95 protein-coding genes and 3 pseudogenes (1 of these 98 running past the window's edge) are annotated in these 113,789 nt (G+C 72.6%); 47 read left to right on the forward strand and 51 right to left on the reverse strand.

Going from position 1 to position 113,789, the window contains the following annotated elements; translation table 11 throughout:
• Window positions 1–135 precede the first annotated feature (135 nt).
• A complete protein-coding gene (locus ACFY0K_RS34750) occupies window positions 136–525 on the forward strand; it encodes a cold shock domain-containing protein (RefSeq protein WP_352360713.1) in 390 nt (129 codons plus the stop codon).
• A 22-nt stretch (window positions 526–547) separates the two neighbouring features.
• On the opposite strand, the gene ACFY0K_RS34755 is transcribed toward ACFY0K_RS34750, so the two are convergent.
• Genes ACFY0K_RS34755 through ACFY0K_RS34775 form a run of 5 tightly spaced genes read right to left on the reverse strand, consistent with a single transcriptional unit; the run spans window position 548 to window position 5,781 of the window.
• On the reverse strand, window positions 548–1,324 hold the full coding sequence (locus ACFY0K_RS34755) for an ABC transporter permease (RefSeq protein WP_351956284.1): 777 nt from the start codon (window positions 1,322–1,324) through the stop codon (window positions 548–550).
• Window positions 1,321–2,835 carry an ABC transporter permease subunit gene (locus tag ACFY0K_RS34760; protein ID WP_390643157.1) on the reverse strand — a complete coding sequence of 505 codons (1,515 nt, stop codon included), beginning with the start codon at window positions 2,833–2,835 and terminating at the stop codon, window positions 1,321–1,323. Before ACFY0K_RS34760 ends, ACFY0K_RS34755 begins: the two co-directional genes overlap by 4 nt.
• Window positions 2,832–3,764 carry an ATP-binding cassette domain-containing protein gene (locus ACFY0K_RS34765; RefSeq protein ID WP_390643158.1) on the reverse strand — a complete coding sequence of 311 codons (933 nt, stop codon included), beginning with the start codon at window positions 3,762–3,764 and terminating at the stop codon, window positions 2,832–2,834. The genes ACFY0K_RS34760 and ACFY0K_RS34765 overlap by 4 nt, the downstream gene beginning before the upstream one ends.
• 35 nt (window positions 3,765–3,799) lie before the next feature.
• Complete coding sequence (locus ACFY0K_RS34770) at window positions 3,800–4,519, reverse strand: response regulator (RefSeq protein WP_390643159.1); 720 nt, start codon at window positions 4,517–4,519, stop codon at window positions 3,800–3,802.
• On the reverse strand, window positions 4,516–5,781 hold the full coding sequence (locus ACFY0K_RS34775) for a sensor histidine kinase (protein WP_390643160.1): 1,266 nt from the start codon (window positions 5,779–5,781) through the stop codon (window positions 4,516–4,518). Before ACFY0K_RS34775 ends, ACFY0K_RS34770 begins: the two co-directional genes overlap by 4 nt.
• A 167-nt stretch (window positions 5,782–5,948) precedes the next feature.
• On the opposite strand from ACFY0K_RS34775, the gene ACFY0K_RS34780 reads away from it, so the two are divergent.
• The 3 genes from ACFY0K_RS34780 (at window position 5,949) to ACFY0K_RS34790 (ending at window position 8,982) form a co-directional block, all read left to right on the forward strand.
• Window positions 5,949–6,536 (forward strand): hypothetical protein, encoded by a 588-nt coding sequence (locus ACFY0K_RS34780; RefSeq protein ID WP_390643161.1) that lies wholly within the window; start codon window positions 5,949–5,951, stop codon window positions 6,534–6,536.
• Between the two features lie 71 nt (window positions 6,537–6,607).
• On the forward strand, window positions 6,608–8,014 hold the full coding sequence (locus ACFY0K_RS34785; RefSeq protein WP_390643162.1) for a carotenoid oxygenase family protein: 1,407 nt from the start codon (window positions 6,608–6,610) through the stop codon (window positions 8,012–8,014).
• Window positions 8,011–8,982, forward strand: coding sequence for an RNA polymerase sigma factor (locus ACFY0K_RS34790; RefSeq protein ID WP_390643163.1), 972 nt, complete (start codon window positions 8,011–8,013; stop codon window positions 8,980–8,982). Before ACFY0K_RS34785 ends, ACFY0K_RS34790 begins: the two co-directional genes overlap by 4 nt.
• 590 nt (window positions 8,983–9,572) lie before the next feature.
• Here the strand turns inward: ACFY0K_RS34790 and ACFY0K_RS34795 are convergent.
• Window positions 9,573–9,869 (reverse strand): annotated as a pseudogene (locus ACFY0K_RS34795) (hypothetical protein); the annotation flags it as partial.
• A gap of 1 nt (window position 9,870) precedes the next feature.
• A complete protein-coding gene (locus ACFY0K_RS34800; RefSeq protein ID WP_390643365.1) occupies window positions 9,871–10,647 on the reverse strand; it encodes a DUF3152 domain-containing protein in 777 nt (258 codons plus the stop codon).
• A gap of 250 nt (window positions 10,648–10,897) precedes the next feature.
• On the opposite strand from ACFY0K_RS34800, the gene ACFY0K_RS34805 reads away from it, so the two are divergent.
• Genes ACFY0K_RS34805 through ACFY0K_RS34815 form a run of 3 tightly spaced genes read left to right on the forward strand, consistent with a single transcriptional unit; the run spans window position 10,898 to window position 13,664 of the window.
• Complete coding sequence (locus tag ACFY0K_RS34805; protein ID WP_351956270.1) at window positions 10,898–11,590, forward strand: response regulator transcription factor; 693 nt, start codon at window positions 10,898–10,900, stop codon at window positions 11,588–11,590.
• Window positions 11,587–13,086: an ATP-binding protein gene (locus ACFY0K_RS34810; RefSeq protein ID WP_390643164.1), complete on the forward strand. Its 1,500-nt coding sequence runs from the start codon at window positions 11,587–11,589 to the stop codon at window positions 13,084–13,086. The genes ACFY0K_RS34805 and ACFY0K_RS34810 overlap by 4 nt, the downstream gene beginning before the upstream one ends.
• The gene (locus tag ACFY0K_RS34815) at window positions 13,083–13,664 is read left to right on the forward strand and encodes a hypothetical protein (RefSeq protein WP_390643165.1); all 582 of its coding nucleotides are present in this window, start codon (window positions 13,083–13,085) and stop codon (window positions 13,662–13,664) included. The genes ACFY0K_RS34810 and ACFY0K_RS34815 overlap by 4 nt, the downstream gene beginning before the upstream one ends.
• A 25-nt stretch (window positions 13,665–13,689) precedes the next feature.
• On the opposite strand, the gene ACFY0K_RS34820 is transcribed toward ACFY0K_RS34815, so the two are convergent.
• The gene (locus tag ACFY0K_RS34820) at window positions 13,690–15,180 is read right to left on the reverse strand and encodes a long-chain fatty acid--CoA ligase (protein ID WP_390643166.1); all 1,491 of its coding nucleotides are present in this window, start codon (window positions 15,178–15,180) and stop codon (window positions 13,690–13,692) included.
• Window positions 15,181–15,334: 154 nt separating this feature from the next.
• Here ACFY0K_RS34820 and ACFY0K_RS34825 point away from each other — a divergent pair, with 154 nt between their 5' ends.
• Window positions 15,335–16,597 (forward strand): PucR family transcriptional regulator, encoded by a 1,263-nt coding sequence (locus tag ACFY0K_RS34825; RefSeq protein WP_390643167.1) that lies wholly within the window; start codon window positions 15,335–15,337, stop codon window positions 16,595–16,597.
• A 15-nt stretch (window positions 16,598–16,612) separates the two neighbouring features.
• Here the strand turns inward: ACFY0K_RS34825 and ACFY0K_RS34830 are convergent, their stop codons facing one another.
• The 3 genes from ACFY0K_RS34830 to ACFY0K_RS34840 all read right to left on the reverse strand — a co-directional run bounded on the left by ACFY0K_RS34830 (window position 16,613) and on the right by ACFY0K_RS34840 (window position 20,014).
• On the reverse strand, window positions 16,613–17,392 hold the full coding sequence (locus ACFY0K_RS34830) for a crotonase/enoyl-CoA hydratase family protein (protein ID WP_390643168.1): 780 nt from the start codon (window positions 17,390–17,392) through the stop codon (window positions 16,613–16,615).
• A 69-nt stretch (window positions 17,393–17,461) separates the two neighbouring features.
• The gene (locus ACFY0K_RS34835) at window positions 17,462–18,679 is read right to left on the reverse strand and encodes a CaiB/BaiF CoA transferase family protein (RefSeq protein WP_390643169.1); all 1,218 of its coding nucleotides are present in this window, start codon (window positions 18,677–18,679) and stop codon (window positions 17,462–17,464) included.
• A 57-nt stretch (window positions 18,680–18,736) separates the two neighbouring features.
• Window positions 18,737–20,014 (reverse strand): acyl-CoA dehydrogenase family protein, encoded by a 1,278-nt coding sequence (locus ACFY0K_RS34840; RefSeq protein ID WP_390643170.1) that lies wholly within the window; start codon window positions 20,012–20,014, stop codon window positions 18,737–18,739.
• Window positions 20,015–20,355: 341 nt separating this feature from the next.
• On the opposite strand from ACFY0K_RS34840, the gene ACFY0K_RS34845 reads away from it, so the two are divergent.
• Together ACFY0K_RS34845 and ACFY0K_RS34850 are read left to right on the forward strand one after the other, a co-directional pair.
• A complete protein-coding gene (locus ACFY0K_RS34845; protein ID WP_390643171.1) occupies window positions 20,356–21,336 on the forward strand; it encodes a 3-hydroxyacyl-CoA dehydrogenase NAD-binding domain-containing protein in 981 nt (326 codons plus the stop codon).
• A complete protein-coding gene (locus tag ACFY0K_RS34850; RefSeq protein ID WP_390643172.1) occupies window positions 21,336–22,229 on the forward strand; it encodes a 3-hydroxyacyl-CoA dehydrogenase in 894 nt (297 codons plus the stop codon). The genes ACFY0K_RS34845 and ACFY0K_RS34850 overlap by 1 nt, the downstream gene beginning before the upstream one ends.
• A gap of 132 nt (window positions 22,230–22,361) precedes the next feature.
• On the opposite strand, the gene ACFY0K_RS34855 is transcribed toward ACFY0K_RS34850, so the two are convergent.
• From ACFY0K_RS34855 to ACFY0K_RS34890, 8 genes are all read right to left on the reverse strand, one after another.
• Window positions 22,362–22,976 (reverse strand): hypothetical protein, encoded by a 615-nt coding sequence (locus ACFY0K_RS34855; protein WP_390643173.1) that lies wholly within the window; start codon window positions 22,974–22,976, stop codon window positions 22,362–22,364.
• Window positions 22,977–23,001: 25 nt separating this feature from the next.
• Complete coding sequence (locus ACFY0K_RS34860; protein ID WP_390643174.1) at window positions 23,002–23,484, reverse strand: DUF6114 domain-containing protein; 483 nt, start codon at window positions 23,482–23,484, stop codon at window positions 23,002–23,004.
• A gap of 54 nt (window positions 23,485–23,538) precedes the next feature.
• Window positions 23,539–24,162, reverse strand: coding sequence for a DUF6230 family protein (locus ACFY0K_RS34865; RefSeq protein ID WP_390643175.1), 624 nt, complete (start codon window positions 24,160–24,162; stop codon window positions 23,539–23,541).
• Window positions 24,163–24,339: 177 nt separating this feature from the next.
• Window positions 24,340–25,482 (reverse strand): LLM class flavin-dependent oxidoreductase, encoded by a 1,143-nt coding sequence (locus ACFY0K_RS34870; RefSeq protein ID WP_390643176.1) that lies wholly within the window; start codon window positions 25,480–25,482, stop codon window positions 24,340–24,342.
• Between the two features lie 30 nt (window positions 25,483–25,512).
• Window positions 25,513–26,697, reverse strand: a complete 1,185-nt coding sequence (locus ACFY0K_RS34875) for an SfnB family sulfur acquisition oxidoreductase (protein ID WP_390643177.1) — start codon at window positions 26,695–26,697, stop codon at window positions 25,513–25,515.
• A gap of 4 nt (window positions 26,698–26,701) precedes the next feature.
• Window positions 26,702–27,259 (reverse strand): NADPH-dependent FMN reductase, encoded by a 558-nt coding sequence (gene ssuE / locus ACFY0K_RS34880; protein ID WP_390643178.1) that lies wholly within the window; start codon window positions 27,257–27,259, stop codon window positions 26,702–26,704.
• A 38-nt stretch (window positions 27,260–27,297) separates the two neighbouring features.
• Window positions 27,298–28,419: a dimethylsulfone monooxygenase SfnG gene (gene sfnG / locus ACFY0K_RS34885; RefSeq protein WP_390643179.1), complete on the reverse strand. Its 1,122-nt coding sequence runs from the start codon at window positions 28,417–28,419 to the stop codon at window positions 27,298–27,300.
• A gap of 132 nt (window positions 28,420–28,551) precedes the next feature.
• The gene (locus tag ACFY0K_RS34890; RefSeq protein ID WP_350760414.1) at window positions 28,552–28,635 is read right to left on the reverse strand and encodes a putative leader peptide; all 84 of its coding nucleotides are present in this window, start codon (window positions 28,633–28,635) and stop codon (window positions 28,552–28,554) included.
• 137 nt (window positions 28,636–28,772) lie between these two features.
• Here ACFY0K_RS34890 and ACFY0K_RS34895 point away from each other — a divergent pair, with 137 nt between their 5' ends.
• Window positions 28,773–29,669: a LysR family transcriptional regulator gene (locus ACFY0K_RS34895; protein ID WP_390643180.1), complete on the forward strand. Its 897-nt coding sequence runs from the start codon at window positions 28,773–28,775 to the stop codon at window positions 29,667–29,669.
• A 102-nt stretch (window positions 29,670–29,771) separates the two neighbouring features.
• Here ACFY0K_RS34895 and ACFY0K_RS34900 read toward each other — a convergent pair whose 3' ends face one another.
• Window positions 29,772–30,242, reverse strand: coding sequence for a MarR family winged helix-turn-helix transcriptional regulator (locus ACFY0K_RS34900; RefSeq protein ID WP_390643181.1), 471 nt, complete (start codon window positions 30,240–30,242; stop codon window positions 29,772–29,774).
• 97 nt (window positions 30,243–30,339) lie between these two features.
• Between ACFY0K_RS34900 and ACFY0K_RS34905 the strand changes: the two genes are divergently transcribed.
• The 3 genes from ACFY0K_RS34905 to ACFY0K_RS34915 all read left to right on the forward strand — a co-directional run bounded on the left by ACFY0K_RS34905 (window position 30,340) and on the right by ACFY0K_RS34915 (window position 34,018).
• Window positions 30,340–31,371: an LLM class flavin-dependent oxidoreductase gene (locus ACFY0K_RS34905; protein WP_390643366.1), complete on the forward strand. Its 1,032-nt coding sequence runs from the start codon at window positions 30,340–30,342 to the stop codon at window positions 31,369–31,371.
• 34 nt (window positions 31,372–31,405) lie between these two features.
• Entirely contained in the window at window positions 31,406–32,104 is a 699-nt protein-coding gene (locus tag ACFY0K_RS34910; RefSeq protein ID WP_390643182.1) for an NADPH-dependent F420 reductase, read from the forward strand.
• A 180-nt stretch (window positions 32,105–32,284) separates the two neighbouring features.
• Window positions 32,285–34,018 (forward strand): alpha/beta fold hydrolase, encoded by a 1,734-nt coding sequence (locus ACFY0K_RS34915; RefSeq protein ID WP_390643183.1) that lies wholly within the window; start codon window positions 32,285–32,287, stop codon window positions 34,016–34,018.
• Between the two features lie 17 nt (window positions 34,019–34,035).
• Here ACFY0K_RS34915 and ACFY0K_RS34920 read toward each other — a convergent pair whose 3' ends face one another.
• A complete protein-coding gene (locus tag ACFY0K_RS34920; protein WP_390643184.1) occupies window positions 34,036–35,298 on the reverse strand; it encodes a beta-ketoacyl-[acyl-carrier-protein] synthase family protein in 1,263 nt (420 codons plus the stop codon).
• A gap of 482 nt (window positions 35,299–35,780) precedes the next feature.
• Here ACFY0K_RS34920 and ACFY0K_RS34925 point away from each other — a divergent pair, with 482 nt between their 5' ends.
• Entirely contained in the window at window positions 35,781–36,305 is a 525-nt protein-coding gene (locus tag ACFY0K_RS34925; protein WP_390643185.1) for a helix-turn-helix domain-containing protein, read from the forward strand.
• 75 nt (window positions 36,306–36,380) lie between these two features.
• Here ACFY0K_RS34925 and ACFY0K_RS34930 read toward each other — a convergent pair whose 3' ends face one another.
• The 8 genes from ACFY0K_RS34930 to ACFY0K_RS34965 form a co-directional block, all read right to left on the reverse strand.
• A complete protein-coding gene (locus ACFY0K_RS34930; protein ID WP_390643186.1) occupies window positions 36,381–37,106 on the reverse strand; it encodes a response regulator transcription factor in 726 nt (241 codons plus the stop codon).
• A 75-nt stretch (window positions 37,107–37,181) separates the two neighbouring features.
• Window positions 37,182–38,609, reverse strand: coding sequence for an MFS transporter (locus ACFY0K_RS34935; protein WP_390643187.1), 1,428 nt, complete (start codon window positions 38,607–38,609; stop codon window positions 37,182–37,184).
• A gap of 96 nt (window positions 38,610–38,705) precedes the next feature.
• A complete protein-coding gene (locus ACFY0K_RS34940; RefSeq protein WP_390643188.1) occupies window positions 38,706–39,647 on the reverse strand; it encodes a HesA/MoeB/ThiF family protein in 942 nt (313 codons plus the stop codon).
• A 20-nt stretch (window positions 39,648–39,667) separates the two neighbouring features.
• A complete protein-coding gene (locus tag ACFY0K_RS34945) occupies window positions 39,668–40,582 on the reverse strand; it encodes a hypothetical protein (RefSeq protein WP_390643189.1) in 915 nt (304 codons plus the stop codon).
• Window positions 40,579–41,808, reverse strand: coding sequence for an acyl-CoA dehydrogenase family protein (locus tag ACFY0K_RS34950; protein ID WP_390643190.1), 1,230 nt, complete (start codon window positions 41,806–41,808; stop codon window positions 40,579–40,581). Before ACFY0K_RS34950 ends, ACFY0K_RS34945 begins: the two co-directional genes overlap by 4 nt.
• A gap of 56 nt (window positions 41,809–41,864) precedes the next feature.
• Window positions 41,865–42,260, reverse strand: a complete 396-nt coding sequence (locus ACFY0K_RS34955) for a hypothetical protein (protein WP_390643191.1) — start codon at window positions 42,258–42,260, stop codon at window positions 41,865–41,867.
• A 178-nt stretch (window positions 42,261–42,438) separates the two neighbouring features.
• Complete coding sequence (gene glpK, locus ACFY0K_RS34960; RefSeq protein WP_390643192.1) at window positions 42,439–43,959, reverse strand: glycerol kinase GlpK; 1,521 nt, start codon at window positions 43,957–43,959, stop codon at window positions 42,439–42,441.
• Window positions 43,960–44,012: 53 nt separating this feature from the next.
• Window positions 44,013–44,780 (reverse strand): IclR family transcriptional regulator, encoded by a 768-nt coding sequence (locus tag ACFY0K_RS34965; protein WP_351956241.1) that lies wholly within the window; start codon window positions 44,778–44,780, stop codon window positions 44,013–44,015.
• Window positions 44,781–44,979: 199 nt separating this feature from the next.
• Between ACFY0K_RS34965 and ACFY0K_RS34970 the strand changes: the two genes are divergently transcribed.
• Window positions 44,980–45,405: an ATP-binding protein gene (locus ACFY0K_RS34970; RefSeq protein WP_390643193.1), complete on the forward strand. Its 426-nt coding sequence runs from the start codon at window positions 44,980–44,982 to the stop codon at window positions 45,403–45,405.
• Between the two features lie 146 nt (window positions 45,406–45,551).
• Here the strand turns inward: ACFY0K_RS34970 and ACFY0K_RS34975 are convergent, their stop codons facing one another.
• From ACFY0K_RS34975 to ACFY0K_RS34985, 3 genes are all read right to left on the reverse strand, one after another.
• Window positions 45,552–46,868, reverse strand: coding sequence for a PP2C family protein-serine/threonine phosphatase (locus tag ACFY0K_RS34975; RefSeq protein WP_390643194.1), 1,317 nt, complete (start codon window positions 46,866–46,868; stop codon window positions 45,552–45,554).
• A gap of 98 nt (window positions 46,869–46,966) precedes the next feature.
• Window positions 46,967–47,722, reverse strand: coding sequence for an IclR family transcriptional regulator (locus ACFY0K_RS34980; RefSeq protein WP_390643195.1), 756 nt, complete (start codon window positions 47,720–47,722; stop codon window positions 46,967–46,969).
• 62 nt (window positions 47,723–47,784) lie between these two features.
• Window positions 47,785–49,050 (reverse strand): ROK family protein, encoded by a 1,266-nt coding sequence (locus tag ACFY0K_RS34985; RefSeq protein ID WP_390643196.1) that lies wholly within the window; start codon window positions 49,048–49,050, stop codon window positions 47,785–47,787.
• A 274-nt stretch (window positions 49,051–49,324) separates the two neighbouring features.
• On the opposite strand from ACFY0K_RS34985, the gene ACFY0K_RS34990 reads away from it, so the two are divergent.
• Window positions 49,325–52,990 carry a glycoside hydrolase family 3 C-terminal domain-containing protein gene (locus ACFY0K_RS34990; RefSeq protein ID WP_390643197.1) on the forward strand — a complete coding sequence of 1,222 codons (3,666 nt, stop codon included), beginning with the start codon at window positions 49,325–49,327 and terminating at the stop codon, window positions 52,988–52,990.
• A 33-nt stretch (window positions 52,991–53,023) separates the two neighbouring features.
• Here ACFY0K_RS34990 and ACFY0K_RS34995 read toward each other — a convergent pair whose 3' ends face one another.
• Window positions 53,024–55,195 (reverse strand): ROK family protein, encoded by a 2,172-nt coding sequence (locus ACFY0K_RS34995; RefSeq protein ID WP_390643198.1) that lies wholly within the window; start codon window positions 55,193–55,195, stop codon window positions 53,024–53,026.
• A gap of 253 nt (window positions 55,196–55,448) precedes the next feature.
• Window positions 55,449–57,737, reverse strand: coding sequence for a beta-galactosidase (locus ACFY0K_RS35000; RefSeq protein ID WP_390643199.1), 2,289 nt, complete (start codon window positions 57,735–57,737; stop codon window positions 55,449–55,451).
• A gap of 348 nt (window positions 57,738–58,085) precedes the next feature.
• On the opposite strand from ACFY0K_RS35000, the gene ACFY0K_RS35005 reads away from it, so the two are divergent.
• Genes ACFY0K_RS35005 through ACFY0K_RS35015 form a run of 3 tightly spaced genes read left to right on the forward strand, consistent with a single transcriptional unit; the run spans window position 58,086 to window position 61,330 of the window.
• A complete protein-coding gene (locus ACFY0K_RS35005; protein ID WP_390643200.1) occupies window positions 58,086–59,477 on the forward strand; it encodes an ABC transporter substrate-binding protein in 1,392 nt (463 codons plus the stop codon).
• A gap of 9 nt (window positions 59,478–59,486) precedes the next feature.
• Complete coding sequence (locus ACFY0K_RS35010; protein WP_390643201.1) at window positions 59,487–60,386, forward strand: carbohydrate ABC transporter permease; 900 nt, start codon at window positions 59,487–59,489, stop codon at window positions 60,384–60,386.
• A complete protein-coding gene (locus ACFY0K_RS35015; protein ID WP_390643202.1) occupies window positions 60,383–61,330 on the forward strand; it encodes a carbohydrate ABC transporter permease in 948 nt (315 codons plus the stop codon). The genes ACFY0K_RS35010 and ACFY0K_RS35015 overlap by 4 nt, the downstream gene beginning before the upstream one ends.
• Before the next feature lie 101 nt (window positions 61,331–61,431).
• On the opposite strand, the gene ACFY0K_RS35020 is transcribed toward ACFY0K_RS35015, so the two are convergent.
• Both ACFY0K_RS35020 and ACFY0K_RS35025 read right to left on the reverse strand, forming a co-directional pair.
• Window positions 61,432–62,829: an enolase C-terminal domain-like protein gene (locus ACFY0K_RS35020; RefSeq protein ID WP_390643203.1), complete on the reverse strand. Its 1,398-nt coding sequence runs from the start codon at window positions 62,827–62,829 to the stop codon at window positions 61,432–61,434.
• A gap of 80 nt (window positions 62,830–62,909) precedes the next feature.
• A complete protein-coding gene (locus ACFY0K_RS35025; RefSeq protein WP_390643204.1) occupies window positions 62,910–64,148 on the reverse strand; it encodes a LacI family DNA-binding transcriptional regulator in 1,239 nt (412 codons plus the stop codon).
• A gap of 145 nt (window positions 64,149–64,293) precedes the next feature.
• Here ACFY0K_RS35025 and ACFY0K_RS35030 point away from each other — a divergent pair, with 145 nt between their 5' ends.
• From ACFY0K_RS35030 to ACFY0K_RS35080, 11 genes and pseudogenes are all read left to right on the forward strand, one after another.
• The gene (locus tag ACFY0K_RS35030; RefSeq protein WP_390643205.1) at window positions 64,294–65,169 is read left to right on the forward strand and encodes an NAD-dependent epimerase/dehydratase family protein; all 876 of its coding nucleotides are present in this window, start codon (window positions 64,294–64,296) and stop codon (window positions 65,167–65,169) included.
• Window positions 65,166–65,843, forward strand: coding sequence for a ThuA domain-containing protein (locus ACFY0K_RS35035; RefSeq protein WP_390643206.1), 678 nt, complete (start codon window positions 65,166–65,168; stop codon window positions 65,841–65,843). The genes ACFY0K_RS35030 and ACFY0K_RS35035 overlap by 4 nt, the downstream gene beginning before the upstream one ends.
• Window positions 65,828–66,949, forward strand: a complete 1,122-nt coding sequence (locus ACFY0K_RS35040) for a Gfo/Idh/MocA family protein (RefSeq protein WP_390643207.1) — start codon at window positions 65,828–65,830, stop codon at window positions 66,947–66,949. The genes ACFY0K_RS35035 and ACFY0K_RS35040 overlap by 16 nt, the downstream gene beginning before the upstream one ends.
• A gap of 4 nt (window positions 66,950–66,953) precedes the next feature.
• Entirely contained in the window at window positions 66,954–68,096 is a 1,143-nt protein-coding gene (locus ACFY0K_RS35045; protein ID WP_390643208.1) for a Gfo/Idh/MocA family protein, read from the forward strand.
• A 39-nt stretch (window positions 68,097–68,135) separates the two neighbouring features.
• The gene (locus tag ACFY0K_RS35050) at window positions 68,136–69,143 is read left to right on the forward strand and encodes a sugar phosphate isomerase/epimerase family protein (protein ID WP_390643209.1); all 1,008 of its coding nucleotides are present in this window, start codon (window positions 68,136–68,138) and stop codon (window positions 69,141–69,143) included.
• A 252-nt stretch (window positions 69,144–69,395) separates the two neighbouring features.
• Window positions 69,396–70,331: a DUF6424 family protein gene (locus ACFY0K_RS35055; RefSeq protein WP_390643367.1), complete on the forward strand. Its 936-nt coding sequence runs from the start codon at window positions 69,396–69,398 to the stop codon at window positions 70,329–70,331.
• 1 nt (window position 70,332) lies between these two features.
• A complete protein-coding gene (locus ACFY0K_RS35060) occupies window positions 70,333–71,454 on the forward strand; it encodes a DUF2235 domain-containing protein (protein WP_390643210.1) in 1,122 nt (373 codons plus the stop codon).
• 158 nt (window positions 71,455–71,612) lie between these two features.
• Window positions 71,613–71,762 (forward strand): annotated as a pseudogene (locus tag ACFY0K_RS35065) (IS5/IS1182 family transposase); the annotation flags it as partial.
• Complete coding sequence (locus ACFY0K_RS35070; RefSeq protein ID WP_390643211.1) at window positions 71,737–72,453, forward strand: hypothetical protein; 717 nt, start codon at window positions 71,737–71,739, stop codon at window positions 72,451–72,453. The pseudogene ACFY0K_RS35065 and the gene ACFY0K_RS35070, both read left to right, overlap by 26 nt.
• Window positions 72,454–72,717: 264 nt before the next feature.
• Window positions 72,718–76,431: a S8 family serine peptidase gene (locus tag ACFY0K_RS35075; protein ID WP_390643212.1), complete on the forward strand. Its 3,714-nt coding sequence runs from the start codon at window positions 72,718–72,720 to the stop codon at window positions 76,429–76,431.
• A gap of 159 nt (window positions 76,432–76,590) precedes the next feature.
• Window positions 76,591–78,075, forward strand: coding sequence for a helix-turn-helix domain-containing protein (locus ACFY0K_RS35080; RefSeq protein ID WP_390643213.1), 1,485 nt, complete (start codon window positions 76,591–76,593; stop codon window positions 78,073–78,075).
• A 116-nt stretch (window positions 78,076–78,191) separates the two neighbouring features.
• Here the strand turns inward: ACFY0K_RS35080 and ACFY0K_RS35085 are convergent, their stop codons facing one another.
• From ACFY0K_RS35085 to ACFY0K_RS35095, 3 genes are all read right to left on the reverse strand, one after another.
• On the reverse strand, window positions 78,192–81,518 hold the full coding sequence (locus tag ACFY0K_RS35085; protein WP_390643214.1) for a S8 family serine peptidase: 3,327 nt from the start codon (window positions 81,516–81,518) through the stop codon (window positions 78,192–78,194).
• 799 nt (window positions 81,519–82,317) lie between these two features.
• Entirely contained in the window at window positions 82,318–83,490 is a 1,173-nt protein-coding gene (locus ACFY0K_RS35090) for an NAD(P)/FAD-dependent oxidoreductase (RefSeq protein WP_390643215.1), read from the reverse strand.
• A complete protein-coding gene (locus ACFY0K_RS35095; protein WP_390643216.1) occupies window positions 83,487–85,508 on the reverse strand; it encodes a LodA/GoxA family CTQ-dependent oxidase in 2,022 nt (673 codons plus the stop codon). Before ACFY0K_RS35095 ends, ACFY0K_RS35090 begins: the two co-directional genes overlap by 4 nt.
• 188 nt (window positions 85,509–85,696) lie before the next feature.
• Between ACFY0K_RS35095 and ACFY0K_RS35100 the strand changes: the two genes are divergently transcribed.
• A complete protein-coding gene (locus ACFY0K_RS35100; RefSeq protein ID WP_390643217.1) occupies window positions 85,697–85,885 on the forward strand; it encodes a hypothetical protein in 189 nt (62 codons plus the stop codon).
• Window positions 85,886–86,297: 412 nt separating this feature from the next.
• The gene (locus ACFY0K_RS35105) at window positions 86,298–87,665 is read left to right on the forward strand and encodes an MFS transporter (RefSeq protein ID WP_390643368.1); all 1,368 of its coding nucleotides are present in this window, start codon (window positions 86,298–86,300) and stop codon (window positions 87,663–87,665) included.
• Window positions 87,666–87,697: 32 nt separating this feature from the next.
• Here the strand turns inward: ACFY0K_RS35105 and ACFY0K_RS35110 are convergent, their stop codons facing one another.
• The 4 genes from ACFY0K_RS35110 to lnt all read right to left on the reverse strand — a co-directional run bounded on the left by ACFY0K_RS35110 (window position 87,698) and on the right by lnt (window position 92,781).
• Window positions 87,698–89,665, reverse strand: coding sequence for a helix-turn-helix domain-containing protein (locus ACFY0K_RS35110; protein ID WP_390643218.1), 1,968 nt, complete (start codon window positions 89,663–89,665; stop codon window positions 87,698–87,700).
• A gap of 76 nt (window positions 89,666–89,741) precedes the next feature.
• Complete coding sequence (locus tag ACFY0K_RS35115; protein ID WP_390643219.1) at window positions 89,742–90,566, reverse strand: 3-hydroxybutyrate dehydrogenase; 825 nt, start codon at window positions 90,564–90,566, stop codon at window positions 89,742–89,744.
• A 54-nt stretch (window positions 90,567–90,620) separates the two neighbouring features.
• Window positions 90,621–91,100: an NUDIX domain-containing protein gene (locus ACFY0K_RS35120; protein ID WP_390643220.1), complete on the reverse strand. Its 480-nt coding sequence runs from the start codon at window positions 91,098–91,100 to the stop codon at window positions 90,621–90,623.
• Window positions 91,101–91,167: 67 nt separating this feature from the next.
• Window positions 91,168–92,781 carry an apolipoprotein N-acyltransferase gene (lnt, locus tag ACFY0K_RS35125; RefSeq protein ID WP_390643221.1) on the reverse strand — a complete coding sequence of 538 codons (1,614 nt, stop codon included), beginning with the start codon at window positions 92,779–92,781 and terminating at the stop codon, window positions 91,168–91,170.
• Between the two features lie 244 nt (window positions 92,782–93,025).
• Here lnt and ACFY0K_RS35130 point away from each other — a divergent pair, with 244 nt between their 5' ends.
• A complete protein-coding gene (locus ACFY0K_RS35130) occupies window positions 93,026–93,997 on the forward strand; it encodes an O-antigen ligase family protein (protein WP_390643222.1) in 972 nt (323 codons plus the stop codon).
• Between the two features lie 10 nt (window positions 93,998–94,007).
• Here the strand turns inward: ACFY0K_RS35130 and ACFY0K_RS35135 are convergent, their stop codons facing one another.
• The gene (locus tag ACFY0K_RS35135) at window positions 94,008–94,565 is read right to left on the reverse strand and encodes a hypothetical protein (RefSeq protein WP_390643223.1); all 558 of its coding nucleotides are present in this window, start codon (window positions 94,563–94,565) and stop codon (window positions 94,008–94,010) included.
• 89 nt (window positions 94,566–94,654) lie between these two features.
• Window positions 94,655–95,446 carry a glutamate racemase gene (locus ACFY0K_RS35140; protein WP_390643224.1) on the reverse strand — a complete coding sequence of 264 codons (792 nt, stop codon included), beginning with the start codon at window positions 95,444–95,446 and terminating at the stop codon, window positions 94,655–94,657.
• 39 nt (window positions 95,447–95,485) lie between these two features.
• Here ACFY0K_RS35140 and ACFY0K_RS35145 point away from each other — a divergent pair, with 39 nt between their 5' ends.
• Window positions 95,486–96,679: a glycosyltransferase gene (locus ACFY0K_RS35145; RefSeq protein WP_390643225.1), complete on the forward strand. Its 1,194-nt coding sequence runs from the start codon at window positions 95,486–95,488 to the stop codon at window positions 96,677–96,679.
• A gap of 16 nt (window positions 96,680–96,695) precedes the next feature.
• On the opposite strand, the gene ACFY0K_RS35150 is transcribed toward ACFY0K_RS35145, so the two are convergent.
• Complete coding sequence (locus tag ACFY0K_RS35150; RefSeq protein WP_390643369.1) at window positions 96,696–98,012, reverse strand: TerD family protein; 1,317 nt, start codon at window positions 98,010–98,012, stop codon at window positions 96,696–96,698.
• Between the two features lie 279 nt (window positions 98,013–98,291).
• Between ACFY0K_RS35150 and ACFY0K_RS35155 the strand changes: the two genes are divergently transcribed.
• The 4 genes from ACFY0K_RS35155 (at window position 98,292) to ACFY0K_RS35170 (ending at window position 103,217) form a co-directional block, all read left to right on the forward strand.
• Window positions 98,292–98,750 carry a DUF6643 family protein gene (locus ACFY0K_RS35155; protein WP_351494900.1) on the forward strand — a complete coding sequence of 153 codons (459 nt, stop codon included), beginning with the start codon at window positions 98,292–98,294 and terminating at the stop codon, window positions 98,748–98,750.
• Window positions 98,751–98,797: 47 nt separating this feature from the next.
• The gene (locus ACFY0K_RS35160) at window positions 98,798–99,622 is read left to right on the forward strand and encodes an MOSC domain-containing protein (protein ID WP_390643226.1); all 825 of its coding nucleotides are present in this window, start codon (window positions 98,798–98,800) and stop codon (window positions 99,620–99,622) included.
• Window positions 99,623–99,997: 375 nt separating this feature from the next.
• On the forward strand, window positions 99,998–100,603 hold the full coding sequence (locus tag ACFY0K_RS35165; protein ID WP_390643227.1) for a hypothetical protein: 606 nt from the start codon (window positions 99,998–100,000) through the stop codon (window positions 100,601–100,603).
• Between the two features lie 175 nt (window positions 100,604–100,778).
• Window positions 100,779–103,217, forward strand: a complete 2,439-nt coding sequence (locus tag ACFY0K_RS35170) for a right-handed parallel beta-helix repeat-containing protein (protein ID WP_390643228.1) — start codon at window positions 100,779–100,781, stop codon at window positions 103,215–103,217.
• A gap of 81 nt (window positions 103,218–103,298) precedes the next feature.
• On the opposite strand, the pseudogene ACFY0K_RS35175 reads toward ACFY0K_RS35170, so the two are convergent.
• Window positions 103,299–104,361, reverse strand: a pseudogene (locus ACFY0K_RS35175) (hypothetical protein); the annotation flags it as partial.
• A 400-nt stretch (window positions 104,362–104,761) separates the two neighbouring features.
• On the opposite strand from ACFY0K_RS35175, the gene ACFY0K_RS35180 reads away from it, so the two are divergent.
• Window positions 104,762–105,580, forward strand: coding sequence for a DeoR/GlpR family DNA-binding transcription regulator (locus tag ACFY0K_RS35180; RefSeq protein ID WP_351956196.1), 819 nt, complete (start codon window positions 104,762–104,764; stop codon window positions 105,578–105,580).
• Window positions 105,581–105,668: 88 nt separating this feature from the next.
• Complete coding sequence (locus ACFY0K_RS35185) at window positions 105,669–106,139, forward strand: SRPBCC family protein (RefSeq protein ID WP_390643229.1); 471 nt, start codon at window positions 105,669–105,671, stop codon at window positions 106,137–106,139.
• Window positions 106,140–106,143: 4 nt separating this feature from the next.
• Here ACFY0K_RS35185 and ACFY0K_RS35190 read toward each other — a convergent pair whose 3' ends face one another.
• A complete protein-coding gene (locus tag ACFY0K_RS35190) occupies window positions 106,144–107,268 on the reverse strand; it encodes a PLP-dependent cysteine synthase family protein (protein WP_390643230.1) in 1,125 nt (374 codons plus the stop codon).
• A 368-nt stretch (window positions 107,269–107,636) separates the two neighbouring features.
• Between ACFY0K_RS35190 and ACFY0K_RS35195 the strand changes: the two genes are divergently transcribed.
• Complete coding sequence (locus tag ACFY0K_RS35195) at window positions 107,637–107,960, forward strand: hypothetical protein (RefSeq protein WP_301649398.1); 324 nt, start codon at window positions 107,637–107,639, stop codon at window positions 107,958–107,960.
• A 214-nt stretch (window positions 107,961–108,174) separates the two neighbouring features.
• Window positions 108,175–108,780, forward strand: a complete 606-nt coding sequence (locus ACFY0K_RS35200; RefSeq protein ID WP_390643231.1) for an ATP-binding protein — start codon at window positions 108,175–108,177, stop codon at window positions 108,778–108,780.
• A gap of 49 nt (window positions 108,781–108,829) precedes the next feature.
• On the opposite strand, the gene ACFY0K_RS35205 is transcribed toward ACFY0K_RS35200, so the two are convergent.
• Window positions 108,830–109,120, reverse strand: a complete 291-nt coding sequence (locus ACFY0K_RS35205) for an SHOCT domain-containing protein (protein ID WP_390643232.1) — start codon at window positions 109,118–109,120, stop codon at window positions 108,830–108,832.
• Between the two features lie 159 nt (window positions 109,121–109,279).
• Between ACFY0K_RS35205 and ACFY0K_RS35210 the strand changes: the two genes are divergently transcribed.
• From ACFY0K_RS35210 to ACFY0K_RS35225, 4 genes are read left to right on the forward strand one after another with little or no spacing between them, the layout of a single operon-like run.
• On the forward strand, window positions 109,280–109,852 hold the full coding sequence (locus ACFY0K_RS35210; protein ID WP_390643233.1) for a TetR/AcrR family transcriptional regulator: 573 nt from the start codon (window positions 109,280–109,282) through the stop codon (window positions 109,850–109,852).
• 13 nt (window positions 109,853–109,865) lie between these two features.
• Window positions 109,866–110,255 carry a cupin domain-containing protein gene (locus ACFY0K_RS35215; protein WP_390643234.1) on the forward strand — a complete coding sequence of 130 codons (390 nt, stop codon included), beginning with the start codon at window positions 109,866–109,868 and terminating at the stop codon, window positions 110,253–110,255.
• A gap of 15 nt (window positions 110,256–110,270) precedes the next feature.
• Window positions 110,271–110,855, forward strand: coding sequence for a DUF4865 family protein (locus ACFY0K_RS35220; RefSeq protein ID WP_390643235.1), 585 nt, complete (start codon window positions 110,271–110,273; stop codon window positions 110,853–110,855).
• Window positions 110,852–111,760, forward strand: a complete 909-nt coding sequence (locus tag ACFY0K_RS35225; protein WP_390643236.1) for a phosphotriesterase — start codon at window positions 110,852–110,854, stop codon at window positions 111,758–111,760. The genes ACFY0K_RS35220 and ACFY0K_RS35225 overlap by 4 nt, the downstream gene beginning before the upstream one ends.
• A 138-nt stretch (window positions 111,761–111,898) precedes the next feature.
• On the opposite strand, the gene ACFY0K_RS35230 is transcribed toward ACFY0K_RS35225, so the two are convergent.
• Window positions 111,899–113,134: an ROK family protein gene (locus ACFY0K_RS35230; protein ID WP_390643237.1), complete on the reverse strand. Its 1,236-nt coding sequence runs from the start codon at window positions 113,132–113,134 to the stop codon at window positions 111,899–111,901.
• Between the two features lie 101 nt (window positions 113,135–113,235).
• Window positions 113,236–113,789, reverse strand: the 3' portion of a protein-coding gene (locus ACFY0K_RS35235) for an alpha-ketoglutarate-dependent dioxygenase AlkB family protein (RefSeq protein ID WP_390643238.1). Its footprint extends 97 nt past the window's final position; only the last 554 of its 651 coding nucleotides appear in the window; the start codon falls outside the window, past its right edge; it ends in the stop codon at window positions 113,236–113,238.

The following is a 113,789-nucleotide window of genomic DNA, read 5'->3' on the forward strand; positions in this document are numbered from 1 at the left end:
AACTTCTTTATCGGCGCACCGAGTTCCGCCCTCGACGACCACGCCGGGCGGGCCGGGTCGACCGGCCGGACCGGACCTGACTACCATCGGGCCCAGGTGTCCGGGCACGTGGCCCGGTTTGGTTGGGGGTTTCTCATGGTCAGTGGTCGTGTGGTGCGGTTCGACAGCTCGCGCGGGTACGGGTTCATCGCTCCGGACGGCGGTGGCGAGGACGTCTTCCTGCACGTGAACGACATGCAGATGTCGGAGACGTACGTCCGCCCCGGCGTGGCGGTGGAGTTCGAGATCGAGGCCGGCGAGCGCGGTCCGAAGGCGTCCGGTGTCCGGCTCGCCCGCGGCGCCGACGTCCGCACGCTCGGTCCGGACGACGACTCGCTGTGCGACCTGCTCAGCGCGGACGAGTTCACCCGCGAGGTCACCGAGACGCTGCTGGCGTCGGCGCCCACGCTCACCGCCGAGGAGATCGTGCGGGTCCGGGGCGCACTCGCCCAGTTCGCGAAGAACCACGGCTGGATCGAGGGCTGACCGCCCGCGGCGGCCGGCCGGTTCACGCGTCGCGCGTGCGGAGCGACCGGCCGCCCGCCGTGAGGGCGGCGCCCGCCCAGAGGGCCAGGACGCCCAGTCCCTGCCAGGGCCCGATGGGCAGCCGGTCGGTGCCGACGGTCGCCTGAACGGCCAGGCCGGCCGTCATCGGCGCGAACTGCTGGAGGTGGCGCTGCCAGTCCGGGTCTGCCACGACGCGGGCGAGGATCGGGAAGACGAACAGCAGGGCCAGCACGATGCCGATCGCGGTGGCCGAGTCGCGCACGGCGAGGGCCAGGCCCAGGCTCAGCAGGCCGATCAGGGCCAGGTAGAGCACGGAACCCGCCGCGGCCCGCAGGGTGGGCCCGTCGGTCAGCGACAGGGCCGGGTAGCCGTGTTCCGGGGTGAAGCCACGGCCCGGCCCGACCAGTCGCCCGACCAGCAGCGAGCCGAGCACGGCGGCCGTCGCGGTCGCCAGCGTCACGGCGGTGAGCACGGCGGCCTTGGCGCACAGGACGGTCAGCCGTCGCGGGACCGCCGTGAGGGTGGTGCGCATCATGCCGGTGCCGTATTCGTTGCCGACCGACAGGACGGCGACCGTCCCGACCGCGGCCTGCCCCGCCATCACCCCGGTCAGGCAGAGCCGCACCGGGTCACCGCCGCAGTCGGCGGCGTCGCATCGGGAGGTCATGGCCACCCCGGCGCCGACCGCCACGGTCAGCACCAGCACGCCCAGCGCGAGCCAGGCGTTGCCGGCGTCGGTGCGCAGCTTCGTCCACTCCGCGTGCCAGGCGCGCCTCATGCGTCCCTCCTGCGCAGCAGCACGACGCCGGTGCCGAACGCGACGGCCGCGTAGCCGCACAGCACCGCGAGTCCGGCCCAGGGCGAGAGCGGGAAGTAACCGGACGAGGGCGAATAGTCGGTCACCACCTGCTCGTACCGTACGACGCTCTGCTGGACGGCGAAGCCTGCGGCCGGGGTGACCCGCAGCAGCCACTCGGCAGCCCCGTCCGGCAGCACCGACGCCGTCGCGAGCAGGTAGGGCAGGACCGTGCCGGCGACCACCACGGTGATGGCGACAGCGCCGCGCCGCAGGACCGTGCCGACGCCGAGGGCGAGAACCGCGGCGGCGGCGAGCAGCAGGCCGGTGCCGACGACGACCCGCGCCTCGGTGCCGGCCGGCACGGTGAGCACCGGGAAGCCGCCGGCCCGCGAACGCGCGCCGCCGAACGGGACCATCACCGCGGCGGCGACCGTGCCGGCGACGAAGGAGACCCCGCCCACCACGAGCGCCTTGGCCACGAGGACCCGGCCGCGGTGCGGACTCGCGGCGAGGGTGAGGCCGATCAGTCCGCGCCGGTACTCGACGGTGATGTATCCGGCGGCGACCACCACGACCACGACGAGCCCGGCGAACGCGCCGACGACGAAGTTCTCGATGCTCCGCACCCCGCTGGCGGCCGGACCGCCGACGACCGGGGCGATGTCCCCGGCCCCCGTCACGGTGTACCCGGAACCGGCCCGGACGGCCTTCCCCTTGGTGTCGGCGGTGTAGCTGCCCGAGACCCCGGCGTCACGACCCACCTGTCGGTACTGCCAACTCCCTGCCGCCCAGCCCCCGTTCAGTGTCATCCGGTCGAAGGTGCCGGTGGCCACCGCGGGCGCGAAGCCGGAACCGGTGGCGGTGGCCTGCTCAACCGACGGCGAGGTCACGAACAGCCCGGCCTGGACGGTGTCCGGGAGCCCCGCGAGCCGGGCAGTGCCGATCTCGCTCCAGGCGCGGCCGTCGGCCGACTGGTAGCCGGTGAGGACGTCGCCCGAGCGCCGCAGCCGGAGCCAGCCCGGCGACGGGGCGGAGACCGCGCCCGCGGCCCCGGCGACGTCGTGCGTGTAGTCGTACTGCATCCGCACCCCGTGGCCGCCCGTGACCATGACGGCCGCGTACGACGAGCCCTGCGTCAGGCCGTCCTTGACGATGATCCCGGCCTTCGCCCAGGGTGCGAGCCCGGATCCGGTGTCGCCGGGACCGGTCCCGATCACGCCGGCGAGCGAGGTCACGGCGACGGTGATGGTGCCGTCGCCGGTCAACGGCCGGTGCAGGAACGAGAAGTCGTCGTTGACCGCCTCGCCGCCGGGGCCGACCGGGAGGGACGAGCCGGAGCCCTCGTTGCCGGCCGCGGTGGCGAGCAGCCCGACCAGGCAGACGAGGAGGACGGCGCCGACGCAGCTGGCCCACCAGCCCCGTACGGTACGGAACTTGGTCCACTCTGCGTGCAGCAGCGCCCCGAACGCGCCGAGTGCGGCCGTGGTCATCGGCCGGCCTCCCCGGGCAGGGTCCCGCGGTACTGGACGGCGTCGCGGGTCAGTTCCATGTACGCCTCTTCCAGGGAGGCGCGGTGCGCGGCCACCTCGGCGAACGGCACACCGCGCCCGGCGAGCAGCGAGACGACGCGCTCGGCGGGCAGCCCGGAGACGGTGACCGTGTCGGGGGCCGTGGAGCTGACGGTGGCACCGGCGCGGGCGAGTACGGTCATGGCGTCGGCGCGGGCGGAGGTGCGCAGCGTGACCTGTCCGCGGGAGACCAGGTCCAGCAGCGCGCGCACGCTCATGTCGGCGACGACCCGGCCCCGGCCGACGACGACCACGTGGTCGGCGGTGTCCTGGAGTTCGCCCATGAGATGGCTGGAGACCAGGACGGCCCGGCCCTCTGCGGCGAGGGCGGCCAGGAAGCCGCGCATCCACCGGAAACCCTCCGGGTCGAGCCCGTTGAACGGCTCGTCCAGCATCACCGCGGGCGGGTCGCCGAGCAGGGCGGCCGCGATGCCGAGCCGCTGCCGCATGCCGAGCGAGAAGCCGCCCGCCTTCCGGTGCGCCACGTCCCCCAGGCCGACCTGGCCGAGCACCTCCTCGACCCGTCCGGCACCCAGGCCCTGGGAGTGCGCCAGCCACAGCAGATGGTGGCGGGCGGTGCGGGCGGGCTGCACCGCGGCGGCGTCCAGCAGCGCCCCGAGGTGGGTGAAGGGGGTGCGCAGCTCCTGGTACCGGCGGCCGCCGACGAGGGCGCTGCCCCCGTCGGGCCGGTCCAGGCCGAGGATCACCCGCATCGTGGTGGACTTGCCCGCGCCGTTCGGGCCCACGAAGCCGGTGACCTGGCCGGGCCGGACGGTGAACTCCATCCCGTCCAGCGCCCGCACGCTCCCGAAGCGCTTGCGTAAATCCCTGACCTCGATCGTCGTCTCCATGACCGACAGGCTAGGAAGCGCGGCGGCCGGATACGTCACCCCTCGGAGCCAGCTTTCGCATCCCTCGCACGGGGGACGACGAGTCCGGACTCGTAGGCGGCGATGACGGCTTGCGTACGGTCACGCAGGCCGAGCTTGGCGAGGATCCGGCTGACGTGGGTCTTGACCGTCTCCTCGCCGACGACGAGCCTGGCCGCGATCTCCGGGTTCGACAGGCCCTCGGCGACGAGCAGCAGGACCTCGGTCTCGCGGGCGGTGAGGGTGCCCGGGCGAGGCGGCGGGAGGCCGGCGGCGGCCCGGTCGGGCAGGCGGGCGAACTCGTCGATCAGCCGGCGGGTGACGGCGGGGGCGAGCAGCGCGTCCCCGGCGGCGACGACCCGTACCGCGTCGAAGAGCCGCTCGGCGGTGACCTCCTTGAGCAGGAAGCCGCTGGCACCGGCGCGCAGGGCGTCGTGCACGTACTCGTCCAGGTCGAAGGTGGTGAGGATGAGGACCCGCGGCCCGTCGATCCGTTCCGGGGCGGTGCCGAGGAGCCGCCGGGTGGCCTCGATGCCGTCCAGGCCCGGCATGCGGATGTCCATCAGGACGACGTCCGGGCCGGTTTCGCGGCACACGTCGATCACTTCGGCACCGTCGGCGGCGGTGCCGACGACGGTGAAGTCGGGCTGGGAGTCCAGCAACGCGGCGAAGCCGGTCCGGACGACCAGGTGGTCGTCGGCGATCACGACGCGGATCGGCGGGGTGAGGACATTCATGCGCTCTCCTCCGTCCTGGCCTCGGGGTCGTCGCGCGGCGGCGCGGGAAAGCGGGCGGCCACCAGGAAGCCTCCGACGTCCGCCGAGCCGGTGCGGACGTCCCCGGCCACCGCGGCGGCCCGCTCCCGCATACCCAGCAAGCCGTGTCCGTCGGACGGCCGGTCTGCGGTCGGCCCGGGTCCGTTGTCGCGAACGCGCAGGTGCACGCGGTCGGCGCCATAGTGCAGTTCGACGTCCACGGCGGCGCCCGGGGCGTGTTTGCGGGCGTTGGTGAGGGACTCCTGGACGATCCGGTAGACGGCGAGCTCGACCCCGGGGTCCAGGGCACGGGGAAAGCCGCTGAGGACCAGGCGGACACCGCCGCCGGAGGCCGAACGGGCCTCGTCGAGAAGGTCGTTGAGGTGACGCAGGTCCGGCTGGGGGCTGCGCTCGCCGCCGGTGGCGGACCCGGTGTCCTCGCGCAGCACACCGAGCAGCCGGCGCATCTCGGTGAGCGCGGCGCGCGCGGTGTCCCCGATGCCGAGGAGGCGTTCGGCACCCTGGGCGGGCATGCCGGGGGTGGCCACCCGGGCGGTCTCGGCCTGTATGGCGATCATGGAGAGGTGGTGGCCGACGACGTCGTGGAGCTCACGGACGATCCGGGCGCGCTCACCCCGCGCCGCGTTCTCCCACTCGGTGGCGGCCATCACCCGGCGTACCGCGGAGTGCGCGCGGCGGTGCTCTGCGGCCCGCGCGGCGAGTCCGGCGCAGGCGGCGGCGGGCGCGAGCACCGCGAGGAGCACCGTGCGAGCCGCCGTGCCCGAGCCCGCGTCCGGAGCCGTGCCCGGGACGGTGGCGAGGGCCAGGGCGAGGAAGGGTGCGCCGAGCAGGAGCGCGAGCAGCGTGTGACCGGTGCGCGCCAGCCGGTACTGGGCGACGAGCTGGGCGGCGAGTCCCGCGACCGTCAGGGTGTGCAGGACGGTGAACGAGCCGAGGCTCGCGACGGTGACCGTGACGCCGGCCGTCAACGGGCGCAGGAACAGCGGCGGTAGCGCCGTCGCCAGACAGAACAGCCCCAACAGCAGGATGAGTTGTACACGGCCGGCACCGCCGGAGGCAGCGTCGTTGAACAGCCGCGGGACCGAGCCGTGGCCGGCGACGAACTCCGCGAGGGATTCGCCGACCGCGAGGAACCCGAGCAACACCGCGTAGGGATACCGGCGTCGGGCGATCCGGCAGCGCAGCCGGCGCCAGGTGTCCCGCCCCGCCCCCGTACGCGTCACGCAGGTCAGTATGGCAGCGAGTCACCGTGACGAGGGTCACACTCCGACGGTCGAACTTTGGCGTTCGCCCCGCATCTAGTTCGTGTCGGTTCACGGGACGGCCGCGGAGCAACCCCCCTCCGCGGCCGTCCCGTTCATCCTCGTCTTCGTCCAGCAAGGATCACTCCATGGGTTTTGTGGCTTACCTGCGCGGCTTCGTCCCCTGGATCGTCGCCGGTGTCGTCTCGGGCTTCGTCGACTGGCGGTGGGGTGCGCTCGGCGGTGTCGTCTCGGGCGTGCTGCTCCTGCTCCAGGACCTGCGCCGGGGTGTCGACCTCGACGCGCTGATCCTGGAGGTCAGCACCATCGTGTACTTCGTCGTGATCGGCGCCGTCTCCGTCGCGGACCCCGACTCGGCGCTGAAGGACCACAGCGACGTCCTCTCGTTCGCCTGGCTGGCCGCCACCGCCTGGGGATCCATGGCGGTCCGCCGCCCCTTCACCCTGGGCATCGCCAAACGCCAGACGCCGCGCGAGTACTGGGACATGCCGCAGTTCCTCCAGGTCAACAACCACATCACCAGCGCCTGGGGAGCCGGCTTCAGCTTCATCGCCGTCGTCCTGGCCGTCGGCGGCGCGGTGGACGCCCCGGCCTGGGTCGGCATCAGCGCCCACGTCGTCGGTCTCGCCGTCCCGATCGTCTTCACGAAGGTCTACCCCGAGCGGGTGCAGCGGCGCCTGCTGGAGTCGCAGGGGCTGCTGTCCGTACCCGAGTGACCCGCGGCCGCGCCGGACCCGACCCCGCACGCGGCCGGCGCCGCCCCGCCGGCCCGGACAAGGAAAGCACCATGACCGAAGAGACCACCCTCCCCCGCTACCTCCGGGGCCGCTTCGCGCCGGTCCCCGAGGAGCACGAGGCCCTCGACCTCACCGTACGCGGCACCCTCCCGCCCGAGCTGGACGGCCGTTACCTGCGCAACGGCCCCAACCCGCTGCCCGGCGAGGACGACGGCCACTGGTTCACCGGCCCCGGCATGTTGCACGGTGTACGGCTGCGCGACGGCCGCGCCGAGTGGTACCGCAACCGGTGGATCCGTACCAGGGAGCTGGACGGCCACCCCTTCGTCCGCGCGGACGGCACCTTCGACCTGACCGCGACGCCGGGCAACACGCATGTCATCCGGCACGCGGACACGGTGCTGGCGCTGTGCGAGGTCGGCTTCCCCTACCGGGTCACCCCGGCGCTGGAGACCGTCGGCCCGTACGACTTCGGCGGCAGGCTGACCACCGCGATGACCGCACACCCCAAGGAGGACCCGGTCACCGGCGAACTCCACCTGTTCGGCACCGGGTTCGCCCCGCCGTACCTCACCTACCACCGGGTCACCGCGGACGGGGAGCTGGTCGACAGCCGCCCGGTCGAGGTGCCGGGCCCGACGATGATGCACGACTTCGCGATCACCGAGCACCACATCGTCTGGATGGACCTGCCCGTGGTCTTCCGGCCCGAACTCGCCGGGCAGGGCGGCATGCCCTACCGGTGGGACGACGGCTACGGCGCCCGGCTCGGCATCATGTCCCGCACGCCCGGCAGCGCCGAGGTGCGCTGGTTCGACGTCGACCCCTGCTACGTCTTCCACGTCGGCAACGCCCACGAGGACGCCGAGGGGCGGATCGTGCTCGACGCGGTGCGCTACGACCACGACAGGTTCGAGCACGCCTGGGGCGACATCGGCGGGTCCACCGGCGTTGCCGTCGTACCGGAGCCGGGCCTCGTCCAGACGCCCTCGGTGCTGTACCGCTGGACCCTTGACCCGGCCTCCGGCCGGGCCACCGAGCGCCAACTGGACGACCGGGACGCCGAGTTCCCCACCCACAACGAGACGCTGACCGGGCGCGAGAACCGCTATCTGTACACGGTCTCGGGGGACGGCATCGCCAAGCACGACCTCACCGGCGAGACCACCCGGGTTCACGCGACTCCCGGTGCCCGCTACGCGGGTGAGGCGGTGTTCGTCCCGGCCGCGGACGGCCGGAGCGAGGACGAGGGCTGGCTGCTCTCGCTCGTCTCCGACGACGACGGCAAGGCCGGGGAACTGCTCGTCCTCGACGCCACCGACCTCTCCGAGCAGGCGGTGGTGGAACTCCCCTACGCTGTCCCGGCGGGCTTCCACGGCAGCTGGCTGCCGGAACCCGGCGACGGCCAGGACCAGGACCGCCCGAGGCCCGCGAGAGCAGGGAGGCCGGGACGATGAGCCGGGAGACGGCCGGAGCCGCGCGGCTCGAGGACGCGGTGCTCACGCGGGCGGCGCAGGCCGGGGAGGTCGCCGCCCTCGGGCTGCTGCTCGAACGTCACCGCGCGGGGATGCGCGCGGTGGCGCTCAGCCTGCTCGGGCCGGGCCCGGACGCCGAGGACGTCGTGCAGGACGCGGCCCTGACCGCGCTCCGGCGGATCGGTGACGTCCGCGACCCGGGGGCGGTGGGCCCATGGCTGCGGATGATCGTGCGCAACGCCGCCCGCTCCCTGCTGCGGGACGCGGTCCCGGTCCGGCCGGTGGACGAGGGCCTGCACCTGCCGTCCACGGAGGCCGGTCCGGAGCAGTGGCTGGAACAGAGCGCGCTGCGGGACTGGGTATGGGAGGCACTGGAGGAGCTCTCCCCGGCACTGCGGCTGCCGCTGGTGCTGCGCCACTTCACCACGAGCGTCACCTCGTACGAGCGGATAGCCGGCGTCTGCGGGATCCCCGTCGGCACCGTCCGCAGCCGGCTCAGCCAAGGCCGGGCCAAGCTCGCGGCCGCCCTGGCCGGTACGGCGGACACCGCGCACGGCGACACCGCGCGGCGTACCCGGGACAGCCGTACCCAGGCCCGGGAGACCCTCGCCGCCGCCGAGAGCGGGCACTTCGGAGCACTGCTCACGGAACGCTGGTCGCCGGAGGTCGCGCTGCTCAGGGGCGGCGACCGGGTCGGGGGCGGCGACCTGCTGGTGCGCGCCATGGACGGCGACGTCGCGGCCGGGGTACGGCAGCGGCTCGTCCATGCGGTCGCCGGCCGGTCGCTGGCCGTCTGGGAGATGGACATCGCCAAACCGGCCGACGCCCCCGGGCACTGCCCGCCCGCCGTGGCCTGGCTCATGACGCTGGACGAGGCCGGCCGGGTGCACCGGCTGCGCCTCGTCCATCCGCGGCCGCTCCAGGCGATGGAACGGCTCCCGGTGCTGTGACCCGTCAGGCGCCGGGGGCTCGCCGCGGTCGACCGGTCGACGCTCGCTCCCCTGCTCGACCGGCTCCTTGCGCGGGGCCTGATCACCAAGAACACGGACCCGGACAACCGGCGCCGGCAGCTGGTCGCCCTGACTCCCGCCGGGCGGGATCGCGCGGCGCTGGGCCGCGAGCAGGCGCGGGAGACCAGCCGGTGGATCGAGGACCTGCTCGGTCCGGAGCGCCTCGCGACCCTGACGCTGCTGCTCAAGGAACTCGGCGACGCGGGCCGCGAGCAGTGGGCCGCGACGCGTCGGCCCCCAAGTCGCCGAGCCACGCCCGGCGGACGGGCCCAGCGGACGAGCCCGGTGTGCGGGCTCAGCGCACGGGCGAGTCGACGCGCTGGAGGATGCGCTCGGCGTCCTGGCCGAGCCGGCGCAGGGCGCTCGGCGGACAGGTTGTCGACGACGAGGCGGCGCACGTCGGCCGCGTGCCCGGGTGCGGCCGACTCCCGCTTGGCCATGCCCTCGGGCAGGAGGACGGCGTTGGTGAAACGCCCGTCCTGCGGGTCCGGCTCGCGCCGGACGTAACCGCGCTTCTCCAGCCGCTTCACGAGGTGCGAAAGGCGGGACAGCGAGGAGTTGACGACCTCGGCCAGGGTGCTCATCCGCAGGGTCCGGCCGGGGGCCTCGGAGAGCATCGCCATGGCCATGTACTCGACCGTGCTGAGGTCGGCGTCCCGCTGCAACTGGGCGTCGAGGGCCCAGGGCAGCCGGGTGATGAGCCGTACCACCGACATCCACGAGGCCAGTTCGGCGGGGGTGAGCCACAGGTCGGCGTGCTCGTCGTCGGGCCGAGGCCGGTCGGGTGCGGTCACTTCGGGAGCGCACCAGCTCACTTGAGCCTTCATGTCATGCCGACGGTCCCGTCAGGTACCGGCCCTTGCCGTCGTACGGCCAGACGTTGGGCAGGCAGCCGTGCATGCCCTTGATCTGCTGCATCATCACCGGGGCCGGACGCCCGGGTCCGGGGCAGCCGACGTGCCCGTGGCCGAGGAAGTGGCCGACCTCGTGGTTGATGATCAGCGCCCGGTAGTCCTTGACACGGTGGGCGTAGACCGGGGTCGCGAGCAGCCAGCGCCTGAGGTTCACCATGACCTGCCGGCCCACGTCGCAGTTGACCTCGCCCCCGGTGTCCAGCCCGTACTCCCCGCAGATCCTGTCCACCGTCCCGGGCGTCGCGACCCGGACGGCGAAGTCGGCCGGACCGCTCGACACCCGCTGGAACGCCGAGCGGCCGTCGGCGGTCCAGCCGCGCGGGTCGGCCAGGATGCGCTCGACCTGCCGGGCGACGTCCGCGGTGGAGAGGCCGATGCCCTTCTCGACGTCGACCCGGTAGCGCAGGAGCGTGCCGCTGCCGACCCGGGTGCTGCCGCCGGCCGCGGTGACGAACGTGCCCGGCCCGGTGGCCGGGATCTCCGGCGTGGTCGAGACGGTGGGGCCCGGGGAGACGGAGCCGGTGGCCGGTCCGGGCGAGGGCGACCGGGAGCCGCGCGCCGGACCGGTGGCGCCGGCCTGACCGGACCGGGCCCGTTCGGTGGGCCCACCCTTGTCGCCGGCGTGCGGCGCTCCCGCACCGGACGATCCCGCGTCGACGGCCGCGAACCCGGCGGCCCCCAGAACCGCCAGCGCGGCCACCGCCCCCAGGAGAGACCCCCTCCCTTTCCGGTCGCGGTGGACGGCATGGGAGGGGCCGCTTCGGCGGCGGCCACGGGAGGAACGTGCTGTGCTCGTGGTCATGACCGTCAGGCTGTGATCGGGATGTGATCGGACCTGGCGCAAGCGATAACGGAAAGATAACGGGCGAGACGTTGCCGGTTTATATGATCATCCCGTAACAAACGGACAGCTGTACGGATCTCATGCGGATACTGAGTGCATGCCACGCGTTCTGCTGATCGAAGACGACCGTGCCGTCCGGGAGGGGGTGGCCCTCGCCCTGCGCCGCCAGGGGCACGAGGTCGCCGCCGTCCCGACCGGGGAGGACGGGCTGGAACGGGTGCGGTCCTTCCGGCCGGACGTCGTGGTGCTGGACCTCATGCTGCCTGGGCTGCCCGGACTCGACGTGTGCCGCCGCATCCGCGGCCTCGACCAGACCCTGCCGATCGTCATGGCGACCGCGCGCGGCGACGACGAGGACATCGTCGTGGGCCTGGAGGCGGGCGCCGACGACTACGTCGTCAAGCCCGTGCAGGCGCGGGTGCTGGAGGCCCGCATCCGGGCCGTGCTGCGCCGGGCGGGCGGCCCGCCGGCCGAGGGCGGCATACCGAAGATCTACACCTACGGGGACCTGTCCGTCGACCGGGCCGGGCTTTCGGTCGCCCGCGCCGGGGTGCCCATCCCGCTCGCCCCCTCCGAGCTGCGGCTGCTGCTCACCCTGTCCGCCTCGCCGGGGCAGGTGTTCAGCAGGCAGCAGCTGCTGGAGGCGGTGTGGGAGCACAGCTACCACGGGGACGCGCGCCTGGTGGACGCCTGCGTGCGGCGGCTGCGCGCCAAGATGGGCGAGCCGCCGCGCGAGCCGCGTTTCATCCAGACCGTGCGCGGCTTCGGCTACCGGTTCGCGGCCCGGTGAGACGCCCGCGTCTGCCGCAGCTGCGCGGTCTGCGGATCCGCCTGGTGCTCGCCTTCACCCTGGTCGCCGCCGTCACGGCCGCCACCACCGGCGCCCTGACCTTCCGCGAGGCCCGCACCGGTGTGCTCCAGCAGAGCCAGGACGCCGTGATCCAGCAGCTGCGCACCCAGGTCGGGCGCCTCGCCCCGGACATCGCCTTCCCGCCGGACCGGGCGGCGCTGGCCCGGTTCGCGGCGGACGTGGCCCGCTCCGAGCCCTCCGGGAGCTGGCGGGTGCTGGCCACCTACGGCCGCCTGAGCGCGACCTCGGCCCCCGGCGACCGCTTCGCCGAACTCACCCCGGCCATCCGCGAGGCCGTCGGCTCCGGCATGGCCACGGTCTTCCAGCGGGTGGCCGTCGGCGACCGCACCGCACTCGTCGTCGGCATGTCCGTCACCTTCGCCGAGGCACCCGCGAAGGGCGTCCATGCCTCCGGGGTGCACGTCTTCCTGACGGTCCCGCAGACCACGGAGCGCGCCTACGTCGACGCCCTGGTCACCGCCGCCGAACGCGCCGCCGTGCCCGCGCTGACGCTCGCCGTGCTGCTGGCGCTGCTCGCCGCGCGCGGGGTGCTGCGTCCGGTGCGGGCGCTGCGCCGCGCCACCCGCAGCATCGCCGAGGGCCGTCTGGACACCCGGCTCGCCGTCGACGGATCCGACGAACTCGCTGATCTCTCCCACACGTTCAACGAGACGGCCGCCGCGCTGGAGAAGTCGGTGGCCGAGCTGCGCGGCATGGAGGCCCGGGCTCGCCGGTTCGCCGCCGACGTGTCGCACGAACTGCGCACGCCCCTCGCCGCCATGTCCGCCGTCACCGACGTCCTCGACGAGGACGCCGCCCGCCTCGACCCGGACACCGCCACCGCCGTCCGCCTGATCAGCGAGGAGACCATGAAGCTGGCCCGGCTGGTGGACGACCTGATGGAGATCTCCCGTTTCGACGCGGGCGCCGCGGTGCTGAACCTGGACGAGATCGACCTCGCCGAGTCGCTGCGCCGCACCCTCGACGCCCGCGCCTGGACCGGCCTGGTGGAGTGCGAACTGCCGCCGCCCGGCGCCCTGCGCGGCCGCGTCGACCCGCGCCGGCTCGACGTCGTCGTGGCCAACCTGGTCGGCAACGCGCTGCGGCACGGCGCCCAGCCCGTCACCCTGCGCCTGTACGACGGCGGGGAACCCGGCGCGGGCACCGGCGGGGCACGGCTCGCGGTGATCGAGGTCCTGGACAGCGGCCCCGGCATCCCGGAGGACGTGCTGCCGCAGGTCTTCGAGCGCTTCTACAAGTCGGACGCCGCCCGCACCCGCACCGAGGGCAGCGGCCTCGGCCTCGCGATCACCGTGGAGAACGTCCGGGTGCACGACGGCACGGTCCGCGCCGCGAACCGGCCCGGGGGCGGCGCCGTCTTCACCGTACGGCTGCCCCTGCCGGCCGCCGAGCCGCCCCGGGAGGACCGGTGGTGACCGTCCGGCGCCGGGCCCGCCTCGCGCTCCTGGTCCCCGCGGCGGTGTGCGTCCTGGCCTCCTGCGGCATCCCCGCGACCGGTGTGGTGCAGGCGGGCGGTCCGGCCGCGGGTGTCGTGCCGGCGGCGCGGCTGTACTTCGTGCGGGACGGCGCGCTGATCGCCGTCCGGCGCCCGACCGACGCGCCGGGCGACGTGGAGTCGGCGGTGCGGGATCTGCTGCGGGGCCCGACCAGCGCGGAGTTGCGCAAGGGAGTGACCACGCGGCTGCCCCTGCCCACGGGCGCGCCGACGGCGGTCCCGGCCGTTCCGGCGGACGGCGGCACCGCCGTCGTGCCCGAGGCGAGGTCCTGGGCCGGTCTCGTGCGGGTGACCGCGAGGGCTGACCGGATCCTCGTCCGGCTGTCCTCCGCGGCGGGCGAGCCGGGCGATCCCGGTCTCGCGGCCGCGCAAATCGCGTGCACGGCCGACGCGGCACGGCGCGTGGCCGACCCCGGTGCCGAACCCGAACCGGTGACGGTCGCGTTCCCGGGCGGCCGGCGCGTCGAGGGAGCCGCGACGAGGTGCCCCGGCCTCTGACATCCGTCCGCGTCGGCACCCCCTCTCATCGCCCGGCCGGCGGCACGATCTCCCGCTTGAGGATCTTGCCGGTGGGTCCCTTGGCCAGGGCGCCCGCGAGCCACACCTTCCGCGGGTACTTGTAGGCGGCGACCCGGGCCTTGACGTACGCGCGCAGTTCCTCGGCCGTCGCGCGGGCCCCCGGCCGGAGCACGACCGCCGCTCCGACCTCCTCGCCCAGGTCCGGGTCGGGAATGCCGACGACCGCGGCGTCGGCGACGTCCGGGTGCTCGTAGAGCACGTCCTCGACCTCACGGGGGTACACGTTGTAGCCGCCCCGGATGATCACGTCCTTCTTCCGGCCGACGATCCAGAGGTACCCGTCCTGGTCCACCCGGCCGAGGTCCCCGGTGTGCAGCCAGCCGTCCCGGATCGTGGCGGCGGTCTCCTCGGGGCGCTGCCAGTACCCCTTCATGACATTGTGCCCGCGGACCGTGATCTCGCCCGTCTCCCCCCGCGGTACCTCCCTGCCGCCGTCGACGACCCGGACCCGCACCCCCGGGATCGGGGTGCCGACCGAGCCGGGCCTGGGTCCGGCCTGCTCGGTGTTGACCGAGACGACGGGCGAGGTCTCCGACAGTCCGTAGCCTTCGAGGACGACGCAGCCGAACGCGTCCTGGAAGTCGTACAGCACCTGGACGGGCAGTTCGGCGCCGCCCGCGAGACACACGCGCAGCCTGGAGGTGTCGTACCCCTCCTTGCCGGGCTGCCGTACGAGCCTGCTGTACACCGTCGGCACCCCGGCGAAGACGGTCACCGCGTGGGCGTCGAGGATGCCGAGGGCCTGCGCAGCGTCGAAGCGCGGGAGCAGGGTGAGGCACGCGCCGGAGGCCACGGCGGCGTTGAGGGTGCAGGTCTGCCCGAAAGCGTGGAACAGGGGCAGTCCGCCGAAGATCACGTCGTCGGCGGTGAGCCGGAACAGCCCGCTGGCCGCGATGCCGCAGTTCCGGTCCAGGTTGGCGTGGGTCAGCTCGGCACCCTTCGGCCGACCGGTCGTCCCCGAGGTGTAGAGGATCACCGCGGTGTCGTCGTCGTGACGGTCCGTCAGGTCCTCCTGGGGGCGGGCGGCTGGCGGCAGTTCGTCGAGGGCGCCCGGACGCACGACGACCGCCTCCGCGTCCACCTGCCGCGCACCCGCGATCGCCTCGTCGGCGAAGTCGTGCCAGACGAACAGCGTCCGGGCCCCGGAGTCGCCGAGGTAGTACCGGACCTCACGGGACTTGAGCAAGGGGTTCATCGGCACGACGACGCCGCCGGCCCGGAGTACGCCGTAGTAGACGACGGCGAACTCGGGAACGTTCGGCAGCATGAGCGCGACCCGGTCGCCGGGCCGCACGCCCCGGTGCTGGAGCAGTCCGGCCATCCGGGCGCTGTCCCGGTCGAGCGCGCGGTAGGAGACGGTGGTGTCCCCCAGGCGGAGCGCGGGGTGGTCCGGATGCGTCCCGGCGCTGTCGGGCACGTGGTGGGCGAGATTCATGGCGCAGGCCTTTCGACGAGCACTTTCCGGCCGTTTCTCAAGGGCTCGAACGAGGCGAGGGTAGGCCCGGAACGCACGGAAATCACTGGACTCCCGATACGACCCCGGAGCCCTAATTGGTGCCGCCGGACCACTCTGCGGCTAGCTTTGAGGCATGGCTGCGGAGCATCCAGAGGCCGCGAAACAACTGTCCGTGGTCGCGGAGAACGTAGGGTCACGCCTTCCGGAGGTCGGCCGTGACATCGGGGACTACGTCATCGCCGAGATACCGGAGCTCAGGGGCGACGCGACCATGGTCAAGATCCTGCGGGCGAGTATCACGGAGAACGCCGGCACATTGCTGCACGTCTTCGAGAACGACATTCCCCTGGAGAAGGTCGAGGGGCCCGCCGCCGCCCTCGAGTACGCCAGAAGACTCGCACAGCGGGGAATTCCGCTGAGCGCCCTGGTACGGGCCTACCGGATCGGTCACTGGCGTTTCCTGCAGTGGTGTCTGGACGAACTCAACCGGCAGAACGCCGCCGAGGACCTGGCCGTCGCGACCAACCGGCGCATGCTGCAGACGAGCTTCGGCTACATCGACCGGGTCACCGAGCATGTCATCGCGGTCTACCAGCACGAACGCGACAACTGGCTGCTCAGCCAGACCGCGGCGCGCGCCGCCCGGGTGCGTGACGTCCTGGCCGCGGGCGACGTCGACCTCAACCGGGTCGAACCGGCCCTCGGTTACCGGCTCCGGCAGCACCATCTCGGGCTGGTGGCCTGGCTGCCCACGCCCAGCGACGGGGGTGAGGGGCTCTCCCGGCTGCACCGGGTCGTCGACGAGATCGCCCGCCGGCTCGGCTGCTCGGCCCGGCCGCTGTGCGTCCCGCGGGACGCGATCGTGTCCTGGGCGTGGCTGCCGCTGGGCCGGGACACCGACGTCTCCTGGGAGCTGGTCTCGGCCGTGCTGGAGCACGGCGATCCCTCCGTCCACCTGTGCGCGGGGTGCGTCGGAAGCGATGTCGAGGGGTTCCGCGCCACCCACCGGCAGGCACTGCGCGCGCACGAGCTCGCGGCGGTGGCCGATCCGGTCCCCCGGTTCACCCCGTTCGCCACCGTGGCGCCCATCGCCCTGATGGCCTCGAACGTCGACGACATCCGCTCCTGGGTGTGGGGCGTCCTCGGTCCGCTCGCCGTCGACGACGAGAACAGCGCACGGCTGCGGGAGACCGCTCAGATTTTCCTGGACAACGGCTGCAGTTACACCGCGACCGCGAGCGCCCAGATCCTGCACAAGAACACCGTGCAGTACCGGATCCGCAAGGCCGAGGAGATCATGGGGCACCCGATCCAGAAGGAGCACACCGATCTGGAGATCGCGCTGCGTGCCGTCCAGTACCTCGGCTCCACGCTGCTGCGCACGAGTACCGGCTGAGCGGCGCGGCTCCCGTCAGCGGCCTTCCCAGTGGGGCTGACGCCGCTCCGCGAAGGCGTGGGCGCCCTCCTGGGCGTCGTGGGAGGCCAGCACCGGATCGGCGATGAGGTCCTGCTCGGCGAAGGCGTCCTCGTCGCTGAAGGCGCGCCGCTCGTTGACGACACGTTTCACTGCCGCCACCGCCAGCGGCGCGTTGAGCGCGATGCTGCTCGCCAGTTCGAGGGCCCGCTGCAACGCGTGGCCCGGTTCCGTGAGTTCGTTGACGAGGCCGAAGCGTTCGGCGCGCTCGGCCGGCAGGGTCTCGCCCGTGAGCAGGAGTTCCAGCGCGATGTTGTGCGGGATGCGCTCGGGCAGGCGCACCATGCCGCCCTCGGGCGGCACGATGCCGTAGCGGACCTCGGTCTGGCCGAAGGTCGCGTCGCGGGCGGCCACGATCATGTCGCAGGCCAGCGCCATCTCGGTGCCGCCACCCAGCGCGTAGCCCTCGACGGCGGCGATGAGCGGGGTGCTGATCCGGGCGCGGGTGATCCCCGCGAAGCCCCGTCCGCTCACGATGGGCTTGTCGCCGGCGGCGAAGGCCTTGAGGTCCATGCCCGCGCTGAAGACGCCGCCTGCCCCGGTGAGGATGCCGACCCTGAGGTCGTCGCGGGCCTCCAGCTGGTCGAGGGCGGCGGCGAGGGCGCGGGCGGTGGCACCGTCGACGGCGTTGCGGGCCGCGGGCCGGTCGATCGTGATCACGAAGATGCCGTCGATCTCCTGGGTCCGTACCGTCGGTGCGTTCGCGGTCGTGGTCATGACGTGTCTTCCTTCTCTCCCCCCGGTCCTGCTGCCGGTCCGCCACCCGGCCCTGCCGGCCGTACGGCTTCAGGCGACTGCCCGGGCCTTGCGCAGTTCCTCGATCCCCGCCTCGTCGTAGCCGAGGTCGTGGAGCACGGAGTCGGTGTGTTCGCCCAGGTCGGGCGCCGGGCGCGGGCGGACCTTCGGTTCCTGGTCGAGGCGTACGGGGCTGTCGACCGTCAGGTGCGGCTCCGTGCTGCCGTCGTCGATCGGCACGAGGATCCCGTTGGCCACGAGCTGGGGGTCGTGGGCGAACTCCTCGATCGTCTGGGCGACTCCGTAGGTGAGGCCCGCGGCGTCGAGCACCTGCCGCCACTCGGCCAGCGGACGGGCCGCGAACGTCCTGTCCAGCACACCGGCGATCTCGCCGGCGTGGGCGCGGCGGCTCTGCGAGTCGGCGTAGTGCGGGTTCTCGACGGCCTCGGGGTGGCCGATCGCCTGCAGGAAGAGGGGGACCTGCTTGTCCTCGTTGGCGAAGGCCAGCAGCAGCCAGCGGTCGTCCGCGGTGCGGTAGGCGTTGGCGAGCGCGTTCGGCGGGTCGGTCCGGTCGCTCGGGCGGGGGCCCTTCCCGCCGACCAATACGGCCTGCAGCCACATGCCGGCCGCCCAGGCGCCCTCGGCGACCAGCGACGCGGTGACGCGGGCGCCCTCGCCGGTCCGCTCCCGCCGGTACAGGGCGGTCATGATCCCGGCGAACAGGCTGATCGCCGTGGGGTGGTCGCCCGATCCGAACGCGTTCATCGCCGGGGGTGCGTCGTGCTGGCGTGTGATGTCCATGAGGCCGCTGCGGGCCCAGAACGCGGTCACGTCGAACCCGGGCAGGTGCGCGTCCGGGCCCTCCTCGCCGAAGCCGGTGACGTCGGCGTAGACGAGCCGGGCGTTGAGGGGGGCCAGGTCGTCGTAGTCCAGGCCGAGCTTCGCGCGGGTGTGCGGCGGGAAGTTGGTCACCAGGACGTCCGCCCAGGCGACGAGTCGTTCGACCACGGCCCTGGCGTCGGGTGCCTTCAGGTTGAGGGCGATGCTGCGTTTGTTGCGGTTGTCCAGCTGCCAGGGGTAGTTGACCCCTTCGACGCGGGGGTTCGGTGGCATGCGGCTGAGTGAACGGTAGGCGTCGCCGGCGCCCGGGGGTTCCACCTTGACGACGTCGGCGCCGAAGTCGCCGAGGATGGTGGCCGCGGCGGGCCCGGCGATGAAGCTCGCGAGATCGACGACGTGCAGTCCCTCCAGAAGGGGCGTGGTGCTCATGACGGCTCCCTGTCCTCGCTCTGTACCTGGTTCGTCCTCGCCGCGGCGCGCGCCGGGTCAGTGGTGGCCGGGTGCGGCGGGCACGAAGGCGCTGTAGCCGGTGATGTCACGGCCGACGATCAGCGCCTGCACGGTGTCGGTGCCCTCGTAGGTGTCGATCGCCTCGATGTCGCACAGGTGCCTGGCCACGTGGTAGTCGAGAAGGATCCCGTTGCCGCCGAGCATGTCCCGGGCGTCGGCGAGGATGGCCCGGGCCCGTTCGGTGTAGTGCATCTTGGCCAGCGCGACCCGGGGCATCGAGTACTCGCCCTCGTCCAGGAGCTGGCTCAGCCGGTACTGCATGCACAGCATGTCGGTGATGTCCGCGAGCATCCGCGACAGCCGGTACTGGATGAGCTGGAAGGCGGCCAGCGGCATCCCGAACTGCCTGCGCTGCTTCGCGTAGGCCAGGGCCGTCTCGTAGCCGGCGACGGCCGCTCCGATCGACTCCCAGGCCACACAGAAGCGGGAGGCCAGCAGGACCTTCTCGGTGTCGCGGAAGGTGTGGACGTTCGCCAGCCGGTTCGCGGCCGGCACCCGGACGTCGGTGAGGGATATCTGCGCGTTCTGGACGCAGCGCAGTGCCGTCTTGCCCTTGATGACCCGGGCGTCGAATCCCGGCGTGCCCTTCTCGACCACGTAGCCGCCCACGTGCCCGTCGTCGCCGCGGGCCCAGATGATCGAGTAGTCGGCGAAGGTCGCGTTGCCGATCCACCGCTTGTGGCCGTTGATGACGTACGAGTCGCCGTCGCGGTGCGCGGTCGTCTCGAGCTTGACCACGTCCGAGCCGTGCGTGGGCTCGGTCAGGCCGAAGGCGCCGAGCTTCTCCATCCGCGCCATCGCCGGCAGGAAGCGCTGTTTCTGTTCCTCGGAGCCCAGCAGGGCGATCGACATCATGGCCAGGGCCGAGTGGACCCCCATCATGGTGGAGATGCTCAGGTCGCCCCGGGCCAGTTCGAGGATGACCAGGCCGGCCGTCACGTTGCTCATCCCGGGGCAGCCGTACTCGGCGATCTGGAAGCCCGCGATGTCCAGTTGCGCCAGCTTGGGCACCAGCTCGAAGGGGAACTCCGCCCGCTCCCAGTACGGGTTGATGACCGGGACGACCTCCTGGTCCATGAACCGGCGGACCTTGTTCTTGAGGGCCCGCTGGTCGTCGGTGAGCAGGTTGTCCAGCAGGAAGTAGTCGGAGAACTCCGGTCCGCCCAGAACGGGCGGCTCCACCCCGGACGAGTTCCCGTCGGGGCTCGCGGGAGCGTGGCCCTGATCGGCTGCCGCGCCGTGTGCCGTCTTCATGTGCCGTTCCTTCCGGTCGGGACTCCCTGTGGGGCCGGTGCGGTCGACGCTAGGAGGCGGCGGGGGCGCAGCCACTGGGCGCAGGACACCAGATTGCCGACCGATTTGGTATCCCTGTACCAATTCGCACCCTCCAGTGCCCATTCGCCTGGGGCGGCGGTCCCGGGCGGCGCCGGGGACCGCCGGCCGAAGGGCCCTGTACCCCGGGACCAAGAACCCGCCCGATTCCTGGGCGCACAGCCCGATGCGCCGGCCCGTCCCCCGTCCGAGGGTGGTCGCGTGGCCGCCGCACGGCACCTCCACGGATCTCCGTGGCCAACGACCGGGAGCAGTGATCAGCCATGACATCGCACAGGCCCGTCCACCGCGTGGCGATCGTCGGGACCGGCACCATCGGTGCCAGTTGGGCGACGCACTATCTCGTCCGTGGCTTCGACGTCACGGCCACCGACCCCGCACCCGGCGCCGAGGCGGCCCTGCGGTCGTACGTGGCGGGCGCCTGGGACACGGCCGCCGCGATCGGGCTCGTCCCCGGCGCCTCACCGGACCGTCTCGGTTTCACCCCGGACCTGCGGCAGGCCGTCGCGGACGCCGACTTCGTGCAGGAGAACGCGCCCGAACGGCCGGAGCTCAAGGTCGAACTGTTCGCCGACCTCGACGAGGCCACACCACCGGACGCGATCATCGCGTCGAGTTCGTCGGGCATCACGATGAGCGCCATCCAGGCCGGCTGCCGGCACCCGGAACGGACCGTCATCGGCCACCCGTTCAACCCGCCGCACGTCATCCCCCTGGTGGAGGTGGTCGGCGGCACCGGGACCGCCCCGGAGACGGTCCGGGACACGATGACGTTCTACGCCGCGATCGGCAAGCGGCCGATCCACCTGAAGAAGGAACTCCCCGGGCACGTCGCCAACCGCATCCAGGTCGCGCTGTATCGCGAGGTCGTGTACCTGATCCAGGAGGGCGTGCTCGACGTGGCCGACGCCGACGACGCCGTGTCCTGGGGGCCGGGGCTGCGCTGGGGCGTCATGGGCCCGTCCCTGCTGTGGCACCTGGGCGGCGGCGAGGGCGGCATCCAGCACTTCATGGACACCCTCATGCCGCGCATGGCCGCTTCCTGGGACCAGTTGCGCGCCCCCGAGTTCACGCCCGAGCTCAGGGACACGATCGTGAGCGGTGTCCTGAAGGAGGCGGACGGGCACTCGGTCGACGAGTTGTCCGCCCGCCGTGACGCCATGCTCGCGGCCCTGCTGGCCGTGCGCGCGCGGCACGACCCGGCCGCGACCGCGAGCGGGCCGGACCCGGAGGAGGGACCGTGATGGCGGGCCGGGAGAGACTGTTCGTGCTGGAGGCCAGCGGCGGTGGCCGCCTGTTCTCGGTGCGCCCCGACGGCTCCGACAAGACGGTCCTCGTCACCGGGTGCCGGATCCCCGACGGCATCGCCGTGGACGTCGGCGCCGGGCACGTCTACTGGACGAACATGGGCGTCCCGGCGGAGAACGACGGCTCCGTCGAGCGCGTGGACCTGGACGGCGGCCACCGGACGACGATCGTCGCCGTGGGCACCACGCACACGCCGAAGCAGCTGCACCTCGAAGCCGCGGACCGGAAGCTGTACTGGGGCGACCGCGAGGGCATGCGCGTGATGCGCTGCGACCTGGACGGCTCGGACGTCGAGACCCTCGTCCAGACCGGCGAGGGCGACGAGGACCGCCGCGACGAGACCCGGTGGTGCGTGGGCGTCGCCGTCGACCCCGCCGGCGGACACCTGTACTGGTCCCAGAAGGGTCCGAGCGACGCGGGAGCCGGCCGGATCCTGCGGGCCGGCATCGCCCTGCCCGCCGGGCAGACACCGGACCGGCGCGACGACGTCGAGGTCCTGTTCGGCGGACTGCCGGAGCCGATCGACCTCGAACTCGACCTCGAGGCAAGGATGTTGTACTGGACGGACCGCGGGGACCCGCCCCGGGGCAACAGCGTCAACCGGGCCCCGCTGGACCCGCCGGACGGCCGCTGGACGTCCGAGATCCTCGTGGCCCACCTCATGGAGGGCATCGGCATCGCCCTCGACCCGGACGGTGACCGCATGTACGTGACGGACCTGGGCGGATCCGTCTACACGGCCGCCCTCGACGGATCGGACCGCCACGAGCTCCTCGTCGTCCAGGGCAACCTCACCGGCATCGCCCACGCCGTCCTGCGAACGGCGTGACAAGAGGCGCCCCGAAGGGGCGCGCCGAACTGCGCGGCCGGCCACGACGCCGCAGCCGGCCGGAGCCGACGGCACCCGGCCAGGACGCCCGGTCCCCGCCCGACGTCACGCACGGCCGGCGCTCGCCCGACGTCACGCACCGTGCGGGGCCCGTCGCGTCGTCCGCAGTTGCGGGCCCTTGATGGAGAGCCGGCCGCCGAACTGGGTGATCTGGGAGGCGGTCGCCGCGGCGAGCGTGATGGTGCGGGTGCGGGTGGCCGGGTGCGAGAGCCAGCGCGGTACGGCGTCGGGGGTGACGGAGACGGTGCGGTCGGCCGGGAGCGGGCTACCCCCGAGGCCCGTGACCCTGCCGGTCAGTCTGCGGACGTAGATGGTCGTCACCCCGCCGGTGCCCGGCCCCTTGAGCGTGGAGGTGGTCGCCGGCCTCGCCCGCAGGCGCATCGCCGAGCGGCCCCGGCCCGCGGTCAGATCGAGGTTGACGGCGTCCAGCGACCGTACGGTGAACTTCAGGGCCCGGACGCTTCCGGTCCCGGTGCGCAGCGAGACCACCCCGCGGAACCGGGCGCCGCGGAGCACGAGCCGGTCGGCGCGGAGCACGCAGGGGCCCTTCGCGGGCCGGGCCGGAGGCGACGAACCGAGCCGCGCGCCATCACTGCCGGACAGGTGCGGGACGTCGAGGCGCGGGAGCACGAGCACGGCGACCACCGCCAGCGCGGCCGCCAGGGGCCGGGCCGCACGACCGGACACGCGGCCGGCCGTACGCGCGCACGGGTCAGGTGCCACTGCGCTCCTCCCCCGCCGCGGCCGTCGGCGCGGACCGGTGGTCCGGTGCCGTCGGCGGTTCACCGGCCGGGGGCGGCAGCCAGGCACAGGCCAGGGAGCCGCCGACCAGGCCGAAGGCCACACCGAGGAAGAGACCGCCGAAGTTCGCGACGGGGAAGGAGACGACGGCGAGCAGCAGGGTGGCGATCCCGGCGAACACCCGGAGATGGGGGCGCCAGCAGAGCGCGATGCCCAGGGTCAGGAGCAGCGTTCCGATCAGCAGGGAGCCGGCGCCGGAGGTGGTCGACAGGGCGAGCGGAATCCCGCCCAGATTCAGGTTCGCGTACGGCCAGTAGAGGATGGGCAGACCGGCGGCGAAGGTGAACAGCCCGGCCCAGAAGGGACGTTCGCCACGCCAGGTGCGGAACCTGGGCCGGAACTCCGGCGCTCTGGCGAGCAGTTCACGTCCTCTGCCGAAAGGGTTGGTGATCACGCGTCCTGTCCTGATGAGTGCGGTTACGGTCCCCGTGCACAGCGGCCACCCGGGTCAGAAGCATGCGTGGTCGCCGTGCTCGACCCGCAGTCGCAGACCGGGAACGTTGAGGGTGCCCGCGGAGACCGCGACCGCGGTCACCCGCACGTCGTCCAGGGTGGTCGTCAGCGACTGCTGGGCGACGCCGTCGGGATCGAAGAAGCGCGAGTCCCGGTCCCCCGGCCTGATCGGGCCCTTGGTGACGGCCCCCTGCGCGACGCCGATGTCGAGGCTGCCGAAATCCGCCTCGGCGACGGACTCGCTCGTCGCGTCGATGAACAGGTTCGAGGCCTCGGCCGGGCGGCTGTCACCACCGGTGAGCCGCAGCGTCTGGGTGCCCAGCACGGGGACGTCGACGACGACGGACTGGCACAGCCCGCTGAGCGTGGCGTGCCGGAACCCGGAGACCACGACGGGCACGAGTTCGTGCTTCCTCGTGACGTCCACCATGCCGTAGAGGCTGAAGCCGCGGGCCGTCAGTCTGTCGGCGGCGACCTGGAACTGCTGTCCGGAGATGAAGAACGAGGCGGCGAGCGCCCCTTGTGCCATGGCGACGCCCACGGCCGCGCAGGCGGCGACGCCGGGCACCAGGACCACCGCGAAGCGTCTCCAACGGGTTCTTCCGGCGCGGTGCGACATCCCGTCTCCTTCGGTCGTGAGGTGGTCCCACCCATGCCGACAAGGCAGCAGATGCACCGTTCGTCCGGTGATGGATCCTAGGCTCCCGGCTGCGCCGACCGACTGCACGCCAGGCCCGCCGGACGAGTGACGCAAGTTCTGCTGCTCTCTTCGGGTGACCGAGCCGGTGCCCCGCCCTCAGGACGCGAACGGCACCTGCGCCGACGGCACTTCACCCGTTCCGGCCGGGTGCCGCCACACGCCCTGCGCGGCCAGCCGGGGCAGCACCCCTTCGCCGAACCAGTACGCCTCCTCGAGATGCGGGTACCCGGACAGCACGAACTCCTCGATGCCCAGCGCCGCGTACTCCCTGATCCGCTCGGCGACCTCGTCGTGGGAGCCGACCAGGGCGGTGCCGGCGCCGCCCCGGACCAGCCCGATGCCCGCCCAGAGGTTGGGGTGGATCTCCAGCGCGTCCCGCCGGCCGCCGTGCAGCGCCAGCATCCGCTGCTGCCCCTCGGACTCGCTGCGGGCGAGCCCCGACTGCACCGACCGCACGGTCTCCGGGTCGAACCCGTCGAGGAGCCGGCCGGCCTCGGCCCACGCCTGCTCGGAGGTGTCCCGGGTGATGACGTGCAGCCGGATCCCGAACCGCAAGGTGCGCCCCTGCTCCGCCGCGAGCCCCCGGATCCAGGCGATCTTCGCGGCGACCTGGGCAGGCGGCTCCCCCCAGGTCAGGTACACGTCGACGAAGCGGGCGGCGACCTCGCCCGCGACCGGCGAGGACCCCCCGAAGTACACCTCGGGCACCGGCTCCGGCACCCGGGCCAGCCTGGCGTCCTCGACCCGCAGGTGCTCCCCGTCCAGGTCGACCGCCTTGCCCTCCCACAGTCCCCGTACGATCTCCAGGAACTCCCCGGTACGGCGGTACCGGGCGTCCTTGTCGAGGAAGTCCCCGTAGGCCCGCTGTTCGTGGCTCTCGCCGCCGGTCACCACGTTGAGCAGCAGGCGTCCGCCGGTCTGCCGCTGGAAGGTGGACGCCATCTGCGCGGCGAGCGTCGGTGAGACGAACCCGGGCCGGAAGGCGACCAGGAACTTCAGCCGCTCGGTGTGCTGGCTGACCATCGCCGTGGTCAGCCAGGCGTCCTCGCACCAGGCGCCGGTCGGGGTGAGCGCCCCCACGAAGCCGAGGTCCTCCGCGGCCCTGGCGATCTGGCTCAGATAGGCGACCGTGGGCGGCCGGTCCCGTCCGGAGGCCGTCGCCGGGGTGCCGTGACCGCCGCCGACGACGTGCCGGCTGTCCCCGTTGGTGGGCAGGAACCAGTGGAAGGTGAGGGACACGGGGGTCTCCGATCGAGAGGGGGCGTGGGGTCACAGGAGGCCGTGGCGGGGCGGCCGGGTGCCGTTGAGGACGTACCGGCCGATGTGCTGGATCTTCCAGCGGGCCGGATCGTGCAGGGTGTGGGTCCGGGCGTCCCGCCAGTGCCGGTGCAGATTGAGGGAGTCGAGGGCCGAGCGGGTGCCGGACACCTCGAAGAGCGCCCCGGCGACGGTCACGGCCGTCTCGGCCGCCTGCACCTTCGCGGCGGCCACGGCGACGGACGCCTCGGCGGCCGACTCGTCGGTGAGGTCGGCGCCGGCCGTGTCGACCGCGCGGGCGGCCTCCCGCAGCAGGGCCTCGGACGCCCTTACCTGGACGGCGAGTTCACCGAACCGCTGGATCAGCAACGGGTCCTCGGCGGCGGACTCCACCCCGCTCTCGAACCAGGGCCGGCTCTTGGTGCGCACGAACTCCGCGGCCTCCGCCAGCGCTCCCCCGGCGATCCCGACATCGATGGCAGCGTGCAGCAACTGGGCCACTGCACCGTGGAGTTGAGGCCCCTGGAAGGTGAGGTGGTGGGGCAGCACGCGGTCGGCGGGTACGGCCACGCCGTCCAGCCGGACGGTCCCGCTGGCGGTCGTACGCTGCCCCATGCCGTCCCAGTCGTCGACGACCGTGAGGCCGGGCGCGTCCCGGGGCACGTACGCGACGTGCAGGTTGTCGTCCTCCGTGCGGGCCAGGACGGGGATCCAGTCGGCGAAGAGGGCGCCGGTGGAGTAGTGCTTGACCCCGGTCAGCAGATAGGTGCCGTCGCCCTGGCGCTCCAGGCGGGTGCGGATGTCCTGGACGTGTTTCGTGCCGGCCTCGGACTGGGCGTTGCCGAAGCGGCTGCCGGCGAGCAGTTCGGCGAAGAAGAACTTCCGCTGCCCCTCGGTGCCCTGACGGCGGATCACGTTCACGTACACGAAGTGGCTCTGCGGGATCTGGGCGAGGCTGCCGTCGGCCGAGCCGAGGAGGCGGAAGATCTCCGCGAGGGTCGGGGCGTCGACGTCCGCGCCGCCGTACTCGGCGGGCGCCGTGACACCCAGCAGGCCGGAGGCGGACAGGCGGTCCAACTCGGTTCGGGGCAGCCTGCGTTCGGCGTCCCGTGCGGCGGCTCCGGCCCGGAACCCGTCGGCCAGGGCCGCCGCCACGGCGAGGGCCTCGGCGGCGTCGGCGATGACGTGGGCGGCCATCGGGTCAGCTCGCCACGGCGAGGACGGGGGTGCGGCCGGGCAGCGCGGCGGAGAACCGGTCGACGATCGGGGCGAGGGCCTCGGCGGCGGCCGGTGCCAGGGCCAGGGTGCCGTCCTCCCCCACGGTGATGTCCTTGTCGAGGGTGAACCAGCCCTGGACTATGTGGGCGGCGCCCATGGAGTTGAGGACCGGGCGCAGTGCGTAGTCGATGGCGAGGACGTGTGCGACGGAGCCTCCGGTGGCCAGCGGCAGCACGGTCTTGCCGGTGAGCGCGTACTGCGGGAGCAGGTCGAGGAGGGCCTTGAGGATTCCGGAGTACGAGGCCTTGTAGACCGGGGTGCCGACCACCACCCCGTCGGCGCGGGCGAACAGCTCGGTCGCCTCGACGATCGCCGGATGCCGGAAGTCGGCGCCGAGCAGGGCATCGGCGGGGATGGTGCGGACGTCGAGCGGGACCACCTCGTGGCCCTGGGCGGTCAGCCGCTGGTCCAGGTGGCGCAGCAGGCGGCCGGTGCGGGAGGAGGCGGAGGGACTGCCGGAGACGGACAGGACGGTGGCCATGGAGCTGCCTCTTTCGTGGCTTCGCGGTGGCGGGAGGGTCAGGCGTGGGCCCGGGCGGGCCCGGGCTCCTGGTCGGGGAGCTGCGCCTCCAGTTCGCGGACCAGGGGCAGCACCCGCCTGCCGAAGTACTCGACCTCCTCGTGGTAGTGCAGGAAGCCGAGCAGGAGGAGGTCTACGCCGAGCTTCCGGTAGGCGACGATGCGCTCGGCGATCTGTTCCGGGGTGCCGATGAGGCCGGTGCGGAAGCCGTCGTTGTACTGGACGAGGTCCTCGAAGGTGGAGTCCTGCCACATGCCCTTGCCGTCGGCGGCGGACTGGCCCGCCTGCTTGACGGCGGCGCCGAAGCCCTCGACGGCCTCGCTGTCCGCCTTGGCGATGATCTCGCGGAGGGTGTCGCGGGCCTCGGCCTCGGTGTCGCGGGCGATGAGGAAGCCGTTGAGGCCGAACTTCGGTGGCGTGCGACCCGCCTCGGCGGCGGACTTGCGGACGTCGTTGAGTTGCTCGACGACCCCGTCGAAGTCCTTGCCGTTGGAGAAGTACCAGTCGGAGACGCGGCCCGCCATGGCGCGGGCCGCGGTGGAGTTGCCGCCCTGGAAGATCTCGGGGTGCGGGCGCTCGGGGGTGTTGAGCGGCTTGGGCTTGAGGGAGAAGTCCCGCAACCGGTAGAAGTCACCGGCGAGTTCGGTGTGGTCCTCGGTCCAGATCTGGCGCAGCGCCCGGATGAACTCCTCGGCGCGGCGGTAGCGTTCGTCGTGCTCCAGCCAGGGCTCGCCGAGCGCGGTGAACTCGCCCTTGAACCAGCCGGAGACGACGTTCACGGCGAACCGGCCGTTCGAGAGGTGGTCGGCGGTGGCGCCGAGCTTGGCGAGGACGCCGGGATGCCACAGACCGGGGTGGACGGCGGCGATCACCTTCAGGCGCTCGGTGGCGAGCAGCAGCGCGAGGCTGAAGCTGGTCGACTCGTGCTGGAACTCGGCGCCGTAGCTGGCCATGTAGCGGACCTGGCTGAGCGCGTACTCGAAGCCGTTGTTCTCGGCGAGGACGGCGAGTTCGCGGTTGTAGTCGTATCCCCAGTCGGTGCGCTGCTCGATCCTGCTGGTGACGAGTCCGCCACTGACGTTGGGGACCCAGTAGGCGAATTTCACGGGCGCGACGGGCATGCGGAGCTCCTGTTGCGAGTTTTCGGGCACGCGAGAATTCACGAGGCCCGGCGCGGTGCGGGCGCGGCACGGTGAATTCAGGCGGGAAAAGGAGAGGGGAAGAGGGCGCGGCGGATCTTGACGGGGTGGTGATCAGGCCGCGGCGCAACAGGAGGCGCTGGAGACGCGCGCGAGGTCGACGTGGCGTCGCCGCGTGAGGTCCAGTCGCATCTTCATGCCGTCGATGCTCGCAGCCGGCGCCGCGGGCCGTCAAGGAAAACCCGACCGTTCTCGCATCGCGGACCATTGAATTTCACGAACGTGTGACAGGGAAACCCTTGAACGCGCCCGGAATGGCGGCGCATTCTGCCGGGGTGCGGACCGAACAGCTGGAATACATAGCGGCCGTGACCCGGCTCGGCTCGCTGCGCCGGGCGGCGGACGAACTGCGCCTGTCGCAGCCCGCGTTGAGCGAGACCGTGCGGAACCTGGAACGGGAGCTGGGCATCGACCTGCTGGAGCGCAAGCGGACCGGGGCGACGATGAGCGCGGCGGGTCAGGAGCTGATGCCGCACATCGTCCAGGTGCTGGAGGCGGTGGACCGGCTGCGGGTGGCGGCGGGCGAGCAGCACCGGATCAGCCGGATGGTGCGGGTCGGCACGGTCAACGCGGCGACAGTACCGCTGCTCATCCCGGTGCTGCGGGACTTCCGGGCCACGCATCCGGTCACCCAGGTCGAGGTGGTGGGCGCCCAGCAGACGGAGATCCACCGGGGGCTCGCCGAGGGCGGTTTCGACCTGGGGCTGGTGAATCATCTCGACGGCGACGACGTGCCCGCCGGTTTCGAGGCCACCGAACTGCTGCGCGGGCGGCCGGTGGTGTGCGTACGGCCGGACAGTCCGCTCGCGGGCCTGACCGAGGTGTCGGCCGACGACCTGCTCACGGTGCCGTTGATCGCCATGCGCACCGGGTATGTGATGCACCGCTACGTGCACCGGCTGCTGGCGGACCGCACCCCCGTCTTCTCGTACTCGACGGACGGGGCCGAGATGGGCAAGCTGATGGTCGCGGAGGGGCTGGGCGCGACGGTGCTGCCGGACTTCAGCGTGGTCGGGGATCCGCTGGAGCGCGGCGGGACGATCGTGTGCCGGCCGCTGGCCGGGGACGCCACCGAGGTCGTGCTGATGCTCCAGCGCCGGCGGGCCGAGTCGGTACCGCAGGCCGCACGGGACCTGTACGAGACGTTCGTGCGCCGGGCGGCCGAACTCTGAGCGGGTGCGGCGCCCGTCAGGGGGCGCGGGGAACTGCGCGACCAGCCACGACGGCGCCGCAGACGACACACGGCAGCGTTCCGGCGGAGCGCTCGGCGAACCTCAGCTGTCGAGCGCGGTCAGGTGGGTCCGCAGCGCCGTGCTGATCTCCGCCGCCGCGGCGAGCTGGTCCGGCGTGAGGGCGGCCACGAACAGCTCCCGTACGGCGCGCAGATGCGGCAGGGACGCGTTGCGGAACGCCTCCGCGCCCTCCGGCGTGAGCACCACCTCGGCGCCCCGGCTGTCGGTGACGCACTCCTCGCGCCGGATCAGCCCGCGCCGCTCCATGCGGCCGATCTGGTGCGAGAGGCGGCTGCGCTCCCAGCCGACGCGGGCCGCGAGGTCGGAGGAGCGCAGCCGCCGCCCGTCCGCCTCGCGCAGGGCGAGGAGCACGGCGTAGTCGCCCGGCGACAGGGAGCTCTCGCGCTGCAGCCGGGACGCGAGCCCGGCGCGCAGCGCCTCGGTCGTCTCGATGAAGTCCCGCCAGATCCGCAGCTCTTCGGCGGTGGGGAGTTCCTTCCGTCGCGCTGTCATCGTGCCGCCGCTCCTCTTGTTGACATGTCAATCATATGCGAGCGATGATTGACGCGTCAACTAGTCGAAGGAGTCCGCCATGTCCGACCCAGTCCCCGTGTCCGACCTCGTCTTCGGTCTCGACACCTTCGGCGACGTGCCGCAGGACGACTCGGGAACCCTGGTGTCCGGCGCGCGGGCGATCCGGCAGGTCGTCGACGAGGCCGTGCTCGCGGAGGAGACCGGCGTCGACGTCATCGCCCTCGGCGAGCACCACCGCCCGGAGTACGCGATCTCGACCCCGGAGACGGTCCTCGCCGGCATCGCCACGCGCACCAGCCGCATCCGGCTGGCCTCCGGTGTGACCGTGCTGAGCTCCGACGACCCGGTCCGCGTCTTCCAGCGCTTCGCCACCGTGGACGCGCTCTCGAACGGCCGGGCCGAGGTCATCCTGGGGCGCGGGTCCTTCACCGAGTCGTTCCCCCTCTTCGGATACGACCTGAGCGACTACGACGTGCTGTTCGAGGAGAAGATCGAGCTGTTCGCCAAGCTCCTGGAGGAGAAGCCCGTCACCTGGAGCGGCGCCAAGCGGGCCCCGCTCGAAGCCGCCGACGTCTTCCCCAAGACCGAGTCGGGGCACCTGAGCACCTGGGTCGGCGTCGGAGGCACCCCCCAGTCGGTCATCCGCACCGCCCGTTACGGCTTCCCGCTCATGATCGCCATCATCGGCGGCTCGCCGGAGCGCTTCGCGCCGTACATCGACCTCTACCGGCGCGCCGCCGAACAGTTCGGGACGACCGCGCACCCGGTCGGGATGCACTCGCCGGGGTTCGTCGCCGACACGGACGAGGCGGCCCGGGAGCAGCACTGGCCGTACTACCGGGTCATCCGGGACCGCATCGGCGCGCAGCGGGGCTGGCCGCCGATCCGCAGGGAGGAGTACGAGGCCGAGATCGAGCACGGCTCCCTCTACATCGGCTCCCCGGAGACGGTCGCGCGCAAGATGGCCCGCGCGGTCGAGGCGCTCGGCGTCGGCCGGTTCGACCTCATCTACACCGGCGGGGCCCAGCAGATCAGCGCCCGCCTGCGCGCCGTCGAACTGTTCGGCACGAAGGTGATCCCGATGGTCCGCGACCTCCTCGCCGGCTGACGCCGTGCACGGAACGGACAAGGAGACGGCCGGCGTGCGCACGATCGGGATCCTGGGCGCCGGGAAGGTGGGCACCGTACTGGCCCGGCTGGCGCTGGCGGCCGGCTACCGCGTGCTGATCGCCGGGTCCGGCGACCCCGCCGCGATCGCCCTCACCGTCGAGGTGCTCACCCCCGGTGCCGTCCCGGTCCGCGCCGAGCGGGCCGCGGCGGAGGCGGACGTGGTGGTGCTGGCCCTGCCGCTCGGCAGGTACCGCGGCGTTCCCGCCGAAGCGCTGCGGGGCAAGCTCGTCGTCGACGCGATGAACTACTGGTGGGAGGTGGACGGCGTCCGCGCGGACCTCACCGACCCGCTGACCTCGTCCAGCCAGACCGTGCAGGCGTATCTGCCGGACTCGCGGGTGGTCAAGGCGTTCAACCACATGGGCTACCACGACCTGGAGGACGGCGCGCGGCCCGCGGGGGTGCCGGGCCGCAAGGCGGTCGCGATCGCCGGCGACGACCCGGACGCCCTCGCCGCCGTCGCGCACCTCGTCGACGCGCTCGGCTTCGATCCCGTCGTGGCGGGCCCGCTCGCCGAGGGGGTGCGGCTGGAGCCGGGCACCGAGCCCTTCGGCGCCGACGTGGGCGCCGGGGAACTGCGTGCGATGCTGGCCCGTTTCCCGGAGTCCGACCGCGGACGCGCCGTGCTCGCCGCACGGGCGGCCGCGGCGCGGACCGGACCCGCCGTCTGAACACGGGTACGACGAGGACGGCCTGCGCGTCCGGGCGCATCGTCCCGATCGTGCGGTACGGGCACGGTTCGTCCGCTTCGCCCCCGGTGTTTCGGTACGGTGGGTGCCGCTCCGCGGACGGGGTTCCGGTCCGGTTCCCCGAGCGCTGACACGGCATCACGGCCCGGGTGAGGAGACAGCATGCTCTCGGACTCGACCGACTCGATCGTCTTCGGCGCCGGGGGCTTCATCGGGCGCTCCCTGGTGGCGGAGCTCCTGCGGCGGGGCCACCGGGTGGCGGCCGCGGTGCGCGGCTCCGGTGCCGGGCTGACGGCATGGCTCGACGGGCAGGGCGTGGACCGCAGCGCTCTGACGGTGGTCCGGGCCGACCTCACCGTCCCCGGCCTGGGGCTGCCCGCGGACGGGCTGTCCGGGGTCCGGGACGTGTACAACACCGCCGCGCGCTTCGCGTTCGGCATCACCGCGGCCGAGGCCCGGGCGGTCAACGTGACCGGTGCCGTGCGGGTGGTCGGCTGGGCGGCGGGCCTGCCGAAGCTGCGCCGGGTGGTGCACATCAGCGGCTACCGCATGGCCGCCGCGGACGGGCGGCCGCCGGACTACCGGCGGCTGGGCGCGTACGAGGCGTCGAAGCAGGAGGGCGACGCCGCGGTCCGGGCCCGCGCCGGCGAACTGGGGGTCGCGCTGAGCATCGCCAATCCCAGTACGGTCATCGGGCCCGGCCAGTACCTCGGCCTGGCCGAGGTGGTCTCCGGGCTGTGGCAGGGCCGGCTGCGGGCCCTGCCCGGCGGCCCCGGTGTCTTCCTGCCGGTCGTGACCCTGGACCACTTCGTCCGGTTCCTGGCCGCGCTTCCGCAGGACCCCGGGAGCGCAGGCCGCGCCTACTGGGTGCTGGACGACTCCACCCCCGAACTGCCCGCACTGGCCGGCCTGCTCGCGGAGCACATGGGGGTGCGCTCCCCCGGCCGCTCGGTCCCGGTCGGTCTGCTGCGCAGGCTGCCCCGAGCGATCACCCGGGCGGATCCCGAGACCCTGTCGTTCCTGTCGACCGACCGCTACGACACGGCCGCCGCCCGCGCCCTGTCCGCGGCGCACGGACTGGCCATGCCGCCCGTGCGCACGGCGCTGCGCGAGTGGGCCGACGACCTGGTCGCCACCCGCTTCGGCCGCTCCGGCCCGGCCCGCCGCCCCTACGGCTTCCACGGTGTGGCGGGCACCCGCACCTGGGTGACCGGGGAACGGCGGCGCCCCGGATACGTGCTGCTGCACGGACTCCTGCTGAGCGCCGACGCCTGGGCCGGCACGGCGGACCACCTGGACGCGCCCGTGCTCGCGCCCGACCTGCCCGGCTTCGGCAGGTCGGGCACGGGCGCGGCAACCCTCGACGACTGGCTCGCCGACCTGCTGCGCCCGGTGGAGACCCGGCCGGTGCTGGTGGCGCACTCGCTGGCGTGCGGCCCCGCACTCCGCTACGCCGCGGCCCGCCCCGACCGCGTCGCGGCACTCGTCCTCGTCGCGCCCGCCTTCCTGCAGCGTCCGTCGGCCGCGGTTCTGCGCTCGCCGCTGGCCGTACCGCTGTTGCGCACCGCTCCCGCCTCCCGCCTGGCCCGTTCCCTGGGGCTGCCCGAGGGCCCGGGGCTCGACGCCCTCGCGGTGGACCTGCGGCGGGCCGGGGCCGCGCGCCGGGCGGTCGCCGCGCTCCGCGACGGCCACCGGCAGCGCGCCGAACTCGGCCGTGTGCTGCGGGAGTTGCGGCTGCCCGTGGACGTCGTCGCCGGGTCGGCGGATCCGCTCACCGAGCCCGTGGACCGGCCGGTCACGGTGATCGAGGGCGCCGGGCACTGCCCGCAGCTCACCCGCCCCGCGGCCGTGGCACGGCTTCTGGCGTCCTGCCGGGACCGGGCCGGCACCCGGTAGCGGCAGCTCCCGGACGGTCACCTCGTGAAGGCGAGGACCACGTTGTGTCCGCCGAATCCGAAGGACGTGGACAGGGCCGCCCGGACGGCTGCCCGTCGCGGGCCGCCGGACACCAGGTCGAGTTCGATCCCGTCCGACGCCTTGTCCAGGTTGCGGACGGGCGGGATCAGGCCGTGCACCAGGGTGAGGACCGTGAAGACGGCCTCGACCGCGCCGGAGGCGCCCAGGAGATGGCCGGTGGCGGACTTGCAGGCGGTGACCGCCGGGTGCCGGCCCACCGCCTCCCGCACGGCGACGGCCTCGGTGACGTCGCCCAGCGGCGTGCCGGCGGCGTGCGCGTTCACGTGATCGATGTCGGTCCCGGTGAGACCGGCGTCCCGCAGCGCCGCGCCGATGGCCCGGACCTGGCCCTCCGCGGCGGGGAGCGTCACGTCGTACGCGTCGGAGGTGACCCCCGCGCCCGACAGCGTCGCGTGCACGTGCGCGCCGCGCGCCCGCGCGAAGCCGGCGCGCTCCAGAACGACCATGCCCGCGCCCTCGGACATGACGAACCCGTCGCGTTCCTGGTCGAAGGGCCGGGACGCCAGGTCCGGGGCGTCGTTGCGCAGGGACAGGGCGCGCATCCTGGCGAACGCGCCGAGCGCCAGCGGGTGCAGGCAGGCGTCCGTGCCGCCCGCGACGACCACGTCCGCCCGGCCGGACCTGATCAGCAGCGTGCCGACCGCCAGTGCCTCCGCGCCGGACGCACAGGCGCTGGTCGGGGCGTGCGTGCCCGCCCTGGCCCCCAGCAGCAGGCCGACCGCGGCGGCGCTGCCGTTGGGCATCAGCATGGGCACCGTGTGCGGCGAGATGGCGCGCGGGCCCCGTTGCTCCAGCCGGTCGTCCTGTTCGAGGAGGGTGAGCCCGCCGCCGATGCCGGTCCCCACCACCACCGCGAGCCGTTCGGCCTCGACCTGCGGCGCGCCGGCGTCGGTCCACGCCTCCCCGGCCGCCACGACCGCGGCCGCCTGACTGCGGTCGAGGCGCCGCCGCCGGACCCGGTCCAGCCGGAAGACGGGGTCCTCGTACATGCCTCCGGCGATGCGGACGGGCAGCCGCTCGGCCCAGGGGGTGTCCAGCCGGGTCACGCCGGACCGGCCGGCCAGCAGCGCCGCCCAGCTGGACGGCACGTCGCCGCCGAGCGGGGTGGTCGCTCCGAGCCCCGTCACCAGCACATCGGCGCTCCGGGGTGTTCGCCGGCCGGCGTAGGGCCGGTTCGTGTCAGTGGTCGCGGGCAGCATGCCGGGTTCCTTCCGCGTGGTGGTGTTCCTGTCTCTTGCCTTGCGCCGCCTCCGGGAGGTTCCCCGGTGTCTCCCAGGACGCCGGGGGGAGCCCGGCCGTCACCAGCGCCATGATGGCGATCAGCAATTCCCCGGAGGTGAGAATTTCTTCGGCCCTTTTCATGCCTTTCCCTAAGTCCACGAATATCGACCTTTTTCGTCGGCGCACCTGCCCGAAGAAATCTACTCGCCCGGCACGGTCCGGCGCCTCACCCCTTTTCACGAGATCGGGGCAGGTGCGGGAGACCACACAAAGGACCATTAGAACTATTAACAGCCCGCCGCCTGTCCTATTTTATGGAGATCACCCGACGACGCCCCCACTAATGCACGTGTTGCCGCGACGCTTGAACACCCTGCATAGTGAGGTAGTAATGCCGCAGGGGGAACGAAACCCGCAGGACCTCGCATTATTCCAGCCACCCGAAAGGAGAAGTCAATTCGTGCCTCAATACAGTGAGGGGCAGTTATTCCCGGCCGCCCAGGACGTACGAGTCCTGCGCTGGCCGGTCGAGGTGCAGGAACTGGAACAGCTGCGGCGACGTGGAATCCTCCGGCTCCTCGTGGTGGAGAACGGCGCGACGCCGCCGGTGCCGAGCGACTCGCGGGAGGACTGGATCCGGGCACCGGTCAGCAGGGCCGACTTCGCCGCCCGGGTCGCGGCGCTCCGGGCCAGGGCCGGCACGCACCGGATCCCCGTCCTCGACCAGGACGGGCTGCTCCGGTACGGCACCCGGATGGTGCCCGTGTCACCGACCCAGATGAACCTGCTGCAGCCACTGGTCGAGCGGTACGGCACCCTCGTGGCCCGGCACGAACTGATCGCCCTGCTCCGCGACCGGCGCGGCACGGCCAGCCAGAACGCCCTCGACCTGCACATCATGAGAATCCGCCGCAAGGTGGTCTGTCTCGGGCTGCGCGTGCGGACCGCCAGCGGGCGCGGATACCTCCTCGAATCAAGCGACTGATCTTCACAACGGCCAACGAAACGAGCCCTGTTGAGCGCCGTGCGCTCAACAGGGCTCGCGCGGAGCACCGCAGGCTCACTGGAGCGCCCGCGGAGCGCGGGAGCCGGTGCACGGGCGGACGGGCTCCCGGCACGGCGGCGCCACCAGACCCGTCCGGTAGGCGTGGATGACCGCGTGCACCCGGTTGCGCAGGTTCAGTTTTTCCAGCAGCCGTTGCACATGGGATTTCACGGTGTTTTCGCTCAGCACCAGCGCCGCGGAGATCTCCGTATTGCTCAGTCCCTGCGCGAGCAGCCGGAACACCTCCCGCTCCCGCCGGGTCAGCGACGCGAATCCCGCGGCCGCGACGCCGGGGATTTCCGCCGCCCCGGGAAACCTGCCGTCGTGGCCGCCCGAAGGCCCCTGCTCCTCGAAGAAGATCCGGTAGCCGGCCGCCACGACGTGAATCGCGGACAGGAGCTGTTCCGGGGTGACCCGGTGCAGCACGACTCCGTGCACCCCGGCCCCGAGGGCGAGCCGTGCGTCCGGGCCGCCCTCGTGGGCCATGAGCAGCACGCCGGGCCCCTCGTCGCCGCAGCACGCGGCCAGTTCGCCGACCAGTTCCCCGGCGCCCACGATGCCCGGGAGGACGCCGGCGAGCACCAGGTGCGGCCGGAGTTCACGGGCCTTCCCCACCGCGCTCGCCAGGTCGGACACCTCGCCGACCACCTCGATGCCGCCGTCCCCGTCGAGGACGGACCGGATTCCGGTGCGGGCTATGGACCGGTCGTCCGCCAGCAGGACCCGGATCTGTGAACTCATCGCTGTCCCCTTCCGTCCGCGCCGGCCGGAGCTCTCCTTCTCCTCCGGCCGGACCTGCCGATGGCGGCCATGCCGTCACACCAGGTCGCCCACACAGCCGGGCACGGCCGGTTCGGGGTCGGCGGGGCGGCCGGCGCGGGGGCGCCGCGGCACCAGCAGGACGGCCAGCGCTCCGCAGGCGATCAGGGCGACGCCGGTCCACACCGCCGGAACCATGCCGTCCGTGAACCGGTCCGCCGTGGTGAGGTCGCCGTTCGCGGAGAACACCGAGGCGAGGACCGCGATGCCCAGTACCCCGCCCAGTTCGCGCAGCGCGCTGATCGCCCCGGAGGCCATGCCGCGCTCCCCGGTGCCGACCGCGCTCATCACCATGTTCGCGGTGGGGGTGAAGTAGCAGGTCATGCCGAGGCCGCACAGGACCAGGGCGGGAACCAGCGACGGATAGGGGACGTCGGGCGAGACCCGGGCGGCGATCCAGCCCAGTCCGAGGGCCTGGAGGGCCAGGCCGAGCGCCACGATGGTCCGGCCGCCGACGCGGTCGGAGACCAGGCCCACCAGGGGCGCCACGAAAATGGGGACCGCCGTCCACGGCAGGATCCGCAGGCCCGCCTCCAGAGGGGTGTAGCCGCGCGGTCCCTGGAGGAACTGGGTGAGCAGGAAGACCGAGCCGAACATGCCGGCGAACATCAGCAGCCCGGCGGCGTTCATGGCGCTGAAGGTGCGGTGGCGGAACAACTTCATCGGGAACATGGGGTGTTCGGCCCGCAGTTCCCAGCGGACGAAGGCGAGCAGGACGGCCGCCCCACCGGCCAGCGACAGCAGGACACGCGCGCTGGTCCAGTGGTCCGCGTGGCCGTTGATGATGCCGAAGACGATCCCGAAGAGCCCGGCACTGGCCAGGACCGTGCCCACCAGGTCCAGGCGCGGACTCGGCCCGTGGCTCTCGGTGAGCTTCCACCGGGCGACGGGCAGCACCAGCGCGCCGATCGGCACGTTGATCCAGAAGATCCACTGCCAGCTCAGGTGCTCCACCACCGCACCGCCGAGGAGCGGGCCCATGGCGATCGCGACGCCCTCCACCGCGCTCATCGCGCCCAGCAGGGCGCCGCGCCGCCGCTCGGGCGCCGCTTCCGTGAGGATCGTCAGGTTCAGCGGCATCAGCAGCGCGGCGCCCAGGCCCTGTACGGCGCGGGCGGCGATCAGGGCGCCGATGCCGGGGGCCAGCGCGGCCCCGGCCGACGCGACGACGAAGACGCCGAGGCCGATGCCGAACATCCGCCGCCGGCCGAACCGGTCCCCGAGGGCCGCGCCGGTCAGCATGAGCACCGAGTAGGTGAGGGTGTAGGCGTTGACGGTCCACTCCAGTTGCCGGATGCTCCCGCCGAGGTCCTCGCGGATCGACGGCAGGGCCGTGATGACGACGAGGTTGTCGAGCGACACCATGGCCACGCCCAGGCCACAGCAGAAGAACGTCCACAGCACGTGCCGTTGCCGGACACTCATGTCCACCTCCGTGGTCGCGTCATGAGGCCGCGCGTTCGCATCCGGCTCGTCGCCGGTGAACGCGCGGCCCTGGGTTCAGGGGTTTCGGGCCGGGGCTCAGGAGACGTCGCGGTCCACCGCGCTCAGCGGTGGCCGGTCCGCGCCGGAACGCCGGGCCAGCCGCAGGAGCTCCGGCAGCAGCGCCGCCAGTTCCACCGGCCGGCGCACCCGGGTGCGCCACCGCTCCCCGAACGGCCTGGCCTGCTGGTGCACGTCGAGACGGACCTCGGGCCGCACCCGCTGCCCGGCCAGCAGCCGCACCACCATGTGGGAGCTGATCACGCCGAACGCCATCGCCGTGTAGGCGACCTGCGGGAAGCTGTAGTCGCTCCGGGCGTGGTTGGCCCGGATCTCGGCCAGCATGTCCGCCGGCACGTGCCGCAGCGGAACGGCGCGGCGCAGCAGGTCCCACATGTCGTAGCGGTCCGCGTCGTGCGGGCCGACGGCGCCGGCGAACGGTTCGCGGACGTACCGGTAGTCGTAGCAGCGGACGTACTGGGTGCCCGCCATGTCCCAGCCGGTGATCAGGGGCAGCCCTCGCTGTACCGCGTGCCGGTGCAGCAGGAGTTTGGCCCGCCATCCCTCGGGGGTCGTCACGTCCACTCCGTCGACGACCACCTGGCACGAGGCCGTCAGCTTCTCGGCGTTCTGCCCGGTGACCCCGTCGGTGAAGACCTCGACCGAGGCGTGCGGGTTGATCGCCCGTACCCGGTCCCCGGCCAGCGCGGCCTTGTTGCGATCGAGGTCGGCGACGGTCGCCGACTGCCGGTTGAGGTTGTTGAGTTCGTACGTCCCCGGGTCGGCGAGGACGAATCTCCGCAGGCCGAGCCGGGCCAGTGGTTCGACGGCGGCGCCGCCGATGGATCCGCAGCCGGCCACCAGGACGGTGGCCGTGCGCAGCGCCCGCTGGCCGGTCTCGGACACCACGCCGGCGTTGCGGGCGGTCAGCTCGGTGTAGAAGCGGCCCTCGGCCGTGGGCTCTGCGGCCGTCCCGGTCATCCGTTCTCCGTCGCCGTTCGTCACCTGCCGGCCCCTCCTCGTGCGGGATCGGGACGCTGTCCCGTACTCGCCCTGCGTGCTGCCAGGGTGGTGATCACGGCCTGCCAGGAGGCCAGGTCGCTCGTCCCGTCGAGGTAGGAGCGGACCACGTCCCGGTACCAGCCGATGTCGGCGGGCACCGGGGCGGCGAACGGCTTGGCCACGACCGTCTGCCGGTAGATGGGCGCCATGGGATCCGAGGGGCACAGGTACGGCGAGGTGCCCTCGACGACGTGCAGGTCGAAACCGACCAGCCGCAGATGGCGCAGGGCGACGTGCTCCTTGGCGTCGCCCAGCACGACGCGCACGCCGTCGCCCAGGGCGAGCAGCGCCTCGCCGATGCCGAGCATGAGGTGCCAGGGGACGCGGGCGTGCTGCTCGTCCCGTGGCATCGTCTGGTCGCGCAGGAACCGCTTGAACTCGAAGGCCTGGTGGGTGCCAAGGCCGGGCCGGGCGTACCTGGCGAGCAGGTCGATGCGGTGGGCGGCCTCCGTCGGGAACGGGGTACGGCACGCGGAGTCCAGGGGCAGGCTCTCGGGATCCGCCGAGCAGGCCAGTCCCACGTACCCGCGGATCTTCCCGGTGCGCACGCACAGCGTGACCGTGTGGATGTTCTCCACCGGCGAGTGCGGCAGGGGTTCGTGGAAGGCCGCGGCGCGGTGGACCGCGTCGGCCGAGATCCAGTCGAGCCGGAGGTACTGGGCGAGGCGGAAGCCCAGCATCCCCTTGAGGTAGCGGGAGGGGAACTGGCTGTCGCGGCCCGTGACGGTGATCAGTGCGCCGGCGGGGTCCTCCACGAGGGAGAGCGGGTCGCCCCTCAGCTCCTGGGGCAGCCGGCGGTAGCTGAGCCGGTCGTGGAGCCGGATGATGTCCCGGGCGTAGCGCCGGGCGGTCACCACTCGTCCTTCTCGGCGTAGAGGCTCTCGGTGACGGCGAGGGCGAGGACCTCGGGGGTGCCCTCGTAGATCCGGGTGCCGAGCGCGTCCCGCATCGTCTTCTCCAGGCCGTAGGAGCGCAGGTAGCCGCGGGCGCCGAGCAGGGAGAGGGCGGTCTCGGCCACGTCGATCGCGGTCCGGTCCGCGAACAGCTTGGCCGCGGCCGGTTCGTAGACCGGTGGCGGCAGTTCGTTGTCGACCTTGTCCGCCGCCCGCAGGTACAGCAGGCGGGCGGCGTCCACCTTGGCCGCCATGCCGGCCAGCTTCGCCGCCGTGAACTGCTGGTCCTTGAGGGGGCGGCCGCCCTGCACCCGCTCGCCGCACCAGGCCACCGCCTGTTCCAGGGCGCTGCGTGCCACACCCGTGGAGATGCCGGCCACCGCGGCGCGCGCCATGTTGCTCTGCGCCATGTTGATGGCCATACCCTCGCCCTCCGCACCGACCATGTACTCGGCGGGCACCCGGACGTCGTGGAACTCCAGCTCACTGCCCAGGCAGGCGCGGTATCCCATCTTGTCCGCCACGGGTCCGCGGACCACTCCGGGGAGGTCGAGGGGGACGATGAAGGAGGTGAGCCCGGTCGCGCCCCGGCTGCCCTCCATGGTGGCGAACACGGAGGCGAACGCGGCGACCTTCGCGTTGGTGATGAACCGCTTGCGGCCCGTCAGCACGTAGTCGTCCCCGTCTCGGCGGGCGGTCGTCACATTGCGCGCGTGTTCGGCCTGGGAGGGGATGATGAGGTCGCAGCCGGCGTCCTCCTCGGTGACGGCGTTGCAGGCGAGGACCGGTTCGTCGCCCGAGAACAGCGGCAGGAAGCGGGCCTGCAGCCGCGGGTCGCCGGAGAGCAGGACCGGCGCCTGGCCGAGCAGGGTGGCGCCGAAGATCAGTGCCGTGCCGGGGCAGACCGCGGCCACCTCCTCCAGCGCGGTGGCGACGCCCAGCATCCCGACGCCCAGGCCGCCGTACTCCTTCGGGACCGCCGCGCGGGTGAGACCGGTCCGGTGGCCGTGGCCGACGAGGTCCCAGTCGAAATGCGCCGCCGGTTTCTGGTCGAGTTCCTGCACGCGGGGTTCGACGACGTTCCGGGCGAATTCCTTTACGGTTTCCCGGAACTCCTCGACGTCGTGCGGCAGCACGTCGAAGTTCAGCGCCGTCTCGGACACGGATTCGGAGAGAGCGGTGTTCACGTGCGGTATCACTCCTTGTGTCGGTTCGATGTCCGGGGCGGATCGCCCGGGCTGGTTCACGCGTGGATGCCGGCGGCGGCCGCGATGGCGGGGTACCGGTCGAACGCGGGCCGCAGCGTGGGCACGAGTTCCAGTACCTTGGCGACCCTGCCGCGGATCCGGAGCCGGCCCGTGGCGATGGCGACGGGCACCAGGAGCCGCCCCATCCACAGCGCGTGCGCCGTGTCGCAGGACATCCGGAGGGTGATCGCCGCCGGCCCCGCCTGGTCCTCGCCGACGCGGACGCCGCGCTGCGGTGACACGAAGATCTCGCAGTCGGGCTTCGTGTGGACGAGCCGGACGGACAGCCCCTCCCGGCGGGCCCGCGCCACGAAATCCTCGTCCTCCAGCAATACGGTGAACAAACTGGTGAAGACCTTGCCGGCCATTTCACCGGACGGAAAAACAGACATGTTCCCCCTTCGCTCTTCGCTCGCTTCTTCTGCGCGAAAGCGCCCGTGAAAGAACGTTAGGGGCCGTCCCGGCCGGCTTCCACCACGGCAACATAAGACCGAAGGGAAGCGGAAAGGACACGGAAAGAGGGCACGGAGACCGGGCGGCGGAAAACAGCCGGCGGAAAGGAGAACGTGCTCAGCGCGACCCGGGCGGCCTGATCCAGCCCAGCGACCGTTCGACGGCCCGCTGCCAGTTGTCGTACTCCGCCTCCCGGTGGCCGGGGTCCATTCCCGGCAGCCACCTTGCGGCCGGGTGCCAGTTGCGGCGCAGCACCTCGAGATCCGGCCAGTAGCCCGCGGCGAGCCCGGCGGCGTAGCCGGCCCCCAGGGAGACCGTCTCGGAGACCATGGGCCTCACGACGGGCACGTCGAGCACGTCGGCGACGAACTGCATGAGCAGGTTGTCCGCCGTCATGCCCCCGTCCACCTTCAGCTCCTTCAGCGCCACGGAGGAGTCGGCGTTCATGGCGTCGACGACCTCGCGCGTCTGCCAGCCCGTGGCCTCCAGGACGGCCCGCGCCAGGTGCCCGCTGGTGATGTAGGAGGTGAGGCCGACGATGACGCCGCGTGCGTCACTGCGCCAGCGCGGGGCGAACAGGCCGGAGAAGGCGGGGACGATGTAGCACCCGCCGTTGTCCTCGACGGTCCGCGCGAGTGTCTCGATCTCCGGCGCACTGTTGATCAGCCCCAGCCGGTCGCGGAACCACTGGACCAGTGCGCCGGTGACGGCTATCGACCCTTCAAGGGCGTAGACGGGCCGCCGGTCCCCGATCTTGTAGGCGACCGTGGTGAGCAGGCCGTGCCGGGACCGCACGACGTCGGTGCCGGTGTTGAGCAGCAGAAAGCTGCCCGTTCCGTACGTGCACTTCGCCTCGCCCGGGGAGAAGCAGGTCTGGCCGAAGAGCGCCGCCTGCTGGTCGCCGAGCGCGGCCGTGATGGGAACGCCGGGGAGCTGCGCGCGGGCCTCGCCGTAGGTCTCCGCGGAGGACCTGATCTCGGGCAGCATCGGGCGGGGGACGCCGAAGAAGGCCAGGAGCTCCTCGTCCCAGGTGAGCGTGCGGATGTTCATCAGCATGGTGCGGCTGGCGTTGGTGGCGTCGGTGATGTGCAGACCGCCGTCGGCGCCGCCGGTGAGGTTCCAGATCAGCCAGCTCTCCATCGTGCCGAACAGCACCTCGCCGTCCTTGGCGCGCTGTTCCAGGCCTTTGACGTGGTCGAACAGCCAGCGGATGCGCAGCGCGGAGAAGTAGGTGGAGGGCGGCAGGCCGCACCGGTCGAGGAAGAACTCCTCTCCGGGCCGGACCCTGAGTTCCTCGACGAGCGGCGCCGTGCGCGTGTCCTGCCAGACCAGCGCCCGGCCCAGCGGGGTGCCCGTACGCCGGTCCCAGAGCACGGTCGTCTCGCGCTGGTTGGCCAGGCCGATGGCGGCGACCTGGCTCGCGTCGACGGCCGTACCCGCGCCGGTGAGGACCTCGGTCATCACCCGCCGCAGGTTGTGCCAGATCTCGACGGCGTCGTGCTCGACCCAGCCGGGCCGGGGGAAGTGCTGGTGGTGCTCCCGCTGCGCGACCGACACCAGCCGCCCGCCCCGGTCGAACAGGATGCATCGCGTGGAATTGGTGCCCTGATCGATGGACATCACGTAACGCTCCACCATGATCGGGTCCGCCTTCCGATGGGTCGCGGAGTGGGCGCGGGGGGAGGAGGGGCTTACCAGCGGGCGGCTCCCAAATCCCGGGAGATCGCTCTCGCGGCCTCCCGGATCAGCGTGATCAGGCCGGGCCGGGGCCGGCCCTGGCTGTCGCAGATCCGCTCGACCGGGCCGGACAGCCCGATGGCGCCGACGACGAGGCCGCCGTGCCCCCGGATCGGCACGGCGAGCCCCGCCTCGCCCATGCTCATCTCCTGTACCTCGACGGCCCAGCCCGTCTCCCGGACCTCGGCGAGCGCCCGGGTGAGCTGCTCCTGGGTGACCAGGGTGTGCCGGGTGTACGCGTCCAGCCCCGATTCCACGGCGGAGTCGACGGTCGCGGTGCCGTAGGCCAGCAGCACCTTGCCCAGCGAGGAGGCGTGCAGGGGCAGCAGCGCGCCCACGTCCAGGGTCTGGAGGGTGTCGTCCGGCCGGAACACGTGGTGGACGACCAGGACCATCCCCTCCAGGGGAGTGCCCAGGCGCACCGCCTCACCGCTGCGGGCGGCCAGGGCGTCGGCCCAGTTGATGGACCGGGACCGCAACTCGTTGACGTCGAGATAGCTCGTGCCGAGGTGCAGCAGGGCGGCCCCGAGCTGGTACTTGCCCGTCGTCGCGTCCTGTTCCACGAAGTCCACGTGCTGGAGCGTGCGCAGGATGCCGTGGGCGGTGCCCTTGGCCAGCCCGAGGGAGGCCGCCACCTCTCCGAGTCCGAGCCGGCGGGGTCCGCCGGCGAGCAGGCGCAGGATCGCGGCCGCCCGTTCGATCGACTGGACCGGACCGGTCATGAAACGAGCTTATTACCGTCTCGGACCGTCTGCCGTGCGTACGGAGGGCCGACGCGGCACGGGTAAGGGGGCCGCGTTCGGTAATGCCGACCCACGTTCATTGACCGACCCCGCGCGGCTCCTTAGCGTGCTGAGAGGCCTGGCAACGCACCGAGGTGCGTGAGGCGGGTCCTGTGGAACTGACCCATGGAGACACGAGATGGCGGTACAGCTCAATACGCGGGTGCGGCGGGCAAGCGAATACGTCTTCCCGATGCCGCCCGTCGCCGGTGCCGTTCCGGACGTGCGTCGGCGGGCCGGCGCGGTCCTGGCCGCTTGGCAGGTGTCCCCGGACGTCGTCGAGGACGCGCTGCTGGTGGTGTCGGAACTGCTGACCAACGCGATCGTCCACGCACTGCCCCCGGCGGTGCTGCGGCTGTCCTGGACGCGCGACGCCGGTATCGGCACGCTGCGCGTCGAGGTCACCGACTCGGGTCCCGCGCGTACGGCGGGAGAACCGCCCGCGGGGATAGACCCGGACGAGCACGGCCGGGGCGAGGAGATCGTCCACGCCCTGGCGACCCGCTACGGCATCCACACACACCCGGGCGCGGTCACCCGCTGGGCCGACCTCGTCGCGGTGTGAGCGCCCCGGCGCGAGCGCCCCGGTGTGAGCGCCCCGGTGTGAGCGCCCCGGTGTGAGCGCCCCGAAGGGGCGCGGGGAACTGCGCGACCAGCCACGACGGCGCCGCGGCCGACCGCCGACGCGTAACGGCCCTTCCAGCGGAGCGCTCAGCGGCCGGCCCCCGACGAGAACACGCCGGCGAACCGCCTTCCCCCGTCCGCGTCGAACGCGACGGACCGGGTGCGCGACATCACCGGGGCGGATTCGTGGTCGCCACGCCCCTCCGGTTCCCGGACGGCGGCCGTCCACCCTTCCTCTTCCTCCGACACGGGCGGAGCCGGTTCCGCCCCGTCCTGCATGCGCAGCAGAAGCAGCGCCGCGTCGTCGTGCAGCCGCCCGCCCACGTGCGCGAGCAGTTCGTCGTGGACCGCGGAGAGGGTGTGCTCCGGGTCGCCGGACACATGGCGGGCCACCCGCTCGGCCAGCGGATAGAACTCGCGGGCCCGGTCGCGGGCCTCGATGACCCCGTCGGTGTAGAGCAGCAGCTGGTCGCCTTCGGCGAACGGCAGGATCTCCAGGCAGGGCGGCTCGTCGACGAGGACGCGCAGGCCGAGCGGCGGAGCCGGGCGGGTGGCCTCGACCGCCGTGACGCCCTCCGATGCGGTGATCAGCAGCGGCGACGCGTGTCCGCAGTTGACCACTTCGAGCTGGCCGGCGCGCGGGTGTCCCACGACGATCGCGGTGACGAAGTCGTCGGGGCCGAGGTTGCGCGCCAGGCTCCGCTCGATCCGCGCGACGACGGCGAGCAGATCGGGCTCGTCGTAGGCGGCCTCGCGGAAGACGCCGAGGACCAGGGAGGCGATCTCCACGGCCGGCAGCCCCTTGCCGCGTACGTCGCCGACGATCAGCCTCACGCCGTGCGGGGTGGGCACCAGGGCGTAGAGGTCGCCGCCGATCCGGGCCTCGGCCGCCGCCGCGCTGTAGCGGACCGCCACCCGGAACGGGCCGACGGTCTCCGGGATGGGCTTGAGGACGGCGTGCTGGGCGGCCTCCGCGACCGAGCGGACGGCGGCGAGCACCCGTTCCCGGCGGCCGCGCAGCGCGCTGGCCAGAGCACTGGCCAGGGTGACGGCCACGAGCGCCGAGAGCACGGCCGCCAGCTCACGCCCCGAACCCGCCTCCCGGGCCCCCAGGGTCGCGCCCAGCACCGCGGCCAGGAACCCCACGCACAGGACGCCCCGGTGCCCGTTGGTGCTGGCGGCGAGCGCCGGCGCCGCCGCCAGCAGCGGCAGCCAGAACATCCCCGCCCCGCCGACGACGTCGGCGAGCGCGATGCCCAGGACGATCAGAACCGGTACCACGGGCATTCCGGCGGCCAGCTGGGAGAAGGCCCGCCTGGGGACCGGCGTCCCAGGACCGGTCCCCGGTTTCCTGAGCGGCCGCAACGGCCAGTGGTTGCCACCATGGTCTCGCGCCTGCCTCATGTCTCTGCCCGTAATCCTCGCCCGCGTGGCCCTTAAGACCGACTTATCCGTTTCATCCAGGAAAGAGGTTCGGTCAGCGAGCCACAAGGAGTGGGATTTCAGATAGTGAGCGAGAGGCCCCGGGTGACGCGGGCCGCGGTCGGGAGCAGCCGGGCCCGGACCTCCGGCAGGCGGGAGAGCCGTTCCGCCGAGAGGGAGACGCCGAGCGAGCCGAGGACGTCGCCGCGGTAGACGGGCACGGCGACGCACACCGTGCCCAGCGCGTACTCCTCGAGGTCGGTGACCGCCGGTGCGAGAGGGGAGGCGTCGAGGTTGCGGATCAGCTCCGGGAGGGTGGTGATGGTCCGTGGCGTCAGGTCGGCGAGGTCGTGCCGGGAGAGGTACTCGCGGCGGGCCTCCTCGTCCAGTTCGCGCAGCACGGACTTGCCCAGCGCGGTGGCGTGCCCGGCGTCCTCGAACCCCACCCAGAGGTCGGCCCGGGGGGTGCGGGGGCCGTCGACGATCTCGGCCACACTGATCTCGCCTTCCTCGTAGAACGTGAGGTAGGTGGCGGTGCCCAGCTCGTCACGGAGCGCGGCCAGCGCCGGCCGGACCCGGCTGAGCAGCGCCTGGCTCTGCCCCGTGGTGTGCAGCGTGCCCAGCTTGTCGCCGAGGACGAAGCCGCCGTCGGCCAGTTTCCCCAGGTAGCCGTCGTGGACCATCGTGCGCAGCAGGTGATAGGCGGTGGCCAGCGGCAGGCCCGTCTCCCGGGCCAGCTGCTTCGCGGGCGCGCCGTTCTCGTGCGCGCTCACCGCCTCCAGCAGACGGAAGGCGCGCTGCACCGACGTGATGAGCGTGGGCTCGTGAACGCTCATGCCACCAGCGTGCCCCCGACGCCCCGGGCGGGCAAGACGCGGGGCCCGGGACCGCTCGGGACTCAGCGCCCCCGCGTGCCGAGCAGGACGTGGGGATCGCTGATCACGCGGTCGACGATGTGGGTGGCGGCGCCGCGGGCCGCGGCGGCGAAGCCCAGTTCGGAGACGGCGAGCTCGCCCGTCCCCGGGGTCGGGGAGGCGAGGAGCCGGGCCGCGAGCGCGGTGCGGGCGGGGGCCATGATCCAGCGGGCCACCGCGGTGAAGTAGCCGCCGAGGACGATCACGTCGGGGTCGAACAGCGCCGCGATGTTGGCGCAGCCGGTCCCGACGTGCTCCGCGAGCCGGTCCAGTGCGCTCAGCACGCTCGCGTCTCCCTGCTCGGCGCGCCGGACCACGCGGGCGATGCGTTCCTCGGAGGACTCCCCCGCGCCGGGCCCGGCGGACGGCTCGACGACCTCGGCGAGCAGCGCCTCCAGTCCCACGAACGCCTCCCAGCAGCCGCGCCGCCCGCAGCCGCACAGCGGCCCGGCCGGGTCCAGGAGCATGTGGCCGACCTCGCCGCCGTACCCCCGGGCACCCAGCAGCGGCCGGCCCTGCACGATCAGGCCGCCGCCGATGCCCACGTCGCCGGTGACGTACACCAGGTGCTCGGTGCCGGCGTGGCTGCCGACCCGGTACTCGGCCAGGGCGGCACGGTTGGCCTCGTTGCCGACCGTCACCGGGCCGACCCGGTCGCCGAGCTCGGCGGTCAGCAGTTCGGCCACCGGCACGTCGTGCCAGCCGAGGTTGGGGGCTCGGCCCACCACCCCGCGGCGCTCGTCCACCAGACCGGGGACGGCCACACCGAGACCCGCGACGAACGGCACGCGCTCGGCGGCCGGCCGCTCCGGGAGGGAATCCAGCCAGCTGGAGCACGCCTGGGCCAGGGCGGCGAGGCTGGCCTCCGCACCGGCGCGGTGGGCGTCGAAGGGGCGCTGCCAGTGGTGCACCTGACGGTTCGCCAGGTCGACCACCAGCAGGGTCAGGTAGTCGACGTTGACCTCGGCCCCGACCGCCAGCACGTGCCGTCCGGCCAGCCGCAGTTCGGTGCCCGGCCTGCCCTGCCCGCCGCCGGTCGCGACCCCGGCCTCCTCCACCAGGCCCAGCTCGATCAACGAGCCGACCAGCCGGGAGACCGTGGCCCTGGTGAGCCCCGCGCTGGCGGCGATCCCGGCGCGCGAAGCGGAGCCGGCCGCCCACAGGTGGCGCAGCACCAGCTCCTGGTTGTTGCGTCGGATGTCGGTGTGACCGGCGCGGGTCGGGACGCCGGCTGAACGCGCGGAGAGCAAGGGTGTCCTCCTGGGGCTCCGAGAGGTGCGAGTGGCTCGGGGCATGCGCGCGGACTTGACAGGAACACGCACCAGTCTATGTTTTGGTTCGAACCAAAACATAGAACAGGTTGCCGCGCCCCGTCCGCACAACTGGCCTGTTTCGCAAGGAAGTTCAGCGCCGGCCGGCCCGACCGCCGGGCTGCCGTTGCTCGCCATGGCGCGGCCCGCTCATCCGACGCCGCCGATCCGTGTCCGCGGCGTTGCCCTCCAGCATCCCACCCGAGGAGGCAACATGAGCTCGAGATCCACCTGTTTACGGTCCGCCGCCGTGGCGGCCCTCTGCTCCCTGGGCCTGCTCAGCACGGCGCTCGCGGCCCATCCCGCCGCAGGAGTGCCCGCGAGGCCCGCCGCGAGCAGCACCGTGCCGATCTACCTCGACACCTCGTACTCCTTCCAGGAGCGGGCGGCCGATCTGGTCTCCCGGATGACACTGGACGAGAAGGTCCAGCAGCTCCACACCAACAACGCGCCCGCGATCCCCCGGCTCGGCGTGCAGCAGTACACGTACTGGAGCGAGGGCCAGCACGGCGTCAACACCCTCGGCGCGGACAACCGCTCGGGCTCAGCGAGCGGTGGAGTGCACGCCACCAGCTTCCCCACGAACTTCGCCGCCGCGATGACCTGGGACAAGGAGCTCATGTACCAGGAGACGCAGGCGATCTCGGACGAGGCGCGCGGCTTCCTGGACAAGTCGCTGTGGGGCACGGGCCAGAACAACCTCGGCAACTCGGCGGACAACTACGGCTCGCTGACGTACTGGGCGCCCAACGTGAACCTGGACCGCGATCCGCGCTGGGGCCGTACCGACGAGGCCTTCGGCGAGGACCCGTACCTGGTCTCGCAGATGGCCGGGGCGTTCGTGAACGGCTACCAGGGCCAGAACCAGGACGGCAGCAGGCAGACGAAGTACCTCAAGGTGGCCGCCACCGCCAAGCACTACGCGCTCAACAACGTGGAGAAGGACCGCACCGGCATCAGCTCGCAGGTGAACGACACCGACCTCTACGACTACTACACCGCCCAGTTCAAGAGCCTCATCGAGAAGGCCCACGTCTCCGGCCTCATGACCTCCTACAACGCCGTCAACGGCACTCCGTCGGTGGCGAACACGTACACCACCAACCAGATCGCCCAGCGGACCTACGGCTTCCAGGGCTACATCACCTCGGACTGCGGAGCCGTCGGCACCACCTACCGCTCCTTCCCCGGCGGCCACGACTGGGCCCCGCCCGGCTGGACCACGGACGGCCAGGACACCAGCGCCACCTGGACCAACACCGACACCGGGCAGAAGATCTCCGGCGCGGCCGGCGGCCAGGCGTACGCGCTGCGCGCCGGCACGGACGCCAACTGCACCGGCGCCGAGGCCACCCCGCAGAACGTGGAGCAGGCGATCCAGGCCGGCATCCTCAGCGAAGGGGTGGTCGACACCTCGCTGGTGCGCCTGTTCACGGTGCGGATGGAGACCGGCGAGTTCGACCCGGCCGCCGGCAACCCGTACACGAAGATCACCAAGAACGTCATCGAGTCCGCCGGCCATCAGGCCCTCGCCACCGAGGTCGCTGACAACGCTGTCGTCCTGCTCAAGAACGACGAACTGGCGGCAACGGGCAAGCCGCTGCTGCCCGCCGACGCCGCCTCGCTGGACAAGGTGGTCGTCCTCGGTGACCAGGCCGGGAAGACCACCCTGGGCGGCTACTCCGGCGAGCCCACCCACCAGACCGACGCCGCCGACGGCATCACCACCGCCGTGCAGGCCGCCCACCCGGACGCCCAGGTGGTCTACGACGCGGCCGGCACCTCCACCGCCGCCACCGGCCCTGCGCAGCTCAGCGCCCGGACGCAGGCGGACATCAAGGACGCGGACCTGGTCGTGGTCGCGGTGGGCACGGACACCGACGTCGCCTCCGAGGGCAAGGACCGCACCACCCTCGCGCTGCCCGGCAACTACGCCGACCTGGTCGACCAGGTCGCCGCACTGGGCAACCCGCGCACGGTGCTGGACATCCAGTCGGCCGGCCCCGTGGACGTCGAGGCGCTGAAGGGCAAGGTTCCCGCGATCGTCTTCGCCGGGTACAACGGGCAGTCCCAGGGCACCGCACTGGCCGCCGTGCTGTTCGGGAAGCAGAACCCGAGCGGGCACCTGGACTTCACCTGGTACAAGGACGACTCGCAGCTGCCGGCGATGTCCGACTACGACCTGACGGCGGGCGCCACCGGCGGACTGGGCCGTACCTACCAGTACTTCACGGGAACACCCAGCTACCCCTTCGGCTACGGGCTGAGCTACACCTCCTTCCGCTACTCGCACACCCGGGCCGACCGGACGTCCGTGAGCGCCGACGGGAGTGTGAAGGTCTCCTTCGACGTCACCAACACCGGCAGCACCGCGGGAGCGACCGTCGCACAGCTCTACGCGGCGACCCCCTTCACCGTGCCGGGAGTCGAACTCCCCAAGGAGCGCCTGGCAGGCTTCCAGAAGACACGGGTCCTGCGGCCCGGGCAGACGCAGCACATCACCCTGAAGGTGAGCGTCCCCGACCTGGCCTTCCGGGACGGCGAGGCCGCCAGGTCCGTGGTGTACGACGGTACCTACCGCTTCCAGGTAGGCCCGGACTCGGCGACCGCCGCCGGGGCCGCGGACGTGCGGGTGCACGGCCGGCTCACCCCGCACGTGCAGTACGTCACCGTGCAGCCCGAGGCGTTGGTGTACCAGGCCGGCGACACCATCGACCTGACCGGCACCAACCGGTGGATCAAGGACGACACCGACCCCGCGCAACAGCCCGGCCGCAACATGTCCGTGCAGGCGGACCACGTGGTCGAGGCGGTCGACACCGACGGGTCGTTCGTGGATCTGGCCACCACCCGGGTCCGGTACTCCAGCAGCGACACCTCGGTCGCGACCGTCTCGGCCAAGGGCGTCGTCACCGCGGTCGGCAACGGCGTGGCGACGATCCGGGCCACCGTCGGCGGCGTGACCGGCGGTGCGGCGATCCGCGTCGGCCACCCGCTCGGCATCACCGGCGGCGGGGTGCTCTCCTCCGGTACGGCGGCCACCCTGACCACCACCTACACCAACACCGGCCCCGGCGCGCTGGGCGACGTCCAGGTCGCCCTGTCCGCGCCCGCCGGCTGGCACGCCACCGCCGTCACCCCGGCCTCCTTCGGCTCACTGGCGCCGGGCGCCAAGGCCGTCACCACCTGGAAGCTGACGCCCGACTCCGGCACCCCGGCGCCGGGCAACTACGCCGTCTCCGCCTCCGCGACCTACCAGGGCGCGCACAGCGACGACCAGGCGGCGACCAGGGTGCTGGTGCCGTACGCCGACTTCGCCGCGGCCCGCAACAACACCGGGGTCGCCGACGACGGCAACCCGGGCGGGGCCGACATCGACGGCGAGCACATCGGCCTCTCCCAGCAGGCCCTCGCGGCGGCCGGCGTCGCCTCCGGGAGCGCGGTGAGCCACGGCGGGCTCACCTACGACTGGCCCGCCACCGGCACCGGCGCGTACGACAACATCGCCGCGCTCGGCCAGACGGTCCCGCTCACCGGGGTCCCGGCCGGGGCGACGAAGCTGGGGCTGCTCGGCACCAGTGCGTACGGCGACGGCTCCGGCTCCGGGCTGATCACCTATACCGACGGCAGCACCCAGGCGTTCTCGCTGACCTTCCCCGACTGGTGGTCCAACACCGCCCCGCCCGGCGGCGACATCCTCGCCTCCACGCCGTACCTCGACACGGCGGACGGCAAGAAGGACCAGCGGGTGAGCGTCTACGCGCAGACGGTGGCGCTGGCGGCCGGGAAGACCCCGGCCTATCTCACCCTGCCGGACATGGGCGCGCCGGTCGCGGTGAACCAGGTGTCCCTGCACGTCTTCGCGGTGGCCGTGGGCTGAGCCGCCCGAGGCCGGCGCCGGCGCCCGTGGGGTTCACGGGTGCCGGCGCAGCCGCGGGGTGAAGGCGGCGTGGAAGAGGGTGGAGGCGGCGCCGACGGCGGCCGCCTCGTGGATGCTCACGGAACGTTCGACGTGCACCCGCCGCAGCCGGCGGGCGGTCGGGAAGTCGTTGACGGCCCGTTCGATCTCGGTGAGGTAGATGTCGGCCGCGGGGCCGGTGCAGAACGGCCCGCCGACCACGACCAGGCCGACGTCGAGCAGGTCGATCAGCGCCAGCGCGCCCCTGCCGATCGCCCGGGCCGCCTCGCGGACCGTCGGCGGGTCCTTCGGCACCTGGGCGGCCGCGCCCGTTCGGTGGCCGTCCGCGCGGGTGAGCACGTGCCGTGCCGGGTTGCACTCGGGCAGCACCTCGGGCCGGCCCGAGGCCTCGACACGGCCCAGGGTGACCGCGCAGAGCTGGCCGAACTCCCCCGCGTTGGCGGTGAGTCCGCGGTAGATGTCGCCGTTGAGGATCAGGCCCGCGCCCACGCCCGTGCCGAGATAGAGGTAGACGAAGTCGCGGGCACGGCTCTCCCGGCCGATCCAGCGCTCGCCGACGGCGGCGGCGGTGGAGTCCTTCTCCACCAGGATCGGGCAGGAGAAGCGCTGTTCGAGGAGGCTGCGCAGCGGTACGTCCTTGAGGACCCCCATCAGCGGCGGGTCCAGGACCGTTCCGGAGACGGTGTCGACCGGGCCGGGCACCACCACCCCGAGCCCGAGGAAGCTGTTCTCGCGCACCGCCTGCCCGGTGTTGGCGAGGACGGCCTCGCCGAGGGCGGCGATCTGCGCGACGACCGCGCCGGGGCGCGGCTCGGGGGTGATCTTCTCGACCCGGCGGGCGACGATGCGGCCGGAGAGGTCGACGAGGACCGCGGTGAGCACCTCCGGGTCGATGTGGATGCCGAGGGCGTGCGCGGCGTCGTCGCGCAGCCGGACCAGGCCGCGCGGTTTGCCGACGGTGGAGTGCTGCCGGCGTTCCTCGACGAGCAGGCCGCGGTCGAGCAGCGAGCGGGCGATGCGGGAGACGGACTGCTGGGTCAGCCGGGTGCGGTCGGCTATCTCGCCGCGGGTGATCGACCCGGCGAGCCGCACCGTCTCGATCACCACGCACTCGTTGAAGGAGCCGAGGTCGATCTGGTTGGCGCCGCCGCTGCCGGCCGGTGCGGCCGCACGCAGCGGCCCGGCTCCACCGGGCGGGCTCTCCCCGGGCGCGGCCGGCAGCGGCTCGCGGATCCAGCGCACCGGTGCCGGGCCGTCCAGGTCCGCCGCCAGGTCCAGCAGGACACGGGCCGAGGAGGAAGGGTGCCGGGAGGCGTCCAGGGCGAGTACGGCACGCAGGAAGGAGACCGGGCCGGTGCGCTCGGGTGGCTGGTGGAGTGTCACCCGGGCCCGCCGGCAGAGCTCGTCGAGGCCGGTGGCGGCAGGACCGTGCAGGAGGACCAGGTGCAGGGCGGCACGGGGGTGGGCGCGGCGGGCGGCGGCGAGGAAGACGCTCACCGCCTGGTTGGGTTCGGCGGCCGGGCGGCCCGGCGGGCGGGGGGCCGGACCGGTGGGCCCGGCCGGAGCGGGCTCGTGCGAGTCCAGCGCGTGGGTGAACGCCGCGGCCACGGCCGCCAGGGCGTCGGTGGGCGGCCTGACCGCGGGGCCGGCCGGCTGACCGAATGCGTGCGGCCGGAGGGCGAGCAGCACCAGGGTAGGGCCGGTGCCGTGGTGGACACCGACCACCCACACCTCGCCGTCGGCGAGGGCGGGGGTCAGCGGGGGCAGCGGGCCCCGGTCCGCCTGGCCCAGGTTCCACCGGCGGCGGGCGGCGGCGACCGCGGTGTGCGAGCAGCCGAGCCGCCGTCCCACGCTGCGGGAGGAGCGCCGGTCCGGTGGGGCCAGCAGGGTCTCGGTGACCACGTCCCCCTCGTCGACGACCCCGGGCCGGCCGGACTGCGGGCGGCCCGCGAGCCCGGCCGTCCCCTGCGCGGCGTAGCGCTGCCGCCAGGTGGCCACGGTCTGCCGGGAGACGCCGAGCCTGCGGGCGATCTCGGAGTTGTGCCGGCCGAGGGCGGCCTGCAGGACGATCGAGGCGCGCAGGGCACGTGGCCCCGGGCCCGCCGCCCACCGGCGGAGGATGTCGAGTTCGTCTTCCGCCGATGGCCGGGACGGCGCGTCAGGCACCGGCACCGCCTCGGGTGCGGTGGGAGGTGACGAGCGGGACCGGAACACGAGGCCTCCCGGGGACCGGCAGGGGGGTGAGTCGCACCGTGGTGGTCCCCCTTCTCTTCGGTCCCTCCGGACCGCTCCGGCGGGTGGCATCGTATCCGTGGATGGAATCGCTGGTCAGCGCCCGGACGCCGGGAATCTCCGGGGCGGGGTCGGTGCCGTCGTGCACGGTGGTTCTCCTTCGGGGAGGAAGGCAGGTGGGCCGTCCTCAGTTCCCGGCAGTGGTGAGCGAGACGCTGTGGATGTACAGCGGCTTCGCCGGGTCGGTGGCCGCGAGCCTGAGGTCGGCCTGGAGGTTCTGGGCCTCGTCGAACTGCGCGCCGGTGAGGGTGAGCGTGGCGGTCTGCCAGCTGCCGGTTCCGTCGCCGGTGACCGTCGGCCCGTTGTGGTAGGCGTCGGTCGGGGTGTCGTACTGGACGGTGAAGCCCTGCCCGGCCTCGGACCAGTAGGTGACCTGGACGGTGACGGTTGCCGCGCGGGCCACCTCGCTGCCCGGGTCGAGCTGGAGGTAGGCGTTGGCGCTGCCGACTCCGGTGCGGTCGGTGGTCCAGGTCTCGTAGGCGCTCTGGCCGCCGAGGGTGACGGTGTCGAGGTTGCCGTCCGCGCCCTGGCCGGTGGCGCCGACGTTCTGGAAGACGGCGCCCGACGACCCGTCGTTGCCGCCCGCGGTGGCGCCCACGGTCGTGGCGCCGCCGGAGGTGGTGGAGCAGGAGCCGGGTACGGGGGTGCCGGCCGGTGCCGGACCGGGCACCAGCTTCCACTCGCGGAGTTCGGCCGTGCCCAGGCCGAGCGGCACGCAGGCGCCGCCGTCGCTCTGCGGCACCTGCGGCAGCGCCTTGCCGGTCGCCGCGTCCACCGCGTGGTAGCGGCCGGCCTTGAGACCGAGCCCGCCGGGACGCAGGACGACGGCGCCGTCGTACGGGAAGTAGGGGTTGATCTCGGCCAGCACCAGCTGGGCGCTGCGGTGGTCGGCGGCGGTGGTGGGCACCACCTGCAGGGCGTGCGCGCTGCTGAGTTCGGCGTAGGCCGGAGCGTACCGGGTGAGCTGGTCGCCGCTGCTCAGCACGGTGCCGCCGGCCTGCCGGTACGCCGTCACGTTGGCGTCGGTGCCGTTCAGCGGCAGCACCGCGCGGAACTTGGACAGGTCCGCCGCGTGGTTCTTGACCTCGTCGCTGGTGACCACGGCGAATCCGCTCTGGTGGCGCGACCACAGGGCGGTGAGCTGGTTCTCGACGGCGTTCAGGCTGCCGCCGGCGGCGTTGCCCCAGGCCTTGGAGTAGTCGAAGTAGACCGCGACCGGTACCTGCGGGTAGGAGCCGGACAGGCTTTGCAGGGTCGGCAGCGCGCCGGTGTAGATCGGGTAGGCGATGACGTCCTTGGAGGTGCCGTCGTGGATGAAGAAGTCCTCGCCGCCGCCGTAGGGGAAGCCCATGCCGTAGTTGGAGATCCACTGGACGGCCTGGGCCGGCATCTCGGCCTCGGTGGGCGCGGTCCACTCCTGGGCGAGCCGGACGTGGTAGCCGCGGGCCAGGCTGCCGAAGGTGAGCGTGAGGCCGGGTGACTGGGCGGCGTCCTCGATGACCGTCAGGTCATACCTGCGGGCCAGGCTGAAGAAGATGTCGGGCAGGTTGCCGATGTCGGGGGCGTTGGAGATGTGCCCGCCGAAGTAGTAGTAGAGCGGGCCGGAGGAGACCTTGCGGACGGCGGCGGTCAGCCGGTCGTAGGTGTCCTGGACGCTCCACTGCCGGAAGTTCTGGTAGACGCCGGCCAGCGGCTCGCCCGGGGTGGCGGCGGGCACCTCGGCGAAGGAGCCGTAGGAGGTGCCGTTGGCCGCGTTGAAGCGGACGACGGTGCCGTAGGTGTGCGGCAGCCAGTGGTCGTGGAAATGGGCGACGTCGGCCGGTGCCCAGCCACCGTTGCCGTTGTTGCTCCACTGGGCGTCCAGACGGCCGTAGTTGAGGATGGAGCCGCCGTAGCCGGGGTTGCCGGTGATGTGCCGGACGGTGGTGGTGACGTAGTCGAAGTAGGCCTGCTGCTCGCCGGTGTCCCACCAGGCGGGGGCGATGCCGGTGCCGCCGCTGCTGGTGATCTCCTTGCTGGTGATCCACGAGGCGGGGCTGCCGCCCCAGCCGGCCTGCCAGAAGATCGGCACGATGCGGATGCCGGCGGCCTCGGCGTGGGCTAGTTCGGTGTCGAGCTCGGTGAAGTCGTAGCTGCCCTGGGCGGGTTCGATCTGGTTCCAGGGCATGTTGATCTCGACGCTGTTCATCCCCTTGGCCTTGACGGCTTCGAACTGGGCCGTGGACCAGGGGGTGCCGTGGTCGTCGAACTGCAGCTGGGTCGCCCACAGGGTGGACGGACCGCTCTGCGCCGTGGCGGCCGCGGCCGGGGTCGCGGCACCGGCCGGTACGACCGTGCCCGCGGTGGCGAGGACCGCCGCGGCGGTGGCGAGCAGTGGAACCGTTCTGCGTCTCGACGACTTCGATGTGCGCAGCATCGGCTGAGCCCTTCCGGGTGAGTTGAGTGGGGACACGGACCGGCGGTGCTTCTCCAGGGCCTCCCGTCGGCGCGGCAGCATTATGGAAAACCATGAGTGTTACCAAGACAACAGCTCCGCCGAAGAACCTGCCCAAGATTTCAATTCAGCGGCATCCACCTGCACAGATGCCACCACCAGTGCGCGAATACCGATGTTTCCACCAGCCGTTTGTAAGAGAAGTCCCTTGTCATCCGTCAGAATTCTCCCTGCGCATCGCCTTGACGCACCGCCCACACCGCCACATGCTTCGGATCAATCTCCGGGACTCCCGTCGGCCATTTCCCGTACCTCCCACCGAGGAGCGACATGGTCGTCAGAAGCCGTTACCCCAGCACCCCTTGGCCCCGCGCGCTCAGTGGCACGAGCCGCGTCCTGGCCGCTGCCGCCGCCTGTGCGCTGGCCGCTGCCGGACTCTCCGCGTGCGGCAGCGACAGCGGCGGCTCGTCCGAGAACACCCTGGTCGTCGCCGAGTGGACCAACGCCGCCGCGGTGGCGCAGACCGAGAAGATCAACGCCGCCTTCGAGAAGGCACACCCGGGCGTCAAGGTCAAGCTGCAGACCGCACCGACCGCCGCCAACGCCTGGCCGACGCTGCAGAACTCGCTGCTGGCCTCGAAGAACGTGGACGTGCTGGCCCAGTTCCCGCCCACCCCGGCGGCGTTCCCGCCGGAGCAGACGAACATCAAGGTCAACGGAACCGCCGCGCTGATCGCCAACAACCAGTTCATGGACCTGAGCAAGCAGCCGTTCATGAAGCGCTTCGACCTCACCGCGCAGAAGTACGCGATGGGCTACAAGGACGGCATCTACGGCGTGATGACCGCCGAGTACGTCAACAACACCGGCCTCTGGTACAAGAAGGACCTGCTCGACAAGTACGGCCTCCAGGTGCCGACCACGTACGGCGAGTTCGTCTCCGACCTCAAGCTGCTGAAGTCCAAGGGCCTCAGCCCGGTCTACGTGGCCGGCAAGGACGGCTACCAGAACATCATCTGGGCCGGGATCATCAACCAGCTGATGATGCAGGACAAGCCGGCCACCGAGGCGCAGTCCGTCTACCAGCAGCGCGCCCAGGACTTCTGGGACGGAAAGGCGAACTGGGACGACCCGCTGTACCAGGACGCCGCGAGGCGCTACGAGGAGATCATGTCCTACATCGAGCCCAACGCGGCGGGCGTGCCCGCGCAGACCGCGCCGGGGGTGTGGGCGTCCAACACCGACGACTACCCCTTCTTCGTGGACGGCTCGTACGACGGCAACACCATCGCGCAGGCCAACCCGAAGCTGAACTTCGGCTTCTTCGCCGTCCCCGGCACCGACAACGCCGCCTGGAACCGGCCGGCGCTCGCCCCCGACCTGTCGTGGTCCGTCCCGGTGTGGGCCAAGCACAAGAAACTGGCCCTGGAGTACCTGGACTTCTTCACCCAGAAGACCAACTACGCGGCCTGGGTGAAGGCCACCGGCTCGATCTCCACCGAGCCCGACGTGCAGACCCCGTCACTGTCCTGGACCGACTGGCTGACCGCGAACGCCTCGAAGGGCTACCCGAACTCCACCCAGCCGTGGATTCCGACCACCGGGTCCTCGACCTACGCGGGCGGGCCGAAGCTCCAGGACGTGCAGCCCTTCGGGAACAAGCCGATGACCACGGCGCTCTCCGAGTCGGCCAAGGCGTACTCGGCCAGCGTCAAGCACTAGGAGCGCACCGTGTCCACCTGCCCCTTCGGCACCCGGCGGACCAGGCGCTGGATCCCCTGGCTGTCCATCTCGGTGCCCACCGTCGGCTGGCTGGTGTTCGGCCTGTACCCGTCGCTGGCCACCGTCTACTACTCGCTCACCCAGTACTCGGGGCTGCCCGGCACCCCGACCAACTTCTGCGGTCTGTGCAACTACCGCAACGAGTTCACCGGTTCCTGGCCCGACCTGTCGGACAGTCTCGTGGTGACCGTGAAGTACGTCGCCGGAGTAACGATCCTTCAGATCGTGGTCGGCCTGGGACTTGCGCTGGTGCTCCAGCGCCGGCGGACGGGCTACGGCCTGTACCGGGCGCTGATCTTCATGCCGCAGATCTTCTCCGTGACCATCGTGGCGGTGCTCTTCTCGCTGCTGCTGGATCCCAGCAACGGTCCGACGGAGAAGGCGTACCACTCGCTGTTCGGCGGCACCAACGCCTTCCTCGGCAACCCCGACTGGGCGATCTGGCTGATCGTGCTGATCAACGTCTGGATGTTCTCCGGCTACACGATGCTCGTCTACATCGCCGGGCTGCGCCGTATCCCGCCCGAGCTCTACGAGGCGGCGTCGCTGGACGGAGCCGGGCGGTGGAAGACGTTCTGGAAGATCACCTGGCCGATGCTGGCCCCGGCGACCACCGTGAACGTCTTCCTCACCGCAATGGGCAGCATCGGCGAATACGCCCTGGTCCTGGTGCTCACCGACGGCAACTACGGCACCAAGACCCTGGGGATGTACATGTTCGACACGGCCTTCGGGCAGGACTCCAACCTCGGCCGTGGCTCGATGCTGGCCATGCTGCAGTTCGCCTTCACCCTGGTCGTCGGCGGCGGCCTGCTGTGGGGGCTGCGCAGGCGGGAGGTGTCGCTGTGAGCCTGCAGACCGTACGTCCGCAGCGGCGCTCCCGTCCCGGGGCTCCGGCCCAGGCCGCCCCGTCCGACCGGCGCCGCCTGGTGCTGCGCGGGCTCCGGCTCACCGGGACGCAGCTGTTCTGCTTCGTGGTCTCCGCCGGTCTGTTCGCCCTGCCGCTGGTCTACCTGCTGCTCCAGGCGTTCAAGCCGTACCAGTCGTTCCTGAAGGATCCGACGGGGATGCCGGACACCTGGACGCTGAGCAACTTCAGCGACGCCTGGACGCAGGGCGACTTCGGCACCGAGATGGTCAACTCGCTGATCTACGCCGTGGTCCCGGACGTCATCACCCTGATCCTGGGGGTGTTCCTGGCCTTCCCGATATCGCGCGGCTGGTTCCGGCGCTCCAACGCGCTGTACGGCTTCTTCGTCTTCTCCGGCTTCATGCCCGCCGGCCTGATCCCGCTGTTCGTGGAGGCCAAGGCGCTCGGCCTGTACGACAGCCGGCTGGGGTTCCTGGTCCTCACCTCGCTCGCCGGCGCCGGTTTCTTCTTCTTCGTGGGCTACATCAAGTCCATCCCGCGGGAGCTGGACGAGGCGGCGGCGCTGGACGGCTGCGGGTATGTCCGGTTCATCTTCCAGATCGTCATGCCGCAGATGAAGCCGGCCCTGGCGACCTTCGGCGTCTTCGGTTTCGTGGCGTCCTGGAACAACCTGATCCTGCCGCTGATCATGCTGAACGATCCGGGACTGTGGCCGGTGACCCGGGGGCTGTACGGGTTCTTCGGTGAGCACACCTCGCAGTGGCCGCTCATCGCGGCGGCCACGGTGATCGTGGCGGCCCCGATCCTGGTCGTCTTCGCCCTGCTCCAGCGCCATCTGGTGGAGGGCGTCGCGGGCGGCGCGGCAACCGGCTCGGCGGGCGTCGGTACGACGGCCACGGCGGCGGTCGCCGCGGAGGAGTAGCAAGGCCCACAGGCGACACGACCAGGGGGGCCGCCGGTTCCGGCGGCCCCCCTCTTACCCGTCGCTGGTACGGGCTGACTCTTACCCGTCGCTGGTACGGGCTAAGGCGCTTCCAGCGCTCCGTCCGGCCGCCGTACCTGGGCGGACCAGCGCTCGTGGAGGAACTTGACCGGAGGGAACCGCCCGGCGGCCTTCTCGTCGAGGGCGACGCCCCAGCCGGGCTCCTCGGAGGGGCGCAGATGGCCGTCGGCCACCACCGGCGTGCCCGGGAAGACCTCGTGGGTGGCCTCGTTGTAGTCGTGCGACTCCTGGAAGCCGAAGGCCGGCGAGGAGATGTCGACCGCCAGGTTGGCCGCCACCCCGACCGGCGAGATGTCGCCCGGGGAGTGGAAGGCCGTGCGCACGCCCAGGAGTTCGCAGAGGGCCACGAGCTTGCGGGTCGGGGTCAGCCCGCCCACCGAGGAGGTGTGCAGCCGCAGCAGGTCCACTCCGCCGTCGCGGACCAGCCGGACCGCGTCCGGCACCGAACCGAGCTGCTCGCCGACCGCGACGGGCACCGGGGAAGCCGCGCGTACCGCGGGCAGGTGGTCGTAGAACTCCGGGGCGACGACGTCCTCCAGGAAGGACAGCCCGTAAGGTTCCAGCGCCCGCGCCAGCACCACGGCCTGCTTGGGCGTCAGCCGGCTGTGCACGTCGTGCATCAGGTTGACGCCGTCGCCCAGCCGTCCGCGGGCGGCGGCGAACAGGGCCGGGGTGGAGCGCAGGTAGCGCTCGGGGTCCCAGCCGTCGGGGTGCGGTGAGCGCGGGTAGCCGCCGCCGGTGCCGGGGGCGCCGTACGCGCCGAGGCCGGGCTGGCCGGTCTGCAGCCGGACGTTGCGGTAGCCCGCCTCGATCAGCTGCTCGGCGCGGTCGAGGGTCTCCCCGATGGTGGGGCCGGCCGCGTGCGAGTAGACCTCGACGGCGGCCCGGCAGCGTCCGCCGAGGAGTTCGTGCACGGGCAGCCCGGCGCGCTTGCCCGCGATGTCCCACAGGGCCTGGTCGAGCCCCGACAACGCGTTGTTGAGGACCGGGCCGTTGCGCCAGTACGAGGAGTAGTGGACGAGCCGCGTGATGTCCTCGATGTCGGCCGGATGGCGGCCCACGGCGAGCGGCCCGATGTGCTCGTCCACGGCGGCGGCCACGGCGGCGTAGCGCTGGGTGAAGGTGGCGCAGCCGAGTCCGTACAGGCCGTCGTCGCTGGTGTCGACGCGGACGACGACCAGCGGGGTGCCCTCGGGCGCGGTGACGACGGCGCGGACCCGGGTGATCCGCAGGCCGTCGCGGTGGGTCCAGGGTGGCCGGGCCTGGGGCAGCCCGCCGTCCGGGCCGAGGAGGCGGTCGGGGCCGGAGAGGCGCTCGGGTTCGAGGGGGCGGTCGGGGTCGAGGGTACGGTCGGGGTCGAGGGGGCGGTCGGGGTCGGTGCGTTCGGACATGCCGGAGTGCGGCGGGATGCTGGGCACTCTCGTCCTTCCGTCGGGCTGTGGGATTCATCCGTCGGGCAGTGGGCTCCATCCGTCGGGCAGCGGGACCGGACGGACGGCTACTTGAGGGCGGTGCCGCCGACGATCCGCAGGTGCGCGGCGGTCGGCGGGCGGGTCGTCACGGTGACCGGGAGCACCGTCACCTCGGGGGCCGCGGCCGGCGACCGGCCGGCCGCCCGCTCGGTGACCCGGCGGTGCAGCAGCCGCATCGCGGTGTCGCCGATCTCCCGGGAGGGCAGCGAGACCGCGGCCACGGTGAGGGGGAGCACGTCGAAGGGGCCCGCGTCGTCCATGCCGGCCAGTTCGACGTCGCCGGGGACCTCGTAGCCGAGCGCGGCCAGGTCGTGCGCGGCGGCGGCCAGCACGTAGCCGTTGGAGCAGAGCAGGACGTCCGCCGGGCTGTCGCCGCCGAGCAGCGCGGCCAGCCGGGCCCGGCGCTGGTCGGGCGGGAGGTCGCGGTAGCGGCGCAGGACCGTGAGGTCGGGGCGGATCGGCAGCCCCGCCTGCCGCAGCGCCTCGACATGGCCGGCGAACCGGTCGCGGACGCTGCTGGTGTCGGTCTCGTCCCACAGGGTGGCGATGGTGCGATGCCCGGCGGCGAGCAGGGTCTTCGTCAACTCCCGTCCGATGGCGGTGTTGTCGGCGACGACCGCGTCGTGGGCCAGGTCGGGCCGGTAGCGGTCGGCCATCACCAGCGGAACGCCGGAGTGCTCGACCTCCGCCCAGCCGTCGTGGCCGCCCGTGCCCTCCGCGGGGTAGACGACGATGCCGCTCACCCCGTCGCGGACGGCGTCCAGCAGGGCGCGGCTCTCGCGCTCCGGGTCGCCCTCGCAGTGCCGCAGGTAGAGCCGGTAGCCGAGTTCGGCACAGGCCGCCTCGACGCCGGCCAGGATCTGGGAGACGTGCGGGCCCTGGAACTGCAGGATGCAGGCGATGGCGCGGTCGGCGCTCCCGCCGCGGCGCACTCCCCGGCCGGGCTGCTCGGCGACGAAGGTGCCGAGACCGCGGCGGCGCACCACCCAGCCCTCGGCGGCGAGTTCGTTCAGCGCGCGCACCGCGGTGGCATGGCTGACACCGAACCGTTCGCAGATCTCCCGCTGGGTCACGAAGGGCACGCCCGGTGAGTACTCACCGGAGGCGATGGCCTCCAGGAGCGTGCGCTTGACCTGCGCGTAGAGCGGGGGGCGAGGTGCGTCGTCGGCCGCGCCGCCCGCCGGTCTGCCGCCGTCCACGATCGGCCTCCTGAGGTTGGCCGGGATCTCGGTGCGGATCTCGGTGCTGATCTCGGTGGGCGTCAATTTAGCATGTCAATCTCACCCACCGATCGGCCAGAAGCCGTCCATGGCAGCTCATTCACGAGTATTGACATGCTAATTGACCGGTTCCTAAGGTCTCGATCGTCCGGCGTCACGCTCGCCTTCCATCGGAAAGGGCACATCCGACGTGAAAGTCCTGGTCACCGGTGCGGCAGGAATGCTCGGGCGCGAAGTCGTCCGGCAACTCGCCGACAGTGGCGAGCATGTGCGTGCCCACGACCGCGTCCGGCCGGACGGGCTCGTGGCCGACGAGACCCTGCTGGGTGATCTGCGCGAGCCCGCGTCGATCGAGCCGCTGGTCGACGGCGTGGACGCGGTCGTGCACGCCGCGGCCCTGCCCGCGCCGACCATGGGCACCCCGGACGAGGTGTTCACCATCAACGTGGAGGGCACCTGGCGGGTGCTCGACGCGGCGGCCCGGGCGGGAGTGCGCCGGCTGGTGTACGTCTCCAGCCTCTCCGCGCTGGGCCTCGCCTGGTCGCGGGTGGACCGGTCCCCCACCGGGATCCCGGTCACCGAGGAGCATCCCTACCTCGCGGAGGACGTCTACGGACTCTCCAAGCGCGTCGGCGAGTTGATCGCCGAGACGACGGCCCGGAAGTACGCGGGGGACGGGATGAGCGTGGTCAGCCTGCGCTTCCCGTTCATCGGCAGCGGAGCGCGGCTGCGCGAGCACCTCGACTGGGTGCACCGGGATCCCGGCAACGACCGTGCCGGGCTGTGGGCCTGGCTGCACACGGCGGACGCGGCCCGGGCGGTCCTCGCCGCCCTCGACCGCACCCCGGCCGGCCACCACCTCGTCAACGTCACCGCCCCCGACACCACCTCGCTCCGGCCCACCCGTGAACTCCTGCGCCGCTACCACCCCGACACCCCGGTGACCGGGGCCCCCGAGGGCTTCGGCACCCCGTACTCCCTGAGCCGCAGCCGCGAGCTCCTCGGCTTCACGGCCCTGGAACGGTGGCGGCATGTGCCCGACTCAGAAGGGACCAGCACGCCATGACCGAGCAACCCGGGACGACACCCAAACACGCCCTGGTGGTACGCGGCGGCTGGGACGGCCATGTGCCGGTCCCGGCCGGCGACCGCTGTGCCGCCGCGCTCAAGGAGGACGGCTACGCCGTCACCGTCTCCGACACCCTGGACAGCTATCTCGACGCCGGGCTGCTGGCCGGCACCGATCTGATCGTGCAGTGCTGGACGATGGGCTCGATCACCGGCGAGCAGTCGGCCGGCCTCGCGGCCGCCGTCCGGTCGGGCACCGGGCTCGCCGGATGGCACGGCGGGATCGTGGACGCGTTCCGCCAGGACACCCGGTACCAGCTCATGACCGGTGGTCAGTTCGTGCATCACCCGAGGGAGTTCAGCACGTACGAGGTCCGGCCGCGGCCGGAGCAGGCCGGGCACCCGGTGCTGGCCGGGATCGAGCCGTTCACCGTCACCACCGAGCAGTACTACCTCCACATGGACCCGGCCGTGGAGGTCCTCGCCGACTCCGTGTACGAGCCGGACCCGGACCACCCCGAACTCGACGGGACCGTGGTCCCGGTCGTCTGGACCCGACGCTGGGGCGCGGGCCGGGTCTTCGTCATCACCGTCGGACACAACATCGCCGACCTCGACGTTCCCGAGGTCGACACCATGCTGAGGAGGGGCATGCGATGGGCGACCCGCTGAACCACCGTGACAACCCGCTGCGGATCGGCCTGGTGGGCGCCGGCCAGATCAGCGGCGCGTACCTCAGCACCTTCCCCCGGCTGGAGAACCTGCGGCTGACCGCCGTCGCCGACCTCGACCTGGAGCGCGCCAAGGCCGCCGCGGCCGACGTCCCCGGCGCCCGGGCGCTGGCGCTGCCCGAGCTCTACGCGGCGGACGACGTCGACCTGGTCCTCAACCTCACCGTCCCGGCCGCCCACGCCGAGGTCGCCCACGCGGCGATCGCCGCCGGCAAGCACGTCTACGGCGAGAAGCCGCTGGCCGCCACCACGGCCGAGGCACGCGCCGTCCTGGACGCGGCCGAACGGGCGGGGGTACGGGTGGGCTGCGCCCCGGACACGGTCCTCGGCACGGGTGTCCAGACCGCCCGGGCCGCCCTGGACGCGGGGGACATCGGGGCTCCGGTCGCGGCCACCGCGTTCATGACCACGCCCGGCCACGAGCGCTGGCACCCGGCGCCGGAGTTCTACTACCGGCCGGGCGGCGGCCCGCTGCTCGACATGGGCCCGTACTACCTCACCGCCCTGGTCACCCTGCTCGGCCCGGTCCGCCGGGTCACGGGCTTCTCCTCCACCGTCCGCTCCACCCGGACCATCGAGAGCGGCCCGCGCGCAGGCACCGTCTTCCCCGTCGAGGTGGCCACGCATGTCACCGGCGTGCTGGAGCACGCGAGCGGCGCGCTGTCGACGCTGGTCATGAGCTTCGAGGTGTGGGCCGCCCAGCTGCCCCGGATCGAGGTCTACGGCACCGCCGGTTCGCTGTCCGTGCCCGACCCCAACGGCTTCGACGGCCAGGTGCGGCTCTTCCGCGCCGAGGGCGACGGCTGGGAGGACCTTCCCGTCCGCGGCGGATACGCCGGCGCCTCCCGCGGCTACGGCGTCGCCGACCTGGCCCGCGGCCTGGCCGCCGGCACCCCGCACCGCGCGTCCGGGCACCTCGCCCAGCACGTCCTCGACGTGATGGAGTCGCTCCTCGCCGCCGGCGAGAGCGGCCACGCGGTGCCGGTCACCACCGACTGCGAGCGCCCGGCGGCCGTCCCCGCGGGCGCCCGGCCCGAGGAGGCCTGACCACATGGCCGGAACACTGCGGGTCGGAATGGTCGGCTACGCCTTCATGGGTGCCGCGCACGCCCACGCCTGGCGTACCGCGCCGCGCTTCTTCGACCTGCCGCTGCGGCCCGAACTGACCGCCGTGTGCGGGCGCTCCGCCGCGGAGGTCCGGACCGCCGCCGCCCGCCAGGGCTGGGCGGGCACGGAGACCGACTGGAAGCGGCTGGTCGAGCGGGACGACATCGACCTGATCGACATCTGCACCCCCGGCGACAGCCACGCCGAGATCGCCCTGGCCGCGCTGGCCGCCGGAAAGCACGTCCTGTGCGAGAAGCCGCTGGCGAACACGGTCGCCGAGGCGGAGGCGATGACCGCGGCGGCACAGCGGGCCCGCGCCGCCCACGGGGCCCGGGCGGCGGTCGGCTTCAACTACCGCCGGGTGCCCGCGGTCTCGCTGGCCCGGCAGCTCGTGGCCGAGGGCCGGCTGGGCCGGATCCGGCATGTGCGCGCGCAGTACCTGCAGGACTGGCTGGTGGACCCCGAGGCCCCGGTCACCTGGCGATTGCGCGCCGAGCGGGCGGGCAGCGGCTCGCTGGGCGACCTGGGCGCGCACGCCGTCGACCTGGCCCAGTTCCTCACCGGTGAGCCGATCACGGGCGTGAGCGCGGTGCTGGAGACCTTCGTCCCCGAACGCCCGGACCCGGCGGGTGGCCGCCGGCCGGTCACCGTCGACGACGCCGCGGCCTTCACCGCCCGCTTCGGCGGCGGCGCCCTCGGCGTCTTCGAGGCCACCCGCTTCGCCACCGGCCGGAAGAACGCCCTGCGCATCGAGGTGGACGGCGAACTCGGCGCGCTCGTGTTCGACCTGGAGTCGCTCAACGAACTCGGCTTCTACGACCGTGCCGAGAGCAGCCGCACGGCGGGCTTCCGGCGCGTCCTCGCCACCGAGCCCGAGCACCCGTACGCCGCCGCCTGGTGGCCGGCCGGCCATGTCCTCGGCTACGAACACACCTTCACGCACCAGGTCAAGGACCTGGTCGAGGCGATCGCGGCCGGGACCGACCCGACCCCGTCGTTCGCCGAGGGCCTGCGCGTCCAGCGTGTCCTGGACGCCGTGGCCGCCAGCGCCCGCACCGCCAGCGTCTGGACGGCCGTGACCGACTGAGGCACACCACCACCCGACCACTGCGGAACAGGAGCCACCATGCCACGACCCGTCACCCTGTTCACCGGCCAGTTCGCCGACCTGCCGCTGGAGGAGGTCTGCCGGCTGGCCGCCGACTGGGGCTACGACGGCCTCGAAGTCGCCACCTGGGGTGGTCACTTCGAGGTCGACCGCGCCCTGCGGGAGGCCGGCTACCTGCCGGGGATGCGCGCCCTGCTGGACAAGTACGGCCTGAAGGTCTGGACCGTCTCCTGCCACCTCACCGGGCAGGCCGTCTGCGACCACCCCATCGACGAGCGCCATCAGGCGATCCTGCCGGAACGGATCTGGGGCGACGGCGAGGCCGAGGGAGTACGCCGGCGGGCCGCCGAGGAGATCAAGGACACCGCGCGGGCCGCGGCCGCCTTCGGCGTGCGGACCGTGGTCGGCTTCACCGGTTCGTCGATCTGGCACACCGTCGCCATGTTCCCGCCCGCCCCCGCGGAGATGATCGAGCGCGGCTACACCGACTTCGCCGACCGCTGGAACCCGATCCTGGACGTCTTCGACGCCGAGGGGGTCCGCTTCGCGCACGAGGTGCACCCCTCGGAGATCGCCTACGACTACTGGACAACCGTCCGCACCCTTGAGGCCATCGGCCACCGCCCGGCGTTCGGCCTGAACTTCGACCCCTCGCACTTCGTCTGGCAGGACCTGGACCCGGTCGGCTTCCTGTACGACTTCCGGGAGCGGATCTACCACGTCGACTGCAAGGACGCGGTACGCCGGCTCGACGGCCGCAACGGCCGCCTGGGCTCCCAGCTGCCCTGGGGCGACCCGCGGCGCGGCTGGGACTTCGTCTCCACCGGCCACGGTGACGTGCCCTGGGAGGCCTGCTTCCGGATGCTCAACTCGATCGGTTACGCGGGGCCGATCTCCGTGGAGTGGGAGGACGCCGGCATGGACCGGCTGGCCGGCGCGCCCGACGCACTGGCCAGGGTCCGGGAGCTCACCCGCATCGAACCGGCCGCCGGCTCCTTCGACTCGGCGTTCAGCCGTAATTCCTGACACACCGGCGTCGGCGCTGGTCAACAGGGCTGCCCGGCCGTTGATCGCTTCGACGCCGGGAGCAAGCCGCAGTAAACTGGTCGAGCAGTCGAAACGAGTGTGTGGCGGGCTCCGGCCACTGAAAAACCGCCGGCCGGCCGACCGTTTCCTGCCGTCGGAAAAACTCGGGCCGTCGTTCCACGCGTCGCTGTGGCCCGGCATGTGGCCCGGTAGACGGGACAAAGGGGGGTTCGCCTCGCGAGCCGGGGAGCGATCCGCGGGGCCGGGCAGCGGAGGCCGGCCATGGCACGACCCCAACTCCAGTTCGGTGGCGTCGAATCGGAGACCCATCCGTGGCATATCCGCCTCGTCGAACATCCGAAGCGCTTCGAGTCGGCGCACTTCCGTGCCGCCAAGGAAACGGTCCACAAGATCCTCCGCCAGATGAACGACACCGACCTTCCCTACGGTCCCCGACCCGTCGATCCGGGTCCGGGGCCGAAAAGCTCCGAGCGCTGGGAGATGCACCACGGCGGCAGCCTCTGGGTCAGGGCAGCCGACCACTGGCTGATGTTCCGTGCCCGGGTCGGCATCGAGTGGAGCATGCAGTTCTGCGCCGACCCCGCGAAGGTCGACCGGCTCCGCCAGGAGGCCGCCGAACTGATCGCCGCCTTCCCCCTCACCCTGCCCGCCCTGACGCAGTTGGGCTACGAGCGGGCCGAGGAACTGCTGCGCACGCCGATCAAGGACGCCGACGGGGTCGAGGCGTGGACCGACTCACTGTTCAACGCGTGCGTGCCGCTCAGCCACGGGAACCACCAGGGCATCCTCCCCAAGGTGCCCGGCGAGCACCACTACCCCTGGCCGGTGAAGGGCGCGGACTTCGTCCGGTACGACGACTTCCAGCTGTGGGTGACACTGCCCGACGGCACTCACGGAGCCGTCGCTCCGGTGGATCGCCGCGGCTCGGGCGACGGCGCGGTCCGTCTGGCCTTCGTCCCCGAGGGCAGCGAGGCCGCTGCGTCGATCTCGGAGGCCCAGGAGCGCGGGCTCATGGCGGTGCTGCCGGCAAGCAGCGACGTGGCCCTGCAGGCCTTCGCCCAGCAGATACCTCCTGGCCGGCACACCGCCGCCGGTCCGCTTGCCGCCGGTGCGGCACGGCGCGGCAACCGTGTCCAGGGCCAGTCCGATGCCGGAGGGGAGCACTGACATGCCCCGCGCGATCGTCATCTGCCTCGACGGCACGGGCTGTCAGGTAGGCGCGAACAACCCCACCAATGTGGTCAGGCTGACGGAGATGCTGGACGCGGACGATCCGACCCGGCAACTCGTCTACTACGACCCCGGCGTGGGAACCATGGCGTCGCCCTCCGCCGGCGGCCCCGTCGGCCGACGGCTCTCCCGCCTCTGTGGGCTCGCCTTCGGCAGCGGACTGCGGACCAACCTCGCCGAGGCCTACACGTACCTCGTGCGGCAGTGGCGTCCCGGCGATCTGGTGTACGTCTTCGGCTTCAGCCGCGGCGCCTACACCGCCCGGGCGCTCGTCGGCATGCTCAACAAGCCCGGCCTCATGCGTCCGGGCTCGGAGAACCTCGTGCCGTACGCAGTGGCGAAGTACGCCTTCAACCAGGACATCGACCGGAGCGAACAGGAGGTCGCCCGGTTCTCGCACGCGTTCTGCCGACGCACCGACGGCGAACCGCTGTGGGCGGAGGTCAAGCAGAACAACCCGCGGCAGGTCTCGCACCACGCCCTGCCCGTGGCCTACCTCGGCGTGTGGGACACCGTGAAGGCGGCCGGGCTCCTGCGCCTGGGCAGTCTGCAGTGGCCGTACACCCACCAGTTGCCGAACGCGGCCCGCATCCGGCACGCCGTGTCGCTCGACGAGACCCGCCGCCCCTACCGCGAGTTCCTGGTGACCCGCCGCCCGGAGCGTCCTGACACCGCCGAGGAGGTGTGGTTCGCCGGAGTGCACTCCGATGTCGGCGGTACCTTCGAGCATGCCGAGGGCGCGCCTCTGCTCTCCACGATCCCGCTGAAGTGGATCACCGACGGTGTCACCGGGGACCTGGTGTTCCGGGACAAGGCATACGACACGACGTGCGCGGTCACCGAGGAGTTCGCCGGTGCTCCCGTGCACCACAACGGCCCGCTGTGGATGCTGGTGGGCCGGCGCTCCCGCCCCCTGCCCGACGACGCCGTCTTCCACAGCAGCGTGAGACTGCGCCGCGAACGGGACCCCGGGTACCGTCCGGACCTGCCGGATCCACAGCAGCCGGAGCGCTGGGCCGACCCCGACTGGACCAAGCCCGTCCCGCCCCCGGTGGGATGACGACCAGAAAGGTGGTGTCCCACCACATACCCCTCTGCCGTGCGCCTTCCTCCGATGTGGCGACACCCGGTCGTCCCCGTCGACGCCAGGAGGTGGCCGGCGGGATCTCCCTGTGCTGGTAGAGCGCCACCAGACGTCGTTTCGTTGATGGCGGTGTCCTGTCCCCGGAGTTGAGCGTTCGGCCCGGCGTGGGGACGTCGCCGTGGATCGTGCCTGACGAGCTGTGGGATCGTCTGGAGCCGCTGCTGCCGCGACGCGAGCGGTGCTTCCGGTACCCGGGCCGTGTCCCGGCTGAGCGAAGGCCGGTCCGCCGGTCACGTGCCGGTGGCGCCCAGCAGGAGGTCAAAGGCGTCCGACGGGAACACCGCCCCGTACTTCACCACCTACGTCAACAGCATCAACCACGCCGACTTCGCCGTCACCGGGGACACCGTCACCGGGCGGCGCGGCGGTCACGCCACGCTGCACGCCACGGTGATCGACCGGGGGCCGGCGGTGGTGGAGGACCTCCTCGACGACGACGCCTTCCTCCCGGTCCTCGTCAAGCTGCCGCCCGGCACGAAGGCCACGAAGATCCCGGACAACTGCCAGCCGCCGCCCACGGACGACGGGTCGGACCCCGGCCCCCGGATGGGCCGGTCCTCCTACCAGTGCTCCTTCGGCGGCCCCGCCCCGGGCGACAGACACGTCCTGTCGTTCACCGTCGCCATCGGCCCCCGTACCCCAGCCGTCTCCACGGGCCAGGTCCGCACGCTGGAGGTCATGAAGGGGCTCGACCCCGACGCCTCCAACGACAGCGCGGCCCTGACCCTGCGGCTGGCGCAGGGCGGCTCCGCGACCGGAGCGTCCGGCTCCGTTTCGGGCGGCCCCTCCGCAGGGTCCGGACTGCTGGCCGACACCGGATTCGGCGGCGGCCGGATCGTCTGGGGGGCCGGCGCGCTGCTGCTGGCCGGCGGTACGGCCGTGGCGCTCTCCCGACGGTCCCGCGGTGGGAACTGACACGTCGTCCGGGTGTCAGCACCAGTGCGCGGACAAGGCCAAGCCGCCGACCGGCATGCCCCACAGGCCCGTTGCTCCGTACCTCACGCCGAGTTCATGGGGCGGTCAGCCGCCGTCCCCCCGGACGCGCGCCGACGCCGCCGCCTGCTCGCGGCGCAACTGAGCCATGGCGCAAGAGCGACAGGTGCGACCCCTTGAACGCCGGTGGGGGAGGCCAGAGGATCCAGTGATCTTTCGCTCTTCGCCGCGTCTCAGGAGTCTTCTTTGCCCAAGGTTCCCATCCCCCGGCCCGGGCCGATCGCCCTCGCCGTGGCGGCCGCGCTCACACTCGGCGTCATACCGGCGACTGCCGCTGTGTCCGCGTACTCCGCCGGTGAGGTGTCGCACAACGACGCCGGACACCACACCCCCGGCGATGCCGGCACGCACACCGTCACCCTGATCACGGGTGACAAGGTCACCATCGGGACCGCCGCCGACGGCACCGTCGTGCGCTCCTTCCAGGCCGCGAGCGGAGCCACCACCGGCTTCCACCGCGTGGTCGTGGACGGCGCCACCTATGTCTACCCCGACGCCGCCCTGCCGTACGTGAGCGCCGGCAAACTCGACAAGCAGCTCTTCAACGTGACGCGGCTGATCAACGAGGGCTATGACGACGCGCACAGCTCCCGGCTGCCGCTGATCGTGCGCTACACCGGAGCCGCCGCCAAGGCCCGCACCCGGACCAAGATGGCCGGCTCGACCGACGTCCGCCGCCTGGACAGCATCCAGGGCGCGGCCCTCGCCCAGAACCACAAGCAGGCACCGGAGTTCTGGTCCTCGCTCACCGGGGGTTCCGGCGCGGCGGCCCGGTCCGCCAAGCCGTCCTTCGCGGGCGGCGTCGCCCACGTGTGGCTCGACGGCAAGGTGAAGGCCGACCTGGCCGACTCCACCGCCCAGATCGGCGCGCAGAAGGTATGGGCGGAGGGCGCCACCGGCCAGGGCGTGAAGGTCGCGATGCTCGACAGCGGCGCGGACACCGAACACCCGGACCTGGTCGGGCAGGTGTCCGACAGCGCCAGCTTCGTCCCCGGCGAGGACGACATCGCCGACTACAACGGCCACGGCACGCACGTCGCCTCGACCATCGTCGGCACGGGCAGTGCCTCCGACGGCAAGGAGCGGGGTGTCGCCTCCGGCGCCCGGCTGGCCGTCGGCAAGGTGCTCAACTCCGAGGGCAGCGGTCAGGAATCCTGGATCATCGCGGGCATGGAGTGGGCCGCCCGCGACCAGAAGGCCAGGATCATCAGCATGAGTCTGGGCGGCGCCGGTGACAAGACCGACCCGATGAGCCAGGCCGTCGACGAACTCAGCCACGACACAGGCGCGTTGTTCGTGATCGCGGCGGGCAACGGCGGCCCGCACTCCATCAGCAGCCCCGGTGCCGCGGACTCCGCGCTGACCGTCGGCGCCGTCGACTCCACCGACACGCTCGCCGACTTCTCCAGCCAGGGCCCGCGTGACGGCGACGGCGGGCTGAAGCCCGAGATCACCGCACCCGGCGTCGACATCGTCGCGGCGCGCTCGCACTACAAGCGCGGCTCCGGCTACTACACCACGATGAGCGGCACCTCGATGGCGACACCGCACGTCGCCGGTGCCGCCGCGCTCCTCGCCGCCGAGCACCCCGACTGGACGGGCACCCAGCTCAAGGAGGCGCTGGTCAGCAGCGCCAAGGCAACCCCGGCGTACACCCCGTACCAGGCGGGCGCCGGCCGGCTCGACGCGCTGGCGGCCGTGCACACCACGGTCTTCGCCACCACGACCGCCTACTCCGGCTTCCACACGTGGCCCCCGAAGCCCGGAGAGACCGACGTCCAGACGGTGACGTACACCAACGTCGGCGACGCCCCGGCCGGCCTCGGCCTGGCGGTCGACGGCACCGTCCCGGCCGGGTTGTTCAGCCTCTCCGAGGACCATGTCACCGTGCCCGCACACGGCACCGCCGCGGTCACGCTGACCGCGGCCCTGGACAAGCTGGCGGGCGACCAGTCGGTCAGCGCCATGATCACCGGTACCGACGGCGCCGGGACGGTCCGCGCCCGGACCCTGATCGGCGCGGCCCGCGAGGGCCAGCGGCAGAATCTGACCGTGGTCGCCAAGGACCGTTCGGGCAAGCCGCTGCAGGGCCGGGTCGTCCTGACCGCCGAGCACCTCTTCACGGTGCTGGACCTCGACGCGTCCGGCACCGGCACGGCGCGGCTGCCCGTCGGCAGCTACAGCGGCTGGCTCACCGGTGACGTGCAGGGCGCCGAAGGCCCTCACTCGCGCGGCATGGTGCTGCTCGCCTTCAACGACGTGAAGCTGGACCAGGACCGTACCGTCACCCTGGACGGCCGCAAGGCACGCCGGATCCTGGCGCGCGTGCCGCAGCAGACCACCGCCGTCGCGCCGCGCCTGGATGCCCACCGGTCCTTCACCGACAGCCTGGTGGAGACGTCGATGCTGCCGGACCCGTCGTACGACAGCATCTGGGCGCTCCCGACCGACAAGAAAGTCACCGACGGCGAGTTCGAGACCGGCGCCCGCTTCCGCCTCGAACAGCCTGCGCTGACCGTGAGCACGAAGTCGACGACCTACAACGACCCGCTGGTCAAGCGTGCTGCCACGCCGCTGCCCGCCGGTACCCGGAACCTGACGGCGGTCTTCGCCGGTGACGGCACGGCCGGGGAGCTCGCGCAGCAGAACGTGCGCGGCAAGGCCGTCGTGGTGCGCGGCGCCGTCACGGCAGGGATCAAGGCCCAGGCGGAGGCCGCCGCGGCCGCCGGCGCCCGGCTGCTGCTGGTCGTCAACGACGGCGTCGGCCGCCTGCAGCCCTGGGACGAGAACCCCTGGAGCCCGGAGAGCCCGGCCCCGGTGACGGTGGCGACGCTCAACGCCGACCAGGGCGCCGACCTGCTCGGCCGACTTCGGCACGGCACGGTCTCGCTGAAGGTCACCTCGCACCCCACGACCGACTACGTCTACGACGTCGTGCACCACTGGACGGGCGCCGTTCCGGCGGACCCGACCTGGCGTGAGGAGTCCAAGGACCTCGGCCGGGTGAACGTCTCCTTCCGGAACTACCGGCAGGGCAAGGCGATGGAGTTCCGCCCGGACGTCTGGCGCGGCTGGGCCGTCGGCAACCAGCTCACCGCGCCCGCCCAGGGCGAGCGCACCGACTGGGTCACCGCCGGCACCACATGGCTTGACGACGCCTTCATCCAGGGCGAGACCGGGCAGCACTCGATCGACCCGCTGAAGTACCCGGCGGGCAAGACCGGCAAGGTCAGCTGGTTCGGCCCGATCCAGCGGCCCCGCATGGGGCCGATCAACTACCAGCCGGTGCGCTACCTCGACACGATGTACATCACCGCGCCCGGCTGGGGTGACTCGGGGTCCGGCCACGTCGGCGAGGCCGGCGCGAACTTCGACGTCAAGGACTGGATGTCGCTCTACCAGGGCGACCAGCAGCTCGACTGGGGCAACGCCGAGTACCTGCAGGTTCCCGGCCTCGGCGCCGAGCGCCTGCCCTACCGGCTGGTCCTCGACAACGACCGCGGCACCTGGGCCGACCCGTACTCGACGCACACGCTGACCGAGTGGGACTTCACCTCCGCGGTCACCGGCAGCGATGCGGCGGTGTCCCTGCCGCTCATCCAGCTCGACTACGGCGTGGACACCGACACGTCCGGCCGTGCCGACCGGCACGCCGGCCTGACGGTGACCGCCTCGCACCTGCCGGGCACCACGGCCGCCATCGGGAAGCCGACCGTCGAGGTGTCGTACGACGACGGTGCGACCTGGCAGCGGACCGACCTGAGCCGGGGCGACGGCGGATGGCGGACGAACCTGCGCGCGCCGCGGTCCGCCGACTTCGCCACCCTCCGGGTCGGCGCCCGGGACAGCGCGGGCAACACCGTCTCGCAGACGATCACCCGGGCCTTCGGCCTGCGCTGACGTCAACCCCCCGGGAGGTCACCCGGGACTGCACCGCGTGGGTGGGACCGCAGCCGGCGGCCCACCCACGCGGCGTTCCCGGGTGTCAGAGGGTCCATGAGGACACCTCGTCGCCGAACGGCAAGCGGAGTGCTCGTGGACCGCCTGTGACCCCGCGGAATGCGCGAAGAACGGGCTCACCCGGACCAATGGCTCCGCGACGTGACGCCGTCGACGGACGTGCGCCACTGGCACCACCACGACCAGGATCGCTTCGCGGAGTCCGGGGATCGCTGCATCGGCGAACCGGAGGACGCCGATCACCGGCCGGCCGTGCAGCACCTGCGTGATCCCGCCGCCCACGGCAGGGTCACCTTGCTCACCGCCACCAAGGACGTCGACCCCAGGGAGGCCGCCGTACTCGCCCGCTGGATCGGCTCCGTCGGCACAGCGAGCCGCCAGATCCGTGCTCCGTCATCCGGCGGACCTGGCGGACTGATCTTCGAGCTGCCCCCGGCAGAGATCGCCGTACATCCCACCGAGGGGCCGGCGGCAACCGTCGTGGTGCCTGGTCGCAGGGGCCGGCGGAATCATCCGCCGGGACGACCGCGTTTCCCCTGCGGGAACCCGGGCGGAGGCGGCCCGGACACGGAGAGAGGTGGCGGCATGCTGGAGACGGTGGGCCTGACGGCCGACGAGAGTGAGGTGTACCGCCTTCTGGTCGCCACCGGGACCGCGTCCGCCCAGGACATCTCCGGCCGCTCGGACCTCGACGTCGTGACCGCGCGGCTGCTGCTGCGCGCGCTGGAGCACAAGGGCCTGGCGTCGGCGGCCGAGGACAGTCCCGAATGGTTCACGGCCGTGCCGCCGCAGGTGGCCCTCATGCCCCGGCTCCAACGCCACTTCGACGCCCTGGAACAGACCCGTGCCGCCGTCTACGAACTGGCGGAGACACACCGCCGCAGCGCATGGGCCCGGAGCACGGGCGAGGCCGTCGAGATCATCACCGGCGCGGCGGCCCTGCGCCAGCATCTGCGCCAGCTCCAGCACGGCACCGACCGCGAGATGATGTGGTTCGTGAAGGCCCAGTACGTGGCCATGTCCCCGGAGAGCAACGAGGAGGAGTTCGAGGCGCTGGACCGGGGTGTGCTCTACAGGGCCCTGTACGAGCAGGCGTACTTCGACGACCCCGACGCGGTGGACTACGTCGTCAAGGGCGTGCGCGCCGGAGAGGTCGCCCGGGCGGTGCCTCTGCTGCCGCTGCGGATGGCGATCGCCGACCGCTCGGTGGCCATCCTGCCGCTGGCCGTCTCGGGCACATCCCGCAACCCCCGGGAACTACGGGCCGCGGTGGTGCGGGAGAGCAGCCTGCTGGACGCGCTCATCGCCCTGTTCGAACACCACTGGGAGATCGGTGCCCCGCTCCGGGTGACAGAGGAGGGCCAGATCGGCGGCGCCGGCACCACGGATGCCGCCTCGCCGGTCGGGGAGGACCGGCACCTGCTCTCCCTGATGGTCGCCGGCATGACGGACGAGGCGATAGCCGGACAGCTGCGGGTCAGCAAGCGCACCGTCCAGCGTCGCATCCAGGGCCTGATGAGCCTGGCGGGCGTCGCGACCCGGATGCAGCTGGGCTGGCATGCGGCCCGCCGCGACTGGCTCTGAGCACGGCGGACGCCGCACCGCACACGGACGGGGCCCACCGGATGTGTCCGGCGGGCCCCGTCCTCGACCGCCCGGCCGCCGCGGCCGGGCTGCACTGCTCGCCTCCGCGAAGGCGGCTACTTGAGCAGGTAGCCCTTGATGACGGTCTCCTTGAAGGAGTTGCCCGCCGCGTCCTCGACGTGGACGCGCAGGCTGACCGAGCCGCCCGCGGCGCGGCGCGGGCTCTCCACGGTCACGGTGCGCTCCATGCCGGAGCCCTTGATCCGCACCGACTGCCAGGTCTTCCCCTCGTCGAAGGAGACCTCGGTGGTGAAGACGCGGACGGGCGAAACCGGGGCGCCGGCCGTCCGCTGGATCAGGACCGGGATGTCGAGCCTGCGGCCGGCCTCGGCCCGGTTCCACTCGTCCAGCTTCGGCGACATACGGACCGCGTACAGCGGCAGCGCCTGCCGGGTCGCCGTGGTCTGCGACCGGAACCGCCACTCCGCCCGCACACTCGTGGAGACGGAGCTGGGGGCCAGGTCACGGTCGTGCTCGACCGTCAGACGGTAGTCGGCGGGGGTGGCGTCGGCCGGGACGTCGCTCATGCTCCAGTCCTGGGAGACCAGCTCGCCGTTGCGTCGCAGCTCCACCTTGGGCAGCCCGGTCGTGGTGTCGGCCACCAGATCGAGGTTGCCGTTGGCGGCCGACTGGAAGGGCCGGTACATCGTGTCACCCTCGCGGAAGGCGGCCATCTGGTCCGAGAGGCCCACGGCCTGGATCCCGCCGTTCCAGCGCTCCTCGACCTGGGAGCCTGCCTTGTAGCCGTGCAGGTCGCTCAGGTAGCTCTGCCCGTGCGCGTCCGGGTCGAGGAAGCTGTTCTGGTCGAAGGCCGTCTGCCAGCGCAGGCCGTCGGCCGCCGAGAAGTAGTCGACGCGTCGCGCCGGGACCGGGATCCCGTCCATGGCCCGTCCGCTGAAGCGGACGCCGTCGACGTACGTCCACACGAGGCGCGTGGCCGTGGTGCCGGGCGTGGTCGCGGCGAACGTGGTGTTCACCCGGGCCAGCTCCGACGTGCGGGGGTGATAGGCGGGGTCCGCCGGGATCGCGCCGTGCACCGGCCGCGTGAGGTAGTAGACCGAGGACGGATTCCCGTCGGGGCCGGCCGGGTCGCCCCAGACACTGGTGACGAGGTAGGTGAACTTCGATTCCGTGTCCCGGGCCGTCGGCACCGCGTACACGCCGTCGATGTGGTCCGTGCCGATCGCGTTGTACATGGTGACCGAGAGAAGCTGGTCGGCCATGCTGATCGTGCCGATCTCGGCCGACATGATGCGCGCGGAGCGGCTCGGTGCCGAGACCGTGACGGGCTTCGCCTTCCGGGCGTCGATGGTCACCTGCCGGTCGGCGCTCATCACGACCTTCGGCACACCGACGATGGTGCCCTCGGTGAAGGAGGCGTCGAAGTAGAAGCCGCTCACGGAGTAGGTGTCCTTCGGCAGTCGCACCACCGTGCTGCTCTTGCCGAGCGCCTCGACGTCGTACTCCTTGCCGTCGGCCGAGTTGACCAGCAGGTAGGCGTTGTCGGGGGCGGCGCCCGTGCGGCTCTTCATGTCGATGCGCAGGTCGTAGGACGGCTGCTCGACGTCCATGCCGAACGGGACGCGCACCGAGACCTGGCCGTCCGCCGAGGTCGCGCTCACCACGCCGCTGTAGGCGGCGTACGTGGTCGTGGCCTCCGGCGTCGCGGTGAGGGTGACGTCCGCCGTTCCGTGCGCGGGCACGGTGACCGAGCCGGCGCCGAGCCGGAACACGCCGGCCGGTGCGGGCACGTCCTTCTTGCCGCTGCTCGGGTTGTCCGTCAGCTGGAGAGTGACCGGCGCGGCGCCCGGGTTGCGGTAGGTGATGGTCTTGGTCACCGGCGGCCGTTTGCCGTCCGTCCAGCGGATCTGCCCGAAGTCCAGTGCGGTGGTGTCGGCGGTGACGTCCTGGTCGACCGCCCGGGCGACGTCGACGCGTCCGGCGCCCTGGAAGTAGGCGCCGTGCTCCTTGGCGCCGGTCGCCGACTGCATCAGCTGGCGCTTGACCTGCTCCGCCGTCCAGTCGGGGTGCTGCTGGAACAGGATGGCGGCGGCTCCGGTCACGTGGGGCGTGGCCATGGAGGTGCCGCTCATCGCGACGTAGCCGTCGTCGGCGGTGGTGCCGCCTGCCTGTGCGGCGACGACGTTGACGCCGGGGGCGATGATGTCCGGCTTGAGGCCGGAGTCGCCCACCCGTGGGCCGACCGAGCTGAAGCCGGCGAGGTCGTCGTTCTCGTCGGCCGCGCCGACGGCGAGCGCCCGGTCGTCGGAGGCGGGTGAGGAGACCTTGTCGGGACCGCTGTTGCCGGCCGCGGCCACGACCAGCGTGCCGTAGTCGCGGGACACGGTGTCGACCATGGCCTCAACGGCGTCGGTCTCCGGCGTGTCCGTGTCGCCCAGGCTGAGGTTGATCACCCTGGCGCCGTGCTGGGCGGCCCAGGCCAAGCCCTCGACGATGTTCGAGTTGTCGCAGTTGCCGTCGGCGGTGCACACCTTGCCGGACAGGATCTGGACGCCGGGTGCCACACCCTTGTACTTGCCGTCCGAGGCCGCACCGGAACCGGCGACCGTGGAGGTCACGTGGGTGCCGTGGCCGTTCAGGTCGTCGGTGTTCGGCTCGGTGGTGAAGTTCGCGGACTCGGTGACCACGCCCTTGAGGTCCGGGTGGTGGGGGTCGTAACCGGTGTCGAGCACGGCGACCTTGACGCCGGTGCCGGTGTAGCCCCTCTCCCACGCGTGCGGGGCGCCGATGCGCGGCACCGTGCTGTCGAGCTGGATCCTGGAGCGGCCGTCCAGCCAGACCCGGCGCACACCCGCTGCGAAGGACGCGGCGTCCGCCCGGCCGGGGGCGATGCCCTTCCAGAACCCGGCGGCGTCCGCGCGGTGTTCGCCGAGGGTCGCGAAGGGGGTCCCGCCGATGGGGTGGACGGCGTCGGCACCGGCGGTGGTCAGCCGTCGCCGGGCGGTGCCCGCGTCACCGGCGTACTCGACGATCAGCGGCAGACTCGACCGCTGCGCGTACTTGCCCCGGACCAGGGCGGAGACGTTGAACAGCGCCTTGTCGAGGCGGCCCGTCGCGAGCAGCGGGAGCGTGTCGGCGGGTATGACCGTCCAGTCGCGACCGGTCTGGCGCTTGATGAACGCGATTCGTTCGCGGCCCTCGGCGGGCTCGACCGACACACTCTGCTTGCCCGAGGTGTCCGTCTCCAGCGTGACGCGGTCGCCGGTGATCAGTGTGAGCTGATGCCGGGAGATGATCGGCGACCGGGCCGCTCCGGTCTGCGCGGCCGCTTCCGTTCGCCCGGTGGCCTGGCCGAGGTCCTGAGCGGCGCCGGGGGCGGCGGTCAGTCCGGCCACGAGCGCCACGAGGGCGGCGGCTGCCACCGTATGGCGAGGCCGGGGAGGGCGGATCCCGCGGCGCCACCTGTTGTTCATGTCTCTCATGGAAGGACAGCGTGATGCCGTCAAGTGCCGAGGTCAGCAGTCTGCTCTGTCCACCAGGCGTCAAGTCACCTTTACGCCAACCCCTATACGCCACAAAGGGGAAAAAGCGTCCGGGTTGGCGGCTCATGGATGTACCGAGCAAGCCGCTCCCCAGGTGGTGTCAAGCCGGCCAGTGGCTGCCCACCCGTACGGTCTCCTGCGCGGAGACCACCGGCAGATCGGTTCGACCCAGGACGTCGAACCAGGCGGTGCCCGGCAGCAGTCGGGAGTCCTCGGTGAGCGCGGTGGCTCCGGTCAGCAGCGCCGGCGAGCGCAGCCGGTAGCGGCGGTTCGCGGCTCGGCCACCTCCCGGGCGTCGGCCGGTCAGCTGGCGGCCCGAGCGTGCTCCTGCCCGCCTTCGGACTCGTCCTGCCGCTCATCGCAGGAACCATCGCGGGCTCCACCCAGACCGGCGCCCGCCCGATGACGGGCTCCCGGTGCGTCTGCCGATGGGTCCCGGTACACAGCGCCGCGAGCCGTTGCGCGAGGTCGGGGGCGGGCGGGGAGGCGCGTTCGAAGGCGGCGTGCTCGGCGCCCAGTTCGACGAACCGTGGCAGGTCGGCGGGGCACGCGTGCCGTACAGTCGGGGCGCCGGTCGCCGGAGGCTGCGGTCAGAGTGTCGTCCTGCCAAGTTGCCGGCCGGTCGGCGGTCGGGGTGCTGTCGGGTGGGCGGGCCCGTCTCCGGGTGCTACGACTGCGTTCAGAAGGGGGATTTGGGCAAGTCGGCCAGGCGCCGTGCCCAGAAGGTGCGGTGGATCCAGCGGGCTTCCTGGGCGTGGACGAGACGGTGGCCCCGCAGATACGCAGTCCGCGCGGCCTCGACCTTGTGCGCATAGGCGGCGAGGCCGGAGTCCGCGCCGCGATGCACACGGCTCAGGTGGGCGTCGACGGCCAGGCCCGCGCTCATCCCGGTGTAGAGGGCGGTGAGGACGCCCTGGGAGGAGAGCGGGTCGAAGGCGATCGCCGCGTCCCCGGCGGCGGTCCAGCCGTCCCCGTACACCCGGTCCAGGTGCGCTGTGTGCGCGGCGGCCCGGCGTGGCGCGACTGGTGGCGCAGGCGGGGGCCCGTGCCTGTGGGTCCACCGGGACACGTGCCTGGTGGCCGACAACCGTCGGTGAAAGTGGTGCGCGGTGTACGGGGCGGCAGACAGGTCGGTGTCGGTGAAGTAGGCGACGAGGCGCTTACCGGAGGGCTGTGGGGCGGTGTACCACCAGCCGTCCTCGTCTGACTCGACGAGGGAGCGGCGGTCGGTGTCCCGCGGGTCCGTCTCCAGGTGCGCGTAATGGGCTGCGAGCCGGTCCCGGACCCACCGCCGGGCCCCACCCCGGACGGCGATCGCGGCAGCGCGGCCGGTGGCGTCGATCACCCAGCGGCAGCACACCGTGCGCTCCCCACCCGCCCCAGGAGCAGCGGCAGGGCCCGTCCCGCCGCGCAGAGCCAGAGTCCAACCGCCGTCCGGCCTCCGGGCCGTGCCGCGTACGGCCGTGCCCTCGGCGACCTCGGCACCCGCCGCGCGGGAGGCGTCGCGCAGTCGCCGGTCGAAGAGCCGCCGGTCGAGATGCCAGCCGTGGCCATGCGGATCGTTGATGAAGTCCACGGCGTGCAAGTCGGCCGAACCCCACGCCGAAAGACTGCCGTAGCAGGGCAGGTGCCCGGACCCGAGAACACGGTCTGCGACGCCGAGGTCACCGAGCAGGACCCGCCCCGCGGGCACGAGTGTCTCGCCGACCTTCGGCGGCCCGGTGCCGGCGTCCGCCAGCAGAACCGTACGGCCGGCCCCGGCGAGTGCGATCGCGGCGGCGCAGCCGGCCGGGCCGCCGCCCGCCACCACCACGTCGTAGGTTTCCGCGCCCGGAGCCAGTGCGGCGCTCACCGCTCCTCGTGGAAGGGGTCGAGTCTTTCGAGGTATCCGGCGGCGATCTCCTCCTCGAGGTAGCCGGTCGCCTCCGCTGCCTCGCTGACCGCCTGTGCCACGTGGTCGGCCTCGACGGTTTCGGGCGCGAGCCTGTCCGCCGGCCAGATTCCGCCTGCGGCGGCCAGCACGGACGGACCTGCCTCGGGCACCTGCAGGTTGACCAGGTTCGCCGTGTCCGGTGCCCGGTCGAGCGGTGCTCCCGGGCGCGACTCCACATGGATCCGGTCGGGGAACTTGCCGTCGCCCACGGTGTAGTCGCGCACCTCGATGACGCCGAGCTTCGACCAGTCCTTGATCATCTGTGCGCGCTGCTCGTTCATGGTGCCGGTGAGGCCGCGCAGCCAGGTCGCCCGCCGCTCGAACGCCTCCTCGCGGGCACTGTCGTCGCCGCCGGCCGACGGCGTGTTGACCTTCTCGAAGTCCTCAAGCTTCAGCACATGGTTCGGCACCTGGGCAGGCCAGAAGGTCGGCAGGTACGGGCTGTAGCGGGGCCCGAGATTGGCCAGCACCTCGTAGCCGGAGCGGCAGCTCGCGGTGTCCGCCTGCCATGGGGCGGCCATCCAGCGGGTGAGGTCGCCGGGCCCTTGCGCGAACAGTGGGCCGTTCGCGGCCGTCGCTTCCTGCGGGGTGAGGGTGGGCCCGTAGTCGGGTTCCGCGGTGTTCGGGGCTCGGTGCTTGATACGGAAGGGCGCGCTGAACATGCTCGGGGACCTGATGGGCCAGGTGACTTCGCACCCGGGGTGGAACGCGTCGGCCGCGCAGCTCTCCAGGGCGGCCCGGTCCAGCAGTCCCGGCTGCTCGCCGACCGGGGCACTGTCCACGTTCGGTCGGGGCTGCCGCAGCGGTCCGGGCTGGAAGGCGCCGTCGGCCCAACGACTCAGCATCCAGTCCTGGGTCGGGGACAGTTTGCTGTGCTGACGCACGGACTTGGGCTTGCTGGCCATGGCGTCGCCGTAGAGCCACGGCCACGGCACCGGGGACGTTCCGTCGCGGTCGTAGTCGCGCAGGGCGACGTACGTCTGGCGGCGCAGTTCCCGGTTGCGCTGGGAAGGATCGGCCAGCCGCTTCCGCATCGCCGGGGAGAGGAAGAAGTTGGGACCGTTCCAGCCGAACTGCGTGGCGAAACCATGGTTCACCCACTGCAGATCGCACAACCGGCGCAGTATCGGTTCAATATGGTCGGCAAACGAAATCTGCGGCGGGCGGGTCAGCGAACCGGCCTTGACGAAGACATCGAAGAGCAGGTCGTAGAGGGTGCGGACGGATTTCACGCCGGGGGCGTAGTGAGGGGGTCCCACCACGACCCAGGCGGGGGTGGCGGTCAGTTCCGTGCCGTCGATACGGACCTTCGCCGTCACCGGACCGTCGGACACGTCGTCGTACCAGGTGTCGTTGTTCGCGACTCCGGTGATCGGGCTGTTCTTGTAGGAGGCGGAATTTCCCCTTCCGCCGAGCACCAGCAGGCGGCCGTCGGACTGGGTGGAAATCTCCCCGAGGTACACCGCCTTGTCCATGATCTTGCCGGAATCGAATTTCTGCGTCTCGGTCATCGAGCCGCGAACGGTGCGGCTTCCGGGGTCGATGACCAGCTTCTTCCGGTCGGCGCCCACGACGTCGGCGTTTCGCCGGCCGTATTGCTCCGGCGCGAGTGTATTGCCCTCGGGGATGTCGAGCGGCACATGGAACTGGTACCAGGCGGCCTTCTTGTTGGCCAGGTGCACCGTCCACTGGATCTCGGAAACACCCGCGTCGCCCGGCTTCAGCTCTCGCACGACCTCCCCTGCGGCGTTGTAGCCGTACACCCGGAAACGTGCGGCCTGCCGCCGGATCGCCCCGGATCCGTCCTTGTAGGAGCCAAGGTCCGCAGGTTGCTGGTCCGGTGATTCCGGGCCGATGAAGGGTGTTTCTTTGCTGTTGCCGACCCGGGCGACACCAATGGCAGGGTGAATTTTCACCTGCACGATTTTAACGTCCATCGAACAGCCTTCCGTTGCGGGACCGCCAGTTCGATCTTAAACGTAGGATCTTGCGATTTTCGGCCGAACATCGAGATTACCGAATGGCTGTGCGGATGCATCTTGGGACGCCAAGATGGCGCTCCCGGCCGGCAGGCCGGGGCAGAGGACCGGCAGTCGTCCCACACGCCGGGCCGCGCCGCGCCCCCGTGGTCGGCTCACAGCCGATCTCATCCGGTGAGGCGGCGGTAGCAGACGAGAGCGGTCCGGCCGCCGAGGGCAGCGGCATCGTCGACAGTGTCGGTGTGCTGGTGCTCGCCCACTCCGAGAAGCACGACGCCATCGCGGCCTGGAAGAAGAGCTTCGGCCGTCATCCCGCGCCTCCCGGAAACACGTGAGACCGGAACGCATGTCGGTTACCGGCAGCGACGCCAGGCCCAACGTTCGATGCCACTCGGGCGTCCTTCGTCGGCCCGGGCCAAGTTGCCCGCCTCGCAGTTCAACCCGACGCTGCGACGCCCGATCCGGGGCCCATGTCGACCATCAACGCTGCGTAGTCAGCACCAAGTCAGCACGGGAGTTGGCACGGGAGTTGGCACGGCATTCCCAAATCATGCCCGAACTATGCAACTCGGACAGCTCCCGTCGTGCCCTCGTTAAGGCCCCCGAAGGCTGGACACCACCTCCATGGTTGCCGCACGCACTCCTAGGCCCAGAAGTGTGGCGTCCAACCACATACGCCGCTGACTTGCACCTTCCTACGGTATGGCGACACGCAACGTCCCCGTCGAACGCCAGGAAGTGGTGCCGATGTCGTCACCGGCAAGTTCCCCGCCCGCCCCGTCCAGCCTCCCCCGCATCGTCGCCGCCAGCCTCATCGGCACCACCATCGAGTGGTACGACTTCTTCCTCTACGGCTCCGCGGCCGCCCTCGTCTTCAACAAGCTGTTCTTCCCGGACTCCGACCCGCTCGTCGGGACGTTGCTGTCGTTCCTGACGTATGCGGTCGGGTTCGCGGCCCGGCCACTCGGTGCTCTGGTGTTCGGGCACTACGGCGACCGGCTCGGGCGCAAGCGGCTGCTCGTGCTGAGTCTGCTGCTGATGGGTGGGGCGACGTTCGCGATCGGGCTGCTGCCCACGCATGCGACGGTCGGCGCTGCGGCGCCCGTCCTGCTGACCCTCCTGCGGCTCGTCCAGGGGTTCGCGCTGGGCGGTGAGTGGGGCGGAGCCGTCCTGCTCGTCTCCGAGCACGGGGACGCGCGCCGGCGCGGCTTCTGGGCGTCGTGGCCGCAGACCGGGGCCCCGGCCGGCCAGTTGCTGGCGACCGGTGTGCTGTCGCTGCTCACCACCGTCCTGTCGGACGACGCCTTCGCGAGCTGGGGCTGGCGGATCCCGTTCCTGCTCTCCGGAGTACTGGTGGTCGTCGGTCTGTGGATCCGGCTCTCCGTCGACGAATCGCCCGTGTTCCGGGAGGCGTTGGCCAGGTCCGAGGCCCGGCGAAGCGCGGGGCGGCCCGAACAGCCGCCGCTCGTCTCCGTGTTGCGGCATCACTGGCGTGACGTGCTCGTCGCGATGGGCGCGCGCATGGCGGAGAACATCAGCTACTACGTCATCACCGCCTTCGTCCTCGTCTACGCCACCACCTCCGCCGGTGTCTCCAAGCAGACCGCGCTGAACGCCGTACTCATCGGCTCCGCCGTGCACTTCGCCGTCATCCCGGCGTGGGGCGCGCTGTCGGACCGGGTCGGACGTCGGCCCGTCTATCTGCTGGGGGCGGCCGGGATCGGGCTGTGGATGTTCCCGTTCTTCGCCCTCGCCGACACCGGGCGGTTCGGGTACCTGGTACTGGCGGTGACCGTCGGCCTGGTGCTGCACGGCGCCATGTACGCGCCGCAGGCCGCGTTCTTCGCCGAGATGTTCGCGACCCGGATGCGCTACTCGGGCGCCTCCGTCGGCGCCCAGTTCGCCTCCGTCGCCGCGGGCGCGCCCGCCCCGCTCGTCGCCACCGCCCTGCTGGCCGACTACGACAGCTCCACCCCGATCGCCCTGTACGTGATCGCGGCGTCCGTGCTCACCCTGATCGCGGTGGGCGTGGCCAAGGAGACCCGGCGGCGTGACCTGGCCGACGACGGCGCCGCGACCGTCCCGGCACGCGGCGAAGACGTACCCGCCCGCTGAGTCCGCGCCGCTGGTCCCCTGTCCCCGGGGGATCAGCGGTGATCCGGCGCCGCCCCCAACCGGTGCAGGCGCAGCGCCAGCTGGATCTCCAGCGTTCGGGCGGGGCTCTGCCAGTCGTCGCCGAGGAGGCGGGCAACCCGCTCCAGCCGCTGGGCCACCGTGTTCACGTGGACGTGGAGCTCGTCCTTCGTGCGGGCCGGGCTCGCCCCGCAGGCGAAGTACGCGTCGAGGGTCCGCACCAGTTCCGTGCCGCGCCGCCTGTCGTAGGCGACCACCGGGCCGATGGTGCGGGTGACGAACCCGGTGACGTCCCGTTCCCCGGCGAGGAGCAGGCCGAGGAAGCCGAAGTCCTCTGCGGCGGCGCCGTCGCCGCCCCGGCCCAGGAGGTCCAGCGCGTCCAGGCAGCGGCGGCCCTCGGCGTAGGCGGCGGCCACGGTCTCGGGGCGGGTGGCGAGGCCGGTGACGGGGGCGGAGGCGCCGACGGTCACCGGCCGGCGGACGGCGGTGCCGAGGTGCCGGGCGGTGCGGCGGGCCACGTCGGCGGCGGTGTCGCCGGGGTCGAGGGGCAGCAGCAGGACGGTGCCGCCGTCGCGGGCGGCGGCCAGGCCGTGCCGGGTCCCGGCGAGGTGGGAAGCGGCCGACCACAGCCGGCGGCGCGCTGCCGCCGCCTCCTCGGCGTCGGCCACCGGGCTTTCCGGGCGGGCGGCGAGCACGACGTGCGTGGCGTCGAGGTCGGCGTGCAACCGGGCGGCGCGGTCCCGCAGTTGGCGCGGTTCGCGGTCGCGGGCGTCGAGGAGGTCGTCCAGCAGCTCGCCGCGCACCCGCTGTTCGGCCTCGGCGGCCGAGCGGCGGGCCAGCAGGAGCAGCGAGGTGACCATCGCGGCGCGCTCCAGGGTGCGCTGGTCGACGGGGTCGAGGCCGGGACGGCCGCGCAGCACCAGCGCGCCGAGGAGTTCGCCGCCCGCGGCGACCGCGGCGATCCACTCGCCGCCGTGGCTTACCGCGTGCCCCTCCGTGCGCGACGTCTCCAGCGACCGCGGGTCGGCGGTGCCGGTGAACTCGACGGTGCCGCCGAGGACCTGGGAGACGGCGTCGGCCACGTCCTGGACCTGACCGCCGTGCAGCACGAGTTCGGCGAGCCGGTCGTGGATGTCCGAGGCGCGTTCGACGGCGGCGCTGTGATCCTTGATGATCTCGTTGGCGCGCTCCAGTCCGGCCATGGCCGAACGGGTCTCGGTGAGCAGGTTCGCCGTGTCGATGGCGGCCGCGGCGAGCGCGGCGAAGGAGCCGAGCAGCGCGATCTGCTCCCGTTCGAAGACACGTGCCCGCCGGTCCGCCGCGAACAGCACCCCGATGACCTGCGGCCCGAGCATGAGCGGTACGCCGAGGATGGCGACCAGCCCCTCGTCGCGCACGCCGGCGTCGATGGTGAGCGTGTGCCGGAAGCGGTCGTCCTTGAAGTAGTCGTCGGTGACGTACGGCCGCGCGGTCTGTGCGACGAGTCCGCCGAGCCCCTCCCCCATGCCCAGCCGCAGCTGCTGGAAGCGGGCGGCGACCGAGCCCTCGGTCACCCGCATGTAGGTGTCGCCGCGCGCCGGGTCGTTCAGGCTCAGGTAGGCGACGTCGGTGCCGAGCAGGGAGCGGGCACGCTGGACGATGGCCTGGAGCACGGCGTCCACGTCCCGCAGTCCTGCCAGGTCGTGCGCGGTCTCGAACAGGGCGGACAGCTCGGCCTCGCGTCGGCGTCTGCCCTCCAGCTCGGTGCGCACCCGCAGCGCGAGGAGCTTGGCCCGCTCCAGGGCGGCGATCCGCTCCGGCGGCCGGTTCTCGGCGCGGGCGAGCAGCACCGGCTGCTCGTACGCCTCCGCCGAGGCACCCCTGGCCAGTAGTTCGAGGTACGCCGGTTCGGCATCCCAGGGCGCTTCGCCGCCCAGGTCGAGGACACCGGCCGCCGGGGCCGGAACCGGCCGCCCGGCGGACTGCACGTGATCGCGAGACATGGTCACAGGATTCCGCATCGCCGCTGCGGCCCGTCGGGCCTGTGGAAAACTCGCCGGGCCGACGCGTTCCGCTCCCTCAGTGGGCCGTCCAGCCGCCGTCGAGCACCAGCGAGGTGCCCGTGACGAAGGATGCCTGGGGGCCGCAGAGATAGGCCACGGCCTCGGCGACCTCCTCCGGTTCGGCGAGCCGCTTGACGGCGCTGTCGGTCAGGAGGATCTCGGACAGCACCCGCTCCTCGGGGATGCCGTGCGCCCGTGCCTGGTCGGCGAGCTGCTTCTCGACCAGCGGGGTGCGCACATAGCCGGGGTTCACACAGTTGGAGGTGACCCCATGGGGGCCGCCCTCCAGAGCGGCCGTCTTCGACAGACCCTCCAGACCGTGTTTGGCGGCCACATAGGCGGACTTGTAGGGGGAGGCGCGCAGCCCGTGGACGGAGGACACGTTCACGATCCGCCCCCAGCCCTGCCCGTACATGTGCGGCAGCGCGCCCCTGATGAGCCGGAACGGCGCCTCCAGCATCACGGTCAGCACGGTGTGGAAGACGTCCGGCGGGAACTCCTCGATGGGGCGGACCAGTTGGATGCCCGCGTTGTTGACGAGGACGTCGGTGCCGGTCGCCGCGCGTTCGGCCGCGTCCAGGTCGGCGAGGTCGAGGACGTACGGTTCGACGGCCCCGCCGCCCGCCGGGTCCAGGGCCCGCCCGGCCGAGTCCACCAGCTCGGCCAGTCCCGGCTCGTCCCGGTCGACGGCTCTGACCCGGGCGCCGGCGGCCGCGAGACGCAGGGTGCAGGCGCGGCCGATGCCCCCGGCGGCACCCGTGACAAGCGCGGTGCGGCCGCGCAGGTCCGGGACGGGGGCGGCGCCGGGGACGGCGGCGGAGCGGGTGCTGGGCGAACTCATGGGTCGACCCTAGGCGGCGGCGCCCCGCACCCACATGGCGTCAGCACACATACTTCAGCTGAAAGCCGTAGCGTCGAACCATGTGGGTGCGTCCGACATGGCCTGCTTGATCCGGAACACCCCGAACTCGTTCAGCTCCGGCAGCGCGTCCACGTCGAACCAGGCCACCTCCAGCGACTCGTCGTCGTTCACGCGGGCCTCGCCGCCGACGGCCCGGCATCGGAAGGTGATGTCCATGTACTGGCAGACGTCACTGTTCGGGTAGGTGACGGGGTTCAGCGCCTGGACCAGGACCACCCGCTCGGCGACACAGCGCACCGCCGTCTCCTCGAAGACCTCCCGCACGGCGCAGGCCGCGGGCTGCTCCCCCGGCTCCGGGATGCCGCCGATGACCGACCACTTGCGGGTGTCGGTGCGGCGGCCGAGCAGCACTCTGCCGGCGTCGTCGAAGACGATGGCGGTGATCCCGGGCAGCCACAGGAGCTGGTGCCCAGCGGCGGCCCGGATCGTGCGGATGAAGTCAGGAGTAGCCATGGCCCGACCCTAACGGCCGGGTTCCGCGCACCCGGCCGAAGCAACGGGGCGTACAGCGGGTGTACGGCTACGCGTCACCGGCGCGCCGGCCGCGCATCCCGGCCCCGATCGCCCAGCCGACCCCGCCCGCCGCGACCAGCACCAACGCGATCTCGGGGAGGATGCCCAGCTTGGTCGCGGGCGTCTCGGAGGTGCGCAGCGGCACCTTCTGGACCAGGTAGGCGGGCACGAACATGCCGGTCTTCTGGGTGATCTTCCCGTCCGGCATGATGATCGCGCTGACGCCGCTGGTCACCGGCACGGTGACGGTCCGGCTGTGCTCGACCGCGCGGATCCGGGACATGGCGAGCTGCTGGTAGGTCATCTCGCTGCGGTCGAAGGTGGCGTTGTTGCTCGGCACGGAGATCATCTCGGCGCCGTGCGTGACGGTGTCCCGCACGTCCCAGTCGAAGGCGGCCTCGTAGCAGGTGGCGAGCCCGACCTTGGTGCCGTCGATGTCGAACACACCGGGCTTGGTGCCCCGGCTGAAGTCCTGGCGGACCATGCTGGTCCAGTCCTTGTTGATCGCGCCGACCAGACCGCGCAGCGGGAGGTACTCGCCGAAGGGCTGGATCTGCCGCTTGTCGTACGTCGAGGTCGGGCCCTTGACCGGGTCCCACAGGATCTGCTCGTTGAGCAGCTTGCCGTCCCGCTCGACGACCCCGCCGACCGAGATGGGCACGCCCATCGCCTTGGCGGCCCCGTCGATCACGGCGGCCGCGTCGGCGTCGGAGAACGGGTCGACGTCGGAGGAGTTCTCCGGCCACAGCACGAAGTCCGGCTTGGCCGCCTTCCCCGCCTTGACGTCGGCGGCCAGCTTGAGCGTCTCCTTCACGTGGTAGTCGAGCACGGCCTGCCGCTGCGACGCGAAGTCCAGGCCGGCCCGCGGCACGTTGCCCTGGATGACGGCGACGGTGACCGAACCGTCCTCGGCCTTGTCGCTCACCAGCCCCCGCGCCGCGACCGCGCCCACCACGGGCACGGCCACGCTCAGCAGGGCCACGGCCGCCGCCCCGCGCCGGACCTCGCGGGTGCGCCGGACCTCGACGGCCAGCCGCCCCACCTCGTACAGACCGAAGCCGCACAGGACGACGGCGAAACCCAGCACCGGGGTGCCGCCCACCGCGGCCAGCGGCAGGAAGACGCCGTCCGCCTGGCCGAAGGCGATCTTGCCCCAGGGGAAGCCGCGGAAGGGGACACGCGCGCGTGCCGCCTCGCCCGCGATCCATATGGCGGCCGCCCACAGGGGCCAGGCCGGCAGCTTGGAGACCGCGGCCACCCCCACCCCGACCAGTGCGATGAAGATCGCCTCGATGGCCACCAGCGCGATCCACGGCCCTGGGCCGACCTCGACACCGGTCCACACCAGCAGGGGCAGCAGGAAGCCGAGTCCGAAGACGTAGCCGAGGCCGAGGGCCGCCTTCCAGGAGCGGCCGCGCAGCACCCACCCGAATCCGGCGAAGGCGGGCAGCGCCAGCCACCACAGGGTGCGCGGCGGGAAGCTGACGTACAGCAGCACTCCACTGAGCGCGGAGGCGGCGGCCGGGACCAGGCGGCGGAGCAGCCGGAGCGCGCGGGCGCGGGGCGCGGGGCGCGGCGTGAGCTGGTCCGACTGGTCCACGGAAGTTGCGGTGACGGTCACTCCGGGAGTGTACGGCGGTTGACCTTGCGGTCGACAGCGCGGTCCGGGGGGCAGGAATCACACCGTTCCCGCGCAAGTCGTCCACAAAGCGGGCATCACCGGTTACGGTGTGCCGAGGCGGGCGGCGGGGCCCGTCGCAGGTCGGGGGACCGGGGTACGGGGGGCGACGGTGGGGTCGACCGGCACGACGTCCGCTGCCGACAGGGACGCGGACAACGACAACGACAGACGAAACGTTTCTGACGTGGTGGGGGTGGTGGTGCTCGGGGCGTGCGCCGCGTGGCCCCTGATCTCGGCGACGGGCCGGGACGGACGGCCCGAGGGTGTGCTGCTTGCGGTGCTCGCGGTGGCCGCCGGTTATGCCGCGGGGCGGATGTCCGGGGCGCTGCTGCCGGTGGCCGCTCCGGGTGCGGGCGCGCTGGCCGGGCTGGGGTTCGCGGTGGTGATGCCCCGGCTGGCACAGGGCCCCCAGCTCACGACCCCGCTCGGCCAGGCCGGCGCCGTCGCGGCGCTGCTGGTACTCGCGACGGGCGGCGCGTGCTGCGCCGCGTGGGCGACGCCGGTTCCGGCGCTGAGGTTCGGGCTGCGGGCGCTGGCCGCCGGGATCGCGGTGACCGGGGCGGCCGTGGGCTCGGCGGCCGGCTGCGCGGCCGGCGCCGTCGTCCTGGTGTGCTCACTCGCCGCAGGGCGGATGCGGCGGGGCCCGGCCGTCGCCGGGCTGGCGCTGGCGGCCGCGCTGGTGACGGGCACGGTCTGGGCGGTCGCCGCGGACGTCCTGCCGGCGGGCCTCACCTCCGCCCTGGAGGGCCCGCTCACGGCGCATCGTGTGCAGCTGTGGCGGGCCGCCCTGCATCTCGCGCACCGGAACACCGCCGTGGGCGTCGGCCCCGGGCGTTTCGGCGAGCTGAGCGGCGCCGCGTCCGAGGCCCTGCCGCCGGACGGCAGGACGCACTCCGCGCCGCTGCAGCTGGCCGCCGAACAGGGCCTGGTCGGCGTCCTGCTGCTGGCCACCGCGTTCTGCTGGGTCCTCTACGCCCTGTGGCGGTCCCCCCGCTCGACCCCGGTCGTCCTCACGGCGGGCGCGGCACTCACCGCCCTGGCCGTGATCGCCGCGGTCGGCAACGCGCTGAGCTTCACGACGGTGTCGGTGGGCGCGGGCCTGCTGGCGGGTCTCGCGACGGCACGCCCCTGGGTGGCCGGGGCACCTGGCGGTTGAGCCTGCTGCCTCAGTGCGCCGTGCCCGGGGTGATCGTCCGCAGCCGCTCCCTGATGACGCGCACCGCGGACTCGGCGTTGTCCACGGTGATCGTGAAGGTGTGGCCGTCCCACAGACGCAGGACGATGCCCTCGCCACGGCGGACGACCACGGCCGTACCCTTCTCGGGGCGCCAGCGGTAGCCCCAGCCGCCCCAGTGGCGCGGGGTGATCTGCGGGGAGAAGTCCGCGCCGGCCACGTGGGAGAGCGGAATACGACGGCGCGGTACTCCTATATGACCGCAGCGGACTTCGAGACACTCCCTGTCGAGCCTCAGGTCGACGTGCACGAAGGCGAGGGTGCCGAAGAGGACCAGCAGTCCGGCGGCGATGCAGCCCACGACGGCCATCACCAGCGCGGTGACGCCCGAGTTCCAGGCGGAGTCCACGGCCAGTTCGATACCGAGCGCCATGCAGGCCGCGCCGACCAGCGCCAGCAGCCACTGGACCCGGTTCGTGGCGCGCCCGGTCCAGACATCCGGGTGCGAGGTGTCCTCGTCCGGGGAGTGGTCGCGGGGGTGGTCCCTCATATCCACGAGATTACTCAGGTTTCGCTGCGCGGGCACCGCGTTGCGGAGGGTGACTGCTCACATCGGGGGTATGCCCGGACCCGGAGGGTTCACTGGGACGCGGCGGGGCTGGCCGTGCGGAGCAGCCGGGCCTCGGCGTAGCCGAGCGCGGCCTCGGGCAGTTCGCCCTCCCGGCCGTTGAGCAGCACGGTCACCGTGCCGGTGGCCGGTGCGCCGGGGGCAGGCTGCGCACCGACCCGGCGCAGCGCCTGGGCGGCCACGGCGCCCGCGGAGCCGTGCAGGACGAGGGGGGCGGCGCCGGGGCGCTGGACGGCGGCGCGGATACGTTCCGCCAAGAGCTCGTAGTGGGTGCAGCCGAGGACCACGGCCGTGACGTCGCCGGGGGTGAGCCGGGCCGCGGCGGCCACGGCGGCGTCGATGGCGGCCTGGTCGGCGTGCTCGACGGCCTCGGCCAGTCCCCAGCAGGGCACCTCGGTCACCGGTACGCCGCCCGCGAAGTCCGCGATGAGGCCCCGCTGGTACGCGCTGCCCGTGGTGGCGGGGGTCGCCCAGATGGCGACGTGGCCGCCACCGGCGGCGGCCGGCTTGATCGCCGGGACCGTGCCGATGACCGGGATGCCGGGTTCCAGGCGCGCGCGCAGCGCGGGCAGGGAGTGCACGGTCGCCGTGTTGCAGCCGATGATCAGCGCGTCGGGCCGGCGGGCGGCGGCGGCCTCGGCGACGGCCATCGCACGCTCGGTGACACCCTCGGGGGTACGCGGCCCCCAGGGCATGCCCTCGGGGTCGAAGGAGAGGACGAGATCGGCGTCGGGGCGCAGCCGCCGTACCGCTGCGGTGGCCGCCAGCAGGCCGATTCCGGAGTCGATGAGCGCGATCTTCACCCGGCCACGATAGACGATGGGCCGTTGGGGGCAGGCGGGATGGGGCAGACTGCGCGCGTGAGCGTCTTCACGTGGACCGCCGCCGTGTCCCTCGCCGCCTGGCTGTGGCTGCTGCTCTGCCAGGGCTTCTTCTGGCGCACCGACGTCCGGCTGCCGCCCCGGCGGGAACCCGCCGACTGGCCGGACGTGTGCGTGGTCGTCCCGGCCCGGGACGAGGCCGCCGTACTGCCCCTGAGTCTGCCGTCGCTGCTGGCGCAGGACTATCCGGGACGGGCGGAGGTGTTCCTGGTCGACGACGGCAGTACGGACGGCACCGGGGAACTCGCCCGGGAGCTGGCCGCGCGCCACGGCGGCCTGCCGCTGACGGTGACCCCGCCCGGTGAGCCGCCGGCAGGCTGGACGGGCAAGCTGTGGGCGGTACGGCACGGCATCACGCTGGCACGCGCGCGTGGCCCCGAGTACCTGCTGCTGACGGACGCCGACATCGCGCACGAGCAGGACAGCCTGCGGCTGCTGGTGGCGGCCGCCCGCACCGGCGGCTTCGACGTCGTCTCGCAGATGGCCCGGCTGCGGGTGGCGAGCCTGTGGGAACGGCTCGTGGTGCCCGCCTTCGTCTACTTCTTCGCGCAGCTCTACCCGTTCCGCCGGATCGGCCGGAAGGGGTCGCGCACGGCGGCAGCGGCGGGCGGCTGCGTCCTGCTGCGCGCCGACACGGGGGAGCGGGCACGCATCCCGGATGCCATCCGGCACGCCGTGATCGACGACGTGGCGCTCGCCCGCGCGGTGAAGGGCGCCGGAGGGCACGTCTGGCTGGGGCTCGCCGACCGGGTGGACAGCGTGCGCCCCTATCCGCGCCTGCACGACCTGTGGCGGATGGTCTCCCGCAGCGCCTACGCACAGTTGCGCCACAACCCGCTGCTGCTCCTTGGTACGGTCGCCGGTCTCGCGCTGGTCTACCTGGTGCCGCCGGCGGCGGTACTGGCGGGGGCGGCCGGCGGCAGCACGCCGACGGTGCTCGCCGGCGCCTCGGCCTGGCTGGTGATGACCGCGACGTACCTGCCGATGCTCCGCTACTACCGGCAGCCGCCGTGGCTCGCCCCGCTGCTGCCGTTCACCGCGTTCCTCTATCTCCTCATGACGGTCGACTCGGCGGTGCAGCACTACCGGGGGCGCGGGGCGGCCTGGAAGGGCCGCACGTACGCGCGCCCCGACGCCGTCACCGACGAGGGCTGACCGCCCGCGCCACCCGTCACTTGCGGCCGGGCGTCCAGTTCATGCCCCAGCCGTAGGCGCGGTCGACGGTGCGCTGCGGGCTCACCCCGCGCTCCGGGACCAGGTAGCGGGCCTCGCGCTGTACGACGAGGTCGCCGCCGGTGTTGGTGAGCAGCGCGAGCGCGCACACGGTCGAGGGAACCGTGCACTCGTCCAGGGAGAAGTCGACCGGGGCACCGTGCTGGGGCTGGAGGGTGACCGTGGCGTGCAGGTCCGCGAACGACGTGGCGCCCTGGTAGATCGTCACGAAGACCAGGATGCGGCGGAAGTCCTGTCGGTGATCGAGGTTGACGGTGAGGTTCTCGCCGCTCGACACGGCGCCGGTGCGGTCGTCTCCGTCGAGGTGGATGTACGGCGGCCGGTTCACCGAGCCGAAGGCGTTGCCCAGCGCCTGGACGACACCCTTGCGGCCGTCGGCGAGCTCGTACAGGGCACACAGGTCGAGGTCGAGGTCGGCCGCCCCGCCGTGCCGGCCGCCCCAGCCCGGGAGCTGTTTGCGGACCTGCCAGTTGAGGTTGACGCGCAGCGCGCCCGAGGTGCCGCCCTGTTTGGCCAGCGACACGGAGGGGGCCGCCTTGGTAAGCGTCACCTTGGACAGCCGTACGGGTGCGGTCGGCGGGGCGACCGGAGTCGGGGCCGGGGCTGGAACCGGAGTCGGGGCCGGGGCTGGAACCGGGGCCGGGGCCGGGGCCGGCGGGGCGTCCGGATACGAGGTCGGCGGCGCCGACTGCGGCACGGGCGGCTGCACCGGGTGCTGCGGCTCGTCCACCGTGATTCCGAAGTCGGTGGCGAGCCCTTCCAGCCCGCTGCTGTATCCCTGCCCCACCGCACGGAACTTCCAGCCGCCCCGGCGGCGGTACAACTCACCGAGCACGAAAGCGGTTTCCACCGTGGCGCCCGTGCTGTCGAACCGGGCGACCACGCTGCCGTCGGCGGCATTGCGGACCTCGACGTAGAGGCCGGGGACCTGCCCGAACGTTCCGCCGTCGGCCGAGGCCGCGAGGACGATGCGCTCGACCGGGGTCTCCACGCGCGCGAGGTCGACGAGAAGGGTGTCGGTGACCAGGTCGCCGGAGCGCCGCTTGCCCTCGTGCCGGACCGCGCCCGAGGCGTGCGCGGGCTGGTTGTAGAAGACGAAGTCACCGTCGGAGCGCACTTTCCCGGCGACCAGCAGCAACGCCGAGGCATCCGCGTCGGGGGCTCCCGGGCCGGAGCGCCAGCCCAATTCGACACGCAGTGCCGTGGTCGGCACCGGCGTATTCGATCCTTTCGGCATTGACATGTCCGCCCCCATCATGTGTCGGCACGCCGGGCACGCCCCGGCCGCCCCAGGTCATCCCTACCCTCACAACCTATTCCCGGGGCCAGGGATCTCCCATGAGCAGCACAGGAAGATCCCTGGCCAACTGCCGGTAACCGGCTCGGAACTCGGCCTTTACATGATCCAAACGCTGATCGCCGTCCTTTTTTGCCGAGTTCGCTCGGATTGGGGATCCAGCGTCACTGCCGACACGGAAAACAACCCTCTTATCGGTCTCCCCAACCAGCACATCGTGGGCTTAACTTATGTGCCATGACCTCCCCCCGCTCCACCTATGGCGGCGGCTACTACTCCGCCTCCTTCCCGGACACTCCGATCTACGACTCGCTCGTGGCCGAACGGGGCACCCCGCAGATCGCCCCGATCCGGGTTCCCCCCGCCTACGACGCGCCCAGCAGCTTCAGCAACCTGCCCGCGCTGCCGTCGGCACTGCCCGCCCTCCCGGCCGGTCCCTCCCAGCCGGCCCCGGGCTACGGCTACCCGCAGCAGATGCAGCAGCCCGCTCCGCTGCAGCAGGCGCCCACGGCGTACATCCCCCAGCAGGCGACGGGACCGCGCGGCTACCCCGCGCAGCAGCCGCAGCCGCCCCGTCCGATGATGGGCGGCACGGGTTATGAGGCGATGCGCCCGGCGGCTCCGCGCCCCGCACCGACGGCTCCGTACCAGGACCCGTACAACAACCAGCAACAGCAGCAGTACCGCGGCTACTGACCGGCATCCATCCCCCCGATGTCCGTGCCACCTGGCACGATGGCGTCATGGGGATGGCGGAACTGCAGTCGATCCACGTTCACCCGGTCAAGTCGCTCCGGGGCTTCTCGCCCCGGGAGGCCGTCGTGGAGCCCTGGGGGCTGGCCGGTGACCGACGCTGGGTTCTGGTCGACGACGGGGGAAAGGTCGTCACCCAGCGTGTGAAGCCGCGCCTCGCGCTCGCCGCTGCCGAGCCGTTGCCCGGCGGCGGCGTACGCCTGTCCGCGCCCGGACTCCCACCGCTGACGGTGCCGGTCCCCGAGCCGGGAGCCACGGTGCCGGTGGACATCTTCGGCACGAAGGTGGAGGCGGTCCTCGCGGCGGAGGCCGCTCACGCGTGGTGCGGCGCGTATCTGGAGGCCGACGTCCGTCTCGCCCACATGGACGACCCCGCGAGCCGCCGCCCGATCGACCCGGACCACGCGCTGCCGGGCGAGACCGTGAGCTTCGCCGACGGCTATCCCCTGCTGGTCACCACGCAGGCCTCGCTGGACGCCCTCAACTCCCTGATCGCGCGGGGCGAGCACCCCGACGAGGGCCCGCTGCCCATGAACCGGTTCCGGCCGAACGTGGTCGTGCGGTCCACCCCGGCCTGGGCGGAGGACGACTGGGGACGGATCGCCATCGGCGAGGTCGAGTTCCGGGTCGCCAAGACGTGCGGGCGGTGCGTCGTGACCACCACCGACCAGATCACCGCCGAACGCGGCCGGGAGCCGTTGCGGACCCTGGCGCGGCACCGCCGGTTCGGCAGCCGGCTGGTCTTCGGCCAGAACCTGGTACCAAGCTCCCCCGGCACGATCCGGGTGGGGGACCCGGTCCGGGTCCTCGGCTGAGGTTGAGCCCTGGCGGCGCCGATCCCCGAGCGGGGGCCCGCGGTGCCAGTGACCGACGGTCCCGCGGGCGGGCGGGCGGGCCGGCCGGCCGGCGGACGTCCCCGGCCCGCGCCACCCGCGCCCCGCGTCCGACCGTCCGACCGGGCGACCGTCCGACCGGGCGACCCCACCAACTTGACCGCGCGCCGTCCTCGTCCCCTCCGTCGGACGATCTCCACCTCCCGGCGGGAACCCGCGCCCGCGGCCCGGTCGTTGGAGGTCGTGAGAAGTTCATGAGAGTCCCTGCCGGGGGTGATTTCGCTCTCTCTTCGGCCAGGGGCCCGGGTGAACGGACCGGGCGGGGGTTATCACGGAGCGGGAAGGGGGTGGTGGTCGGTGCGAGCGATCCGCGGCCTGTGGCGCTGGCGGCACAATTCGCTGCGCCGGGCGACCGACCTGGCCGAGGCATGGGTGGCCCTGGCGGCACTGGTGCTGATCGTGGTGGCCGCGCCGGTGCTCGGCTCGTTCGTCGGAGCCGCCGCCCAGTCCAGCCTCCAGCGGTCGGTGCGGCAGCAGCAGCACGACCGGCATCTCGTCCCGGCCACGGTGGTGCGCAAGCTGGGCGATGCCCCGGTGGAACCCGACCCCGACGCCACCAGCGCCCACGACCCCCGCAGCCGCGTCCTCGCCGACTGGACCGCACCGGACGGCACCCGGCAGCACGGCCCGGTCCTGACGACCCTCACATCCCCGCACAAGGGCGACCACTTCGACGTCTGGACCGACCAGCAGGGGGTCATCACCGCCCGCCCGCTGGACGCCGCGACGGCGACGACGCACGCCGTGCTGGCCGGGTTCGGCGCGGCCCTGCTGACCGCGGGGCTGGTCGACGGCGCCAGACGGATGATCGTCTGGCGTATGGTCCGTCGCAGGTACGCACGGTGGGACCAGGCCTGGGAGCGGGCGGGCCCGGACTGGGGCAAGGCCGGGACGGGCAGCTGACGGCCTTTCGGTCTCTGGTCAATCCACCACCCCGGCGCACGCTACGGTGGACCGGCCGAAGGGCATTCGGCATCGACCCGCGCGCGAGCGGACCGCAGGGGCCGGGCACCGTCCGCGGTGCCGCCCGCAAGGCGAGCGAGCGATCTGTACGACGAGGTGGGGGCACGGCAACGCCATGGCACAGGGCACGGTCCAGGTGACGCACACCGGCACATCGAGGTGGCGGCGCCGCACGGGTGAGTACGCGTCGCTCGCCGCCGCCCTGGAGGCCGCCGCCGACGGCGACGTCCTCACGGTCGCGCCCGGCACCTACCGGGAGAACCTCGTCGTCGAGCGCGCGGTGACACTGCGCGGGCCCGAAGGTTCGCCCGGCTCGGTGCGCATCGCCCCCATGGACGGGGTCCCGCTCACCGTGCGCGCCTCGGCGGTCGTACAGGACCTGCATGTCGAGGGTCAGGACGCCGCCGCGCCCGCGCTGCTGGTCGAGGAGGGCACCCCCGAGCTGCTGGACGTGCGGATCGTCACCCGGTCCGCCGCCGGGATCGAGGTGCGCGGCGGCGCCCGGCCGACGGTACGGCGGTGCACCGTGGACAACCCGGCGGGCATCGGCATCGCCGTACTCGACGGCGGCGGCGGGGTGTTCGAGGAGTGCGAGGTCGTGGCGGCGGGCCAGGCGGGCGTGGCGGTCCGCGGCGGCGGCCGTCCGCGGCTCGACCGCTGCCGGGTGCACCACGCCTCGGGCACCGGCATGACGGCGACCGGGGAGAACTCCGCGCTGGAAGCGGTGGGTTGCGAGATCTACGAGGTGCGCGGCTCCGGTGTGCAGGTCACCGCGCGGGCGACGGCGCACCTCACCGACTGCGACGTGCACCGCACCACCGCCGACGGGGTCACCCTCGACACCGACGCGGTGCTCACCCTCGCCGACTGCCGTATCCACGACATCCCGGAGAACGCGGTCGACCTGCGCTCGCGGTCGGTGCTGACGCTGACCCGGACGACCGTGCGTCAGTTCGGGCGCAACGGGCTGTCGGTGTGGGACCCGGGCACCCGCGTGGACGCGAACCAGTGCGAGATCTTCGACAGCACGGGCGACTATCCGGCGGTGTGGGTCAGCGACGGCGCCACCGTGGTCCTGGACTCCTGCCGGGTGCACGACGTGCCGGACGCCCTGTTCGTGCTGGACCGCGGCTCCCGCGCGGACGTCGTCGACAGCGACCTCTCCCAGGTGCGCAACACGGCGGTGTCGGTGAGCGACGGCGCCACCGCGCAGCTCGACGACTGCCGGATCCGCGACGCGGCCACCGGCGCCTGGTTCCGCGACCACGGCAGCGGCGGCACCCTCAGCAACTGCACGGTGGACGCCACCCAGACCGGGGTGATCGTCACCAAGGGCGCCGACCCCACCATCGAGCGCTGCACGGTCGACTCCCCGGCCGAGGCGGGCTTCTACGTGTCGGCGGGCGGCCGCGGCACCTTCCAGAACTGCCGGGTCACCGGCAGCGGCGGCTACGGCTTCCACGTGATCGACGGCTGCCGTACGACGCTGCGCAGGTGCCGTACGGAGCGGTGCGCGCGCGGGGGCTACGAGTTCGCCGACGGCGGTCCGGACGCGGGGTCGGGCACCGGCCCGGTGGTGGAGGACTGCACCAGCGACGAGAGCGGCAGCCTGCGTCCGCCGGCGGCGCGGGAGACGGTCGTACAGACCTCGCACCAGGCGCCCGGTCTGCTGGGCGCGATCCCCGGCCAGCGCAGCACCGAGCAGGAACCGCTCCTCGCCCCCGCCGCACCCCAGGAGCCGGCCCGGACCTCGAAGGCCGTGCTCGGTGAGCTCGACGCGCTGGTGGGCCTGGACAGCGTCAAGCGCGAGGTCCGGGCGCTGACCGACATGATCGAGGTCGGCCGGCGCCGCCAGCAGGCCGGACTGAAGGCCGCCTCGGTCAAGCGGCACCTGGTGTTCACGGGCTCCCCCGGCACCGGCAAGACGACGGTCGCCCGGCTCTACGGCGAGATCCTCGCCTCCCTCGGGGTGCTGGAGAAGGGCCATCTGGTCGAGGTGTCCCGCGTCGACCTGGTCGGCGAGCACATCGGCTCCACGGCGATCCGCACCCAGGAGGCGTTCCAGCGGGCGCACGGCGGGGTGCTGTTCATCGACGAGGCGTACGCGCTGTCTCCGGAGGACGCGGGGCGGGACTTCGGCAAGGAGGCCATCGACACGCTGGTGAAGCTGATGGAGGACCACCGGGACGCCGTGGTGGTGATCGTCGCGGGCTACACCGAGGAGATGGAGCGCTTCCTTTCGGTCAACCCCGGTGTGGCGTCGCGTTTCTCCCGGACCATCACCTTCAGCGACTACGGCCCGGACGAACTGCTGCGGATCGTGGAGCAGCAGGCCGACGAGCACGAGTACCGGCTGGCTCCGGGTGCCTCGGACGCGCTGCTGAAGTACTTCACGGTGCTCCCGAAGGGCCCCGCGTTCGGCAACGGCCGTACCGCCCGGCAGACTTTCGAGGCGATGGTGGAGCGGCACGCGAGCCGGGTCGCCCAGCTCGCCGATCCGACCACCGACGACCTCACCCTGCTGTACCCGGAGGACCTCCCCGAACTCGGCTGATCAGCCGCCCGGTTGCGGCCGCTGCCCGGGCAGCTCCGGGCAGCGGCCGGGCCAGCAGCCGCTGCCGTTCCTCGGCGAAGGCCAGGCGGTGCAGGTCGTGGGCGACGGCGGCGAGGACGATCACCAGCGCGCCCTGGGCCAGGCCAGACCGCCGAAGGCGGTGTCTCCGGCGAGCCGCCCCATCGAGTGCCACCCCGGCCGGGACCAGCCGGCGTACAGCGCCGCGAGCAGCAGCAGGGCGAGCGCGCCGAGCGGCAGGCGTCGGACGAGGTGCCGGTCGAGTTCGTGGTCGAGGAGGTTCTCGCTGCGGCCCCGGTGGCAGACCACCCACACCACGGCGAGGGCCCAGGCGACGAGCGCACCGGTCAGCCACCCGGTGGTGTCCAGTACGGCGGTTCCGCCCGGCCTGCGGTCGAAGGCGGCCGCCGGTGCGAGGACCGCGGCGGCGACGGTGAGCAGGCCCGCCGCGGTGTGGGCCGGCACGCAGCCGGGCGACCAGGCGGCGCCCGTACCAGAAGCCGGGGCTGCCGAGGGAGGTGTGGCCGGGCTCGGGGCCGTTGGCCAGGGGCCGGGTGGACTCGTAGGCGCTCCAGGCGCGGTGCGAGAGGTACCAGAGCAGGCCGGTGAGCGCGGTGGGGACCAGGGCGGCCGGGGCGAGCCGGCGTCCGGGGGCGCTCCACCGGCCGCCGTCGGAGCCGGCCGGCGAGAGGAAACCGAGCCAGGCGTGCCGGCGGGCGCAGGCCGTGACGCCCGCGCACTGTCAGGCGGCGAGGTCCAGGGCGACCTCGCGGGCGGCGGCGACCAGCAGCACGGTCAGGGCGAGCCCGGCGAGCCGGACCACCAGGCCGTAGAAACGCACGGTGCGCGGCCGGTCCTCGGCGGCGGGGCGCATCCAATGGGCGAGGTTGACCACCATGAACGGCAGAAGCAGCAGCCACAGCGCGCGGGAGGCGTTGCCCGAGGTGAGGTTGCACCAGACGTACGCCCCGGGCACGGTGCGGTCGCGGTAGTCGCCGGGCCGGGACTCGGCGTCGACGTCCTCGGCGCGCCGGAAGACGGCGGCGGTGTCGTCGCCGGTGATCCGCACCGTACGCGGATCGTCGAGCATCTTCTCGGGCGTGGTGCCGGCGACCCCGTGGACCATGAGCTCCAGGTCGATCTCCGGTGCGGCGGGTCGGCCGGGCCGGGCTTCGCGGTCGTGGGCCGCTCGGCGGGGTCGCCGCCGGTGGCGATTTCCTGCGCGCGTTCCACTCTTCTCGCACTTCCCGCGTGACGCGCCGATGGTCTGTGTCCGTGCGGGTCTCAGGATCGCCGATTTCGGTGTGACGCGCACCACTCGCCACGGAATCTCCCCGTTGTGCGTGACGCCCAGTGCAACACATGGTGTCCACATGACATGTGTGCGCGGACACAGGGAGTGGCGCAACCTGTGCGGTCCCGTGAAAGGATGGGGCGCCCGTGCACCGGAGCCGGACGGAATGTCCTGGTCGGAGCCGGTACGTGGGGCGTATCGGACGGCTTGAGGCGAGAGGACCGGAGCGTACGTGAGTGAGAACCAGAACCTCCTCGCGGAGCAGCGCCGCGCCCTGATCCTGGACGAGGTCCGGCGCCGGGGCGGCGTACGCGTCAACGAACTGACCCGCAAGCTCGGTGTGTCGGACATGACGGTACGCCGGGACCTGGACGCGCTGGCCCGGCAGGGTGTACTGGAGAAGGTGCACGGCGGTGCGGTGCCGGTGGTCGAGGCGAGCACGCACGAGCCGGGCTTCGAGGCCAAGTCGGGGCTGGAGCTGACCGCCAAGGAGGACATCGCCCGGACCGCCGCCGAACTGGTCGTGCCGGGTACGGCGATCGCCCTGTCCGGCGGTACGACGACGTATGCGCTGGCGCATCACCTCCTGGAGGTCCCCGACCTGACCGTGGTGACGAACTCGGTGCGGGTCGCGGACGTCTTCCACGCTGCCCAGCGCGTCGCCGGGCAGCGCCAGGGCGCGGCGACGGTGGTCCTGACCGGCGGGGTGCGCACCCCGTCCGACTCCCTCGTGGGCCCGGTGGCCGACCAGGCGATCGCGGCACTCCACTTCGACCTGCTCTTCCTCGGCGTGCACGGCATATCGACCGAGGCCGGCCTCTCCACACCGAACCTCGCGGAGGCGGAGACCAACCGCCGCCTGGTGCAGTCGGCCCGGCGGGTCGTGGTGGTCGCCGACCACACCAAGTGGGGCACGGTGGGCCTGAGTTCGTTCGCCAAGCTGGAGCAGGTCGACACGCTGGTCACGGACGCGGGACTGCCCTCCGACGCGCGTGCGGAGATCTCGGAGCATCTGCGCCGGCTGGTGGTGGCGGGCGAGGCGGAGGCCTGATCGCGCCGGCGGTGCAGACATCTGACGGGCCGCCAGTTATCGTGGCGGAGCCGGTCAACCGCCTTTCCGGTCAAGGGGGTTCTCTGCCATGGCCCGTCGTCTGCGCCCCGTGGGGCTCGACTTCGTCGAGACCGCGCCCGTACGCCTGGTCTTCGCGCAGGAGATGTCCGCACCGCCCGAGCGGGTCTTCCACGCGCTCAACGACGACGTACCGGGCTGGGCGGAGTGGTTCGACGCGGTGACCCACGCCGAGTCCGTCGACGACGGTGCCGGGCGCGACATCCGGCTCAAGGGCGGCGGGCGGTTCCGGGAGACGGTCATCGCGGCGAAGGAGGCCGAGGTGTACGCCTACCGGGTGGACCTGACCAACGCGCCCGGCGCGCACGCCATCGCGGAGGAGTGGCGGCTCGTCCCCTCCGGCGGCGGCACCCGCGTGCAGTGGACCTTCGCCGTGGACGGCACGGCACCGTTCCGTCTCGCGGTCAGGGCGGCACGTGCCGGGCTCGGCCGGGCCTTCCGGGGCGCGGTCGTCGAACTGGACCGGCGCCTGTCCCGGTAGCGCCTCAGCCGGGCCAGACCCCCGTCTCCAGCAGCGAGTCGATCGCTGCCGCGTACGGCGCGATGTCCAGGCCCTGCTCGGCGAGCCAGGCGTCCGAGTAGTACTTGTCGAGGTACCGGTCCCCCGGGTCGCACAGCAGGGTCACCACGCTGCCCTGCCGTCCCTCGGCCACCATCTCGGCGACGATCTTCAGCGCACTCCACAGCCCGGTCCCGGTCGACCCGCCGGCCTTCCGCCCGATCGCGCGCTCCAGCGCCCGCACCGCGGCCACGCTCGCCGCGTCCGGCACCTTCATCATGCGGTCGACGGCCCCCGGTACGAAGCTCGGCTCCATCCGCGGCCGTCCGATGCCCTCGATGCGGGACCCGCAGTCGCAGGTGACGTCCGGATCGCCGGTGGTCCAGCCCTCGAAGAAGCAGGAGTTGTCGGGGTCGGCGACACAGATCCGGGTGTCGCGCTGGGTGTAGTGGACATACCGCGCGAGCGTCGCGGAGGTGCCACCGGTCCCCGCCGTGGCGACGATCCAGGCCGGTTCCGGGAACCGCTCCAACTCCAGCTGACGGAAGATGGATTCGGCGATGTTGTTGTTGCCGCGCCAGTCCGTGGCCCGTTCGGCGTAGGTGAACTGGTCCATGTAGTGGCCGCCGGTCTCCACCGCCAAGCGCGCGGACTCCTCGTACATCTTCCGGGAGTCGTCCACGAAGTGGCACTGCCCGCCGTGGAATTCGATGAGCCGGCACTTCTCGGCGCTGGTGGTGCGCGGCATGACGGCGATGAAGGGCACGCCGATGAGCTTGGCGAAGTACGCCTCGGAGACGGCCGTCGAGCCGCTGGACGCCTCGATCACCGGGCGGTCGGGCCGGATCCAGCCGTTGCACAGGCCGTACAGGAAGAGCGAGCGGGCCAGCCGGTGTTTGAGACTTCCCGTCGGGTGCGTCGACTCGTCCTTGAGGTAGAGGTCGATGCCCCAGGCCTCGGGCAGCGGGAAGCGCAGCAGGTGCGTGTCCGCCGAGCGGTTCGCGTCCGCCTGGACCTTGCGGACGGCCTCTTTGAGCCAGTGGCGGTAGCCGGCGTCACTGCGGTCGACGTCGAGGGTGGCGCCGGTCCGGATCTGCGGGGTGGTGCTCACGGCGGGACTCCTTACGCTTCGCGCCGACGGCGCCCGAACGCGGCCGACGCACCGATCATAGACATCTTCCGCACGCTCCTCACCTGCATAAACGCATCTTTGAGCGCCTCAAAGGCACCCCTGGGGAACAGCGCCGGGCAGTGGCGGGAACCCTTCGGGGGCGCACGGCGCCGAATGCTCCGAGCGCCCCCCGCCCGGCGGCCCTCGCGCACTGGTGCTCCACGCCGGGGGCGGGCAGACTGCCACCGGACGGGACGAACGTCCCGAACGGGGGCGCACACTGGACCACGACACGAGCCGGAGCGCGCCGGGCCGGGGCCACAAGCTTCCGGACGGCGGCCGACGTACTCGAAAAGGGGCGGGGCAGGATGGCGGAGCCGGAGTTCACGGCGACGGGCGTGCGGATCGACAAGCGGCTGCGTTCGCTCACCCGGGCCGGGCAGGTCCGGATAAGGGACGGCAGGCTGCAGTTGCTCACGAGCTACGGCAGCGAGATCGACAGCGCGCCCGTCCAGGCGGTAAGGGCCTCGAAGCCGTGGTTCGCGTCGGAGGACCGGGCCCTGGCCGACCTCAACGGCCAGCGCTACTCACTCACCCTGGGTGACCACGACCCGGCGCCGGGCGAGCCGGGACCGCCGGCGGCACGCCGCTTCATCGAGGCGGTACGGCGCGCCGCGGGGCGTGACCGCTGAACCGCACGGACCTGCGGGGCATGACCGCCGGACCACGGCGAGTTGCGGGACCGAACGCACTGGGTCACGCTTGTCTCACGTCACTCTGGGTTTACCGGCGATAACGCTGCGAACCAGCCCGCCGGCCACGACAGCAGGCGGCCCCATGGACGGCGGCGCCCTGCTGGATCCGTTCTCCGTGTTCTTCCGGACCTCACGTCGGGGAGTCGCAGTCGTGATCAAACACCCAAGCAGACACTGCTCGGTGGAGCTCCAAGCCTTGCCTTCGCGGATCGGTCAGGTCCGCAGAATCGTATCTGCGCAGTTGCGCTACTGGCATCTCGACCCGTTGATCGACCGGGCCGCGCTCGGTGTGACGGAGTTGCTCACCAACGTCCACCGGCACGCCGGGACCGACAAGAACTGCACCGTGGAGATCGAGCTCCAGCTCGACCGCCTCACCGTGTCGGTCCGCGACCACGACCCGCGCCTTCCGGTGGTCGAGGACGGCACGGAGATCGCGCCGATGGCCACCTGCGGGCGAGGGCTCGCGATGGTCGCCGCGGTCAGCGAGAGCTGGGGGGTTCGGCCGCACGACGACGGCAAGGTCGTGTGGTTCACCCTGCCGGCACCGACGGCCACGCCGATGGCGGCCGCCCGCCCGCAGCGCCGCGCCGCCGAGCCGGCCCCCCGCCGGATCGTCGAGCCCGAACCCGCGACCCCCGCCGCACCCGCCGCCGCGCCCGCATCGGCCGGCGCCCCGGCCCCCGCGCACGCCCACGCGGCCGCCGCGGTCCCCGGTGCCGCACACGCTCCCGCCCGCTCGGCTGTCGCCAGTTGAGCGGGCGGTGAGTCTCCTCGCCGAGTCTCACCCCGGCGCTACCGCTCCGTCATACCGCGCCGCCCTTGCCGACGCGGCCGAACTGCTCCTCCAGGACGGACAGCCTGCGCCAGTACTCGTCCTCGTCGATCTCGCCGGAGGCGAAGCGACGGCCGAGGACCGCGAGCGGCGAGTCGCCGGCCGGACGGCCGGCGTCCATCGGGCGCCAGGGTCCGCCGCGGCCACGCCACACGGTGCGGCGCAGGAACGTGACGCCGCCGATCACGACGGCCGCCCAGAGCAGCGGGAAGAACAGGATCCACGGGCCGGGCCCGCCGTTCCAGTTCGCCAGGGTCTCCATGCCGGTCAACTCCCCAGGGTCGCGGTGTGATGTACCGAGACTGACCGCCGGGACGGGTCCGCGTCGTCGTGCCACCGACGGCACCGCACGTACCTCCCGGGGAGTACACGGCGACACGGTCCCTGCTCCCCGAAGGACTGGCATTCTGTAACTACTAGTATGTACAGTCTCGGTATGAGCACGTCGGAGCGGTTGATCGAGTCCACCCGCGAACTGCTGTGGGAGCGCGGCTACGTCGGCACGAGCCCCAAGGCGATCCTGGAGCGCGCGGGCGCCGGCCAGGGCAGCATGTACCACCACTTCAAGGGCAAGCCGGACCTGGCGCTGGCCGCGATCCGGCGGACCGCCCAGGAACTGCTGGCCACCGCCGAGGCCCTGCTCACCGGACCGGGCACCCCGTACGAGCGGATCGAGGCGTATCTGCGGCGCGAGCGCGACGTGCTGCGCGGCTGCCCGGTCGGCCGGCTGACCATGGACCCGGACATCGTCGCGAGCGACGAACTGCGCGCGCCGGTCGACGAGACGCTCGACCGGATCCGGGAGCTGATCGCCGGGATCGTCGAAGAGGGCAAGGAACAAGGGCAGTTCGGGCCCCAGGTGGACGGCGGGGAGATCGCCGCGACCGTGCTCGCGACCGTGCAGGGCGGCTATGTGCTCGCCCGGGCGTCCGGTTCCCCCGCCGCGTTCGACGCCGGGGTGCGCGGACTGCTGTCCCTGCTGAGGACCTGCTGAGGAGTTGACGTACGTGCAGATCACCAGAGAGCGCCCGGACACCCGGCGGGGCCCGGCGGAGAACTTCACCGGCACGGTGTGGCTGGACGAGATCGCGGCACCCGCCGCCCCGTCCCGGCTGCGCATGTTCAGCGTCCACTTCGCGCCCGGCGCCCACACCGCCTGGCACCGGCATCCGCACGGCCAGGTGCTGCACGTCCTGGAGGGCGAGGGGCTGGTGCAGCGCAGGGGCGGCGCGCCGGAGGCGATCCGCGCGGGCGACACGGTGTGGATCGAGCCGGGCGAATGGCACTGGCACGGCGCCGGACCGCGCACCTTCATGACGCATCTCGCGGTCGTGGAGGCCGCCGAGGACGGCACGACCACCGAGTGGCACGAGCACGTGACGGACTACCCGGCCTGAGGAGGGACCAGCGCCATGCATGCCATGCAGTACGAGTTCACCCTGCCCGCGGGCTACGACATGGGCGTCATCCGCGCCCGCGTCGCGCGCGTCGGGCGTCTGCTGGACGACTGGGACGGCCTCGGCGTCAAGGCCTACCTCATGCGCGAGCGGGGCCGGCACGGCTCGCCGGTCAACCAGTACGGCCCGTTCTACCTCTGGAACACCGTGCGGGGCGTGAACAGCTTCCTGTGGGGAGGCGCCTTCCAGGGGCCGGTCGACGACTTCGGCCAGCCACGCATTCGGCAGTGGACGGGCCTGGCCTTCGAGGAGGGCACCGCCGCCGGCTCCCCCGCCGCGTTCGCCGTGCGGCGGCGCCGACCGGTGCCGGAAGGTGTGGAGTTGGCCGCCTTCATGGCCGACGCGGCGGACGAGACAGGGCGGCTGGCGGCCGAGGACGGTGCCGTGCTGGCGGCGTCCGCCGTGGACACGGACGCCTGGGAGCTGGTCCACTTCTCGCTCTGGGAGCACGACAGCCCGAAGGCCGAGGGCGACGTCTTCCAGGTACTGCATCTGTCGGAGCCGGGGCGCGGCGCGCTGGCGCGCGGGCGGCAGTGGTGAGCGGTGTCCGCACGGTCCTCGGCGACATCGGGGCCGCCGACCTGGGCGTCTGCGACGCGCACGACCACCTGTTCCTCCGCAGCCCCCGGCTGCCGGGGCAGGAGCTGAACGACGCCGGCGCCGCCCGGGCCGAACTGGCGGCGTTCCGCGCGGCGGGCGGGGCGGCCGTCGTGCAGTGGACGCCGTACGGGATGGGGCGGCGGGCCGCCGACCTTCCCCTGTTGTCCCGGTCCACCGGAGTACACGTGCTCTGCGCGACGGGACTCCACCAGGAGGCGCACTACGCACCGGAACTGCTCGGCGGCCTGCGCGGACGGCTCGCCGAGGTGTTCGTCCGCGAACTGACCGAGGGCATCGGTACGTCCGGGGTGCGCGCCGGTCTGGTCAAGGTGGCGGGCGGCTTCCACCACCTCGACGCGCACGCCCGCTGGACGATGACCGCGGCGGCCGAGGCCCACCACGCGACGGGCGCGCCGGTCGCCGTCCACCTGGAGCTGGGCACCGGTGCGCTGGACGTACTCGACCTGCTCTGCGGGGAGTTGGGCGTCCCCGCCGACCGGGTGATCCTCGGCCACCTGAACCGCTCCCCCGACCTCGTCGTCCAGCGGCAGGCCGCCGCCTCCGGCTGCTGGCTGGCCTTCGACGGGCCGTCCCGGGCCAACCACGCCACCGACTGGCGGATGCCCGAGGCCGTACGGGCCCTGGCCGAGGCCGGGTTCGGGGACCGGCTGCTGCTCGGCGGGGACACCGTGGTGAGGGAGGCGCGGTCGGTGGACGGCGGACCCGGGATGCCGTACCTGCTGCGGCGGGTGCGGGTGCGGCTGGAGGCCGAGTTGGGTGCGGAGGGCGTCGGCCGGATCCTCGTGGACAACCCCGCCCGGGCCTTCGCCGTCGACTGGCGCTGAGCGCTTCGCCGCAAGTGCCGCGACACGTCGTGGGCCGGCTGCGGCGCCGTCGCGACCGGTCGCGCAGTTCCTCCCCCAGCCTTCGGCCGGGGGCGCCCCCAGCGCCCCGTGGGGGCGCTGCCGAACCGCGGTGGGCCGTTACCGAAGCGCCCCGAGCGGGTCGTCCAGTACCGGCTGCCAGGCCAGCTCGGCCGCTCCCACCAGGCTGTTGTGGCTCAGCGTGCAGGGCAGGATGGGCACGCTGCCGCTCTGGCCCCACAGGCTGCGGTCGGCGACGACGGCGCGCAGCCGCTCCGGATCGGCGTCCAGGAGGGTGCGGTGCAGGCCGCCGAGGATGATGCGGTCGGGGTTGAGGATGTTGACCAGGCCCGCCAGCCCGAGGCCGAGGCGGTCGATCAGGGCCTCGGTGGCCCTGCGGACGGTAGGGTCGGTGCAGTGGTCGCGGACCAGGTCCTCGGCCTGCCGCAGCAGCGACACCTCGGGGCCGGGATCGCGGCCCGCCTCGATCAGCAGCGCCAGCGGATCGGCCTCCACGTCCAGACAGCCCCGGCTGCCGCAGTGGCAGGGGCGGCCCTCGGGATTCACGGCGAGGTGCCCGACCTCCAGGGCAAGGCCTGAACTCCCCGTGTGCAGACGGCCGTCCAGGACCAGCGCGCCGCCGACGCCCCGGTGCCCGGTGGCCACGCAGAGCAGGTCCCGGGCGCCCCGGCCCGCGCCGTGCCGGTGCTCGGCGAGCGCGGCGAGGTTCACGTCGTTGCCCGCGAACGCCGGGCCGGTGATGCCGGCCGCGCGCACGCACTCCGCGAAGATCCGGCGTACCGGCGCCCCCACCGGCCAGGCCAGGTGGAGGGGGTTGAGGGCGAGGCCCTCCGGTTCGGCGACGGCGGACGGCACGGCGAGACCTGCGCCGACGCAGCGCAGGCCGGTGCTGCGCAGCAGGTCGGCGCCCGCCTCGACCACCGAGCCGAGCACCTTCGCCGGGTCGGCGTCGACGGTCTCGCAGCCGGGCGCGGTCGCGACGATCCGGCCGCCCAGGCCGACCAGCGCCGCCCGGAAGCCGTCGGCGTGGACCTGCGCGGCGAGTGCGACGGGGCCGTTCTCGGCGACCTCCAGGCGGTGCGACGGACGGCCCTGTGAACCCGCGGCGGCGCCCGGGTGGGCGTCGACCCTGATCAGGCCGAGCGCCTCCAGTTCGGCGGCGACGGCGCCGGCCGTGGCCCGGGTGACGCCGAGTTCCGCGGTGAGCACCGCGCGGGTGGGGGCGCGGCCGGTGTGCACGAGTTCCAGGGCGGGGCCGAGTGCGCCACGTCCTCGGTCCAACCGGGGTTTCGAGGTTCCGTTCCCCGTCGGGCCGGGGGCCGCCTTTCCGCTCATGAGAGGGAGTCTGCCATGATCCGCAGTCTCGAACTGCGCGGGTGCGTTGTGGCTGGTCGCGCAGTTCCCCACGCCCTATGGAGCGCTCCGGTTCGGGCGTTTCAAAGGCCGCTCACCCTCAACGTGACGTTCAAACGGCCGGTCAGGCCCAGCCCCGGGGGCGCCGTGCCCGGGTACACCCTCGGCACCCCGTGGTAGGCGAGCCGTGACCCGCCCCCGAACACGAACAGGTCCCCCGACCGCAGCTCCACGTCCTGGTACGGCCGCGCCCGTGTCTGCGGGTTGCCGAAGCGGAAGACGCAGGTGTCCCCGAGGCTCAGCGACACCACCGGGGCGTCCGACTTCTCGTCGGCGTCGCGGTGCATGCCCATGCGGGCGTCGGCGTCGTAGAAGTTGATCAGCGCGATGTCGTACGACAATCCGCCGACCGCCGCCGGGCCCAGGGCGTCGGTCACCGCGCGGCGGCCCAGTTCGTCGAGCCAGGCCGGGAACGGCTTGACGGGGCTGCCGTCGCCGTCGACGGCCGTGCGGGCGTAGGCGTACGGGTGCCAGTGCCAGCCCAGGCAGACCTGGCGGGCGGTCATCGTCCCGCCGCCGGGTGTACGGACCGTGCGCAGGCCCGCCGGGGGCCGGGCCCAGTCGCGGCAGGCGGCGA

This window comes from Streptomyces sp. NPDC001507, assembly GCF_042894765.1.
GTDB lineage: Bacteria > Actinomycetota > Actinomycetes > Streptomycetales > Streptomycetaceae > Streptomyces.

What these genes read in the sequence shown, in the direction of transcription:
- ACFY0K_RS34750 (WP_352360713.1), top strand. Translation starts at nt 136, where the DNA reads ATGGTCAGTGGTCGTGTGGTGCGGTTCGACAGCTCGCGCGGGTACGGG.
- ACFY0K_RS34755 (WP_351956284.1), bottom strand. Translation starts at nt 1,324, where the DNA reads ATGAGGCGCGCCTGGCACGCGGAGTGGACGAAGCTGCGCACCGACGCC.
- ACFY0K_RS34760 (WP_390643157.1), bottom strand. Translation starts at nt 2,835, where the DNA reads ATGACCACGGCCGCACTCGGCGCGTTCGGGGCGCTGCTGCACGCAGAG.
- ACFY0K_RS34765 (WP_390643158.1), bottom strand. Translation starts at nt 3,764, where the DNA reads ATGGAGACGACGATCGAGGTCAGGGATTTACGCAAGCGCTTCGGGAGC.
- ACFY0K_RS34770 (WP_390643159.1), bottom strand. Translation starts at nt 4,519, where the DNA reads ATGAATGTCCTCACCCCGCCGATCCGCGTCGTGATCGCCGACGACCAC.
- ACFY0K_RS34780 (WP_390643161.1), top strand. Translation starts at nt 5,949, where the DNA reads ATGGGTTTTGTGGCTTACCTGCGCGGCTTCGTCCCCTGGATCGTCGCC.
- ACFY0K_RS34785 (WP_390643162.1), top strand. Translation starts at nt 6,608, where the DNA reads ATGACCGAAGAGACCACCCTCCCCCGCTACCTCCGGGGCCGCTTCGCG.
- ACFY0K_RS34790 (WP_390643163.1), top strand. Translation starts at nt 8,011, where the DNA reads ATGAGCCGGGAGACGGCCGGAGCCGCGCGGCTCGAGGACGCGGTGCTC.
- ACFY0K_RS34805 (WP_351956270.1), top strand. Translation starts at nt 10,898, where the DNA reads ATGCCACGCGTTCTGCTGATCGAAGACGACCGTGCCGTCCGGGAGGGG.
- ACFY0K_RS34820 (WP_390643166.1), bottom strand. Translation starts at nt 15,180, where the DNA reads ATGAATCTCGCCCACCACGTGCCCGACAGCGCCGGGACGCATCCGGAC.
- ACFY0K_RS34825 (WP_390643167.1), top strand. Translation starts at nt 15,335, where the DNA reads ATGGCTGCGGAGCATCCAGAGGCCGCGAAACAACTGTCCGTGGTCGCG.
- ACFY0K_RS34830 (WP_390643168.1), bottom strand. Translation starts at nt 17,392, where the DNA reads ATGACCACGACCGCGAACGCACCGACGGTACGGACCCAGGAGATCGAC.
- ACFY0K_RS34835 (WP_390643169.1), bottom strand. Translation starts at nt 18,679, where the DNA reads ATGAGCACCACGCCCCTTCTGGAGGGACTGCACGTCGTCGATCTCGCG.
- ACFY0K_RS34840 (WP_390643170.1), bottom strand. Translation starts at nt 20,014, where the DNA reads ATGAAGACGGCACACGGCGCGGCAGCCGATCAGGGCCACGCTCCCGCG.
- ACFY0K_RS34845 (WP_390643171.1), top strand. Translation starts at nt 20,356, where the DNA reads ATGACATCGCACAGGCCCGTCCACCGCGTGGCGATCGTCGGGACCGGC.
- ACFY0K_RS34850 (WP_390643172.1), top strand. Translation starts at nt 21,336, where the DNA reads ATGGCGGGCCGGGAGAGACTGTTCGTGCTGGAGGCCAGCGGCGGTGGC.
- ACFY0K_RS34865 (WP_390643175.1), bottom strand. Translation starts at nt 24,162, where the DNA reads ATGTCGCACCGCGCCGGAAGAACCCGTTGGAGACGCTTCGCGGTGGTC.
- ACFY0K_RS34875 (WP_390643177.1), bottom strand. Translation starts at nt 26,697, where the DNA reads ATGGCCGCCCACGTCATCGCCGACGCCGCCGAGGCCCTCGCCGTGGCG.
- ssuE (WP_390643178.1), bottom strand. Translation starts at nt 27,259, where the DNA reads ATGGCCACCGTCCTGTCCGTCTCCGGCAGTCCCTCCGCCTCCTCCCGC.
- sfnG (WP_390643179.1), bottom strand. Translation starts at nt 28,419, where the DNA reads ATGCCCGTCGCGCCCGTGAAATTCGCCTACTGGGTCCCCAACGTCAGT.
- ACFY0K_RS34890 (WP_350760414.1), bottom strand. Translation starts at nt 28,635, where the DNA reads ATGAAGATGCGACTGGACCTCACGCGGCGACGCCACGTCGACCTCGCG.
- ACFY0K_RS34900 (WP_390643181.1), bottom strand. Translation starts at nt 30,242, where the DNA reads ATGACAGCGCGACGGAAGGAACTCCCCACCGCCGAAGAGCTGCGGATC.
- ACFY0K_RS34915 (WP_390643183.1), top strand. Translation starts at nt 32,285, where the DNA reads ATGCTCTCGGACTCGACCGACTCGATCGTCTTCGGCGCCGGGGGCTTC.
- ACFY0K_RS34920 (WP_390643184.1), bottom strand. Translation starts at nt 35,298, where the DNA reads ATGCTGCCCGCGACCACTGACACGAACCGGCCCTACGCCGGCCGGCGA.
- ACFY0K_RS34930 (WP_390643186.1), bottom strand. Translation starts at nt 37,106, where the DNA reads ATGAGTTCACAGATCCGGGTCCTGCTGGCGGACGACCGGTCCATAGCC.
- ACFY0K_RS34935 (WP_390643187.1), bottom strand. Translation starts at nt 38,609, where the DNA reads ATGAGTGTCCGGCAACGGCACGTGCTGTGGACGTTCTTCTGCTGTGGC.
- ACFY0K_RS34940 (WP_390643188.1), bottom strand. Translation starts at nt 39,647, where the DNA reads ATGACCGGGACGGCCGCAGAGCCCACGGCCGAGGGCCGCTTCTACACC.
- ACFY0K_RS34955 (WP_390643191.1), bottom strand. Translation starts at nt 42,260, where the DNA reads ATGTCTGTTTTTCCGTCCGGTGAAATGGCCGGCAAGGTCTTCACCAGT.
- glpK (WP_390643192.1), bottom strand. Translation starts at nt 43,959, where the DNA reads ATGGTGGAGCGTTACGTGATGTCCATCGATCAGGGCACCAATTCCACG.
- ACFY0K_RS34965 (WP_351956241.1), bottom strand. Translation starts at nt 44,780, where the DNA reads ATGACCGGTCCGGTCCAGTCGATCGAACGGGCGGCCGCGATCCTGCGC.
- ACFY0K_RS34970 (WP_390643193.1), top strand. Translation starts at nt 44,980, where the DNA reads ATGGCGGTACAGCTCAATACGCGGGTGCGGCGGGCAAGCGAATACGTC.
- ACFY0K_RS34975 (WP_390643194.1), bottom strand. Translation starts at nt 46,868, where the DNA reads ATGAGGCAGGCGCGAGACCATGGTGGCAACCACTGGCCGTTGCGGCCG.
- ACFY0K_RS34980 (WP_390643195.1), bottom strand. Translation starts at nt 47,722, where the DNA reads ATGAGCGTTCACGAGCCCACGCTCATCACGTCGGTGCAGCGCGCCTTC.
- ACFY0K_RS34990 (WP_390643197.1), top strand. Translation starts at nt 49,325, where the DNA reads ATGAGCTCGAGATCCACCTGTTTACGGTCCGCCGCCGTGGCGGCCCTC.
- ACFY0K_RS35000 (WP_390643199.1), bottom strand. Translation starts at nt 57,737, where the DNA reads ATGCTGCGCACATCGAAGTCGTCGAGACGCAGAACGGTTCCACTGCTC.
- ACFY0K_RS35005 (WP_390643200.1), top strand. Translation starts at nt 58,086, where the DNA reads ATGGTCGTCAGAAGCCGTTACCCCAGCACCCCTTGGCCCCGCGCGCTC.
- ACFY0K_RS35035 (WP_390643206.1), top strand. Translation starts at nt 65,166, where the DNA reads ATGACCGAGCAACCCGGGACGACACCCAAACACGCCCTGGTGGTACGC.
- ACFY0K_RS35040 (WP_390643207.1), top strand. Translation starts at nt 65,828, where the DNA reads ATGGGCGACCCGCTGAACCACCGTGACAACCCGCTGCGGATCGGCCTG.
- ACFY0K_RS35045 (WP_390643208.1), top strand. Translation starts at nt 66,954, where the DNA reads ATGGCCGGAACACTGCGGGTCGGAATGGTCGGCTACGCCTTCATGGGT.
- ACFY0K_RS35050 (WP_390643209.1), top strand. Translation starts at nt 68,136, where the DNA reads ATGCCACGACCCGTCACCCTGTTCACCGGCCAGTTCGCCGACCTGCCG.
- ACFY0K_RS35060 (WP_390643210.1), top strand. Translation starts at nt 70,333, where the DNA reads ATGCCCCGCGCGATCGTCATCTGCCTCGACGGCACGGGCTGTCAGGTA.
- ACFY0K_RS35080 (WP_390643213.1), top strand. Translation starts at nt 76,591, where the DNA reads ATGCGCGAAGAACGGGCTCACCCGGACCAATGGCTCCGCGACGTGACG.
- ACFY0K_RS35095 (WP_390643216.1), bottom strand. Translation starts at nt 85,508, where the DNA reads ATGGACGTTAAAATCGTGCAGGTGAAAATTCACCCTGCCATTGGTGTC.
- ACFY0K_RS35105 (WP_390643368.1), top strand. Translation starts at nt 86,298, where the DNA reads ATGTCGTCACCGGCAAGTTCCCCGCCCGCCCCGTCCAGCCTCCCCCGC.
- ACFY0K_RS35110 (WP_390643218.1), bottom strand. Translation starts at nt 89,665, where the DNA reads ATGTCTCGCGATCACGTGCAGTCCGCCGGGCGGCCGGTTCCGGCCCCG.
- ACFY0K_RS35115 (WP_390643219.1), bottom strand. Translation starts at nt 90,566, where the DNA reads ATGAGTTCGCCCAGCACCCGCTCCGCCGCCGTCCCCGGCGCCGCCCCC.
- ACFY0K_RS35120 (WP_390643220.1), bottom strand. Translation starts at nt 91,100, where the DNA reads ATGGCTACTCCTGACTTCATCCGCACGATCCGGGCCGCCGCTGGGCAC.
- ACFY0K_RS35135 (WP_390643223.1), bottom strand. Translation starts at nt 94,565, where the DNA reads ATGAGGGACCACCCCCGCGACCACTCCCCGGACGAGGACACCTCGCAC.
- ACFY0K_RS35145 (WP_390643225.1), top strand. Translation starts at nt 95,486, where the DNA reads ATGGGGCAGACTGCGCGCGTGAGCGTCTTCACGTGGACCGCCGCCGTG.
- ACFY0K_RS35150 (WP_390643369.1), bottom strand. Translation starts at nt 98,012, where the DNA reads ATGGGGGCGGACATGTCAATGCCGAAAGGATCGAATACGCCGGTGCCG.
- ACFY0K_RS35155 (WP_351494900.1), top strand. Translation starts at nt 98,292, where the DNA reads ATGACCTCCCCCCGCTCCACCTATGGCGGCGGCTACTACTCCGCCTCC.
- ACFY0K_RS35160 (WP_390643226.1), top strand. Translation starts at nt 98,798, where the DNA reads ATGGGGATGGCGGAACTGCAGTCGATCCACGTTCACCCGGTCAAGTCG.
- ACFY0K_RS35170 (WP_390643228.1), top strand. Translation starts at nt 100,779, where the DNA reads ATGGCACAGGGCACGGTCCAGGTGACGCACACCGGCACATCGAGGTGG.
- ACFY0K_RS35185 (WP_390643229.1), top strand. Translation starts at nt 105,669, where the DNA reads ATGGCCCGTCGTCTGCGCCCCGTGGGGCTCGACTTCGTCGAGACCGCG.
- ACFY0K_RS35195 (WP_301649398.1), top strand. Translation starts at nt 107,637, where the DNA reads ATGGCGGAGCCGGAGTTCACGGCGACGGGCGTGCGGATCGACAAGCGG.
- ACFY0K_RS35205 (WP_390643232.1), bottom strand. Translation starts at nt 109,120, where the DNA reads ATGGAGACCCTGGCGAACTGGAACGGCGGGCCCGGCCCGTGGATCCTG.
- ACFY0K_RS35210 (WP_390643233.1), top strand. Translation starts at nt 109,280, where the DNA reads ATGTACAGTCTCGGTATGAGCACGTCGGAGCGGTTGATCGAGTCCACC.
- ACFY0K_RS35220 (WP_390643235.1), top strand. Translation starts at nt 110,271, where the DNA reads ATGCATGCCATGCAGTACGAGTTCACCCTGCCCGCGGGCTACGACATG.
- ACFY0K_RS35230 (WP_390643237.1), bottom strand. Translation starts at nt 113,134, where the DNA reads ATGAGCGGAAAGGCGGCCCCCGGCCCGACGGGGAACGGAACCTCGAAA.